General features: G+C 66.6%; 117 protein-coding genes, 1 tRNA gene and 1 pseudogene (2 of these 119 cut by a window edge). 60 read left to right on the top strand and 59 right to left on the bottom strand.

Annotation, left to right across the window (positions count from 1 at the left end; genetic code table 11):
* Nucleotides 1-386, bottom strand: the 5' end (the start) of a protein-coding gene (locus ACJ70B_RS13085) for an aspartate aminotransferase family protein (protein WP_408957435.1). It extends 997 nt beyond the left edge of the window; 386 of the gene's 1,383 nt are visible here — the first part of the coding sequence; the start codon lies at nt 384-386; its stop codon lies beyond the left edge, outside the window.
* A gap of 610 nt (nt 387-996) precedes the next feature.
* On the opposite strand from ACJ70B_RS13085, the gene ACJ70B_RS13080 reads away from it, so the two are divergent.
* The 3 genes from ACJ70B_RS13080 to ACJ70B_RS13070 all read left to right on the top strand — a co-directional run bounded on the left by ACJ70B_RS13080 (nt 997) and on the right by ACJ70B_RS13070 (nt 3,833).
* Nucleotides 997-1,833 (top strand): proline dehydrogenase family protein, encoded by an 837-nt coding sequence (locus ACJ70B_RS13080; protein WP_408957434.1) that lies wholly within the window; start codon nt 997-999, stop codon nt 1,831-1,833.
* Nucleotides 1,834-1,880: 47 nt separating this feature from the next.
* Nucleotides 1,881-2,603 carry an SOS response-associated peptidase gene (locus ACJ70B_RS13075; protein ID WP_408957433.1) on the top strand — a complete coding sequence of 241 codons (723 nt, stop codon included), beginning with the start codon at nt 1,881-1,883 and terminating at the stop codon, nt 2,601-2,603.
* Between the two features lie 204 nt (nt 2,604-2,807).
* Nucleotides 2,808-3,833 (top strand): M48 family metallopeptidase, encoded by a 1,026-nt coding sequence (locus ACJ70B_RS13070; RefSeq protein ID WP_408957432.1) that lies wholly within the window; start codon nt 2,808-2,810, stop codon nt 3,831-3,833.
* A 61-nt stretch (nt 3,834-3,894) separates the two neighbouring features.
* On the opposite strand, the gene ACJ70B_RS13065 is transcribed toward ACJ70B_RS13070, so the two are convergent.
* The 3 genes from ACJ70B_RS13065 to prf1 all read right to left on the bottom strand — a co-directional run bounded on the left by ACJ70B_RS13065 (nt 3,895) and on the right by prf1 (nt 7,490).
* Nucleotides 3,895-4,929 carry a pentapeptide repeat-containing protein gene (locus ACJ70B_RS13065; RefSeq protein WP_408957431.1) on the bottom strand — a complete coding sequence of 345 codons (1,035 nt, stop codon included), beginning with the start codon at nt 4,927-4,929 and terminating at the stop codon, nt 3,895-3,897.
* A gap of 191 nt (nt 4,930-5,120) precedes the next feature.
* Entirely contained in the window at nt 5,121-6,050 is a 930-nt protein-coding gene (locus ACJ70B_RS13060; RefSeq protein WP_408957430.1) for an NAD-dependent epimerase/dehydratase family protein, read from the bottom strand.
* Between the two features lie 180 nt (nt 6,051-6,230).
* Nucleotides 6,231-7,490: a peptide chain release factor aRF-1 gene (prf1, locus tag ACJ70B_RS13055; protein WP_408957429.1), complete on the bottom strand. Its 1,260-nt coding sequence runs from the start codon at nt 7,488-7,490 to the stop codon at nt 6,231-6,233.
* A 198-nt stretch (nt 7,491-7,688) separates the two neighbouring features.
* Here prf1 and minD point away from each other — a divergent pair, with 198 nt between their 5' ends.
* Both minD and ACJ70B_RS13045 read left to right on the top strand, forming a co-directional pair.
* Nucleotides 7,689-8,576, top strand: a complete 888-nt coding sequence (minD, locus tag ACJ70B_RS13050; RefSeq protein WP_408957428.1) for a cell division ATPase MinD — start codon at nt 7,689-7,691, stop codon at nt 8,574-8,576.
* Between the two features lie 316 nt (nt 8,577-8,892).
* Nucleotides 8,893-9,486, top strand: coding sequence for a hypothetical protein (locus tag ACJ70B_RS13045; RefSeq protein ID WP_408957427.1), 594 nt, complete (start codon nt 8,893-8,895; stop codon nt 9,484-9,486).
* 111 nt (nt 9,487-9,597) lie between these two features.
* Here ACJ70B_RS13045 and argS read toward each other — a convergent pair whose 3' ends face one another.
* The 14 genes from argS to citZ form a co-directional block, all read right to left on the bottom strand.
* Nucleotides 9,598-11,427 carry an arginine--tRNA ligase gene (argS, locus tag ACJ70B_RS13040; protein ID WP_408957426.1) on the bottom strand — a complete coding sequence of 610 codons (1,830 nt, stop codon included), beginning with the start codon at nt 11,425-11,427 and terminating at the stop codon, nt 9,598-9,600.
* A gap of 353 nt (nt 11,428-11,780) precedes the next feature.
* Nucleotides 11,781-12,329 carry an NUDIX domain-containing protein gene (locus ACJ70B_RS13035; protein WP_408957425.1) on the bottom strand — a complete coding sequence of 183 codons (549 nt, stop codon included), beginning with the start codon at nt 12,327-12,329 and terminating at the stop codon, nt 11,781-11,783.
* 24 nt (nt 12,330-12,353) lie between these two features.
* Nucleotides 12,354-13,514, bottom strand: a complete 1,161-nt coding sequence (locus tag ACJ70B_RS13030) for a pyridoxal-phosphate dependent enzyme (RefSeq protein WP_408957424.1) — start codon at nt 13,512-13,514, stop codon at nt 12,354-12,356.
* 1 nt (nt 13,515) lies between these two features.
* Nucleotides 13,516-14,475 (bottom strand): succinylglutamate desuccinylase/aspartoacylase family protein, encoded by a 960-nt coding sequence (locus ACJ70B_RS13025; RefSeq protein WP_408957423.1) that lies wholly within the window; start codon nt 14,473-14,475, stop codon nt 13,516-13,518.
* A gap of 560 nt (nt 14,476-15,035) precedes the next feature.
* A tRNA-Ser gene (locus tag ACJ70B_RS13020) sits at nt 15,036-15,117 on the bottom strand.
* A 47-nt stretch (nt 15,118-15,164) separates the two neighbouring features.
* Nucleotides 15,165-15,410 (bottom strand): hypothetical protein, encoded by a 246-nt coding sequence (locus ACJ70B_RS13015; RefSeq protein ID WP_408957422.1) that lies wholly within the window; start codon nt 15,408-15,410, stop codon nt 15,165-15,167.
* 25 nt (nt 15,411-15,435) lie between these two features.
* Entirely contained in the window at nt 15,436-15,816 is a 381-nt protein-coding gene (locus tag ACJ70B_RS13010; protein WP_408957421.1) for a Rid family detoxifying hydrolase, read from the bottom strand.
* 84 nt (nt 15,817-15,900) lie between these two features.
* Nucleotides 15,901-16,905, bottom strand: a complete 1,005-nt coding sequence (locus ACJ70B_RS13005; RefSeq protein WP_408957420.1) for a cytochrome d ubiquinol oxidase subunit II — start codon at nt 16,903-16,905, stop codon at nt 15,901-15,903.
* Nucleotides 16,898-18,388 (bottom strand): cytochrome ubiquinol oxidase subunit I, encoded by a 1,491-nt coding sequence (locus tag ACJ70B_RS13000; RefSeq protein WP_408957419.1) that lies wholly within the window; start codon nt 18,386-18,388, stop codon nt 16,898-16,900. Before ACJ70B_RS13000 ends, ACJ70B_RS13005 begins: the two co-directional genes overlap by 8 nt.
* A 230-nt stretch (nt 18,389-18,618) precedes the next feature.
* Nucleotides 18,619-19,830, bottom strand: coding sequence for a threonine ammonia-lyase (gene ilvA, locus ACJ70B_RS12995; protein WP_408957418.1), 1,212 nt, complete (start codon nt 19,828-19,830; stop codon nt 18,619-18,621).
* 255 nt (nt 19,831-20,085) lie between these two features.
* Nucleotides 20,086-20,511 carry a gamma-glutamylcyclotransferase gene (locus ACJ70B_RS12990; protein WP_408960110.1) on the bottom strand — a complete coding sequence of 142 codons (426 nt, stop codon included), beginning with the start codon at nt 20,509-20,511 and terminating at the stop codon, nt 20,086-20,088.
* 20 nt (nt 20,512-20,531) lie between these two features.
* Nucleotides 20,532-21,209, bottom strand: a complete 678-nt coding sequence (locus ACJ70B_RS12985) for a helix-turn-helix domain-containing protein (RefSeq protein ID WP_408957417.1) — start codon at nt 21,207-21,209, stop codon at nt 20,532-20,534.
* Nucleotides 21,206-21,349, bottom strand: coding sequence for a hypothetical protein (locus tag ACJ70B_RS12980; protein WP_408957416.1), 144 nt, complete (start codon nt 21,347-21,349; stop codon nt 21,206-21,208). Before ACJ70B_RS12980 ends, ACJ70B_RS12985 begins: the two co-directional genes overlap by 4 nt.
* 136 nt (nt 21,350-21,485) lie before the next feature.
* Nucleotides 21,486-22,634 carry a citrate synthase gene (gene citZ / locus ACJ70B_RS12975; protein ID WP_408957415.1) on the bottom strand — a complete coding sequence of 383 codons (1,149 nt, stop codon included), beginning with the start codon at nt 22,632-22,634 and terminating at the stop codon, nt 21,486-21,488.
* A 317-nt stretch (nt 22,635-22,951) separates the two neighbouring features.
* On the opposite strand from citZ, the gene ACJ70B_RS12970 reads away from it, so the two are divergent.
* Nucleotides 22,952-24,151: an MFS transporter gene (locus ACJ70B_RS12970; RefSeq protein WP_408957414.1), complete on the top strand. Its 1,200-nt coding sequence runs from the start codon at nt 22,952-22,954 to the stop codon at nt 24,149-24,151.
* A 42-nt stretch (nt 24,152-24,193) separates the two neighbouring features.
* Here ACJ70B_RS12970 and ACJ70B_RS12965 read toward each other — a convergent pair whose 3' ends face one another.
* From ACJ70B_RS12965 to sepF, 3 genes are all read right to left on the bottom strand, one after another.
* A complete protein-coding gene (locus ACJ70B_RS12965) occupies nt 24,194-24,568 on the bottom strand; it encodes a VOC family protein (RefSeq protein WP_408957413.1) in 375 nt (124 codons plus the stop codon).
* Nucleotides 24,569-24,624: 56 nt separating this feature from the next.
* Nucleotides 24,625-25,092 (bottom strand): helix-turn-helix domain-containing protein, encoded by a 468-nt coding sequence (locus ACJ70B_RS12960; RefSeq protein ID WP_408957412.1) that lies wholly within the window; start codon nt 25,090-25,092, stop codon nt 24,625-24,627.
* Nucleotides 25,093-25,235: 143 nt separating this feature from the next.
* Nucleotides 25,236-25,598, bottom strand: a complete 363-nt coding sequence (gene sepF / locus ACJ70B_RS12955; RefSeq protein WP_408957411.1) for a cell division protein SepF — start codon at nt 25,596-25,598, stop codon at nt 25,236-25,238.
* A gap of 244 nt (nt 25,599-25,842) precedes the next feature.
* Between sepF and ACJ70B_RS12950 the strand changes: the two genes are divergently transcribed.
* Together ACJ70B_RS12950 and ACJ70B_RS12945 are read left to right on the top strand one after the other, a co-directional pair.
* Nucleotides 25,843-26,865, top strand: coding sequence for a hypothetical protein (locus tag ACJ70B_RS12950; RefSeq protein WP_408957410.1), 1,023 nt, complete (start codon nt 25,843-25,845; stop codon nt 26,863-26,865).
* 53 nt (nt 26,866-26,918) lie between these two features.
* Nucleotides 26,919-27,686, top strand: a complete 768-nt coding sequence (locus ACJ70B_RS12945; protein WP_408957409.1) for a DUF1028 domain-containing protein — start codon at nt 26,919-26,921, stop codon at nt 27,684-27,686.
* A 51-nt stretch (nt 27,687-27,737) separates the two neighbouring features.
* Here the strand turns inward: ACJ70B_RS12945 and ACJ70B_RS12940 are convergent, their stop codons facing one another.
* Together ACJ70B_RS12940 and ACJ70B_RS12935 are read right to left on the bottom strand one after the other, a co-directional pair.
* The gene (locus ACJ70B_RS12940) at nt 27,738-28,187 is read right to left on the bottom strand and encodes a cyclic nucleotide-binding/CBS domain-containing protein (RefSeq protein ID WP_408957408.1); all 450 of its coding nucleotides are present in this window, start codon (nt 28,185-28,187) and stop codon (nt 27,738-27,740) included.
* A gap of 173 nt (nt 28,188-28,360) precedes the next feature.
* Entirely contained in the window at nt 28,361-28,840 is a 480-nt protein-coding gene (locus ACJ70B_RS12935) for an RNA-binding protein (protein ID WP_408957407.1), read from the bottom strand.
* A 150-nt stretch (nt 28,841-28,990) separates the two neighbouring features.
* On the opposite strand from ACJ70B_RS12935, the gene ACJ70B_RS12930 reads away from it, so the two are divergent.
* Nucleotides 28,991-30,361 (top strand): metallophosphoesterase, encoded by a 1,371-nt coding sequence (locus ACJ70B_RS12930; protein WP_408957406.1) that lies wholly within the window; start codon nt 28,991-28,993, stop codon nt 30,359-30,361.
* 78 nt (nt 30,362-30,439) lie between these two features.
* On the top strand, nt 30,440-30,733 hold the full coding sequence (locus tag ACJ70B_RS12925) for a hypothetical protein (protein ID WP_408957405.1): 294 nt from the start codon (nt 30,440-30,442) through the stop codon (nt 30,731-30,733).
* A gap of 59 nt (nt 30,734-30,792) precedes the next feature.
* Here ACJ70B_RS12925 and ACJ70B_RS12920 read toward each other — a convergent pair whose 3' ends face one another.
* Nucleotides 30,793-31,437, bottom strand: coding sequence for a helix-turn-helix domain-containing protein (locus ACJ70B_RS12920; RefSeq protein ID WP_408957404.1), 645 nt, complete (start codon nt 31,435-31,437; stop codon nt 30,793-30,795).
* Nucleotides 31,438-31,522: 85 nt separating this feature from the next.
* Between ACJ70B_RS12920 and ACJ70B_RS12915 the strand changes: the two genes are divergently transcribed.
* On the top strand, nt 31,523-32,485 hold the full coding sequence (locus ACJ70B_RS12915; RefSeq protein WP_408957403.1) for an alpha/beta fold hydrolase: 963 nt from the start codon (nt 31,523-31,525) through the stop codon (nt 32,483-32,485).
* Between the two features lie 83 nt (nt 32,486-32,568).
* A complete protein-coding gene (locus tag ACJ70B_RS12910) occupies nt 32,569-33,867 on the top strand; it encodes an RNB domain-containing ribonuclease (protein WP_408957402.1) in 1,299 nt (432 codons plus the stop codon).
* A gap of 36 nt (nt 33,868-33,903) precedes the next feature.
* Here the strand turns inward: ACJ70B_RS12910 and ACJ70B_RS12905 are convergent, their stop codons facing one another.
* The 4 genes from ACJ70B_RS12905 to kdgK1 all read right to left on the bottom strand — a co-directional run bounded on the left by ACJ70B_RS12905 (nt 33,904) and on the right by kdgK1 (nt 37,691).
* Nucleotides 33,904-34,458 (bottom strand): N-acetyltransferase family protein, encoded by a 555-nt coding sequence (locus ACJ70B_RS12905; RefSeq protein WP_408957401.1) that lies wholly within the window; start codon nt 34,456-34,458, stop codon nt 33,904-33,906.
* Nucleotides 34,459-34,707: 249 nt separating this feature from the next.
* Nucleotides 34,708-35,046 carry a DMT family transporter gene (locus ACJ70B_RS12900; protein WP_408957400.1) on the bottom strand — a complete coding sequence of 113 codons (339 nt, stop codon included), beginning with the start codon at nt 35,044-35,046 and terminating at the stop codon, nt 34,708-34,710.
* 273 nt (nt 35,047-35,319) lie between these two features.
* Nucleotides 35,320-36,612, bottom strand: a complete 1,293-nt coding sequence (locus tag ACJ70B_RS12895) for a PGF-CTERM sorting domain-containing protein (RefSeq protein WP_408957399.1) — start codon at nt 36,610-36,612, stop codon at nt 35,320-35,322.
* Between the two features lie 125 nt (nt 36,613-36,737).
* Complete coding sequence (gene kdgK1 / locus ACJ70B_RS12890) at nt 36,738-37,691, bottom strand: bifunctional 2-dehydro-3-deoxygluconokinase/2-dehydro-3-deoxygalactonokinase (RefSeq protein WP_408957398.1); 954 nt, start codon at nt 37,689-37,691, stop codon at nt 36,738-36,740.
* Between the two features lie 720 nt (nt 37,692-38,411).
* On the opposite strand from kdgK1, the gene ACJ70B_RS12885 reads away from it, so the two are divergent.
* Entirely contained in the window at nt 38,412-38,660 is a 249-nt protein-coding gene (locus tag ACJ70B_RS12885) for a hypothetical protein (RefSeq protein ID WP_408957397.1), read from the top strand.
* 16 nt (nt 38,661-38,676) lie between these two features.
* On the opposite strand, the gene rtcA is transcribed toward ACJ70B_RS12885, so the two are convergent.
* The 4 genes from rtcA to ACJ70B_RS12865 form a co-directional block, all read right to left on the bottom strand.
* Nucleotides 38,677-39,756: an RNA 3'-terminal phosphate cyclase gene (gene rtcA, locus ACJ70B_RS12880; protein ID WP_408957396.1), complete on the bottom strand. Its 1,080-nt coding sequence runs from the start codon at nt 39,754-39,756 to the stop codon at nt 38,677-38,679.
* Between the two features lie 157 nt (nt 39,757-39,913).
* Nucleotides 39,914-40,222 (bottom strand): hypothetical protein, encoded by a 309-nt coding sequence (locus ACJ70B_RS12875; protein WP_408957395.1) that lies wholly within the window; start codon nt 40,220-40,222, stop codon nt 39,914-39,916.
* A 493-nt stretch (nt 40,223-40,715) separates the two neighbouring features.
* On the bottom strand, nt 40,716-42,914 hold the full coding sequence (gene mutL, locus ACJ70B_RS12870) for a DNA mismatch repair endonuclease MutL (RefSeq protein WP_408957394.1): 2,199 nt from the start codon (nt 42,912-42,914) through the stop codon (nt 40,716-40,718).
* A 122-nt stretch (nt 42,915-43,036) separates the two neighbouring features.
* Nucleotides 43,037-43,837, bottom strand: coding sequence for an SDR family NAD(P)-dependent oxidoreductase (locus tag ACJ70B_RS12865; protein WP_408957393.1), 801 nt, complete (start codon nt 43,835-43,837; stop codon nt 43,037-43,039).
* A 174-nt stretch (nt 43,838-44,011) separates the two neighbouring features.
* On the opposite strand from ACJ70B_RS12865, the gene ACJ70B_RS12860 reads away from it, so the two are divergent.
* From ACJ70B_RS12860 to ACJ70B_RS12850, 3 genes are all read left to right on the top strand, one after another.
* Complete coding sequence (locus ACJ70B_RS12860) at nt 44,012-45,307, top strand: MFS transporter (RefSeq protein WP_408957392.1); 1,296 nt, start codon at nt 44,012-44,014, stop codon at nt 45,305-45,307.
* A 96-nt stretch (nt 45,308-45,403) separates the two neighbouring features.
* Nucleotides 45,404-46,234, top strand: a complete 831-nt coding sequence (locus ACJ70B_RS12855; RefSeq protein WP_408957391.1) for a YihY/virulence factor BrkB family protein — start codon at nt 45,404-45,406, stop codon at nt 46,232-46,234.
* Nucleotides 46,235-46,364: 130 nt separating this feature from the next.
* Nucleotides 46,365-46,559 (top strand): hypothetical protein, encoded by a 195-nt coding sequence (locus ACJ70B_RS12850; protein ID WP_408957390.1) that lies wholly within the window; start codon nt 46,365-46,367, stop codon nt 46,557-46,559.
* A 69-nt stretch (nt 46,560-46,628) separates the two neighbouring features.
* On the opposite strand, the gene mutS is transcribed toward ACJ70B_RS12850, so the two are convergent.
* Complete coding sequence (gene mutS, locus ACJ70B_RS12845; protein ID WP_408957389.1) at nt 46,629-49,349, bottom strand: DNA mismatch repair protein MutS; 2,721 nt, start codon at nt 49,347-49,349, stop codon at nt 46,629-46,631.
* Between the two features lie 459 nt (nt 49,350-49,808).
* Nucleotides 49,809-50,123 (bottom strand): hypothetical protein, encoded by a 315-nt coding sequence (locus ACJ70B_RS12840; RefSeq protein WP_408957388.1) that lies wholly within the window; start codon nt 50,121-50,123, stop codon nt 49,809-49,811.
* Between the two features lie 121 nt (nt 50,124-50,244).
* Here ACJ70B_RS12840 and ACJ70B_RS12835 point away from each other — a divergent pair, with 121 nt between their 5' ends.
* Nucleotides 50,245-50,469, top strand: coding sequence for a hypothetical protein (locus ACJ70B_RS12835; protein ID WP_408957387.1), 225 nt, complete (start codon nt 50,245-50,247; stop codon nt 50,467-50,469).
* Nucleotides 50,470-50,486: 17 nt separating this feature from the next.
* Here ACJ70B_RS12835 and ACJ70B_RS12830 read toward each other — a convergent pair whose 3' ends face one another.
* Nucleotides 50,487-50,711, bottom strand: a complete 225-nt coding sequence (locus tag ACJ70B_RS12830; RefSeq protein ID WP_408957386.1) for a hypothetical protein — start codon at nt 50,709-50,711, stop codon at nt 50,487-50,489.
* 215 nt (nt 50,712-50,926) lie between these two features.
* Here ACJ70B_RS12830 and ACJ70B_RS12825 point away from each other — a divergent pair, with 215 nt between their 5' ends.
* The gene (locus tag ACJ70B_RS12825) at nt 50,927-51,535 is read left to right on the top strand and encodes a hypothetical protein (protein ID WP_408957385.1); all 609 of its coding nucleotides are present in this window, start codon (nt 50,927-50,929) and stop codon (nt 51,533-51,535) included.
* 49 nt (nt 51,536-51,584) lie between these two features.
* Here ACJ70B_RS12825 and ACJ70B_RS12820 read toward each other — a convergent pair whose 3' ends face one another.
* Both ACJ70B_RS12820 and ACJ70B_RS12815 read right to left on the bottom strand, forming a co-directional pair.
* The gene (locus ACJ70B_RS12820) at nt 51,585-53,435 is read right to left on the bottom strand and encodes a carbon starvation protein A (RefSeq protein ID WP_408957384.1); all 1,851 of its coding nucleotides are present in this window, start codon (nt 53,433-53,435) and stop codon (nt 51,585-51,587) included.
* Between the two features lie 204 nt (nt 53,436-53,639).
* The gene (locus ACJ70B_RS12815; RefSeq protein ID WP_408957383.1) at nt 53,640-54,710 is read right to left on the bottom strand and encodes a pyridoxal-phosphate-dependent aminotransferase family protein; all 1,071 of its coding nucleotides are present in this window, start codon (nt 54,708-54,710) and stop codon (nt 53,640-53,642) included.
* 135 nt (nt 54,711-54,845) lie between these two features.
* On the opposite strand from ACJ70B_RS12815, the gene ACJ70B_RS12810 reads away from it, so the two are divergent.
* From ACJ70B_RS12810 to ACJ70B_RS12790, 5 genes are all read left to right on the top strand, one after another.
* Nucleotides 54,846-55,502, top strand: a complete 657-nt coding sequence (locus tag ACJ70B_RS12810) for a class I SAM-dependent methyltransferase (RefSeq protein WP_408957382.1) — start codon at nt 54,846-54,848, stop codon at nt 55,500-55,502.
* Nucleotides 55,503-55,794: 292 nt separating this feature from the next.
* Entirely contained in the window at nt 55,795-56,709 is a 915-nt protein-coding gene (locus tag ACJ70B_RS12805; RefSeq protein ID WP_408957381.1) for a hypothetical protein, read from the top strand.
* Nucleotides 56,710-57,247: 538 nt separating this feature from the next.
* Nucleotides 57,248-57,955 (top strand): hypothetical protein, encoded by a 708-nt coding sequence (locus ACJ70B_RS12800; RefSeq protein WP_408957380.1) that lies wholly within the window; start codon nt 57,248-57,250, stop codon nt 57,953-57,955.
* A 219-nt stretch (nt 57,956-58,174) separates the two neighbouring features.
* Complete coding sequence (locus ACJ70B_RS12795) at nt 58,175-58,900, top strand: helix-turn-helix domain-containing protein (protein ID WP_408957379.1); 726 nt, start codon at nt 58,175-58,177, stop codon at nt 58,898-58,900.
* Nucleotides 58,901-59,025: 125 nt separating this feature from the next.
* A complete protein-coding gene (locus tag ACJ70B_RS12790; RefSeq protein ID WP_408957378.1) occupies nt 59,026-60,096 on the top strand; it encodes a WD40/YVTN/BNR-like repeat-containing protein in 1,071 nt (356 codons plus the stop codon).
* Between the two features lie 20 nt (nt 60,097-60,116).
* Here ACJ70B_RS12790 and ACJ70B_RS12785 read toward each other — a convergent pair whose 3' ends face one another.
* On the bottom strand, nt 60,117-60,992 hold the full coding sequence (locus ACJ70B_RS12785) for a hypothetical protein (protein ID WP_408957377.1): 876 nt from the start codon (nt 60,990-60,992) through the stop codon (nt 60,117-60,119).
* Complete coding sequence (locus tag ACJ70B_RS12780) at nt 60,989-62,197, bottom strand: PQQ-binding-like beta-propeller repeat protein (protein WP_408957376.1); 1,209 nt, start codon at nt 62,195-62,197, stop codon at nt 60,989-60,991. The genes ACJ70B_RS12785 and ACJ70B_RS12780 overlap by 4 nt, the downstream gene beginning before the upstream one ends.
* A gap of 254 nt (nt 62,198-62,451) precedes the next feature.
* Here ACJ70B_RS12780 and ACJ70B_RS12775 point away from each other — a divergent pair, with 254 nt between their 5' ends.
* From ACJ70B_RS12775 to ACJ70B_RS12755, 5 genes are all read left to right on the top strand, one after another.
* Nucleotides 62,452-62,766 (top strand): 30S ribosomal protein S24e, encoded by a 315-nt coding sequence (locus ACJ70B_RS12775; RefSeq protein ID WP_408957375.1) that lies wholly within the window; start codon nt 62,452-62,454, stop codon nt 62,764-62,766.
* Complete coding sequence (locus ACJ70B_RS12770; protein WP_408957374.1) at nt 62,767-62,901, top strand: 30S ribosomal protein S27ae; 135 nt, start codon at nt 62,767-62,769, stop codon at nt 62,899-62,901. It begins immediately after the preceding gene.
* A gap of 88 nt (nt 62,902-62,989) precedes the next feature.
* Nucleotides 62,990-64,693 carry a bifunctional N(6)-L-threonylcarbamoyladenine synthase/serine/threonine protein kinase gene (locus ACJ70B_RS12765; protein WP_408957373.1) on the top strand — a complete coding sequence of 568 codons (1,704 nt, stop codon included), beginning with the start codon at nt 62,990-62,992 and terminating at the stop codon, nt 64,691-64,693.
* Nucleotides 64,694-64,792: 99 nt separating this feature from the next.
* Nucleotides 64,793-65,077, top strand: a complete 285-nt coding sequence (locus ACJ70B_RS12760; RefSeq protein ID WP_408957372.1) for a DUF5808 domain-containing protein — start codon at nt 64,793-64,795, stop codon at nt 65,075-65,077.
* A 170-nt stretch (nt 65,078-65,247) separates the two neighbouring features.
* Nucleotides 65,248-65,901: a helix-turn-helix domain-containing protein gene (locus ACJ70B_RS12755; RefSeq protein ID WP_408957371.1), complete on the top strand. Its 654-nt coding sequence runs from the start codon at nt 65,248-65,250 to the stop codon at nt 65,899-65,901.
* Nucleotides 65,902-65,918: 17 nt separating this feature from the next.
* Here ACJ70B_RS12755 and ACJ70B_RS12750 read toward each other — a convergent pair whose 3' ends face one another.
* Nucleotides 65,919-66,245 (bottom strand): cupin domain-containing protein, encoded by a 327-nt coding sequence (locus ACJ70B_RS12750; RefSeq protein ID WP_408957370.1) that lies wholly within the window; start codon nt 66,243-66,245, stop codon nt 65,919-65,921.
* Between the two features lie 117 nt (nt 66,246-66,362).
* Here ACJ70B_RS12750 and ACJ70B_RS12745 point away from each other — a divergent pair, with 117 nt between their 5' ends.
* Nucleotides 66,363-66,914: an XTP/dITP diphosphatase gene (locus tag ACJ70B_RS12745; RefSeq protein ID WP_408957369.1), complete on the top strand. Its 552-nt coding sequence runs from the start codon at nt 66,363-66,365 to the stop codon at nt 66,912-66,914.
* 34 nt (nt 66,915-66,948) lie between these two features.
* Here the strand turns inward: ACJ70B_RS12745 and ACJ70B_RS12740 are convergent, their stop codons facing one another.
* Complete coding sequence (locus tag ACJ70B_RS12740) at nt 66,949-67,749, bottom strand: ABC transporter permease (protein ID WP_408957368.1); 801 nt, start codon at nt 67,747-67,749, stop codon at nt 66,949-66,951.
* A gap of 172 nt (nt 67,750-67,921) precedes the next feature.
* Here ACJ70B_RS12740 and ACJ70B_RS12735 point away from each other — a divergent pair, with 172 nt between their 5' ends.
* Nucleotides 67,922-69,127: a COG1361 S-layer family protein gene (locus ACJ70B_RS12735; RefSeq protein ID WP_408957367.1), complete on the top strand. Its 1,206-nt coding sequence runs from the start codon at nt 67,922-67,924 to the stop codon at nt 69,125-69,127.
* Between the two features lie 30 nt (nt 69,128-69,157).
* Here ACJ70B_RS12735 and ACJ70B_RS12730 read toward each other — a convergent pair whose 3' ends face one another.
* Complete coding sequence (locus ACJ70B_RS12730; protein ID WP_408957366.1) at nt 69,158-70,096, bottom strand: ATP-binding cassette domain-containing protein; 939 nt, start codon at nt 70,094-70,096, stop codon at nt 69,158-69,160.
* Between the two features lie 165 nt (nt 70,097-70,261).
* Here ACJ70B_RS12730 and ACJ70B_RS12725 point away from each other — a divergent pair, with 165 nt between their 5' ends.
* Nucleotides 70,262-70,921 carry an SOUL family heme-binding protein gene (locus tag ACJ70B_RS12725; RefSeq protein ID WP_408957365.1) on the top strand — a complete coding sequence of 220 codons (660 nt, stop codon included), beginning with the start codon at nt 70,262-70,264 and terminating at the stop codon, nt 70,919-70,921.
* A 39-nt stretch (nt 70,922-70,960) separates the two neighbouring features.
* Here the strand turns inward: ACJ70B_RS12725 and ACJ70B_RS12720 are convergent, their stop codons facing one another.
* Entirely contained in the window at nt 70,961-71,410 is a 450-nt protein-coding gene (locus ACJ70B_RS12720; protein ID WP_408957364.1) for a universal stress protein, read from the bottom strand.
* 133 nt (nt 71,411-71,543) lie between these two features.
* On the opposite strand from ACJ70B_RS12720, the gene ACJ70B_RS12715 reads away from it, so the two are divergent.
* The 3 genes from ACJ70B_RS12715 to ACJ70B_RS12705 all read left to right on the top strand — a co-directional run bounded on the left by ACJ70B_RS12715 (nt 71,544) and on the right by ACJ70B_RS12705 (nt 73,416).
* Nucleotides 71,544-72,710 (top strand): low temperature requirement protein A, encoded by a 1,167-nt coding sequence (locus tag ACJ70B_RS12715; protein WP_408957363.1) that lies wholly within the window; start codon nt 71,544-71,546, stop codon nt 72,708-72,710.
* A 112-nt stretch (nt 72,711-72,822) separates the two neighbouring features.
* Nucleotides 72,823-73,026: a dodecin family protein gene (locus ACJ70B_RS12710; RefSeq protein WP_408957362.1), complete on the top strand. Its 204-nt coding sequence runs from the start codon at nt 72,823-72,825 to the stop codon at nt 73,024-73,026.
* 150 nt (nt 73,027-73,176) lie between these two features.
* On the top strand, nt 73,177-73,416 hold the full coding sequence (locus ACJ70B_RS12705) for a hypothetical protein (RefSeq protein ID WP_408957361.1): 240 nt from the start codon (nt 73,177-73,179) through the stop codon (nt 73,414-73,416).
* Nucleotides 73,417-73,437: 21 nt separating this feature from the next.
* On the opposite strand, the gene ACJ70B_RS12700 is transcribed toward ACJ70B_RS12705, so the two are convergent.
* From ACJ70B_RS12700 to ACJ70B_RS12685, 4 genes are all read right to left on the bottom strand, one after another.
* A complete protein-coding gene (locus tag ACJ70B_RS12700; RefSeq protein ID WP_408957360.1) occupies nt 73,438-74,562 on the bottom strand; it encodes a guanosine monophosphate reductase in 1,125 nt (374 codons plus the stop codon).
* A 102-nt stretch (nt 74,563-74,664) separates the two neighbouring features.
* Nucleotides 74,665-75,144, bottom strand: coding sequence for a hypothetical protein (locus ACJ70B_RS12695; RefSeq protein ID WP_408957359.1), 480 nt, complete (start codon nt 75,142-75,144; stop codon nt 74,665-74,667).
* A 155-nt stretch (nt 75,145-75,299) separates the two neighbouring features.
* Nucleotides 75,300-76,403: a putative sulfate/molybdate transporter gene (locus ACJ70B_RS12690; RefSeq protein WP_408957358.1), complete on the bottom strand. Its 1,104-nt coding sequence runs from the start codon at nt 76,401-76,403 to the stop codon at nt 75,300-75,302.
* A gap of 168 nt (nt 76,404-76,571) precedes the next feature.
* Entirely contained in the window at nt 76,572-77,096 is a 525-nt protein-coding gene (locus tag ACJ70B_RS12685) for a hypothetical protein (RefSeq protein WP_408957357.1), read from the bottom strand.
* Nucleotides 77,097-77,390: 294 nt separating this feature from the next.
* On the opposite strand from ACJ70B_RS12685, the gene ACJ70B_RS12680 reads away from it, so the two are divergent.
* The gene (locus tag ACJ70B_RS12680) at nt 77,391-78,416 is read left to right on the top strand and encodes an AIR synthase family protein (protein ID WP_408957356.1); all 1,026 of its coding nucleotides are present in this window, start codon (nt 77,391-77,393) and stop codon (nt 78,414-78,416) included.
* 9 nt (nt 78,417-78,425) lie between these two features.
* On the opposite strand, the gene ACJ70B_RS12675 is transcribed toward ACJ70B_RS12680, so the two are convergent.
* Entirely contained in the window at nt 78,426-79,193 is a 768-nt protein-coding gene (locus ACJ70B_RS12675) for a hypothetical protein (RefSeq protein WP_408957355.1), read from the bottom strand.
* A gap of 193 nt (nt 79,194-79,386) precedes the next feature.
* Between ACJ70B_RS12675 and thiD the strand changes: the two genes are divergently transcribed.
* The 4 genes from thiD (at nt 79,387) to ACJ70B_RS12655 (ending at nt 82,829) form a co-directional block, all read left to right on the top strand.
* Complete coding sequence (thiD, locus tag ACJ70B_RS12670; protein WP_408957354.1) at nt 79,387-80,748, top strand: bifunctional hydroxymethylpyrimidine kinase/phosphomethylpyrimidine kinase; 1,362 nt, start codon at nt 79,387-79,389, stop codon at nt 80,746-80,748.
* Nucleotides 80,745-81,719 carry an LLM class flavin-dependent oxidoreductase gene (locus ACJ70B_RS12665; protein WP_408957353.1) on the top strand — a complete coding sequence of 325 codons (975 nt, stop codon included), beginning with the start codon at nt 80,745-80,747 and terminating at the stop codon, nt 81,717-81,719. Before thiD ends, ACJ70B_RS12665 begins: the two co-directional genes overlap by 4 nt.
* Nucleotides 81,720-81,942: 223 nt before the next feature.
* A complete protein-coding gene (locus tag ACJ70B_RS12660) occupies nt 81,943-82,455 on the top strand; it encodes a hypothetical protein (protein WP_408957352.1) in 513 nt (170 codons plus the stop codon).
* An 89-nt stretch (nt 82,456-82,544) separates the two neighbouring features.
* Nucleotides 82,545-82,829: a translation initiation factor eIF-1A gene (locus ACJ70B_RS12655; RefSeq protein WP_408957351.1), complete on the top strand. Its 285-nt coding sequence runs from the start codon at nt 82,545-82,547 to the stop codon at nt 82,827-82,829.
* A gap of 114 nt (nt 82,830-82,943) precedes the next feature.
* Here the strand turns inward: ACJ70B_RS12655 and ACJ70B_RS12650 are convergent, their stop codons facing one another.
* Together ACJ70B_RS12650 and ACJ70B_RS12645 are read right to left on the bottom strand one after the other, a co-directional pair.
* Nucleotides 82,944-83,117: a hypothetical protein gene (locus ACJ70B_RS12650; protein ID WP_408957350.1), complete on the bottom strand. Its 174-nt coding sequence runs from the start codon at nt 83,115-83,117 to the stop codon at nt 82,944-82,946.
* Between the two features lie 96 nt (nt 83,118-83,213).
* Entirely contained in the window at nt 83,214-83,402 is a 189-nt protein-coding gene (locus ACJ70B_RS12645; RefSeq protein WP_408957349.1) for a hypothetical protein, read from the bottom strand.
* 184 nt (nt 83,403-83,586) lie between these two features.
* On the opposite strand from ACJ70B_RS12645, the pseudogene ACJ70B_RS12640 reads away from it, so the two are divergent.
* The 4 genes and pseudogenes from ACJ70B_RS12640 (at nt 83,587) to cruF (ending at nt 88,207) form a co-directional block, all read left to right on the top strand.
* Nucleotides 83,587-84,665: pseudogene (locus ACJ70B_RS12640) on the top strand (TSUP family transporter).
* Nucleotides 84,666-84,737: 72 nt separating this feature from the next.
* The gene (locus ACJ70B_RS12635) at nt 84,738-86,384 is read left to right on the top strand and encodes a phytoene desaturase family protein (protein ID WP_408957348.1); all 1,647 of its coding nucleotides are present in this window, start codon (nt 84,738-84,740) and stop codon (nt 86,382-86,384) included.
* A gap of 37 nt (nt 86,385-86,421) precedes the next feature.
* On the top strand, nt 86,422-87,300 hold the full coding sequence (locus ACJ70B_RS12630; RefSeq protein WP_408957347.1) for a prenyltransferase: 879 nt from the start codon (nt 86,422-86,424) through the stop codon (nt 87,298-87,300).
* On the top strand, nt 87,293-88,207 hold the full coding sequence (gene cruF, locus ACJ70B_RS12625; RefSeq protein WP_408957346.1) for a bisanhydrobacterioruberin hydratase: 915 nt from the start codon (nt 87,293-87,295) through the stop codon (nt 88,205-88,207). Before ACJ70B_RS12630 ends, cruF begins: the two co-directional genes overlap by 8 nt.
* A 40-nt stretch (nt 88,208-88,247) precedes the next feature.
* Here cruF and ACJ70B_RS12620 read toward each other — a convergent pair whose 3' ends face one another.
* The 3 genes from ACJ70B_RS12620 to ACJ70B_RS12610 form a co-directional block, all read right to left on the bottom strand.
* Nucleotides 88,248-88,400 (bottom strand): hypothetical protein, encoded by a 153-nt coding sequence (locus ACJ70B_RS12620; RefSeq protein WP_408957345.1) that lies wholly within the window; start codon nt 88,398-88,400, stop codon nt 88,248-88,250.
* A gap of 72 nt (nt 88,401-88,472) precedes the next feature.
* Nucleotides 88,473-89,423 (bottom strand): phytoene/squalene synthase family protein, encoded by a 951-nt coding sequence (locus tag ACJ70B_RS12615; protein ID WP_408957344.1) that lies wholly within the window; start codon nt 89,421-89,423, stop codon nt 88,473-88,475.
* Nucleotides 89,424-89,544: 121 nt separating this feature from the next.
* The gene (locus tag ACJ70B_RS12610; RefSeq protein ID WP_408960109.1) at nt 89,545-89,622 is read right to left on the bottom strand and encodes a helix-turn-helix domain-containing protein; all 78 of its coding nucleotides are present in this window, start codon (nt 89,620-89,622) and stop codon (nt 89,545-89,547) included.
* On the opposite strand from ACJ70B_RS12610, the gene ACJ70B_RS12605 reads away from it, so the two are divergent.
* From ACJ70B_RS12605 to ACJ70B_RS12585, 5 genes are all read left to right on the top strand, one after another.
* Nucleotides 89,615-89,809, top strand: a complete 195-nt coding sequence (locus ACJ70B_RS12605) for a hypothetical protein (protein WP_408960141.1) — start codon at nt 89,615-89,617, stop codon at nt 89,807-89,809. The two genes, ACJ70B_RS12610 and ACJ70B_RS12605, sit on opposite strands and share 8 nt — an antisense overlap.
* A gap of 760 nt (nt 89,810-90,569) precedes the next feature.
* Nucleotides 90,570-90,731, top strand: a complete 162-nt coding sequence (locus ACJ70B_RS12600; RefSeq protein ID WP_408957343.1) for a hypothetical protein — start codon at nt 90,570-90,572, stop codon at nt 90,729-90,731.
* Between the two features lie 100 nt (nt 90,732-90,831).
* Nucleotides 90,832-91,230, top strand: a complete 399-nt coding sequence (gene msrB / locus ACJ70B_RS12595) for a peptide-methionine (R)-S-oxide reductase MsrB (RefSeq protein WP_408957342.1) — start codon at nt 90,832-90,834, stop codon at nt 91,228-91,230.
* A gap of 116 nt (nt 91,231-91,346) precedes the next feature.
* Entirely contained in the window at nt 91,347-91,553 is a 207-nt protein-coding gene (locus ACJ70B_RS12590; protein ID WP_408957341.1) for a DUF2196 domain-containing protein, read from the top strand.
* Nucleotides 91,554-91,706: 153 nt separating this feature from the next.
* Nucleotides 91,707-91,880 (top strand): hypothetical protein, encoded by a 174-nt coding sequence (locus tag ACJ70B_RS12585; protein WP_408957340.1) that lies wholly within the window; start codon nt 91,707-91,709, stop codon nt 91,878-91,880.
* Nucleotides 91,881-91,926: 46 nt separating this feature from the next.
* On the opposite strand, the gene ACJ70B_RS12580 is transcribed toward ACJ70B_RS12585, so the two are convergent.
* Nucleotides 91,927-92,583 (bottom strand): ERCC4 domain-containing protein, encoded by a 657-nt coding sequence (locus tag ACJ70B_RS12580; protein WP_408957339.1) that lies wholly within the window; start codon nt 92,581-92,583, stop codon nt 91,927-91,929.
* A gap of 122 nt (nt 92,584-92,705) precedes the next feature.
* Here ACJ70B_RS12580 and ACJ70B_RS12575 point away from each other — a divergent pair, with 122 nt between their 5' ends.
* From ACJ70B_RS12575 to gdhB, 3 genes are all read left to right on the top strand, one after another.
* Nucleotides 92,706-95,669, top strand: a complete 2,964-nt coding sequence (locus ACJ70B_RS12575) for a bacterio-opsin activator domain-containing protein (protein ID WP_408957338.1) — start codon at nt 92,706-92,708, stop codon at nt 95,667-95,669.
* A 109-nt stretch (nt 95,670-95,778) separates the two neighbouring features.
* Nucleotides 95,779-95,919, top strand: coding sequence for a rubrerythrin-like domain-containing protein (locus ACJ70B_RS12570; RefSeq protein ID WP_408957337.1), 141 nt, complete (start codon nt 95,779-95,781; stop codon nt 95,917-95,919).
* Nucleotides 95,920-95,921: 2 nt separating this feature from the next.
* Nucleotides 95,922-97,250, top strand: coding sequence for a glutamate dehydrogenase GdhB (gdhB, locus tag ACJ70B_RS12565; protein ID WP_408957336.1), 1,329 nt, complete (start codon nt 95,922-95,924; stop codon nt 97,248-97,250).
* A gap of 61 nt (nt 97,251-97,311) precedes the next feature.
* Here gdhB and ACJ70B_RS12560 read toward each other — a convergent pair whose 3' ends face one another.
* Entirely contained in the window at nt 97,312-97,941 is a 630-nt protein-coding gene (locus tag ACJ70B_RS12560; protein ID WP_408957335.1) for a phosphoribosyltransferase, read from the bottom strand.
* Nucleotides 97,942-98,061: 120 nt separating this feature from the next.
* On the opposite strand from ACJ70B_RS12560, the gene ACJ70B_RS12555 reads away from it, so the two are divergent.
* A complete protein-coding gene (locus ACJ70B_RS12555) occupies nt 98,062-98,838 on the top strand; it encodes an NAD(P)H-hydrate dehydratase (RefSeq protein ID WP_408957334.1) in 777 nt (258 codons plus the stop codon).
* Nucleotides 98,839-98,867: 29 nt separating this feature from the next.
* Here the strand turns inward: ACJ70B_RS12555 and ACJ70B_RS12550 are convergent, their stop codons facing one another.
* On the bottom strand, nt 98,868-99,308 hold the full coding sequence (locus tag ACJ70B_RS12550) for a universal stress protein (protein WP_408957333.1): 441 nt from the start codon (nt 99,306-99,308) through the stop codon (nt 98,868-98,870).
* A 374-nt stretch (nt 99,309-99,682) separates the two neighbouring features.
* On the opposite strand from ACJ70B_RS12550, the gene ACJ70B_RS12545 reads away from it, so the two are divergent.
* The 4 genes from ACJ70B_RS12545 (at nt 99,683) to ACJ70B_RS12530 (ending at nt 103,702) form a co-directional block, all read left to right on the top strand.
* Nucleotides 99,683-100,108: a DUF5791 family protein gene (locus ACJ70B_RS12545; protein ID WP_408957332.1), complete on the top strand. Its 426-nt coding sequence runs from the start codon at nt 99,683-99,685 to the stop codon at nt 100,106-100,108.
* A gap of 85 nt (nt 100,109-100,193) precedes the next feature.
* Complete coding sequence (locus tag ACJ70B_RS12540; RefSeq protein WP_408957331.1) at nt 100,194-101,441, top strand: sulfite oxidase; 1,248 nt, start codon at nt 100,194-100,196, stop codon at nt 101,439-101,441.
* Nucleotides 101,442-101,558: 117 nt separating this feature from the next.
* Nucleotides 101,559-102,458: an SDR family oxidoreductase gene (locus ACJ70B_RS12535; protein WP_408957330.1), complete on the top strand. Its 900-nt coding sequence runs from the start codon at nt 101,559-101,561 to the stop codon at nt 102,456-102,458.
* A 53-nt stretch (nt 102,459-102,511) separates the two neighbouring features.
* Nucleotides 102,512-103,702, top strand: coding sequence for a DHH family phosphoesterase (locus ACJ70B_RS12530; RefSeq protein WP_408957329.1), 1,191 nt, complete (start codon nt 102,512-102,514; stop codon nt 103,700-103,702).
* Here ACJ70B_RS12530 and ACJ70B_RS12525 read toward each other — a convergent pair.
* Complete coding sequence (locus ACJ70B_RS12525; protein ID WP_408957328.1) at nt 103,699-104,757, bottom strand: PfkB family carbohydrate kinase; 1,059 nt, start codon at nt 104,755-104,757, stop codon at nt 103,699-103,701. The two genes, ACJ70B_RS12530 and ACJ70B_RS12525, sit on opposite strands and share 4 nt — an antisense overlap.
* Nucleotides 104,758-104,932: 175 nt before the next feature.
* Nucleotides 104,933-105,103: an HVO_0758 family zinc finger protein gene (locus ACJ70B_RS12520; protein WP_408957327.1), complete on the bottom strand. Its 171-nt coding sequence runs from the start codon at nt 105,101-105,103 to the stop codon at nt 104,933-104,935.
* A 180-nt stretch (nt 105,104-105,283) separates the two neighbouring features.
* Here ACJ70B_RS12520 and ACJ70B_RS12515 point away from each other — a divergent pair, with 180 nt between their 5' ends.
* From ACJ70B_RS12515 to ACJ70B_RS12505, 3 genes are read left to right on the top strand one after another with little or no spacing between them, the layout of a single operon-like run.
* Nucleotides 105,284-106,429 (top strand): glycosyl transferase family 2, encoded by a 1,146-nt coding sequence (locus ACJ70B_RS12515; protein WP_408957326.1) that lies wholly within the window; start codon nt 105,284-105,286, stop codon nt 106,427-106,429.
* Nucleotides 106,430-106,455: 26 nt separating this feature from the next.
* Nucleotides 106,456-106,971: a hypothetical protein gene (locus tag ACJ70B_RS12510; protein WP_408957325.1), complete on the top strand. Its 516-nt coding sequence runs from the start codon at nt 106,456-106,458 to the stop codon at nt 106,969-106,971.
* Entirely contained in the window at nt 106,968-107,558 is a 591-nt protein-coding gene (locus ACJ70B_RS12505; protein WP_408957324.1) for an NUDIX hydrolase, read from the top strand. Before ACJ70B_RS12510 ends, ACJ70B_RS12505 begins: the two co-directional genes overlap by 4 nt.
* 58 nt (nt 107,559-107,616) lie before the next feature.
* On the opposite strand, the gene ACJ70B_RS12500 is transcribed toward ACJ70B_RS12505, so the two are convergent.
* Nucleotides 107,617-108,087: an MGMT family protein gene (locus ACJ70B_RS12500; RefSeq protein ID WP_408957323.1), complete on the bottom strand. Its 471-nt coding sequence runs from the start codon at nt 108,085-108,087 to the stop codon at nt 107,617-107,619.
* Between the two features lie 132 nt (nt 108,088-108,219).
* Here ACJ70B_RS12500 and trpC point away from each other — a divergent pair, with 132 nt between their 5' ends.
* Nucleotides 108,220-108,394, top strand: partial view of an indole-3-glycerol phosphate synthase gene (trpC, locus tag ACJ70B_RS12495; protein ID WP_408957322.1) — the start only. It continues 626 nt past the right edge of the window; the window shows 175 of its 801 coding nt (coding positions 1-175); the start codon lies at nt 108,220-108,222; its stop codon lies beyond the right edge, outside the window.

Genomic DNA, 108,394 nt, shown 5'->3' with positions numbered 1-108,394 from the left:
ACCTTGTTCTGGCCCTGCAGGCCGTCGGGGGCGATCTCGTCGAGTTTCTCGATTAGCTCGAGTCGGGCCTCCGTCGGGAAGTCGACCGTGTGCACGAGTTTGTCGGCCTGCTCGTGAACGGCCCCGAGCACGTAGGGGTTCGCGTGGCCGACGTTCAACACGCCGATCCCCGCGAAGAGATCGATGTAGGTGTTCCCGTCGGCGTCGCGGACCGTCGCGCCCTGTCCCTCCTCGAAGGCGATCGGGATATCGTCGGGATAGGCGACCGCGTTACTGTCGATTTCGCGTTGCTTCTCGAGCAGCGCCCGGGTGTTCGGACCGGGAACGTCGTCGACGGACGGTGCGTCCTCGAAGTGGAGATCGTCGATCGGCGGACCTGCCGTCATACGTAGGGGCAGGAGAAACGATCGTAAATAGATTGTCTACAGTATTCATGAACACTGTATACATCTATCGAATCCGGCGGTGGTGTCGGAACTCGATTTGGATACCGATGGACCGGGCATCCGTAGTCAACAGGTATGAGCGGCGAGTGAAGTGTTCGACTCGAGAAGCGAACGAATCGAACGGGCGGAAACTTGTGTGGAAAGCAATATGAGCGGCCCGCCTCAGAACGGGAGGAATTCAGCATTACACCCTTCTGAAACAGCCACTTCTGTGTCTGATAGAAAATAATTTCATTGGAAGGGCTCTACGTTTCGCGTATAGTGCCCTCCACCAACAGACAGAGCAGACCCCGCGTCGCGGTCGGCGTACTCGTGCTGTTCGTCAGTTTTGGACTGTATCCTCACGAATAATACGCTTCTATGGCTATTCGGTGCTATTTCCGTGGGTCTCTCGGTATATGTGTTCTCCTTATTTTATCGGCTCGTGGTCGCCGTCGAAGAGATCGCCGACAAGCTATAAGCGCCAGTGTTCGAGTCCGATCGACTTGCATCGAGACGCGCGCCGAGAATCGGAGGAACGCCCTTATCGCTGGCGTCCCTTCCGATTGCCATGATCCCGCCGATCGCGAGCCGGTTCGTCGCGGGGGAGTCTCCCGCGACGGCGCTCGAGCACGTCCGTCAGTTGAACGACCGCGACGTGAAAGCGATCCTCAACCTGCTTGGCGAACACTACGACGACCGCGACGCTGTGGCGGCCGACGCCGCCGAATATCGGCAGCTGGTCGACGATATCGCAAGATCGAGGCTCGAGGCCTGCATCTCCGTCAAACCCACCCAGTTGGGACTCGACATCGGCGAGGAGGTGTTCCGCGAGGAACTGGCCGCGATCGTCGACGTCGCGGCCGACCGCGGGGTCTTCGTCTGGATCGACATGGAAGATCACACGACGACCGACGCGACGCTTGACGCGTTCGAAACCGTCGCCCGTGAGCACGAAGGGGGCGTCGGCGTCTGCGTGCAGGCGAACCTCAGGCGGACGCGAGCGGACGTGCGCCGACTCGCCGACGTGCCCGGCAAGGTCCGGTTCGTCAAGGGGGCCTACGCCCCGCCTGCCGACGTGGCCTACACGGACGGGGCGCGGATCGATCAGGAGTATCGGGCGCTGCTCGAGTACGCGTTCGCACACTTCGACGGCGGGATCGCGGTCGGGAGCCATGATCCGGCCGTAATCGAGCACGCGAAGGCGCTCCACGAGCGGTACGGTACCGACTTCGAATTGCAGTTGCTCATGGGCGTGCGCGAGGATGCACAGGCGACACTGGCCGCCGAGTACGAGGTCTGGCAGTACGTCCCCTACGGCCGGCGGTGGACGTCCTACTTCTATCGCCGGCTCACCGAGCGAACGGACACTCTCCGATTCGCACTGCGGGCCGTCCTGACCGGTTGAGTGGGGTGAACGACGGACATTTGGTGTCGCGGCCCGTCCGATAGCTCATGTGCGGTCGCTACACGCTCACCGTCGAGCAAGACGACCTCGAGGCGCGGTTCGACGCCCGGTTTCGAGACGGTGCGTCCGACTCCGATCCGACCGTCGACCCAGGGTTCACCCCTCGCTACAACATCGCTCCCGGCCAGGAGCTACCGGTGATCACGGACGCCGAGCCGGAGACGATCCAGCGTCTCGAGTGGGGACTGGTGCCGTCGTGGGCCGATGACGACACGGGCGGACTGATCAACGCGCGGGCCGAGTCCGTCGCCGAGAAGCCGAGCTTTCGGGAGGCCTACGAGCGGCGACGATGTTTGGTTCCGGCGGACGGGTTCTACGAGTGGGTCGAGACCGAGGACGGAAAACAGCCCTACCGAATCACGTTCGAGGACGACCGCGTGTTCGCGCTGGCCGGCCTCTGGGAGCGCTGGGAGCCGGCGACGACACAGACCGGGCTGGATGCCTTCGGCGGCGGGGCCGCGGACGAAACCGAGGACGGCCCGCTCGAGACGTTCACCATCGTGACGGCCGAGCCGAACGACCTCGTTGCAGACCTCCACCACCGAATGGCGGTGATCGTAGCACCCGACGACGAGCAGCGGTGGCTGACGGCCGACGATCCGCGCGAATTGCTCGAGCCGTACCCGGCCGACGAGATGACGGCGGCTCCGGTGTCGACGGCGGTCAACGATCCGTCCGTCGACGAACCGGGACTGACCGACCCGGTTTAACTACGGCCCTGAACGCCGGTGAACTCGAACCGTGCGCCGCGCTCGTCGGCGGAAGTGGCAAGCGAGAGAGCCCAGCCGTGCGCTTTTGCGATCGGCTCGTGGATCGACGCGCTGCCGGCTCGAGGATGGCTGACGAGCGAGGCCGTGTGACACGGAAGACTAATATCGTTGCTACCGAAAACCTTCTCAAAAGGTGGCAATCCGATGACAGCAGATCGTCGACTACGACTGTCGCTGCTCTGTCGAATGCTCGCCGCACTGGCCGTGCTGACGGTCGTCTCGGTGGCCGTCGCCGCGACGGCGGTCCTCGTGGGCGGCACGGTGGCCTGGCTCGCGCTTCTGGTGGTCGTTTACGTGCTCGAGACGCTGCTCCTGCCGGTTCTCGGCGACCCCTACGCTATCGTCGGCACGCTCTTTGCGAACCCCCTTCGCGTCGCGGTCGTCGCCGGCATCTCGCTGCTTCCGTTTCTGTACTACCGGCCGGTTCGGGGCGAAATACGGGCGTTCCGGAGGGGGTTGGGGACGGCCGGTGAGCCGGCGACCGAAACGCATCCCGAGCTGACGAAAACGGCCCGTCGGCTCGCTCGGCAGGCGGACGTGCCAGAGCCCGACGTCTACGTCGCCGACCGGCGGCGGCCGGAGTCGTACGCCGTGGGCGGACGGGCAGACGGGACGATCATCGTCACGAGCGGGCTCGTACGGGAGCTTTCCGACCGTGAGGTAACCGCCGTTCTCGCTCACGAAATCAGTCACCTCGTGAACGGCGATAGTCGCATCATGAGCCTCGTGCTCGTCCCAATGTTGACCGCCGAACGCGTCGGAGCGGACGATCCGCCGGGCAAACGGTTGCTCGTCACCTCGCCGCTCGCTTATCTGGCCCATCTCGCCCTCTGGGCCGGCGTGACGGTCATGACGGCGGGACAGCGACTGGGCGGGCAGTTCGGAGTCGCCGTCCTCTCGCGCGGCCGGGAGCTGGCGGCCGACAGGGGCGCTGCCGAGCTGACGGGATCGCCGAGCGACCTCGCGAGCGCGCTCGAGACGCTCGACGACGAACGGGCGCGTCCCACCGAAGACAAGCGAACCTGGGCGAAGTCGGCCAGCGCGCTGGACATCCTCCCGCGCGACGGGGCGACCGCGTCGGGGGGACCGTTTCGAACCTATCCGAGCACGGAGACGCGACTCGCGAATCTCGAGCGACTCGTCGCCAAGACGACGACCGACGGTCAGTGAAAATCGCCTCGGACGGCCCCTCGAGAGTCGGTTTCGATCGAGTCCAGCCGCGTTCGGCGCGTCAGTGCCGGACGCGCTGTGTAAGCACGAAGACCAGCAGCGCTACCAGCAGTGAGCCGAGCAGCGTCTCGACGGCGGCGATTGCGCGGGCGGCGCTTCCGACCGGTTGCAGATCGCCGTAGCCGAGCGTCGCGAACGTGACGACGCTGAAGTAGAGGCTCTTGAAATACGCCTCGGCGAGGAACCAGACGGGCGTCTGAGCGGGGGCCCTGATTCGGTAGGCGATCGCGGTCTCAGTTCCGACCTCCTGGATGCCACCGGTCAACGGGTACAGCGCCGCACAGACGAGTATCAGAACCAGCGACGTCGCCACGACGCGCCACGGGCTCGTCCCGTAACGCATGATCCAGCGCGAGCCGGCGAGCGTGATTGCTCGCCGGTAGTCTCCGGTCTGCCAGGCCCGCCGCCGACGGAAGTGCTTCTCGCGCAGATAGTACTCGTGGACCCGTTCCGGGAGCGCGTTCTCATCGTAGAGTCGCTGTAGCTCCCGGTACACCCACTGTGCGGCTTCGGCCCGTTCCGTGACGCCGTGACTCCCGTCGATCTCCGTCTCGTATACCGGGCGCTCTCCGAACGTCGTCTCGACGTTGAGCCGCACGTCGGTCAGCCCCGCGCGGTAGAGCCGCGCGTTCCGGAAGTCCGCACCGCGGAGATCGGCGAAGACGAAGACCGCGTCGTGAAGGTTGGCGTCCCGAAACGATGCGCCGTGGGCATCGATGTCTCGGAACGTACTCTGTCGGAGGTCCGCTCCGGAGAGGTCGGCACCGTCGAGGATCGCGCCGGTGAAATCCGCCTCGATCAGCGATCGTCCTGCGAGGAACGACGTCCTGCTCAGGCTCGCACCCTCGAAGTTCGCTCCGTCGAGGCGCTCGCCCGACGCCGGCGTGTTTCGCTCGTAGATCGGTGTCGGCACGACGGCGTCGGTGTGCCAGAGACAGCGGTCGTGTCCCTCCCACGGGAGCCGCCAACAACAGACGTCTCCGGCCCCGTCAACGACGCTGCTGTTCGTTACGTGTCCGCAACGCTTCTCGATCATGATCGGGTTGGGGAGAGCGCGCTTCTAACGCTACTGCCTGAAATACGCCGCCTCGGTTCAGTCCCCGCCGTCGCGGTCGCAGAACCCGTTACAACGCTCGCTCCGGGACGTCAGCGCACGGGCGATCGCCCCTCGAGTCGAACGAGTGACTCAAGTCGGGAGCGGACGACCGCGCTGCGTTCGCGCGTCGGTCAGCGAAGTTCGTCGATAATCTCGCGGGTAGCACGCCGAACCGCCTCGTCGCTCGAGAGACGGGGTTCCCAGCCCAGCGCGGAGAGCTTCTCGATCGAGAGGCGCATCTTCGGCACGTCACCGGTCCAGCCGCGCTCGCCGCCGGTGTACTCGCGGGCGGGGTCGACGCCGAGTTCCTCGGCGACGATCGTCGCGATCCGGTCGACTGACGTCGTCGTGCGCGTCCCGAGGTTGTACGTGTTCATCGCGTCGTCGGCGTGTTCGACGACGTGGAACATGGCGTCGAGACAGTCCTCGAGGTGGAGGTAGGACTTCTCCTGACGGCCGTCGCCCAGGATCGTCAGCGTCTCGGGATCGTCCCGGAGCTTCTCGATGAAGTCGGGGATCACCGCGCCGCGCAGCCGCGGGCCGACCACGTTCGCAAACCGGAAATTCCAGACGGTGAGATCGTGACTGTGTGCCCGCGCGGAGAGCAAGCCCTCGTCGGCCAGTTTGCTCGCCCCGTAGGCGCTGATCGGCTCGAGCGGCGCGTAGTCCTCCGGCGTCGGCCGCGGTGCCTCGCCGTAGATCGTCGAGGTGGAGGTGTACGCGATCTCGGAGACGTCCGCGTCGGCCATCGCCTCGAGAATGTTCCGGGACATCCGCGTGTTGTCGTCGAACTGGCCGTGAGGACGGTCCGTGTCGACGTGTTTCGACGCCGCGAGGTGAAAGACGAGGTCGACGTCGTCGAGGTGCCCGGCGAGCGCGTCGGAGTCGGTAAGGTCTGCCTCGAGAAAGTCGGCGTCGTCGGGAACGCGGTCGGGGTCGCCGTTCGACAGGTCGTCGACGGCGAGGACGTCCGCGCCGTCTGCGAGCAGGCGCTCGGTGAGATGCGATCCGATGAATCCGGCTCCGCCGGTGACGAGCACGCGTTGGCTCGAGAGAGACATGGTGGATGATTTATCGGGGAGGCGTTAATCCTCTGGGTTTCGCCGTCGCCGAGATCGAATCGTCTCGGTCGACGTGACGCGAGGCCGACTCGAGAACTGCGAGTTATTCGGGTCGAAGGAGAGCAACTGGTCGGTGCATGCGACCGGTCGTGGCCCCTCGGCCACCGAACCGCGCGGTGTTTACACTCCGGTCGAGTACCGCAGAATGCCGGCGAAGCCGCCGAAGGCACTGAGGAGCTGTTCGCCCTTCTCGAAGTCCGTCGAGATGAATTTCGTCTCGGTACCGCGCTGTTCGGCGATGTCGATGAGATGGTCGATGGCGTCCTCGCGGTCTTCCTCGGTTGCCTCGACTTCGGTGCCACACTCGGTGCAAGTGTGTGTCGGCGTCGACTTCCGACGATCGATGACTTCGCGTTCGGTGGTGCCACAGTCGGGGCAGTCGTAGGTGATGACGTCCTTGCGGAGGTCCTCGCTGATCAACAGGCGATCGACCGCGCCCATCACCAGGTTCCGGCGGGTCTGCTCGAAGCCGTAGGTCGCCAGATCGCCAGCGTTGAGTTCCTTGAAGAACTCCTCCATCTCCTTTTTGTCTTTCATCACCTCGGCGTCGGCCAGCGCGTCTTCGGCGTTGTCGACCAAGTCCTTCAGCCCGGACTCGTCGGTGTAGGCCACGTCGAATTTGCCCAAGACCTTGTCCTGCAGTTCGTGGTGGAGGTAGTCGCCGTCCAAGAACTCGTCTTTGGTCGGCGATGGACCGCCGACGAGGATGCCGTCGAGTTCGTGGCGCTTCGGGACGAACAGATCGTTGCCCATCCCCGCAACCTCCTGGTAGAAGTTATCGATGGCCTCGAGTCGCAGGCGGGCGAATCGCTGGGCGGACTGGCCACCTTTGCGCTGCTTGCCGGGGACGAGCGAGGAGGCGGACTTGACCGGTTCGATGCGTTTCCCTTTCAGCCAGCCGACGTTGGCTTCGCGTCGGTCCAAGACGATCAGCCCGTAGAGGCCCTTGTCGGCGAGCATCTCCTCTAGGGGTTCGGTCAGGAAATCGGAGTCGCAGTGATAGCGGAAGGATTCGACGGGCTGGGGCGGGCTCTCGAGGACCTTCGTGACCATGTCGGTGCGGCCGCCGCCGGAGTCGACGGCGCCGGAAAAGAGCACTATGCCGTTTTCGGGTGGATACGTGTCGTAGTATCGCAGCCGGTCTTTGATGCTCGTCAGCGCGTCCTGGACGGCCGTCCGGGTCTGCTTTGACTTGATGTTGGCCGCCTCGCTGTGTTCCTGGGTAACGTGCTGGACGACGTCGCTGATCTGTCTGTCCTCGGGAACATAGATCGTCACAAGCTGCGTTCCGGAGCCGTCGTAGTTCTTGAGATCCTCGATGACCTTCCGGAACTCGTACTTCTTCCGGTCGGATTGCTCCTGCTCGCCCTCCTGGCTCATTACCCGTATAAAACGGGGCTGTGGGTAAGAATCCTTTGACACACCTGCCGGTGTGGTCCGCACCGCGGGACGGCGCGACCCTGCGCCGTCCGCCCGAGCGAGACCTGTTGGCGCGACGTGTCGGCACGGCGCCACGAGTCGGGAAGCGAGGTCACGATTTAAGGTGTTGCCGTTCTAGGGTCCGGACAGTATCCGAGTATGTCTCACGAGACGGTCTATGCCATCGCGAGCGGGAAGGGCGGTGTCGGGAAGACGACGACCACGGTAAACCTCGGCACGGCTCTCGCGGAGGCCGGTGAACGCGTCGCCATCGTCGACGCCGACCTCGGCATGGCGAACCTTGCCGGATTCGTCAGTCTCTCTCCCGACTCGACCACCCTGTATGACGTATTGGCCGGCGACGCATCGATCGACGACGCCACCTACCGACTGGCGGACAACATGGTCGCCGTTCCGAGCGGGACCAGCCTCGATGACTACGCCGAAACCTCCCCCGAGGGGCTCCGCGAAGTCGTCGCGGACCTCCGCTCGCAGTTCGACTACGTCTTTCTCGATGTCGGCGCGGGAATCAGCCATGAAACCGTCCTTCCGCTTGGGCTGGCCGACGCCGTCGTTCTCGTCTCGACGCCCGAGCCCGCGGCCGTCCACGACACGCGGAAGACGATCGAACTGACCGACCGCGCCGGCGGCGACCTCGCCGGCATCGTCCTCACCCGGACCCGCCCCGACGGCGACGTTTCCCACGAGGATATCGCCGACAGACTCGAGTTGCCGCTGCTCGGAACGATCCCGGAAGACCCCACGGCGCGGGAGAGCGTCTACGCCGGGACGCCGCTGGTCGTCTTCGAACCCAGAGGACCGGCCGCCCTCGCGTACCGTCGGCTGGCGGCCGACCTGACCGGCGTCGACGTCGGATCGCCGACCGACGACGGCAATGGGACGAGCGACGAACTCGGAGCCGCCGATACCGCGACCAACGGGGAGACCGACGCCGACGTCGCCGACGACGCCGATACCGCTGACGGGCGAGAAGCGGCACACGACGACGTCTCGAGCGCGATTACGGAAGCCGAAACCGACGGCTGATCGATCGTCCGCCGCCGGCGGACCCGTTTGCACCCGTTACCCCATTGGTAAGTGGCGCATTCGCTCGCCAACTCATTGTTCGTCGTCCTCGAACTGTTCGAATGGAGCCATTACCGTTCGGCTAGACGTTCGTCCGGTCGTGAAAGTCACGTGCGACGTACGGATCGGGACGCGCCGGCGAGCGATCGGTCACGACATGTTTGTCGACCGTTTCCGGAACCGGGATACGGGCGCTTACGGTCTAAATTCGCGGTCCATTCCGATAGAAACGATAACGAACTGATTACTAATCACGGCGGTTCTCGATGGCTCGCCCATGGAGCGACGAAAGATCCTCCTCGGCAGTGGCGCAGCGATCGCAACCGTCCTCGCGGGTTGCTCGAGCGACCAGACGGGCGACGACTCCAGTTCGAGCGACGACGGCGGCTCCGGCGATTCGTCCGATGGTGCCGGCGACGGTACCGGCGATGGCAACGGCAACAGTACCGGCGACGGCACCGGCAACAGTACCGGCGACGGCAATGGAACCGGCAACGGCGATGGAAACAGCGAAGCGAAGATTCCTGGGCTCAAGCGCGACAAACTAAAACTCAACAGTGAGAAGCTGACGATCGAGAACGTCACCAAGAGCGGCAAGGAACTCAACGTCGTCGCCACGTCGACCACGACCGACCCAGAAACGCTGTTCGCGGAACTAGAATCGCTGGGCAACGACATGAAGGGGGCGATCACCGACCCCAAAGCGTTCGCGGCCGCGGTCGACAGTATCACGTGGGTCTTCGAGAAAGACGGCGCGAAGGTGATGTCGTTCTACGTCGACGTGACGTGGGCAGTCAAGTACATAAACGGCGAACTGAGCCAGAGCAAGTTCGTCGATCGCGTCCTCTCGACCGTCGGCGAATCGCAGTAACCGTCGGTGGTCGACGGAACAGGGAGCGACCGTTCTTTTGGCTGGGCACCGTGGGCGACCGGCGGCGATCCCAGACCGCAGAGAGCGAATCACCCACTCGCAGTGGCTATCTCACATCGAGCGCGGTGCAGCCACGCCCAGAATCGACAGCGCGTTCGCGACCGCGTGTTTCGAGGCCGCGACGAGCGCCAGCCGCGCCTCGCGGACGTCCGGGTCGACGTCGTCGGCCAGCACCGGACACTCGCGGTAGAAGGCGTTGAACCGGTCGGCGAACTCGCGAGTGTAGGTCGCGATCTGATGGGGCTCGAGGTCGTCCGCGGCCTCGTCGACGACCGCCGGGAACCGCGCGATCGTCTCGAGTAAGTCCCGTTCGGCCTCGGTCTCCAGTAAGTCGGCGTCGACGGCCGTCTCGACGTCGTCCATGCTGGTCTCGAGGTCGATGTCGGCCGCTCGCGGGCGCTGCCCGCTCGCGTCTTCCGCGGCGCTTCGCGCCGCGCTCTCCTCCAGAATGCCACAGCAGCGCGCGTGGACGTACTGGACGTAGGGGGCAGACTGGGCCTCGAAATCGAGCGCACGGTCCCACTCGAAGGTGATCGCCTTCGTCGGCTGCTTGGAGACGATATCGTAGCGGACCGCGCCGATGCCAACCTGATGGGCGATGCGCTCGATGTCGTCGTCGTCCAGTTCGTCGTCGCGGATGCGGTCGTCGAGCCGATCCTCGACCTCCTCGCGTGCGCGGTCGATCGCCTCGTCGAGTAGGTCGTCCAGATCGACGCCGGTGCCGCGTCGGGTGCTCATCTTCCCCTCGGGGAGGTTGACGTAGGAGTACAGCACCTGTCGAAGGCCCTCGGTGTCGTTGCCCAGCAACTCGAGGGTCGTCCGGAGCTGTCTGGCCTGGAGCTTGTGGTCCTCGCCGAGCACCGTCACGGCACGGTCGTACTCGTCGAACTTCCACTCATGGTGGGCCAGGTCGCGGGTGGCGTACAGCGAGGTGTCGTCCGAGCGCAGGAAGACGAGGTTCTTGTCGATCCCGTGATCATCGAGCTCGAGTTGCCACGCGTCCTCCTCGTAGACTGCTTCGTCGAGTTCCTTCAGCCGCGAGACGAGGTCGTCGGTGTCGCCGTTGCGCATGAACCGCGTCTCCTTGACGAACTCGTCGAACTCGGCCGGCAGACGCGCGAGACACTCCGTCATCCCGCCGAGCACCTGATCGACGACCTCACTGACCCGCTCGTAGGCCTCGTCGTCGCCCGCCTCGAGACCCTGCATGATCGACTCGATTTCGGCTTCGGCGTCCGCGACCTCGTCCACGGGAGCGTTCTCGAGGAAGGCATTGCCCTTGCGATAATAGCGCACGAGGTCGTACTCGACGCGATCGCGTTCGGGTTCTTCCTCGAGGGCCGCCTCGTCGAAGGTCTCGTAGGCCCAGGTGAAGACGGCCATCTGCCGGCCGGCGTCGTTGACGTAGTAGTGCCGATCGACGTCGTACCCCGCGAAATCGAGGACGTTCGCGACGGCGTCGCCGATGATCGGGTTTCGCGCACGGCCGACGTGGACCGGCCCCGTCGGGTTCGCGCTCGTGTGCTCGACGACGACGCTGGTGTCGCGGTCGGGCAGGCGGCCGTAGCGCTCGTCGGTCGCGTCCTCGAGCGTCGCGGCGAGGTAGGCGTCACTCGGCAGGAAGTTGAGATAGGGACCCTGCGTCCGGATCTCGGAGACGTAGGTCAGATCGTCGGCGTTGATCTCGTCGGCGACTTGCCCGGCGACCTGCGGCGGCGGCGCGCCGGCCTCGCTCGCGAGTCGAAAGGCGACGCTCGAGGCCAGCACGCTGTCGACGTCGTCCGGCGGTTCTTCGATCCCGAGGTCGTCCGTCGGGAACTCGAGTGCGGAGAGCGCCCCCTCGAGGGCGTCCTCGACCTCCGCGCGTAGGGAGAGGAACATACCCGCCCGTATTCAGGGCCGGAGTAAAGGAATGTCGGGTTCCGTCTCGAGGCCTACGGCGAACACTCCGGATGAAAGACGCCGAGGGCCCGCTCGCCCCGCTCGGTCACGGTATACAATCGCGTCCTCTCGATTTTGCGTCCGCATTCGTCACAGACCATCGGCCGGGGTAGACGCGCGCCTCGGTAAACGCTGTTGTGACCACGGGAGGGGCAACGGCGACGATACTCGCTCGAGAATCCTCGGACGAGACGGACGGAACCCTCGAGAGCGCCAGTCTCCGTCCACAAACCCGGCGACGAGGTGACGATCGAGCGGCGAAGTCGCGGTCGCGTCCGGCCTCCGGTCGCCGATTATCGCGATCGAGGCCCGAACGCGGCCGTGGCCTCCCGAAACCGCTGCTCGTGAACCGGCCGGAAGGTCTCTCCGGAGGCGTCGAACTCGGCGGGCGTCCAAAAGCGAGCGGCCGTCGCGTCACTCCCCGCGACCGGGTCGCCAGCAGCGTCGGCCCGATCGGCCACGTAGTGGACCGTCACGACGTGTTTGCCCCCTCGAGGCGGCACCGCCGACGCAGCCAGTATCTCGAGGTCTGCCGGATCGACGGCGACCCCGGTCTCCTCTTCGAGTTCGCGTGCGGCCGCTTCGGGCGGCTCCTCGCCGGTCTCGATGTGGCCGCCGGGGATCGTCCACTCGCCGACGCCCGGCGGGACGCCGCGTTCGACACAGAGAACGGCCGGCTCTCGGCCGGAGCGGTCGACTACCGCGACGCCGGCACAGGGGACCGGGTTGTGCCAGACGACTGCCTCGCAGTCGGGACAGCGCATGCGCTCGCGATCGTCGACCGTCGTCTCCTCGAGTCGGTTGCCGCAGTCGGGACAGAACGTCGGCGGTCGGCTAACCATCTATCGTGTGGTCGGACCGGCGGTTCAAAGGGTTTTCAGTCCGCTGCCGGTCAGCGGGACGACCACGTCGTCGTCCTCGTCGATGACGCCGGCCTCGCGATACTGCTCGAGGGCGGCCGGCGCGACCGCACAGGTCGGCTCGACGTAGAACCCGTTGCGGTGGAGCCGGTCGAGTGCGGTTTCGATCGGGTCGCCGCCGATCGCGATCGCGTCGCCGCCGGTCTCCGCGATTGCGTCGAGGATCTCCGTGTCGCGGGCGGGATCACTGATCTGGATGCCGTCGGCGATGGTCGTCCCCTCGCCGTCCTCGTCGGTCGATTCGCCCCCGAGCGCGGCGACGATCGGGGCGTGGCCGGCGGCCTGTGCGCCGAGCAGCCGGGGCATCTCCTCGACGATGCCGGCCTCGTTGAGCAGCGAGAAGCCCCGGTAGGCACCGAGAAAGAGCGTGCCGTGTCCGATCGGGAGGACGATGGCGTCGGGGACGGACCACCCCTGTTGGGCGGCCACTTCGAAGGCGAACGTCATCGTCCCGGCGTAGAAGGCGGGATTCCAGGCGTGGCTGGCGTACCAGCCCTCGCCCGTCTGGTACGGAGCGTCACGCTCGCCGGTCGTCGTCTCGTCGTCTCCGCTCGAGTTCCCCTCGACCGCCTCGAGACAGGCCGCGGTCACGTCGGCGCGGGCTCCATCGACGCGAACCGGGCGGGCGTCGGCCCGCTGGATCGTCATCAGCTTCGACTGTTTGACGTCCGCCGGGACGTAGATGTCCGCCTCGAGGCCCGCTCGCGCGGCGTAGGTCGCGATCGACGCACCCGCGTTTCCGGAGGAGTCCTCGATGACCTTCTCGACGCCGAGTTCGACGGCCCGCGAGAGGGTCGTCGTCGCGCCGCGGTCCTTGAACGAGCCCGTGGGGAAGACGTACTCGAGTTTGAACGCAGCGCCCCAGTCGGGGACGTCGACCATCGGCGTAAAGCCCTCATAAAAGGTAACGTGCTGTTCGATCGGGAGGAACTCGAAGAACGTCCATAGTCCCTCGCTGGTGTCGAGGCTGTGCAGCGGCAAGGGATCGCCCTGCGGGTGGGGCCGTTCGGTGAACTCCAGTGCGTGTCCGCAGCCACAGCGCCACGGTTCGTTGGGGCCGGCCTCGTAGACCGAACCGCACTCGGGGCAGGTGAGATCGACGGCCATCTCAGTACTCCCCGATATCGGTGCCGACCGAGCAGACGTACTCGCCGGTCGCGACCTGAGGCAGTCGCCGCGCCCGCCAGAGGATGCCGTCGCTGTCGGCCGTGACCTCGGCCTTGGGCTCGCCGAAGGGCGTGGTCACCTCGAACAGCGGCTCACCTGGCCGGACCCGATCGCCGAGGTCCTGTTGCAGCGTGACGAGCCCGCCCGCGGGCGCACCGTACTGCTCGAAGCCGCTGGCGTGGGTCTGGGCCTCGAGGTGCTGGTCGCCCTCGAGGAAGCCGTAGTACCGGAGGACGTTGAAGACGCCCTCGACGCCTTTCTGAATGCTCGTCTCGTCCCAGCCGACGGCCCCGCCGAGTTCGGGGTCGACGGTCGGAATTCCCTCGTCGGGGGCCGCGCGGGCCAACTGGCCGTCCGGCCCCTTCTGATCGAGGACGTAGCCGCAGTTGAAGGCCTTCGCGAGTTCGAGACACTGGTCGTGAAGCCGGTGGCGCGTCCCACAGCGCACGCGGACCTCGTTTAACATCCGGCTGGTCGACCCCTGATGAAGGTCGAGGATCAGATCGGCCCGGGTCGCGGCGTCGAACGTCGCGGCCGCGATCCGCTCGCTCGAGGTGCCGTTCTCATTGCCCGGATAGGCCCGGTTCATCTTCGTGTCGTCGATCGGGTTTCGGTGTTCGGCGACCTGAAACGCGTGGTAATTGACGATCCCGACGATCAGGATCGTCCCCGAGATGTCGGCCGGATCGAGCCGCGGCACGACGCGCTGGAGGACGCCCACGCCGTTGAGTTCGTCGCCGTCGCTCGCCGCCTGCATATAGAGCGTCTTCCCGCGAGATGCGCCGTTGATCACGGCGACGGGGAGCCCAAACGGGCTTCCGTCCCGCGTTTCGCCGACCTCGAGACGGCCCGTGTCCATCTCGCCGGGCCCCGCGCTCGCCGTTCCGAGCGTCGTCGTCATGTCCGTCACGATGAACCCGCCGGCCTTTATACTATCCTTTGACGGCGGGTATTCTGCCACCAGCGGCGGCGGTCAGTCGCTCCGGCGGCGCGTAGCCCGCGCCGTGACCGACCGACACCGACAGCCGGTTTACGACGGCACTACGTGGACGGTATGGACTGCCTGTACTGAGCCGAGCGGTCGGTACGGACCGCGTTACGATATCCGATCTCAGTGCCCATCTCGGTGGGATCAGTATGGACGATCAATACGAACTCGTGGTGTGTCAAAGCGGCAGGCTCAGGCTCAGAGATCCAGCTGATCCCGACTGCTGGATCGCGACCGATTCCCCCGCGGAGATCAAGCGCTGATCCAGCGTCCAGCCACTCTCTCGTTCATCTACCGGTCGATCGATGCCGGCGGCTCACTCGAGCGTCGAATTCGATACAACGCCAGAACAGTGATTCGAATAGCTGCGAGACGGTCCTGCTCGCCTTGCTTGGCTCGGCTGCGCGGGCTGTGACCTCCCTGATTCAACTCCCTACGGGGTCCTGTCGCTCACGAAGTTGTTTGCGACAGAACGCCAGGACAGGGATTTGAACCCTGAATCCCGAAAGGGAACACGCTTTCCAGGCGTGCGCCTTACCGTTCGGCCATCCTGGCTCACGTACTCGTAGCCGGGTCCGTCGTTTAACCCTTACGAGATACGTTCACTCCGTCGTGCGATCTGTCGCCCACGCCGCGAGCCGCGGCTCGAGCAGGTACGCACCGGTTCCGGCACCGACGCCGACCGACAGCGCGACCCCGACAACACCGGCGATCGACGCGATCGGCTCGACCGCCAGCGCGTAGCCGAAGGCGAGCACCAGAAACGAGAGCGCGCCGACGAGCCCCCACAGCAGGGCCGATTTGAAGCGGGGATCGAGGCCCATCTTTGCGGACGGATAGCCGCTCATGCGTCGGTCACCGCAGGTACCGCGATCACTCGAGGGTCGCGACGGCCTCGATCTCGACGCCGACGCCTTTCGGGAGGGCGGCGACCTCGACGGCGCTTCTGGCCGGCGGCTCGTCGTCGAAGTAGTCCGCATAGGCCTCGTTCATCGCCTCGAAATCTTCGATATCGTCGAGGAAGACGGTCGCCTTGAGGATGTCTGTGGACGTGGCGTCTGCCTCCTCGAGGACGGCGTCGAGGTTGGAGAGGGCCTGCTCGGTCTGTGCGTCGATCGGTTCATCGTCGAGCAACTCGCCGTCGGCCGTCAGCGGAATCTGGCCGGCGGTGAACAGCAGCGAGCCGTCGGCCGTCGCCTGACTGTACGCGCCGACCGCGGCGGGTGCGTCGTCGGTCTCGATGACCCGTTTCATATCTGGAGCGTCGATCCGGCCGCGCTTAAAGCCTCGCGGTCCGCAGGCGGCGGCGCGGCCGCGAGCGGGGAGCCAGACCGTCAGTTAGTAGCCTTCGGCCTCGACCGGTCCGGAGAACGTCGAATAGAGAACGGCGAAGTAGACACAGACCAGCGGGACGAGGAGACTCGCCGATAGCGTCAGCAGGCGTAGCGGGAGCGGCGAGATCGCGGCCTCGGCGGCGGTCAATCCGGTCGCCGGATCGAGCGTCGGATACAGCAACACCGCGACGAGCGCGACCAGCGCGTAGGTCAGGCCGCCGGCCGCGAGAAACGCGAGGAGGTCACGCTCGCGCCTGATCGCGAGGACGTAACCGATGCCGACCGCGATCGAGAGGGCAACGAGCGCCAGCGGACGGGGCTCGAGTAGGGCGTCTCGAATCGCGGGACGGGCAACCAGCGCGAGGAGGACCGCGACGACCAGCGAGAGGTAGGCCGCGAGGGCGCGTACACCCCACATCCGGGCGTCGGTCGCGAGAGAGCCGTCGGTCTTCAGGGCGACGAACGCGCCGCCGGTGACGACGGTGAGCGCGACGACGGCGAGGCCGACGAGGAGGGTCGCCGGTGCCTCAGTGACGGTCGTGCCGAGCAGCCAGTTGCCGACGACGGTGCCGAGCAGGAACGGCGAGGCGACGCTGCCGACGATGAATGCCCGTCCCCACCAGCGCTGCCAGCGATCGTCCTCGCGCTGTTCGTAGAACTCCGGCGCGAGACCGCGGCAGATGAGCGCCCCCAAAATGCCGAACAGCAGCAGGTAGTGGCGGCTGAATAGGGCGGCGTAAAGTGGTGGGAACGCCGCGAAGAGGCTGCCGCCGAAGACGACCAGCCAGACCTCGTTGCCGTCCCAGAAGGGGCCGATCGCCGCGAGGAGTCGCTCGCGCTCGGCCTCGTCGGTTCGCGTCGCGAACAGCGCTCCGACTCCGAAGTCGAACCCGTCGAGGAAGAGGAACGTCCCAAGGAAGGCAAAGATGATGATCACCCACAGCGTCGGCAGATCAACGGGGAGCGCGAGCGCGAGCACGTCGGGGGAGACGATGTCGGGCTCAGTCATCGCCGCTCACCTCCGCTGTCGGCGTGCGATCGGAGGGACTCGAGTCCTCGCCTCCCTCCTCGGTCGACGCCGATTCGGCGGCGTCGATCTCGGGCGGCCCCGATCGGATGATTCGCCGGACGACGTAGCCGTAGCCGACGAGCAGTCCGGTATAGACGAGCGCGAAGCCGACGAGCGTCAGCGTGGCCTCTGTCCCGGTGAGCCCGGGCGAAACGGCCGACTGAGTGCGGAGCAGGCCCTGAACGACCCACGGCTGGCGACCGACCTCGGTGACGATCCAGCCGATTTCGACGGCGGCGAACCCGAGCGGGGCCGACCCCATCAACGCGAGGTGCAGCCGCCGGTCGGTAAAGAGTTCGCCGTGTCGCCAGCGGTAGGCACCCCATACCGCCAGTCCGACGAACCAGAAGCCGAGCAACACCATCATGCGGAACGACCAGAAGACGATCGCGACGGGCGGCGAACCCTGGAACGTCTCGAGGCCCTGTACCGGGTAGGTGGGATTACCCCCGCTCGCCAGAATCGACGCGAGCGCGGGGATGTCGAGTGTCCAGAGGTTTTCTGCGCGCGGGTCGGTGAAGGCGCTCGGATCGGTCGGAATCGCAACCAGGTGGAGCGCGGCTGGCGCTTCGGTCTCGTACTGGGCCTCCATGGCGGCGAACTTCTGTGGCTGGGTGTCGGCCACGTGGCGCGCGTAGGAGTCGCCGTGGACGACCTGAAACGGCGCGGTCACGAGCATGACGAGCAGCGCGATTTTGAGCGTCGTGCGCCAGAAGCGGGTGTCGTCGGTACGTGAGTCCGACTCGTCGTCGTCGCGATCGTCATCGCCCTCGCCGCCGTCGGCGCTCGAGCGAGAGACGAAGTACGCCGCGACTCCGGCCATGAACAGCGCGACCGAGAGCACGGCCGCCGACTGCATGTGAACGAACATCCACGGGAACCGCGGGTTGAGGTAGGCGGCGACGGGATCGACCACCGTCACGACCGTCCGGCCGCCCCGCTGGACGAGTTCGTAGCCGCGCGGGGTCTGCATCCAGGAGTTGGCGATCAGGATCCAGACCGCCGAGAGCCACGTCCCTAGTGCGACGGCGACCGCCGACACCAGATAGAGGGCGTCGCCGACTTTCTCGCGGCCGAAGACGAAGACGCCGAGAAAGGTGGCCTCGAGGAAGAAGGCCATCATCCCCTCGACGGCCAGCGGGCCGCCGAACAGTTCGCCGGCGAACGTCGCGAAGGCCGCGAAGTTGGTTCCGAACTCGAACTCGAGGACGAGCCCCGTCACCGTGCCGACGACGAAGCTAATCGCGAAGATCTCGGTCCAGAACCGCCGCTGGCGTTCCCAGACCGGATCCGATGAGCGGATCGACTTCCACGTGAAGTAGACGAGGAACGGGGCGAGCCCCATGCTCATCACGGGGAAGATAATGTGGACGATAGTCGTGAGCGCGAACTGAAGTCGACTGGCGAAGACTGGATCGACCATGAAACACTCCGGGCGTGTGCCCGGTCGAACGTATTCGCCCGACGTTTGACGGGTTCTCGTCGATTCTCGAGCGCTGGGAACCGCTCGCTGCGTTAACTGACCGCGCGTCTTAGACGAGAGAAAGCAAATCGGCTCGCGGCGACGGCGACCGCAGCCGAGCCACTGGACGTCATTCCAGGTCCCCGGGACCCGCATCCGGGGGACGCCGGTACCCAGTGACAGCAGCCGTATCAGGCTAGCACGTCGACCGCGTACCCCGCGTCCCGGAGAGCCGAGAGGAAGGTATCGACGTGGTCGGGGCCGCGCATCTCGAGTTCGATCTCGACCTCGGTGTCGCTCATCTCGACCTCGCGGGAGGTCCGGTCGTGGTGGATCGCGTAGATGTTCGCCCGGTGTGCGGTGAAGATCTCGAGGAGGTCCTCGAGCGCTCCCGGTCGGTCTTTGAGCACGGTCCGGATCTTCAGATAGCGACCCGTCTCGACCAGCCCGCGGATGATGACGTTCGTGAGCGTGTTCAGATCGATGTTGCCGCCACAGAGCGCGGGGACGATGATCTCGTCCTCGACGTACTCGAACTTCTCGAAGAGAACTGCGGCGAGGGGGACCGCGCCCGCGCCTTCGACGAGCGTCTTCGAGCGCTCGAGTAAGTAGACCAGCGCGACGGCGATCTCGGGATCGGAGACGGTGACGACCTCGTCGACGTATTTCTGGATGTAAGGAAAGGTCTGCTCGCCGATGCTGCGGGTGGCGATGCCGTCCGCGATCGTGTCGACTTCGTCGATCGAGACCCGCTCGCCCTTCTGGAGGGAGTCAGCGGCGCTCGAGGCCCCCTCGGCCTGGACGCCGATGACGCGCACGTCGGGGTGTTGCTCTTTGATCGCGACCGCAATGCCGCTGATGAGGCCGCCTCCGCCGATGGGAACGACGACGGTCTCGACATCGGGGCAGTCCTCGACGATCTCGAGGCCGATCGTTCCCTGGCCGGCCATCACGTACTCGTCGTCGAAGGCGTGGACGTAGGTCCGGCCCTCCTCACGTTCGATCTCGTGGGCGCGCTCGGCGGCCGCGTCGTAGTCCCGGCCCGCGAGGACGACCTCCGCCCCGTAGCTTTTCGTGGCTTTGACCTTCGAGATCGGCGCGTGCTCGGGCATGACGATCTTCGAATCGACGCCCGAGCGCGTGGCCGCCAGTGCGACCCCCTGGGCGTGGTTGCCCGCACTCGCCGTGACGACGCCCCCCTCCGTTTGCGCCTCGGAGAGCGTCGCGATCCGGTTTGTCGCCCCGCGAATCTTGAACGCACCCGTCCGCTGGAAGGTCTCTAATTTGAGCCGAACGTCGGCCCCGGTCATCGACGAGTAGGTGTGCGAGCGTTCGAGCGGCGTCCGTCGAGCGGTCTCTCGTACCCGCTCGCGCGCCTCGAGAACGTCCGAGAGTTCGAGCATACGCTGGTCTACTCGGCGTGCAGTGTAAGACTGTCGGGGACCGGGAGAGCCGTCGGCGGGCTCCGCCGTCGGCCCCCGGCAGGAACGTGCTGTCACACCTGGACAGCACGACAGGGAATACAGGGAATGCACGGCGTGTGACGTGCAACCGAAGAAGGGGACCCATCGCATATAAATCTCATGCACCCGAGGCGAAAGTGAAATCGCCCGGCTGCGGCGGGAAACGAGTGTTGTCTGACGGTGGGCAGACGAGCGTCATTCGTGACACCGTACCACGACTTCGGCGCGAGCGACGACCTCTCGAACGCAGTCGCGAAACGACTCGCCGGCAGGCCAGTTCGCGTCGGCGCCGAGCCGATCCGGGTCGCCGACGTACGTCAGGCACCGCCGGTCAGCGACGTCGGGTGCGCCCGACACGACCGGGATCGTAACGCGGACGTACAACCCGTCGTCGACCCCCTCGTAGTCGTCGAGTCGATCGAGTTCGGCCGCATCGACCGCGAGCAGCCGTCCGTCGACGCTGCCGCCCGGCGCGAGCGTCGGGTACCGACCCTCGACGCGGTGGAGTCCCTCGAGCGTCGCGCGGGCGACGAACACGTCCGCCGCGTCGGCGGGGTCGCACCCGAGGACGGTCGCGACTCGCTCTGGTTCGGTCAGCGTCCCGTAGACGAAGACAAGCACGAGATTTCGTCGCTCGAAGGTCACCGATCGGCGTCTCGATACTCGCTTTCTGGGTCGGAGAACGCACTCCGTAAGATTGCTCTGTGTCCGCGTCGGAGAAGCGCGGAGAGAGCCTGACTCGAGATGTCGAACTCGTCGGCCAACTCTTCCGTCGATATCTCGCGCGGGACCTCGAAGTAGCCCGCGTCCAGCGCGCGGCGTAACACGTCCCGCTGGCGCGAGGTGAGCCCGTACTGTTCCGTCTCGTCCGCTTCGATCCGATAGAGGCGACGGAGGTCGAACGAGAGACCGCGTTCGGCGCACCGCTCGCGGTACTGCGAGAGCGCGTCGCGGTTTGGAACCTGTGCGCGGTACCTCGTCTCACTGCCGCTTGACTCGATATCGAGGAACGTGATACCGACGTCGATCGCGTCGACGTACGTCAGACCGCGTTCGCCATCGTCAGAGAGCGTGACGCGGCAGAGGCGTCGCTCGGAGAGCGTCGAAAGGATCTCGAACGCCGTCACGGATGGGTCGGTCGGGAGGGTCCGAAAGAAGCGCTCGAGGTCGTCTTCCGTCCCCGTCGCCCAGACGATCAGCTTCGACTCGCCGGTTCGATCCGGCTGTTCGTCTTCGACCGTGATCGTGACGCCGGGGACGTCTTGCCTGGTCGCACGCATGATCGGGCTCGAGAACGCAAACTCCGCGATAAAGCTCATCGCTCGTGCTCGAGGAAGACAAGCGCCGCTCGTCTCTCCGCTTCGGGCGCGCTAAGCGGTGTCGATCGCGCCGTTTGCGTGGTCACGCTCCGCCGCTCGAACGAGTTTCGCCACGGCGTACGCGAGTCGCTGCGAAGCATACGTTGACATGGGCTCGAGCGCTGTTAACTGTTGGCCGACTCCCGTCGGAAAAGGAGACGGTCGGACGCGATCGCCTCGAGGCGGGACGACCGAACGCACGCGACGACCGGCCTAACGGCCGGGCGGTTCACAGCGTTATCGCTCCGCGAGCGGAACGAACTCCTGGTTCTCGGGGCCGGTGTAGCGAGCGCGCGGGCGGATGAGGCGGTTGTCCTCCTGGTACTCGAGGACGTGGGCGATCCAGCCGCCGGCGCGGCTCATCGCGAAGATGGGCGTGTACATGTCGATCGGGATGCCGAGCTGATAGTAGACGGAGCCGGAGTAGAAGTCGACGTTCGGCGCGATGCCCTTCTCGGCGAGGCCCTTCTCCTCGGAGAGGTACTGCTCGATGGTGGTCGTGTAGTCGTACCACTTGCTCTCGCCCGTCTCGGCGAGTTGCTCGCTGCGTTCTTGCAGGATCTTCGCGCGAGGGTCTTTGACGTTGTAGACGCGGTGGCCGAAGCCGGGGATGCGCCGCCCCTCCTCGGTCGCCTGTTCGACCCATTCGCGGTGATCGAGGTCGCTCTCGTCGATCTCGATCAGGACCTCCATGACGTCCTGATTTGCGCCGCCGTGGAGCGGTCCCGACAGGGCGCTGATGCCGCCGGTGACGGCGCTGTAGATGTCGGCCATCGTCGAGCCGATGACCATCGAGGTAAAGGTCGAGGCGTTCAGGCCGTGATCGGCGTGCAAGATCAGCGCCTGATCGAACGTCTCGGCCGCGATATCGTCGGGCTCCTCGCCGGAGAGCATGTAGAGGAAATTCGCCGCCAGTCCGAGATCAGGGTGCGGGTCGATCGGCTCCTCGCCGAGGCGATAGCGCTCGAATGCCGCGAGCGCGGTCGGAATCTTGGCCGTGATCCGACGCCCCTGCCGAAGCGTTGCCTCGAGGTCCTCGGGGTCGGCATCGGCTTCGGGCTCGTTGGCGGAGAACATCGACACGGCGGTGCGCAGCGCCGCCATGGGCCGCTCGTCGGCGTCGGCGAGTTTCGCCATCGTCTCGAGGACGGCGTCGTCGACTTCACGCTCATCCATGAGCGCGTCGGTGAACGGCTCGAGTTCGTCCTCGGAAGGAAGATGACCGTTCCAGAGGAGATAGAGGACTTCCTCGTAGCTCGCGCCGCGGGCCAGATCCTCGATCGTGTAGCCGCGGTAGATTAGCCGGCCGGCGTCGCCGTCGATCGAACTAAGTTCCGATTCGGCAACCAACACACCCTCGAGCCCTTTCTTGAGGTCGTCAGACATACTCAGGGATTTCGGACCGCAATGGAAAAGTATTATCGTTTGCCCAGTGACGGTCGTCGGCACGTCGAATGTCCCAATTTGCCGCTTTTACGACTACAGACGAAGGCTCGTTTCGTGATCAAACGAACAGACAGTCAATCGTTCCTGAACGACATACTATAATTATTTTTTATGGTCGAGGTCGCCGAGCGTCGACTCGGGGTCGGTGACGGCGAGTCGTTTGCGATTGCTGGTGTTTCATCGGAACTATCGACGGGAGCGGCGACGATCGGGGGTCGTCACGCTTTTTAGACCCCTTTGCAAAGGGCCACCGTCCAATGGACCGGTCGTACTGGCGGACTGTCCTGCTCGTCACGACGTGGCAGATTTCGGCGAGTATCTGTTACTACACGATCTTCGCCGCGACGCCGTTCTTCCGGGATGCGTTCGGCCTCTCTCGGTTTCGGGTCGGCATCGTCGTCACGACGCTTACCCTGGGCTATGCCGTCTTCTTGCTGCCACTCGGCGCGCTGACCGACCGGTTCGGCGAGCGATCGGCGCTGACGTTGGGCCTTCTCGGACTGACGTGTGGCGTGTTGCTGGTCGCGGGCGCACCGACGTACCCGTTGTTGCTCGCGGCAGTGTTCGTCCTCGGCTCGACCTACGGGACCGCGATGCCGGGGACGAACAAGGCGATCTTCGACGCCATCGAGCCGGGCCGGCAGAACCTCGCGATGGGCATTAAGCAGGTCGGCGTCACCGGCGGCAGCGGCATCAGCGCGCTGTTGATCACCGGCCTCGCGGGCACGCTGTTCTGGCGAGCCGGCTTCCTCGTCGCCGCGGCCCTCGGCGCGGTCGTCACCGTCGGCTTCGCGTGGACCTACTCGAGCGCGAGTGACGGGGGCGGTCCCGGCTACCCTGACTTCGGCGCGCTGCGCGCGAATCGACCGTACGTGGTGTTGTTGACCGCGGGATTCTTCCTCGGCGCGGCCCTGTTCACGACGACCGGCTACACGGTCCTCTACGTCGATGAGGCAATCGGCGCGTCCGTCGCCTTCGGGGGTGTCGTCCTCGCGCTGGTCCAGCTATTTGGCAGCGTCGGGCGCGTACTGGCGGGCTGGCTGAGCGATGTCCTTCCCGGCGAGCCCCGCGTCAGGATCGGTGCGCTGCTCGTCGTTCAGTCGCTGGGTAGCGCCGTCATGTTCGTCGTCGTCACATCGACGACCACCGCACTCGGTGCCGCGGTCGCGTTCGCCGTCCTCGGCTTCTTCGTGCTCGGCTACACCGGCGTCTACTACTCCGCCATGGCGACGCTCGTCCGAGCCGAAGAGATGGGCGGTGCCACCGCCGGCGGCCAGCTCGCGCTCACCTGCGGCGCGCTGGTCGCCCCGCCCTCCTTTGGCTATCTGGCCGACACCGTCGGCTACCGGACTGCCTGGCTCTTCCTCGCCGGCGTCGCGGTGGTCGCTTCCGTCCTCGTCGTCCACGTCGTCCGGACGCAACCGACGGTCGCAGAGCCCGCCGTGACCGACGCGTAGCCACTCGAGCGTCGGTTCGTCGAACGCTCGAGACGCCTCAGGTTACGCGAGTTCTTCGACCAGTTCGACGACGTAGCCGTCGGGGTCCTCGACGAACGCGACGCGGACGCCGATCTCGTCCATGGTCGTCGGTTCCGTCTCGACCGGCGGCTCCGCGCGCTCGAGCAGTCGCTCGAACGTCTCGTCGGTACTGTCGACGCCGACCGCGACGTGGGCCATCGATCCCGAATCGATGTCGGGACCGCCGTCGGGATCGTACTTGAACTGGAACTCGGCGTTCTCGCCGCCGATATAGACGTTCTCGACGCCGTCGTCACCCGTGAACGACCAGTTCTCCGTCAGCCCGAGGCCGTCGACGTAGAAATCCCGCGTTTGCTCGATGTCCGATACCCACAGCGCCGTGTGAATGACGTCCATGTCATCGACGAAGCGGTCGTCCGTCAAATTGGTACTGATCGATCGGCCGTGTCGGCTTACTGCTCGAGGATCGCGTCCATGAGCTTCGTCTGGGCCGCCGCGAGGTGTTCGGTAAACGTCGACCGGGCGATACCGAGTTCGTCGGCCACGTCGGTCGCGTTCGCGCCCTTGGGATAGTCGAAGTAGCCCATCTCGTGGGCCGTGTTCACGACCTCCAGTTGGCGGGCCGTGAGCTCGTTCCGGTCGACGACGACCGGATCGGCAGAGGCGTCCTCGCAGCCTTGCGAGAGCGCCTCGACGATTTCGCAGGCACAGTCGGCGGCCTCGCCGCGTTCGAATCGGTAGATCGTGCCCCGACCAGCTGTCCAGACCGGCGTTACGTCGACGCCGGCACCGCCGTCGACCGCGGCGTCCGCTGTGACGCCGAGCACTTCGACGACCGGCTCGTCGGCGCGTGCCGAGACGTCGGCGACCGGACAGCCGTCCGGGTCGCGGATGACGACCGTTGCACGAAAACCCGTCATACGCGCTAGTGTGGACGTACACGGCATAACCGGAACCGGGAATTCCCGCCGGGTGGCAATTCGTACCGTGGATCGAACGCGCTCGAGCGGAGAATTAGATGGCGATAGCGAGCGCGGTTCGACGATGCAATCGCGGTCGTCGCCTAGAGCTTCTGGCCGAGCTTCTCGCGACTGATCCGGACGCCCGTCGGCGTGATGATCATCTGGTCGTCGCCCTTGCGGACGATGTCGCCGTCGACCTCCTGGGCGACCTGCCGGAGTTCGTCGACGATGTGTTCGACGGTACTATCCTCGGTTCGTAGACGTGTGACGTCCGCGATGACGATGTCGCCGTCGTAGACGGCGTCTTTGATGTCGATCGCGTCGGCCTTGCTGCCGACCTCCGCGATGTGGACCTGCATCGTCGCCGCTGCCGACTCCGTCGAGACGTCCTCGAGATTCAGTTCGGCGTAATCATCGACGGTTCGCGACTGGCCACCGCCGAGGATTTTGCTCATAAGTCCCATTAGCGATATCCACCGCCGCCGCGAGTATAGTTCTTACGTCAGACGTGACCGTTCAATCGAGACAACCGCAAGCAGGCAGGGCCGATCGTCGAGCGCGAGCACCAACCGATAGCGGTTCGGCCGGCTCGGCCGCAGCGCACGATCGCCGCCAACCGCCATACCGTTGGAAATAGCCAATCGTATTTATATTTTATATGTATCAAAGATAGGATGATTTTATAGCAGCAACTGTGAACATACATTCATGGGACTCATGGAGAAAGCGGCGATGGCGAAAGCCGCGATTGGCAATGACTTTCTGCGCCGCCAACTGCTCCTGTCGTCGATCATCGGCCCCGTTCAGAAGCGCATTCACGGCAACGACGGAGCGTACATCATGGATGCAGATTGGGACAACCTCCTCATTCTGGACGGCTGTCGGTACGACCTCTTCATGCAACTCTACGCCAAGCGATCGCTGGCGGGTGAGGTGAGCGAGTTCCGATCGCGGGGCAGTTCATCGCCGGAGTTCCTCACAGAGAACTTCGCCGGGCGGACGTACAACGACACCGTCTACGTCACTGCAAACCCCCACGAAAAGCGGATCCTCGACGAAACGTTCTATCACACCGACCGCGCCTGGATCGACGAGTGGAACGATGACGAAGGCGTCGTGCTCCCGGAGGATCTCGCCGACCGTGCGCTGGCCGCTCACGAGTCGCACCCGAACAAGCGATTAATCGTCCATTTCATGCAGCCACACGCCCCCTTCATCGGCGACACGCGACTCGACGCAGAGAGCGGTCTCATGGAGGGGCTCCGCGGGGCCGTCCTCGAGGACGACAGCGAGGACGACAGCGACATCGAGTTCGAGTCAGTCTGGCAGGCGCTGCGCGAGGACGAGGTCGAAGCCGGCGTCTTCTGGGAATCGTACCGGGATAATCTGCATCGGGTGCTCGACGAAGCGCTCCCGTTGGCTGACCGCCTCCCCGGGAAGACGGCGATCACGGCCGATCACGGGAACGCGGTCGGCGAGTGGGCAACGCCGTTCCCGGTCCCGGTCTACTTCCATCCGAGTAATATTCGGATTCCGGTCCTGAACACCGTCCCTTGGTACGTCCCGCCGTACTCCGAGCGGAAACCGATCGTGCGGACGGAGCCAGTCGACTCGGTTGCTGACGCGGTGGCCATCGAGAAGACCGGCGACGATGGGCCAACCGATACGGAAGGCGATGCCGACGAGGCTGTCGTCGAGGATCGGCTCTCGGCGCTTGGCTATCTCGAATAACGCCCCTCGAAAGACGGCCAGGTTTTTATTTCCAGTCGGAAACCGCGTAACCGATGACGTTCAGCATCTGCGTTCGCGAGGAGTACGAGACCGAAAGCGGCGACCAACACCGCCGATTCGGCGTTGCGGTCACGACGCGGTTGCCGGGCGTCGGAACGCTCTGCCCGTTCGTTAGCGACGGCGGTGCCGTCGCGACCCAGAGCCTGGTCAACGTCGACCTCGGCGAGCGCGGGCTCGCATACGTCGACGACGGCCTTGCCATCGACGACGCGCTCGAGGCGCTGCTCAACGCCGACGACAGCGCGTCCCAGCGGCAGGTCCACGGCGTCGACGCCGTCGACACCTTCGCGTTCTCCGGCGAGGGCTGTGTCGACTGGGACGGCCACCGCGAGCGCGACCACTACACCGTCGCGGGGAACATGCTGACCGGCGAGGAGGTGCTCGAGGCGGTCACCGATGCCTACGAGGCGACCGCGGTCCATGGAACTACAGATCCGTCGACGGGCCCGTCGGCCGTCACCGACGCCGTCGACACCGATCCCCTCGCAAAACGGCTGATCGACGCGCTGGCGGCCGGCGACCGCGAGGGAGGGGACAAACGCGAGGAGCTACCGGTCCAGAGCGCGGCGGTGGCCGTCGCGTCGACGGAGTCACACGCCGTCGAGCCACCGTACAACGATCTGCGGATCGACGCGACCGAGACGCCGATCGCGGATCTCCGGGAAACGTACGATCTCGCGGTGCGAGGCTATCGCGACACGCTCGCCCGGTACGAGGGCGCGTTCGAAGCGGATTCGCTGGATGAAGCCGAGAAAGAGTAGCCCCATCGAGACCCGAACGCGAGTCAAATCTGTTCCTCGAGTGCGCTCGGATCAGCGGCCCGCGGTGGCCTCTCGACCTGCGGTCGACCCGAGAGACAGCGGCTCGCCCGCCCACTCGATCTCGAGGCGGTGTCGCGAGAGATAGGGGGCCAGCGTCCGGACCGAAAGTAGCCCGTGGTAGACGCCGTCGTGGACGACGGGGAGGTGTTTCACGCCAGCGAACCGCATCGTTTCGGCGGCCTCGGTGAGCGTCGCCGCAGGCGAGATCGTCGTCACCGGCGTCGACATGAACTCCCGAACGGGGGGTCGCTCGTCCGTTTCTGCGACCAGCGCGACGATGTCTGACTCGGTGACGATACCGACGATCGACTCGTCACGACGGACCACGAGCGCCGGCACGTCGGTCCGGCGAAGGTGGTGGGCCGCTTCGGACAGGCGCGCGTCGGGCGTGATCGTCTGCGGTGCGGGGAACTCGACGGTTTCGACGGTCGTTTCGATCATAGATGGCGCGTGTTACCAGAACGGAGTATATAACCACCATGGACATACGTGACCAATGTCTTAGTATTGCTAGCACACGCTGGCCAAGAATTGGGTTTTGGGCAGCAATTGTACACAAACAGAACGTATATTTGAACGATAGTGCAACATTACAAGTCCCGTCGAACGGCAGATCACCCCGTGAATTCGTAGAGTTCATCGCCGACGTGGTGTAGCGAGTCAACGACCTTCCCCTCGTCCCCAGCCATGTCCGCGCCGTCGACGCGGGCACGGCCGACCGCGAGCACCTTCCCGTGGGACTCCTCGGCGATCACGACCAGATCGTCGGGAGCGATATCGTCGGTCGCCTCCGTGATACCGGGGCGCATCACGTCGGCCCCGTCGCTGACGAAGGAGATGGCCCCCGCGTCGACGGTGACAAGCCGCTTTTCGGGTTTGTAGGCGTTGGCCCCGCGAACCGTGAGAAACGGCTCCTCGTCGAAATATGCGACCTGGGGCTCGCCGTCGATGAGAACGACCTCCCAGTCGGTGGTCTCGAACTCGACGCGCTCGTAGGCGTCGCCCTCGGGCGAGACGCCGAGGTGGTCCTCGAGTGCCGCCTCGAGATCGGAGACGGCGTCGCTGCGAAGATGGTGTCGCGATTTGACCTGCATACTCGCGCTACCGCCCGGACGCATTTAATAGGTTAGATTCGATGCGGATCGGCGAAGTCGGGCGCTGCGATCCGACTCGGAGTGACGACCCGGTCGGTCACGGGGAAACCACTATTCCACCGGGGCTGGTAGGATGACGGACTCCGTCCGATGGCCAGCGAGTACGTCTTCATCAGTGATCTTCACATGGGCGGCGACGAGCAGTTGACGGCGCTCGACTTCGAGGACGAACTCTGTGATTTTCTCGCGGATCTCGAGACGTGCGGCGGCGACGTCGAGTTGATAATCAACGGGGACGCGTTCGGGCTATGGGAGTACGCCGAAGTGACGGGACCGGCGAAACTCGAGCAGGTGATCGACGACCACCCGCGCGTGTTCGAACAGCTCCGTGCGACCGGGGCGGCGATAGACGTCACGCTCATCCCAGGTAACCACGACTACGACCTCGCCTGCTACGACGCACACGTCGATCGCCTCGCGGAGTTCAACGTCGTGCTCGAGCAGGAGGTCGCGATCACCCGCGAGGTCGGCGACGCCCGAATCTGGATCGAACATGGACAGCAACGCGACGCGAACAATCGACTGCCAGACTGGGGCGATCCCGATGCGCTCCCGGTTGGCTACTTCGTCGTCCAGCGGATCGTCGCCGCGGCCGGCCGCTACTCCGGCCAAGCGAGAGGCGACTGGCTGCGCGACATCCAGTCGGTCGCTCCGATGGAGGAGATTCCCCGTTGGCTCCTCTCGAACTACTTCTACCGGGAGATGAGTCCGTTCCTCCGCGCGGTCGTCGTCCCGCTGCTGGTCTTTTTCAACCTCACGCTCGTCTACCTGTTCGGCACCGTCCTCGAGACGGTCGGGATCCTGCCGGCGCAGTTTTTCACCGACAACCCGGTGATCCACGCGCTCGGGGTCGCCGCCATCGTCCTCGAGCTCATCGTCGCGATCAACCTCGTAATCATCGCGATCCTGCTATTGCTCGCGATCCCGCTGTGGTTTTTCAGACGCGATCTGAAACGCACCCTCGAGCGCTTCGGCGTCATGCTCTCGGGCGTTCGCGTCGGTCAGGGCGACGAGCCGTTCCTGAACGCGGCCAGAGATGTCTTCAAGGCGAACCCCGACATCGCCGTCTTCGTCTACGGGCATACCCATCGCGCATCGGTCACCGAGTGGGGCGATCGGGTCGTCGTCAACACGGGGACCTGGCTGAAGAAGCTCCGGCACGTCGAAACGCGGTTCTCGCGGCTCCCGGGCGTGTACTACCCTTCCTTTCGACTGAGTTCCGTCCGGATCTTCGCCGAGGGAGACCAGATCGTCGTCGAATACGAGGAGATCGACACCGAACAGTCGGTCGACCTCACGCGTTTTCAACGGCTGGTCGCGAACCGCCCGCCACAGCCGGATCCCATCCCATCCCGGACGGTGATCGATCCCGGCGGCCCGCTCGAGTATCCCGACGGGGAATCGTATCGCGACGCCGATCTCGAGCGGCAGTCAGCACCCGGCGGCACGGATGAACGATAGAGATTCGAGCGCCCCGATCGTCGGGGCGGACGCAACGCGGGGCCAATTGCTAAGTGGTCCCACACCGTCGAACGGAGTATGTGGCCCTCTCGGAACCGCACGGAGACGGTAACTTGTCTCGCCTGTGGCACCGAGCGCCCGCGCGACGAGGCCCGCGAGTACGACAAACACGGCGACCGCTGGGACCGCGCGGACAAGACGTTCGAACACCTCTGTAAGTCCTGCCATCGCGAACTGTGTCACCACCCGCGCGACGAACTCGAGGCGCTGCTCGTCGACCTCGAGGCCGGCGACCGGAGCAGGAACGCGTTTCTCGCGGAGTATCTCGCGGCGGTCGAAGACCGATACGGCACGCTCGAGGAGGAGTATTGACGAGCGGCCCGGTTGAGTCGAACTGCATCGCCGCCAGCCGGGCACGGTTTCGACCGCCGCTATCCGGCGTTCGTCATCGACGTAACGACCGCCGATTCGGCTTTCCGCAGGAGTTCGCCGGCCGTGCTGGTGGCACAGCCGAGTTCGTCGGCGACCTCGGCGACGGTGCCCGACCGAGGAACCTCGTAGTAGCCGACGGCGACGGCGGTCTCGAGGGCCTCCCGTTGTCGATCGGTCACCGTCGCCGGCGGCGATCGCCGTTCGAAATCCCGGACGCGCTCGATGGTGCCGTCGGCCAGACGCGTCAGTTCGTCGTAGAACGCGGTCAGCGCCTCGGGCTGACCGACGGCCTCGAACCGCACCGTTCCGTCGTCGCGAAACGCGATCGGCGGCAGGAAGACGAGTCTCGAGTCCGAGACGAGGGTCAGCACCGATGCCTCGAACTCGTAGGCCGTCTGGTGGACGAACGCGTACGTCCCGTCGTCTCCCGCGACGAAATCGCTCGTCTCGACGCTGTCGACGGCGGTCAACACCTCGGCGGCGGTGTCCCGCGCACAGTCGAACCAGAGCAGCGTCGCCACGGTTCCCATCGGTCCCCACATCAACAGGTCGACGGTCGACACACCGTCCACCGTCGTAAGCCGCCGGTGCAGGGGATGTGCGATCGCGTCCGGATACGCGACGCGAAACGACGCTCGTTTCATCGTCCGACGATTTCCGCAGTTGTACTTAAATCGCCGTATCCATCCGGGGGAACGCCCTCTGCGATCCGGCGGCAAGCGGGGATCGATGGCACGCACGCGCTCCGATCGGTCTCAGGATCGGTCGTCGCTCGAGGAGGACCCGGCGCGTATCGATTCGGCGGAGATGGGTTCGACGGACGCGGAGTCGGCGGAGGCGGTGTCGACCGTGACGGTCGATGACCGAGGCGAAATCGCGTACGCGACGTACGGCGACCCCGATGGAACGCCGGTCGTCGTCCTCCACGGCACGCCCGGATCGCTCGCCTTCGGGCAGTTGTTCGACGACCGCGCGCGGGAACTCGGCGTTCGAATCTTCGCGCCGGAACGACCCGGCTACGGCCGGTCCCCGCCATGGCCCGAGCGAGACCTCACCGACACCGGGCCGATCGTCGCCGCGGTGCTCGCGGACGCCGCGGTCGAGCGCGCCGGGTTGGTCGGCTTCTCCGGAGGCGGGCCACACGCGCTCGCGGCCGCCGCGACGCACGGCGATCTCGTGGAGACGGTCGACGTTGTTTCCGGCGCACCGCCGTGGTCGCGGATCGACGAAAAACCCGCCGTCCATCGGCTCCTCGGCCTTCTAGCGACGAAAACGCCGTCGCTCCTGAAGGTGCTACTCAGGGGGCAAACGTGGGCCGCCGGCCGATTGCCGCCGGCGTTCGTCCTCGCACAGTATACGACGGCGGCGGAACGAGCCGAGATCCCGGCCGAGACGGCGACTTGCATTCGACGCGACTTCCGCGAGGCGCTCGCGGCCTCCCAAGAGGGGCTCGTGACCGAGACGCGCCTGTTCGCGACGCCGTGGGCGTTTGCGCTCGCTGCGGTCGACCGGCCGGTTCGGCTCTGGCACGGCGACAACGATGGAAACGCGCCCCTCGAGGGAGCCCGACTGCTCGCCGACGAACTTCCGGCCGGCGAGTTGACGGTCCTCGAGGGCGCGGGTCACCTGACCGCGCTGCTCCGAAGCAGGGAGCCGATACTTCGCGCACAGGGCCGATTAGACGCTGACTAGCCGACTCCGGCGGCCGTGAGCGGTCGGGCGCTCCTCGTCCCCGTCCCGACACGACTTTCACCCTTACGTCCGTAGGCGACGGTATGAGCGACGACGCACAGGCCGACGCCGGTACGGCCGAAGGGCAGGGCCCCGTCGAGATCTCGGCGGACCTCGCGCGCCACCTCGAGAACAAGCGCGAGGAACTGTTCGAGAAGTTCGAAATTCGCGACGAGTTTCCGCCCGAGGTCTTGGAGGAAGCCGAGGCCCGGACGGAGGGCGTTCAGTCCGAGATTTCCGACGAGATCGACGACCGAGCGGATCTGCGCGACCTGACGACCTGGACGACGGACCCCATCGACGCCCAGGACTTCGACGACGCGCTCTCGATCGAGGAGCGCGACGACGAGTACGTCCTCTGGGTCCACATCGCCGACGTGACCCACTACGTCAACCCCGAGACGGCGATGTGGGACGAGGCCGTCGAGCGTGGGAACACGGTCTACCTGCCCGGCTACACCCTCCACATGCTGCCGCCGGTGCTGGCCGAGACGGTCTGTTCGCTGGTTCCAAACGAGGAACGGCTGGCCCACACCGTCGAGATGCACTTGGACAAGGAGCATCTCTCCTACGAGAACATCGAGATCTACAAATCGGTCATCGAGTCCGACGAACGACTCACCTACTCGCAGGCCGAGAACCGCCTCGAGGACCCCGACGCGCCCCTCCACGAGGAGAACAAACTGGTCTACGACCTCGCCGACCGGATGCACGAACAGCGCAAGGAGGACGGTTCGCTCGTCCTGAACCCCTCGCGGGACCGCGCCCACACCATCATCGAGGAGTGCATGCTCAAGGCCAACAAGGCCGTCACGCACGAACTCATGTGGAACCGCGGCGTCGAAGCGATGTACCGGGTCCACCCCCAGCCCAGCCCCGACGAGTGGTCCGAAGCCCTTCAGGAGATTCAGGATCTCGACGGCGTCTCGATCCCCGGCAGCACGTGGGACGACCCCCGGAAAGCCGTCAACGCGACGCTCGAGGAGGCCCCCGGCCGCCAACTGGACAAGATCCAGTGGGCCGTCATGAAGGTGATGCCCCGGGCGCGGTACATGAACGACCCGTTCGGCGGCCACCACGCGCTGAACTTCGAGATCTACGGCCACTTCACCAGCCCCATCCGCCGACTCTCGGACCTGATCAACCACTGGATCGTCTACCAGAACGACGTCCCCGAGAATCTCGTCGAACTCTGCGATCGCGCCAGCGACAAGCAAAAAGACGCAGAACAGTGCGAGCGCGAGTACAAGACCTTCCTCCAGGAGGTTGGCCTCGATCCGATGGCGGTCAACAACCGCGGAATCGAAGTGGTCGACGAGGCGGAAGCCGAAAAAACGCTCTAGGCCGACCGAGATTCGCTTTCGCACGGCGCTCGGCGATCACCCGACAGCGTCCGAGAGCGGCTTCTCGTAGACGTGTTCTTCGAGGCCCGGTCCCAGATCGGACTTGCGAGTCGCGACGCGCTCGAAGCCGCACGATTCATAGAACGAGATGCCGATATCGTTGCTCGCGAGAACGGCGAGTCTGAGGCGGTCGAACTCCGCCGAGAGCCGAGTCTCGAGTCGCTCGAGCAGCGCGGTCCCGACCCCCTCGTTCCAGCGGTCGGGACGGACGTAGAGTCGCGCGAGGAACGCCACCGACGCGTCCTCCGGCCAGGGGACGGCGTGTGCGAACCCGTCGAGGGCGGACTCGCGTTCGGAGTCGGTCGCAGCGTCTTCGGACGCGGCTTCGGCGACGAGGAACGCGGCGTTCTCGCGGCCGTACGCCCCCGTGATCGACGACTCGAGGTCGCCGATTGCGTACCAGTCGGCGACGATATCGTCGACCCTGCGAGCGCCGAGGACGTCGTCGTAGGCGGCGTGCCAACTTTCGCGGGCGATCTCGTGAATCGCCCAGCAGTCGTCGACCGTCGCGTGCCGGACGGCTCGAGTCACGGCGAGGCGTACGATAGCGGCCGTCAAAAAGCGGTGCCCGACAGCTACCGCATCGGTACGGTCACGGTGCGATGAATCGGCGGTCTGACCGTCAAACGGCGCAGTGATTCGGGCTCGTATCGATGGGGTGTCGCTATACTCGCGGAAAGCGCCGAACGAGCCGACGACGGGCGAGCGAGCCGGTCTCGAGGGAACGGCCCGACCGCGGGCACTCCCCGCTGACCGACCGTTCCGTCACGATACTGCCCGTCAATGGGCCGGGGCGTACGTCTCGGAGAAGAGGTTAAGACAGATGACGCCACCCACGATGAGCGCGATACCGACGAATCCGGCGATATCGATCGACTCGTCGAACAGCACAACGCCGATGAGGGCGGCGGCGACGATCCCCAGCGCGGACCACGTCGCGTACACGAGTCCGATCGGGAACGACTGCAACGAGAGGCTGAGGAGGTAGAACGAGCCGATATACCCCACGATGACGACGACGGTGGGACCGACGTTCGTGAAGCCGTCCGAGAATTTGAGCGCCGTCGTTCCGGTCACTTCGGCCATGATTGCAAGTCCCAAGTAGACGTACTCTCTCATACGGCAGTATTGTTAGCTCACTAATGTGAGCGCTTCGATTCGATCTTCGGGCCGCCGATCCGGTCCGGTACCGAACCGATCGGCACCGGGGCGGTGGTACTCCCGGGGCGGTGGCACTCGAGCGTGAGACGCGACCGGTACTCGAGTGCCGGTCGTACCGCGAAACGGAGCGAACCGGGATCTCAGTTTCCGGGCGACGTCGTCGCCGGCATCCGCGGCGAAAACGGGAGAAACGGACGCGACTGCGAAGCCGCCATCGTCGGTTACGTCGAGTTAGCGTTCGAGCCGCGCGCGCAGTGCGGCCATCGAGATCGCGATGATGGCGACGCCGACACCGAAGCCGGGCGTGCTGTCGCCGCTGCCGCCGCTCGAGTCGCCACCGGAGCTGCCGTCGTCGCCGGCCCCGCTATCTGCGCCGCTGCCGCCGTCGATCGTCACGGTCCGCGTCGAGAAGTGGTTGACGGCGATGTAGACCGTCGCCTGGCCCTCCGCTTGGGCGTCTTGGACGACCATGTAGCGGGACTGGTCGCCGCCGATCGCGCTCTCGAGTTCGCTCTTCGAGGACGCCTTCACGGCGGCCTCGCCGTTGATACGCACCGAGAGGTTCTCGAGGCTGCCGACGGCCTCCTCGGAGACGGTCGTCATCACGACCGTCCCCTTATGGACGGCGCGGTCGATGGTCACGTTGACTTTGTTTTCGGCGGTCTGGCTCACGTTCGCGGACGTCTCCTGGCCGTAGGTGACGGCGTCGGTCACCAGTTTGCCGTTGCGCTGTTGGGCGGTCACCGAGACGGCCGCGTTGCCCTCGGCGATCAGCGACTCCTGGTACTTGGCACGCTCGTCGCGCTCGCCCTCGGCGTAGGAGCGGAACGCGAGCGTCGCGTTCGCGCCGAGGTCGGCCGTCACGTTACCGTCGGTGATGCCGACCTTCCCGTCGCCGACCACGAGGAAGACGCCAGTTCGGTTGTCAGTCTCGACGAGGACGCGGTCGCCCGCTTCGCTGGCCTGTGCCTCGGCCGCTAGGTCGGCCTTGACGTACTGGGATTCACCGCCGCTCTCGACGACCAGCGTGCCGTGTTGCGTGTCGTGGGCCGACAGCGTCGCGCCGCTTTCGGCCGTGACCTGCGCGCTGGCCTGCGTCTGGCTCGTCACCGACAGCCCCGCACCGTTCAGGTTCGCTGCGGCCTCGAGGCCGAGGCTACCGTCGAGTCCGCCACTGGAACTCGAGTCGGTCTCGCTTTGGGACTGGACGGCGACCGACGCGAACGTCCGTTCGCCGCCGACGCGGTAGTCGGTGATCGCGTCGCCCTGCACGTCGAACGCGACGGTTGCGCCGGCGTAGGCCGAACTCTGTGCACCGGCGTCGGAACCGGACTGCGTCGTAAGTGTGGTCTCGGTTTCGGCGTCAGCGGTGGTCTCGAGGGAGGTTCCGCTATCAACCTCGGCGTCGGCCTCGATGGTCGTATTCGATCCGTCGTCGATCGTCGCGGCTACACTGGCCGTGGCCATCGTCACGGTACTTACGGCCACGAGCAGTGCAACCAGTAGTGCGACTCCACGATTCATTGTACGCCGTGACTTTCGTCGCGCCTGTAAAACCCGTTCTGGCAAATCCGTCCAAACGTCTCGAGTCCGCGTCGTTTCCCGCACCGACCGGCCGGCGTTCGGTGGCCCGTCAGCACGCGGCCGCGCTACCGCGAGATGTCCTCGCCTTGCTCTTTGACGACGGTCTCGACCTCATCGGCGGTGACGAGCGCGACGTCGCCGGGGATCGTCCGCTTGAGCGACGCCGTCGCCGCGGCGTACTCGAGGGCGGTCGGGACGTCGTCGCCGTCGAGCCGGCGGGCGATGAACGCGCCGGTGAAGGCGTCGCCGGTGCCGATCGGATCGACGGTGTCGGTCTCGTAGGCGTCGTGGTCGTGGACGACGCTGTCGTGCCAGCCGACCGCGCCCTGCGAACCGCGGGTGACGACGACCGTCGTGAAGTCGTACTGTGAGCCGAGTTTGTGCGCGAGCTGGCGTGGATCGCCCTCGAAACCGAGCACGGTCCGCGCGTCGCGGGCGGCGATCACGAGCACGTCGATTCCCGGGAACAGCCGAGTCAGTGTCTCTCTGGCATCGTCGGGAGACCAGAGCTTGCGCCGGTAGTTGAAGTCGAACGCGGTCGTCGTCCCGCCCTTTCGGGCTGCCTTCAGCAGGTTCGCAGTCGTCTCCCGGAGCGTCGAGGAAAGCGCGGGCGTGATACCGGTCGTAAAGAAGACCTGCGCGTCCCGAATCCGATCGAGGTCGAACTCGCGGGCTTCGGCCGTCGAAACGGCGGTATTCTCCCGGTCGTAGACCACGTTCGTCCCGCGAGGTTTGCCCGCGTGCTCGAGGTAGTAGGTCCCCTGCCGGCCGCGGTGGCTCCAGACGACGTCCGCCTCGATGCCGTGACCCCGAAGTTCGCCGACGACGCGTCGACCAAGCGCCGTCTCGGGGACCTTCGACAGCCAGGTCGCCGACGCGCCCAGTCGGTTCGCCGCGATGGCGACGTTGCTCTCTGCGCCTGCGGCCCGGACCTCGAACTCGTCGGCGTTCTCGAGGCGCTCGTTGCCCGGCGGTGACAACCGAAGCATCGTTTCGCCGAAGGTGACGATGTCGCTCACCGTTCGACCCTCCGGGTTGTGCGGCCGCAAACTGCGGTGTGTCCCTCGATCATACCCCAGTCAACGAACGGCGGTGCTATAAGTTATGGCGGTCTGTCAGCGCGGAATTACGCGCGGTCGACCGCGTTATCGAACGTCGGCCCTGCAAAGCACTGCAGGGCCAACAGTGCGTTCGTACTCGACCGACGCTCGAGAAAATCCATCGCGAGATACTGTCTCGCCCTGTGCTGTGGACCCGCTCCGTACGGTGGCGTGCCATGACGTACGGTGCCGTGACGTACGGTGGCGCGCGCTGTAGCGCGGTGAGCGAAGAGCGAACCGCGCCACGACGTCGTGCGAGGGATGAGCGAACACCGTGAGCGAATCGGTTGGGGAGGACGTGGAACGTCCGTGTTGCCACGGTGGGAGGACACGCCGTTGTCCCTCCCCGTGTCCAACTCATCGGCCGTCTTCACAGTCGAGCCAGTCGTGTTGGCTCACGTCAGGCGGGACCGGTTGGTGTGCCAGTTTCGAGACAAAGGGGGCGATTCGTAGCGGATAGCAGAGAAAACGAAACGCCGCCGATCGACTACGCGCGGGCAGCCGAACGCTCGAGGCCCGCCGTTTCTGAGCCGCGCGGCAGTTCGAACGCGTCCTCGAGCCGACGGCTTGTTACGAGAGTCGAGCATCGACGACGGCCGTCCAGAGATCTATAGTGTCGAACTGTCAACCACTTTCCGAATGGTATCGTCGGACGGGCTCGAGACGTGGTTCGACTACCAACTCTATGTTCTGGGGCTCGCTATCGCGTTCATCGTCGTCACCGCCACGTGGAACCGATTCGTGGCGTCTCTGGGGACGCTTCCGCTCACAGGCCCGGACATCGAGCCTACGGACCCGACGGTCGCGCTCGCGGTCACGGTGACCGGCGTCCTCGTGATTGTGCTGCTGGTCGCGTTGACGGGGCTGCTGAACCGAGAGCGGCCGTGAGCTCCGACGCGGCAATCTACTGAACCCCATCCAGCGGCGACTCGACCGAGACGACGGCCGTTTCGGCCGTTCGCTCGAGCCCTCCGTCGATCCCGAACTCCCCGAGCAGGTCACACCCCGCCACGAGGTGGTCGGTCACGGCCGGCACCTGGACCCGGCCGCCGGCCACGGCGAGGAAGACGAGCAGTTGGTCGGCCATGTGCCGATCGACGGGAGCGACGCCCTCGAGAAACCGGTTCGCCGCGTCGGCGGCCTCCTCGCCGACGCGCTCGGCCGGCTTGCCGCGTTCACCCAGCGCAGAGAAGCCGGCGCTCCCGGTCCCGTGGTCGACGCGGAGCACCAGCGCGGAGCCCGGCGACGGGCTCTCGGCGGTCGTCTCGCGGCGCTCGAGCACCCCCGAGTCGGCTCCCAGATCTAGTCGCTCGAGCGCGCCTTCGGCCTGCCGGTGGGCCACGTCGCGGTCGGCCAGCGACGCCGACTCGGTCGAGTAGAGCCGGACGCCCTCGAGCGTCCCGCGCTCGCAGAGATCGATGGGCTCGAGGCGCGAGGGGGCGAGCCGGAGCGTCGCCCGGCCGCCGCCGTCGGGGTAGAATCCCCTGCGGTCGACCTCGCAGGTCGCTTCGACGCCGAATCGGCGGATCAGCGGGAGTTTGACCTGCCGGAAATAGTCAAGCGGTGGCGACCACGCCACGTCCGTCCCGCCGGTGGCCGTCACCGACAGCGGCGACTCGAGGATCGTCGCCAGCGGTAACAGGGCGTCGAACAGCAGCGTGACGCTGCCGGCGGTGCCGATATCGACGGCGTACGCGCCGCCCTCGAGCCTCGCGTCCGCCGCTCCTGGCTCGGCATCACCGTCCTCGAGTCCCGGCTCGAATTCGATCGTCTCAGCGCCGAGTTCGGCCCCCGACACGTCGGCGTCGCAGATCTCCGCTATCGTCTCGAGGACCGCCAGATGCTGGTGGGCCAGCCCGGGCGTCGGCCGGTCGCCGCGGACACCCTCGAGGCGGACGGGCTCGTTTCGAAGGGCCGACAGCGCGAGCGCGGTGCGGAGGTACTGGCCGCCGGCGCTCGAGCCGTCGAGCGTTCGCTGCGTCATCGGCGGAGGTTGGGGCTCGAGGCACCTACCGCTGGCGGCGTCGTTCGGCTCGGTACGCGTTCAGCGTTCGCCGGTTGGGTATTTCTTCTCGGCGCGTTAGAAACGTCACGTACTCGGGCGGGTGGCTTCGGTTCGATCGCCGGAGCCGACGCCGGCGTCAACCGACGAGCCAGAGCAGGGCCCCGATTCCGATCAGCACGAGACCCGCGGTCGAGGTGATCGGCTCGGGGAAGAGAAAGAGGACGGCCCCCGCGGCGACGAGCAGGGTCCCGAGTCCGTACTCCGCTTTCGCTCGGTCGAACCAGCTCCCCGCGTCGTTCGTCGTCGGCTCCGACGATTTTCCTCGCGTCCGGTCCAGCAAGCCGCCCGAATCGTCCGTCGTCTGTCCCGCCGAACCGCCTCTCATTCGGTCTACCCATCCATCGGATTCGTCCTCGGTTTCCTCGGTCGTTTGTCTGCGTCGCATGGATGATCATCCGTTCCAGAAAGGGAACAGCGGATGGCTTTCCGTCGCCGGCCGGTGAAATTCACAACGAGTGGTGAATTATCGACGTGGCTCGAGATGGCGCGCACGGTCCGTTACTCTGCTCGTTCCCGTTCGTTCGGTTCGCTCAGAGAGACGGTTTCGTTCTCCCGAACGTTTCTGGCAGCGACCGTGGCATTCGGTGCTCGATACATCTGACGGCATCTCACGGCGGCAGACCGCAGCGATGGTGCCGACCGACTCTCCGTTTTCGCAAAGGGATCGGGTTCCGGTTCGTGAATCTTTTCGGCGGTTCGGGGTGGTGATGGGAGCCGATGCGACGCTGGCGCGATCGCCTTCGGCTGTGCGATCTGGCTCTCCCGCCACGAACGCGCGACGCGCTCGGAGGCGGACATTCGAGACGTGAGCGCCGAAGGATTAGGCGGCGAGTGATGAGCGAGACCTCGGGCGTCGACTCGTCAGTTTCTCGAGCCGCCTACCCGCCGTGGCCGGGATAATCGCGCTCGAACCGGTCTTCGATCTCCGCTTCGTCGAACTGCACGATCACCGGCCGGCCGTGCGGGCAGGCGTAGGGATTCTCGCAGCCGTCTACCGCCTCGAGCAGGTCGATCACCGATCCCTCGGTCAGCGACGTGTTCCCGGTGATCGAGGGGTAGCAAGCCAGGTCGCCGAGGAACTCGTCGGCCAGCGCGTCGACCGTCTCCGCGCCCGCCTCGCGGTCACCCTCAAGAAACGACGCCAGCACGTCCCGGAGCCGATCCGGCTCCATGGTCTCTGCGAACACCGCGGGGACGGTCGTCACCGCGACCGTCCGGTCGTCGGTCCGGTCGGCGTAGAAGCCCAGCCGCGAGAGCGCCTCGCGGTAGTGTTCGAAGGCCTCGGCCTCTGCCGCGGTCAGCTCGAGCTCGACCGGCTCGGCTAGCGCCTGCGCGCTCGGATCGTCGGCGAACGCGGCCTGCAGGCGCTCGTAATTGACCCGTTCGTCGGCCGCGTGCTGGTCGATCAGGACCAGTCCGTCGGGCGTCTCGCAGACGAGATAGGTGTCGTGTAGCTGGCCCAGCACTCGCAGCGACGGCAGCGAGTCGAACGCGGTCTCGTCGCCCGTCGCGGCCTCGCCAGTTAGCGTCCGCTGTTCGGTCGCGGCGTCGAATTTGCGCTCGGGATCGGCAGCGGGGCTCGAGCCCGGTTCCGACGCAGAACCGTGATCGCGGGACGACTCAGGACCGCTCGAGCCGGTACGCGACTCCGGCTCCGCCGCCGCGCCACCGCCGTCCGCATCGGCGACCGACCCCGTGTCTGCTTCCGTTGGATCCGTCGGCGGGTCGTTTCGCGGTGTCGCCGTCGGTCCCCGATTCGGCGACGACCGGGTTCCATCGGCCGGCCGACTCGAGCCGGCCCCCGAATCGGCGCTCGCGCTCGCGGAATCGCCGGCCGACGGCGCGTCGTCCGGCTCGGTCGCCGATCTCGAGGTCGTGGATTCGCTCTCGACGTCGGCCGACGATCCGGCGGGTTCGGTGCTTCCGTCGAGCGTCGTCGGCTCGTGGTCGGGCGCGCCGGATTCCCCTCGCTCACCACCGGGTTCGACCCGAGCCTCGCCCGGTGCCGACCGGCCTCGCGGCGCGCGCGAGCGAAGGAGGCCGTGCTCGAGCAGCGCCGACTCGACGGCCGAATCGACCTGCCGGCGGACCGCATCGTCGTCGTCGAACCGCACCTCGCGCTTGCGCGGGTGGACGTTCACGTCGACCGCGTCGGGGGGAACCTCGAGGAAGAGCGTGACGAACGGGTAGCGGTCGCCGCCCAGTTGCGTGCCGTAGGCCCCCATGATCCCCTCGCGGACGGCGTCGGCCGTAACGGCGCGACCGTTGACGTAGGTCGCGAGGTAGTCCCGACTCGAGCGGTTGGTCTCGGGGTGGGAAACGAGCCCCGAGACGGACTCGAGCGGCCCCGGTGGGAGGTCGTCGCCGTCGCCGTCGACGGGGATCATCGCGGCGGCAACCTCGCGGCCGTAGACGGCCAGCAGGGCGGCCTGCAGGTCGCCCTGTCCGGTCGTCGAAAACACCTCGCGGCCGTCGTGGGAAAGCGAGACGGCCACGTCCGGATTCGCCAGCGCGTAGCGCGTAACAACGCGATTGACGTGGGCGAACTCCGTCGCCGTCGTCTTGAGGAACTTCCGGCGGGCGGGCGTGTTGTAGAAGAGGTCCTCGACCTCGACGATCGTCCCCGCCGGACAGCCGGTCGGTTCGACGCTCGTCACGTCGCCGCCCTCGTAGGCGAGTTCCGTCCCTGCACCGTCGGCGTCACGGGGTCGCGAGCGGATGGTTAGCCGCGACACCGAGCCGATCGTGTGCAGCGCCTCGCCCCGGAACCCCAGCGTGGCGACGCCGGATTCTAAGTCCTCAAGGCCGTCGATCTTGCTCGTCGTGTGCTCGCGGACGGCTACGCGGAGATCGGCCTCGGACATGCCGTGGCCGTCGTCGGCGACTCGGATCAGATCGGTGCCGCCCGCCTCGACGGTGACGTCGACGCTGTCCGCATCGGCGTCGAGGCTGTTCTCGACCAGTTCCTTCACCGCACTGGCGGGCCGCTCGACGACCTCGCCGGCGGCGATGCGGGCAACGGTGTCGTCGTCGAGCCGGTGGATGTCGGTCTCGGATGGGGTACTTTCGTCGCTCATTGTGAGTCGGCGTCGTCGGCGATCGGGTCCGACGCGCCCGTGTACTGTATACCCCTACAGACGGCGGCTGGTTAGGTCTTACGTCGCCGAAACGCGTCCGCTCGAGTACGCCGTTCGGGCGCTCAATCCTCGAGTCCCAGGTCCTGTGACATCGAGTTCCCGGCCCGCGGGACGCCTTTTACGGTCACGGTCTCGCCGTTCATGAAGGAGGCGGCGGAACTCGAGAGGAACTGGGCCACGTCGGCGATCTCCTCGGTGTGGCCGATGCGGCGGTCGGCCTGCTCGCGGGGCGGCATGTCCTCGCTGTCGATGCCGAGCGTCTCGGCGACGCCGGGCGTCTGGATGAGGCCGGGCGCGATGCAGTTGACGCGGATGCCGTGTTCGGCCCACTCGACGGCCAGAGTCTCGGTCAGGCGGATGATCGCGGCCTTGGACGCGCCGTAGTGGCTCTCGCCGGGCGCGGCGTGCTGGCCGTTGACCGACGAGAGGTTGATGATGACGCCGCCGTCGCCCTCGCGCATGACCTCGCCGGCCAGTTGCGTGCAGTGAACGGTGCTGTTGAGATTGAGGTCGACGATGGTCTGCCAGCCGTTCTCCGAGATCTCCTCGAAGGGTGCGACGAACTCGCCGCCGGCGTTGTTGACGAGGATGTCGACGTCGCCAAACTCGTCGACCGTCTCGTCGACTAAGTTCTGGACTTGCTCACGCTCGCGGACGTTACACTCGACGGCCAGCGCCTCGCCTGCGCCGTCTGCCTCGTTGATCCCCTCGGCGACCGGGCCGACGCGGTCCATCGACCGCGAGCAGATCGCGACGTTCGCGCCGCCGGCCGCGAGCGTCTCCGCGATCGCCTGCCCGATTCCCTGGCTCGCTCCGGTGACGATCGCGGTTTTCTCCGCGACATCGAAGTTAGCTTCATGCATCGTGCTACCGAGTGTCCTATCTGATCAAAGTTCTACCGATGGGCGACGGTTCCGCCGTCTTTCGATCGCGAGCCGCGACCGGCCGATCCAGTACGCAGAGCGATACCGGTCCTGATTTCCCCGTTCGAGGGGCTTTTGAACCGCGTTCGTTTGATAGCGTCTACTGCCAGACGCGTGACACGGTTTACCTCTGTCGCGCTCCTACGAGACCGGGAGTTCGCGGCACTGGCCGGGACCGCCTTCGCGCGAAGTCAGGCGTATTCGACGATTCTAATCGCGCTGGCGCTGTACGCCGATCTTTTCAAGACATCAGGGATCGTCGAGGGGCTGTTCGGCGCGGCGTTCGCGTTCGTCCAGTTGCTCATCGTCTTGCCGCTCGGCCGGAAAGTGGATACGGGGAACGCGAAACGCTACCTCCTCGCCGGCTTTCTGATCAACGTCGGCGTCTTCGTCGCGTTCGTCTTCGCGAGCAGCCCGGCTCACATCGTCCTGATTCGGATGGTTCAGGGGCTGGGCGCGAGCGTCCTCTGGATCACCGGCGCGACGATCGTCGGCGAGATCAGTCCCGACGACCAGCAGGGCCGGTGGCTCGGCTCCTACAACCAGTTCGCCTCCGTTTCGTCGCTCGCCGGCGATCTGGTCGGCGGCTACCTCCTCTACGCCTACGGTTTTACGGCGACGTACGCCGTCCTCTCGGTGATCACGCTCGGCGCGTTCGTCCTCGTCTTTACGTTCCTGCGGGACAACCCCGGCGGCCGGACAGACCCCGAAGAAACGGGCGGCGCGGAGACGTTCCGATCGCTGCTCGGCCTCCCGATGCTCCGGGCGCTGGTCGGCTTCCGGTTTTTCTTCAGCTTCGGCAAGATGGCGGTGATCCTCTTTCTCCCGATCTACGCGCGGACGAGTTTCGGTATCTCCGCGTTCGCCATCGGCTGGATCATGGCCGGCGGCAAACTCACGAAGTCGCTGACCCAGGGGTTCGTCGGCAACCTCACCGACAGCTACGGCCGGCGACACTACTTCGTCGCTACCGGCGCGATCCTGTACGGCCTCGGGACCGCAGCGATCCCGCTGGCCGCCTACGCCGAGGGGCGAATCGATCCCGTCGCGGTGACGCTCCACGGCGACACGCAACTCCTCGGCGGGGCCTTCTTCGCGCTCTTCGGGGCCTATTCGCTGCTCGGGATCGCCGACTCCATCCGCCTGCCCGCCAGCATGTCGCTGTTCGTCGACGAGGGCGAACAGTACGACTCCGTCGCCAGCGCCATGTCGCTGCGCTCGCTGGCCTGGAAGGTCGGCCAGGTAGCCGGCCCCGTCCTCGTCGGCACGACGATGGACTTCGTCTCCACGGAGGCCGGCTTCTACCTCGCCGCCGGCTTCATCGTCGTGGCCACGTCCGGCTTCGTCGTCACCGCCCGGCGCGCCCACGCCGAGCGCGTCGTAGCGGAGGGGGTCTCGACGGGTGACTGAGTCTCCGGCGGCCGACCTCGAGCACCCACAGGCTCCCGACGACGGACGGCGACTGCCAGCGCCGGCCTTTTCGGCCCCACGGTCGTCCACCGGAATATGGACCTGCGACGGGCCGATTCCGTCGCTCGAGATGTCGTCGCCGTGGTTCGCGACCGCGACGTGACGTTCATGGCGGGCAGCATCGCTCACGCCGCGTTCCTCTCGTTGCTCCCGCTGTTGCTCTTGCTGTTGCTCGTCGCCGGGGCGGTCGGCGACGAATACCTGACCAACCAGCTCGTCTCGTTGTCACAGCGGTACGTCAGTCCCGCCGGCCAGGGGCTCGTCTACGAGGCGCTGACCGCCGCGTCGAATCGCGCTGGCGCGTCGCTGATCGGTCTGGTGTCGCTGGTGTGGGGAATGTTCCGCGTCTTTCGCGGCCTGAAGACCGCGTTCGACGAGCTATACGGCCGGGAAGACAGCGGTATCCGGGCAAACGTCGTCGACAGTCTCGTCGCCTTCGTCGTCATCCTGCTCGCGACCGTCGGCGTCGGCTTCGCGACCGCGGTGCTAGCGACAATCAACCACCCCATCGCCCTGATACTGACGCCGCTCGTGCTCTTTTTCGGCCTGGTCGTCGCCTTCTTCCCCATCTACTACGTCTTCCCGGCACCGGAGGTCTCCGCGCGCGAAGCGCTGCCGGGGACCGTCATCGCCGCCGCCGGCTGGGTCGTCCTCGAGGCCGTCTTCGGTGCCTACGCGGAGCTGGTCAACACCGTCGGGACGTTCGACACCTTCGGCGCAGTCATCCTGCTCCTGATCTGGCTCTACGGCACCGCGTTCGTCCTTCTGGTCGGCGCAGCGGTCAACGTCGTTGTCGGCGGTCGGCAGCCCGACGACGTTCGCGCTATCAGCGGCGAACGGGACTCGACCGGTTCCGTCCGGACGTAAGCTCTCGCCGGGCGCCTTCGGGCAGCCACGTTCCATTGGAATCGGTTCGAGCGGACGGATCGGTGAAAAGGCTAAGTGCTACCTGCTCCTGAAACCCACCGGCGGACACACAGACGGGTGTTCGAGCACGATGACTGACTACACTGTCGAGGTACCCGACGGGCGAGAGCGCGGCATCCGAATCGCTTGCGACGAACACGGCGAATCAGCGGAGTTCCAGCCCGGTTATCGGAGCGTCGCCTTCCATTGCGAGGGCTGTGGCGTGGAACTCGAGGTCGATCTCCACGACCTCCGCGAGTGGCGCGATCTCGGCGAGATATGCTAACGTGGCTTCGGCCGGGCTGTTGACTCGCTCCGATGGCCGAAACGGAACCCGCTCGATTGAAGCAGGCGGTTAGTCCTCGAGTCGCTCCTGTAATTCCTGTACTTTGGAAACGAGTTCGATCGGCGGCGTCGTGTTGACGTCGATCGACTCGAGGTCCGCGAGGACGGCCTCGGTCTCGGGATCCAGTTCGGGAGCGTCGGACTCGGCCGCAGCCGGCCCTCCATCGGTCGACGCGGCCTGCGCTTCCCCGTCCGTCCGCATCGTCCCGCTCCCGAGATCGAAAACGGCCTGAACGGGGTCGCTCGCGGTGCCGCCTTTGGCCTCGATGGCTTTCTCCTCGCGCAGGCGCTCTAAGACGTCTCTCGAGCGCTCGACGACGGGGTCTGGAACGCCAGCGAGATCGGCGACGTGGATGCCGTAGCTGCGGTCCGTCGGGCCGTCCCGCACCGTTCGGAGGAAGGTCACGTCGCCGTCGCGTTCGTCCGCGGCGACGTGGACGTTGGCGACGCGGGGGAGGTTCTCCGCGAGGCCGGTGAGTTCGTGATAGTGGGTCGCAAAGAGCGTCTTCGCTTGCACCTCGTTGTGCAGGTACTCTGTTGCGGCCCACGCGATCGAGATGCCGTCGTAGGTCGCGGTGCCCCGGCCCACCTCGTCTAAGATAACCAGCGACTCCTCGGTCGCGGTGTGGAGGATGTTCGAGAGTTCGCTCATCTCGACCATGAACGTCGAGCGGCCCTGCGCGAGCTCGTCTAACGCGCCGACGCGAGTGAAGATGCCGTCGACCAGCCCGATCGCGGCCTCCTTTGCCGGAACGAAACTGCCGATCTGGGCAAGCAAGACGATACAGGCGACCTGTCGCATGTAGGTTGACTTCCCGGACATGTTGGGCCCGGTCACGACGAGGAAGCCCCGGTCCTCGTCCGCACGCCCGCTGGCGCGTTCCTGGCCGGCGGCTGGAGCCGCCGGCCCCAGTCGCACGTCGTTCGGGACGAACTCCGTCGTCTGCTCGACGACCGGGTGGCGACCCTGCTCGATCTCGAGGCGGTCGCCCCGATGTAACTCCGGCTGGACCCAGCGGTTTTCGGCCGCGTGAGTCGCCAGACTCGCGAGCGCGTCGACCGTCGCCAGCGCCCGGCCGACATCCTGCAACAGTTCGGCTTGCGCGGCCACCTCCTCGCGAAGCTCCTCGAAGAGATCGTACTCGAGGTCGCCACGCCGGTCCTCGAGACGCAGCATTTCGCGTTCTTTCTCCTCGAGTTCGTCGGTGGTGAACCGTTTGGAGTTCTTCAGCGTCTTGATCTGCTCGTAGTGATCGGGGACGCCGTCGGCGGCCGACTTGCCGACCTGGATGTAGTAGCCGTCGGTCTTATTTCGGTCGACGGTGACATGGGAAAGATCGTACTGGCGCTTCTCGCGGTCGGCGAGCGTCTCGAGCCACTCCCCGACCCCCTCGTGGCGCTCGATCACCTCGTCGAGTTCGTCGTCGTACCCTCGCCGGAGGAGTTCGCCCTGCGTCACCGTCGACGGCGGATCGTCGGCGACGGCGTTCTCGAGGGTCTCGCGCAGGTCGCGGGCGGCCTCGCGGTCCGGCCGGTCGACGATCCCCGAGATGGGCGAGTCGGCCAGTTCCGGCGTCGCGTCGATCGCCTCGGCCAGCGCCGGAAGCACCGCGAGCGTCTCGCGAACGGCGACCAAATCGCGCGCGTCAGCGCTGCCGTGGGTCGCTTTCGACGCGAGTCGCGCCAGATCGTAGGCCTCGTCGAGCGTCTCCTGGATCTCGTCGCGGGCCAGCGCGGCCGACGAGAGCGCGGCGACGCTCTCTTGACGCCGCTCGAGGGCCTCGAGCGACCGTCTGGGCCGCTGGAGCCACTCCTTCAAGAGCCGGCCGCCCGCGCTGGTCTCGGTGTGGTCGATCGTCGCGAACAGCGAGCCGTCACGCTCGCCTTGCATGGTCTCGGTCAACTCGAGGTTGCGCTGGGTGGTCGCATCCAGCGTGACGTGGTCGTCGCCGTGGTGGGCCTGAATGCGGGTCATCGAGGCCAGCACGCCCGCGCCGGTCTCCTCGACGTAGGCGAGGACCGCCCCCGCGGCCGCGATGGCCGGTTCGGCGACCGACAGTCGCTCGACGGTCTCGGTCCCGAACTGGTCGCGCACCCGATGGGCTGCTCGCGTGGGTGCGAACGCCTCCGTCTCGTGGAGCGTCAGCGTCGCGTCGCTGCGCTCGCGGATCGCGTTCAGGAGGTCGTCGTCGGTTCGGACGTCCGGTCCCGGCAGGATCTCGACTGGATCGAACCGGTAGAGCTCCGTCAGCGCGTCGTCGGCGTCGTCGGCACCTGCGACGAGAAAGCGGCCGGTCGTCACGTCCGCAAACGCGAGGCCGTAGCCCGCGTCAGCCGACGCGCCGCCGGCGCTTGCACCGTCGATGACCGCCGCGAGATACTGGGCGTCGGCGTCGCTCGTCTCGAGTAGGGTGCCGGGCGTGACGACCCGGCCGATCTCGCGGGCGTGGCCGGAGTCGGTCTCGTACTGGTCGGCGACGGCGACGCGGTAGCCCCGTTCGACGAGGGCCTTGAGATACGGCGTCAGATCGTCGATCGGCACGCCGGCCATGGGGTACGACGAGCCGTGGGAAGATTTTTGAGAAATCTTGAGATCGAGTTCGTCGCTGACGATTTCGGCATCTTCGCCGAAGAACTCGTAGAAGTCGCCACACTGCATCGCCAGTAGCTCGGCGTCGGTCCCCTCTTTGAGGGAGAAAAACTCGCCGACGATCCCCGTCGCCTCGGTCATACTCGGTGAGTATCGTTCCACCTCAAAAACCCTGCGGGATCCGCGGTGAAAGTAGTCGATGGCCAACGACTCGAGTGCCAACACCGCTGCGTGTCGACCCGTGAGCGCAGAAAAACGGTATCAGAAGCCGATGTCGAACGAACCCCCGTGGTGTGTCGAGGTGGTGTGTCGTGAAGAGGGTAGGGGGGAGGACCGGAGCGACCAGTCGGAAGCTGGCGGTGAACCCGGTGAAACGGCCTCCGATCATGGCGAGGGGTTCGGTGGCCTTTCGGAGCGTCGAACGGTCCGCTGGCACGACCATGTCGCCCTCGCCAAACGGTACTTCGCGATCATTGAGTAAACTTATTCGCTGATTAAAACCGTCCGAACGGTCGAAACTCGTCCGATCTCGAGGCGCGCGTGCGCCGCGTCCACGCCGCTCGACGCGAGTCCGACAGCCCGTAACGCGGGCCCGGCGGCTCAGCCGACGAGCAGGGGCACCGCCAGCGCGACGATGAGCGCCGTCAGGATCGGAATGAGGGCGAACAGTCGCTGTGCGCGAAGCGACGATGGGACGAGCGCGTGCGGGTGTGCGTTCCACACCTGCCGATGGAACGCGATGACGGCCGCGACGACGAACAGCGCAGCGGAGGCCGCGATCGCCGCCTCGAGCGAGAGGCCGAGCGCCTGGCCGTACAACGGGCCGAACGACAGGAGGAGCATGAACGAGAGCCCGACGACCACGACGAACGGGACCGGATCGACGGGGACGCCGCGACGGTTTCGAAGGGGCATACGGAACGTGCTCCCTCGAGGGACAAAGAGCTATACCGCCCGCGACGGACGTGGCGCGGATCGACCGTCTCCGGATCGGTCGCCAGCGAACAGTTAAGTGGCGGTATCGCCGTCTCCATGTATGAGCAACGGTGACTCGGAGCAAGAGGGGTTCGAGGCGGGCGTGGCGTCTTCGCGGGGCGATCCGCGCGTGTTGCTCGCGATGAACGCCGTGTTATCGACGCTATTCGCCTGGACGATCGTCTGGGGGCTGTCGTTCCTGGATATCGTGGCGTTCGAACTCGTCAACGTCGCCACGGCGGCGATCGTCCTGTTTGCGATGACGTATCTCGTGACGATGTCGTAACGGCGCTCGCCGCCGAGTTACCGGCCGTGGATGAGGCGGTGACCGAGATCGTCGATTCGATCGGTCACGCGGCCGGCCCAGGCGGCCGGCGAGACGCGTCGGATCGTCTCGTCATCGATTTCGATCGCGCCCTCGGCGAACGGATCCCGACGCTCCGCGCTGTCGTCTTCGTCGGACGAGACGACGTCGACGACCGTCGACATCGAGCACCGACCGCAGGCCTCGGTCCGTTTTTCGTCCATGGTAGTCTCTTACACGTTACTACGTTGCTGACGGCTAAAAGCTATCGCCGACTCGAGACGCGCCGGATCGGTCGAGGGCAGCGACGTCGGTTCCACCGACGAATATTTGATAGCTCGACGGTAACTCGTGGTATGGGTGACCGAACCATAAAACGGACCGAGCGCGATCTGACGACGGATCGCGGACGACCGACAGCGGCTATTCCCGATACACGATGAGTGACGGAGCGCGACCGGCGGAGCTACCGGCCGAGATCCGCGAGGCGGTCCCCGACTGGGACGACGAGTACTTCGATCGGGTCTCCGACCGGCTGCTGTACAACTACGACCTCGAGAAGGACCACCGCGTCAAGGGCGAGCGCTGGGATCTCTACGGCGAGATGCGCGTGCGAAGCCAGAAACAGTTCTTCCACCCGGCGCTCTCCTACGCCGATCACGAGGCCGAGGAATACCTCTTTGCCCGGCGCGATGCGCGCCCGACCGTGACGGACCTCGAGCACCTCGTCGAGCTCGGACACGAGTTGGCGGACGAGCGCGTCGTCCCCGACGAGGAACACTTCGGGACGGACGTTACGTTCGCACTCGTCGCCGACGAACTGTCGGACGAGGTCCGCGAGTTCGTCGCCGGCTTTCGCGACCGGACGCTGTTGACGTTCGGCTATCACGGCCACTACGAGGTCAACTTGGTCGTCGTCGTTCCCGACGCCGAGGAACACGTCGCGAGCGAGGCCGCCGACGCCGCGGAAGCGTTTACCCTCTGGGAGAACGTGACCACGCCCGACGAAGGGGTCCTCTCGCGGTTCGCAAAGCGGTTCTGGCGATAACCGACCGCGCCCGTTGCAGTTCGGCCGAGAAAACGCAGCGCTGCGGTGGTCAGTCGTCGCCCGGTTCGGCCGCGGGTGCGCCGGGCTCGCGGCGGACGCGGCTGATGTTCCGATAGCCGAGCCTGACGAGCGCGAGCGCCAAGCCGATGAGGACGAGCCCGAGGGCCATCTGGACGCCGGCCGAGAGCATTCCCTCGAGGGACTCCGCCCCGCCCTGAAGCAGGTTCAGATAGAGGTTCTCGTAGAACACCAGGATCAACAGTCCGAGGACGGTGATCGTGACCATGATCGCCATCGGGACGCCGGTCGAGACGAGCTGTTTGTTGTCGTCCCAGTTGGCGAGCCAGACGGTCGCGGTCAGCAAGGCGAGCGCGGCGAGCAGCTGGTTTGCGCCGCCGAACAGCTGCCAGAGGACGACCCACTGACCGGAGACGACGAGCAGGTATGCGGGGACGATCTGGACGATCGGGTTCGTGTACCGTCCGCGCGCGATCGACGCGGGGTCGGCGTTCAGCCCCGTGTCGGTCCGCCCCGCGGGCGTGCCGACGATCTCCTCCATCATGTACCGACCGAGACGGACGGCGGTGTCGGTGGACGTAAGCAGGAAGCTCACGAGCACGAGCGCCATGAACACGGCCCCCGCCGTTTCGGGAATACCGAGGCTCGTGAGGATGACGCCGCCGCCCGAGGCGAAGTTCGGCAGCGCAGCGCCGATACCGCCCTCGACATCGGGAGCACCCCACACCGCAAGCGTCGAGAGGGCGACCGCGGCGAGCAGTCCCTCTCCGAGCATCCCGCCGTAGCCGATCAGGCGGGCGTCGGTCTCCTTGTTAAGCTGTTTGGCGGTCGTCCCCGAGGAGACCAGCGAGTGGAAGCCGCTGATCGTCCCGCAGGCGATCGTGATGAACAGCAGCGGGAACAACGGCGCGTATCCCGCCGCCTCGACGCCCCAGAAGCCTTCGAACGCGCCGATGGAGCTGTCGATGGTGAGCGGTTCGGACGACGTACCGAGGAACGTCCCGACGAGGATCGCGACGATCGCCCCGCCGACGCCCGCGTACAGCAGGAACGACGACAGGTAGTCACGCGGCTGGAGCAACACCCAGACCGGCAGCGCGCTCGCGATTGCGGCGTAGACCATGACGATCGGAATCCAGCCCGCGGTGTTACCGCCGCCGACGCCCGCGAGCGCGGCCGCACCCGGCACCCAACTCCCGTCGCCGCCGAGTAGCACGATCGTCCCGGCGGGGTAGTCGCCAGCGAACAGGGCCAGCGGGAACTGGATGCCGACCCAGACGGCGGCGAACACGCCCGCGACGAAGAGAATCGTCCCGGGAATGAACGGGCCGTTGAACTGGTACAGATAGACGCCGAACGCCAGCGCCAACGCGATGTAGATGAACGACGCCGTCACCACCTGTGGGTACGCGTTGAAGACGATCCCAACGACGAGCGCGAACACCGCTACGACGAGGACGATCGTCAGGAACGCGAACCACAGCAACATGTTCTTGCCGCTCTCACCGACGTACTCGCCGATGATGTAGCCGACCGACTTCCCCTCGTGGCGGAGACTGCCCGACAGCGAGACGAAGTCGTGGACGGCCCCCATCAGCGGGTTCCCGATGGCGATCCACAGCAATGCGGGCACCCACCCCCAGATCGCGCCGGCCGTGATCGGGCCGACGATGGGCGCACCGCCCGCGATACTCGAGTAGTGGTGGCCCAACAACACCGGTTTCTTCGATGGCACGTACTCCTGGCCGTCCTCGTATTTGTGTGCCGGCGTTTGTGCCTCCTCGTCGAGTTCGACGAACTGCGTCAGGTATCTCGAGTACCCCACGTAGCCGGCGGTAAACGTCACCAGTACTGCCGCGATGATCCAAATGACCTGTGTCATGGTAACCCCACGCAAATCAAGGGCGCGCACAAACCTTAATAGTTGTTTATAATCTTTGAGCGAACTGACGGTATTTTTTAATTGCCCGCGGTCGCGGAACAGCACGACCAACGGCGGGGACTCCACGAAGCAACTGCCGTCACGATGGTCGTCGATCGTCGGCCGTGGCCGCTCGGCGGACGGCCGTTCGGTCGGAACCGCGACTCACTCGAGCACGGCCTCCAGCGCGTCCATCGTCCGCTCGACGCGGTCGACGCGCGCGTTGTGGCCCATGTGGCCAATTCGGAGCACGTCGTCCTCGAGATCGCCGAGGCCGGTCGCGAGAACGATATCGTGCTCGTCGGCCAGGTCGCGCTGGAGATCCGCGGCGCGTCCCTCGACCTCGAGCGCGGTCACCGTCGGCGAGGCGTTCGCGCCGTCGGGATACGGCGACAGTCCGAGGTCGTCGGCCTGCTCGCGACACCGCGTCGCGGCTTCCTCGTGGCGCTCGAAGACGCTTTCGAGGCCCTCCTCGAGCAGTAGGTCAATCGCCGCGTCGAGCCCGTAGAGGTTCGCAGAGAGGTGCGTGTAGGGGAACCACTCCTCGTCGGCGGCGTCGCGCCACGGCTCGAGGTCGGTGTACAGCGACGCCGTCTCGAACGATTCGATCGTCTCCCACGCCCTGTCGCTGACCGAGGCGACGGTCAGCCCCGGCGGCGCGCTGAAACACTTCTGGGAGGCCCCGAGACAGATATCGATCCGGTCGGTCGGCACCGACGTCCCGCCGAGCGAGGAGACCGCGTCGACGACGCTCACCACGTCGTGGTCGTCGCACAGCTCCAATACCGGCTCGAGGTCGTTCAACACGCCGGTTGGCGTCTCGCAGTGGACCATCGTCGCGGCGTCGAACTCACCGTCCGCGAGGTGGGACTCGATTCGCTCGAGGTCGAGCGGTTCGCGCCACTCTGCGTCACAGACCACCGCCTCGCCGTCGGCCATCTCGACGAAATCGACGAAGCCCTCGCCGTAGCGCCCGTTCGCGATACACAGCACTCGATCGCCGGGTTCGACCAGCGACGCGATGGCGGCCTCGAGTCCGAGGATGCCCTCGCCGCCGAGGATCACGACATCGTCGTCGTCGCCGTAGATCGCCTCGAGTTTGCCCGTCAGTTCGCGATAGAACTCGAAGAAGTCGGGCTCGACGTCGGGGTTCGGCGTCGGCTCGCTCATGCGCTCGCGGACGGCTGCCGGGACCTCGGTCGGGCCGGGGGTCATGCGCAGTCGGTCGTCGGTCATACGCGTTCTACGGGGATGTCTGGCCATAAAACCACTCGAGACGGGCCGTCTCCGTCACTGCATCGCGTCAGATGTCGCGTCGGTATCCGTCACTGACGGGAAACGGTATGTCTTCTCCCGTCGTGTCAATCAGACATGGCGAATCGCGATCCACGCCACAGCGCGGACGCCGGTGCACCCGACCACCCGGTATTCGCCGCGCTCTACGACCGGCTCCCCGACCGACTCCTGCCCGGACCCCACCGCGAGTACCTCGCGGCCGACCTCTCGGGGCGGGTCCTCGATCTGGGGGCGGGCAACGGCCCGCTGTTTCGATATGCGGCCGCGGCGGGGGCCGACCTCGAGTACCACGCGGTCGAACCCGACCCAAACAGGCGACGCCGGGCTGCCCGGGAGGCGACCGACGTCGGGCTGGAAGTGCGCCTTCGCGACGCCCGCGCGGAGTCGCTGCCCTACGCCGACGATGACTTCGACATCGTCATCGCGGGACTGGTCTTCTGTACGATCGCCGATCCCGATGCCGCCCTTGACGAGGTCGCCCGCGTCCTGCGGCCGGACGGGGAACTACGCTTCCTCGAGCACGTCCGTAACGACGGCTGGCGGGCGCAGGCACAGGACGCGCTCACCCCGCTGTGGAAGCGTGCGGCCGGCGGGTGCCGACTGAACCGCGAGACGATCGAGCGGTTCGTCGCCCACGACGCCTTCGAGGATATCGAGGTCGAACGGCTGCAGTTCGGCTTCTTTCCGGCGACGCCGATCTTCCGCGGGCGGCTCCGCCGACGGGGCGACTGACTCTCGAGCGGACGGCCACCGATACCTTCACTTCTCGTAACAAAGAGAGAGTATCTCATCGGGCGGAGACAGTCACTCCTGAATGGACGCCACAGATGAGGGCTGCTCGCAGCGGTGGACGATACGCGACTTCGACCCGCTTTCGCCCGTGGTGATGGCAAGCAGCTCCCAACATCTCTCCGAGCACTCCACCACTTGTGGAAAGATATATCGATAATTTCTAATAGAAACGGATATACAAGTCATAAAATAGTATCGTGAATATGAAGGAAACACTCCCCGGGCAGGGCTAATGGAAGGAGAACAAACTGAACTGCCGATTGAACCGGGTACCGTCAGAGAGCGATATCGAGACTTCGCCGCCGAAATCGAACGCCGAGAAACGTCGTTACAGAGCGACGTCCCGATCGAAGAACCGTATGGCGTTTCCGAACCGCTCTACCGTCTCTCTGAGCGCTGGGACCAGAGCGAAAAGTCGCTCCGCACGACCTCCGTTTTGAACGTCTATCATCACAGTAGCGACCCAGCCGATCTACAGGCGTTAGAGCCCGTGTTGCTTGGTTTAGACGCGACGATTAACGTTCTCGATGATATCATCGATACTCGACAGTTAGAGCCCGATGAGAAGCTCGATCTCACGATCACCACGGCGTTTTCCAACGCGTATGCGTTGGGAAATATACCGCCGCGACATCTCTCGGACGTCCTTCAACGGTACTACGAGTATCTCGTCAAACTCTTCCAGATACCGCGCGTCGAGGAGCGACTTCTCGAGCAGTTCACTCACGCGGAGACGAGACGAGAGCGCCTGAAGACCGCCGAAGAGATCTACGCGTATCGAAGCATGGATATGACGATCTTTGCGCAAATTCCGGCCCAGATCTTGGATCTCGAGGCGGAGAACGCGGACCGGCTGATCTCGGACTTAAAGAGCTATCGAGCACGCCGTCTCTTGTTCAAGGATCTGGCGGACACGAAACGCGATTTGCGCGACCACGACGAAACGCCGGTGCTCGCGTTGCTCCAAAACTCGGCGGATCCACACCGAATCAGGGAGTTCCTGCTCGAACTCGTCGGTTCGTTTCCCTACTCTGCGACCGGTCGAGATCACTACGCGGACAGCCTTCGCACGCTCGAACGACGACCAGCGGACCTCACGGCGACGATCGAACGACGAATACGGGAAGTAAAGACGGACGCCATCTAACTGCTACGCAAGGACCACGATGTGACGGTCCGACTCGGCCAGACCAGCGTAGTACGGCCGCTCGAGTTCCGACGATATCCGGAGCGGACCGCGCGGGCGCGAACTGACTGATCGGCCACACCGCTCCGTCTCGAGGGACTCGAATTGAGAGCGGGTCGCCGCCGTTTCGAGGGGTATTGTGACGGTCTCGCTTCGTCGTCGGACGCCGTCGTCGAATCGGCGTTGCTTGTAGTGTGTTATCGATGGTCGTCAGATTTGGAATCCACCGGTTGAGAACCGACGCAGTCGGGCCCGCCCGAACGCAACTGGCTATTATCAAAGATTATATGTGGATTCGAAATTTTATTCACGCTCCTGAGGGAGGATCTCGAGGGGTCGTGTCGTGTTATTCGCTTAATTGTTGTATGTGTACATCAACTGGCCGATACCTTTTCTACGGTGGGCGAGAAAGAGTGAACACGGATAGTTAACAGATAGTAGCGTGAGGCGGTTGCGACGGTGATCAGCTGCGCTCACGGCGTGTCTCTCACGATTTCCTATGAGTCATTCAGGACACCCGACCTCCGGCCGATCGACGAACCAGTCGCCGGTCGATCAGTCGATCTCAACCGATCGCGACGGCCTCCGTGACGAAGTGGTTCGCGGCTTCGAGACGTGGATCGATACGTACGATACGGGGTCTCGGGAGTACGTGCGGTATAGCCTTCGGCGCTTCATTCGCCAGTACCTGCGCGGTACGTCGTATCAGCCGTTCGCGGAGACGATCTCCATTCCCAAACGAACGGGAAACTGCGATCTCGTCATCGACGACTGTATCGCCGTCAAGATCATCCACAACCTCAACGGCGGCTCGAAGGAGTGGATACACAAGCAACTGCGATCGATCTTTCAGAACTACGACCATCTGATCATTTACGGCCACCAGATCGCACCGGAGCACCTCGACATCTGGTATCAGATCAAGCGCTCGCTCGGCCGCCGATCGAGCCGTCAGGAGTCGATTTCCGTCCTTCAGACGGTCCAGCGGATCGAGTACCGGATTCCCCTGACCGACAAGGGCGTGCGGAAAGCCGTCGTTCACAAGGCCCTCGTCTACGTGCTTTTTGCCGTATTCGTCCTCGCCGGGGGACAGTTCCTGTCGCTGACCGACGGAGCAAACATCATGGCACAGACGTACGTCGGGGCGCTGATCGTCTACAACGTCATCGTCATCCTCATGGGTGCGTTCCTCGTTCGGGCGCTATAGCAAAGCGCCGTGCTCGCCGGACGTCGACCGACAACTCTGTGGCCACGGACCGAACGAGGATGCTCGGGGTGGCCGACTTCGGCCCACCGCCTCGTCACGTGAACCGATGTGACTATACAGCCGACCCCGACTCCGACCACATTTGGAATCAAATACCCAAGATTCAATTAACAGATGAACAGTCAAAACTGTTTTCTATTAGCAGCGTATACGTGAATCATGCGATATGTGACGTACGTTATCACACCAGCACGGGGATACTTCGATCGGGGTGCGGAGCGCCTCCGTGCAGCGGGAGTCACGTTCGAGTCGATCCAAAACATCGACCAACTCAGCGACGGGACGATTATCACCCACAAGGTAGTCCGCGGAGCGCAATCCGCCGTTCGGGATGCGCTCGAGCGGAGCGAGTCAGCCGTCGTCGACTACCAGCTCACCGACGCCGGCGAGACAGCGATCCTCCAGTTACAGTATCGGCCCAGCGACCTCACCCGAGAGTTACTCGGAGTTCACCGGGGACACGCGGCGGTTCTGGAGTACCCACTCGAGTACACGGGGCCGGAAAACCGGCGCCTCCGTGTCACCGAAATCGGTCGCGAGGAAGCGCTGCGCCAGATCGTCGAGGAGACCGAGGCGCTCGTCGACGTGGAAATCGAGGCGCTCGGACCCTACGATCCGTCCGATGATCGCCCGTTTGCCGACCTGACGGATCGACAGCGGGAGGTACTACGCGTCGCCGTCGAGGAAGGCTACTACGAGGAACCGCGGCAGGTGACCTACGAGGACATCGCCGCCCGCCTCGAGTGCTCCGCCGGGACCGTCGGACAACACCTTCGCCGGATCGAAGCCCGTCTCATGTCGACGCTGATCACCGGTGCCGGCACGGAGCGGACCTCCGAGGGCGAGCAGACTCGAGGATCGACGCCGACGCACTCGTCGCGATAACGACGACTTCTCACCGACGGTAGCTGCGAACCGAGGGAGCCGGGGATCGACCGGTTCAGGTCGGACACTCGAGCGCACCCAGGTCGCGACGTGACTGATATGTGACTCGACCGCGTAGTCTCGCCATGGCAACAGTACTCGTTGCACTCGACGATCGCTTGCTCGTCTGTACGGGCGACAGCGCCGACCCCGCTCGCTGGACGGTGACGCCTCGCCTCGAGGGCATCAATCTCGAGTGCGTCGCAGCCAGCCCCGATGCGCCGGAACGGCTCTTCGTCGGTACCGTCGACCACGGGCTTTTTCGAAGCGCCGACGGTGGCGAGACGTTCGCGCGCCTCGAAACCGAAGGCTCGGCAGCGGTGGCCGCGACCGGTCGAACGAGCACGAACGAGGCGCACGGAAGCGACGTGGCTCCCCAAACCGACCGCGTGATGTCGCTGACCGTCAGTCCACACGACCCGCGAGTCGTCTACGCCGGCACTGAACCGAGTCGGATCTACCGCTCGCCCGACGGCGGCGACTCGTGGACTCGCCTCGAGGGGCTGACCGACCTCCCGTCGGCCGACGAGTGGTCGTTTCCGCCGCGGCCGGACACCCACCACGTCCGCTGGCTCGCGGTCGATCCGTTCGCTCCCGACCGGCTCTACGTCGGAATCGAGGCCGGCGCGTTCGTCTACACGCCCGACGGCGGCGAGACCTGGCGCGAGCGACCCGACGGCTCCCGGCGGGACAATCACAGTCTTGCGACGCATCCCGACCGCGAGGGTCGGGTCTACGCCGCGGCCGGCGACGGCTACGCCGAGAGCGACGACGGCGGCCGGTCGTGGCGGCGACCACAGGACGGCCTCGCACACCGATACTGCTGGTCGGTCGTCCCCGACCCCGGGGACCCGGAACGGGTCCTCGTCTCGAGCGCGCACGGCGCGTGGTCGGCCCACGACGCGAACAGGGCGGACTCGTACGTCTATCGCCGCGATGGCGGCGAAGCGTGGGACCGGCTCGACGGCCGCGGACTGCCGACCGGCGAGGGCGTCGTTCGAGCGACGTTCGCGACGACCGGCGAGTCGGGCGTTGTCTTCGCGGTGACGAACCGCGGACTGTTCGTCACGCGGGACTTCGGCGATTCGTGGGACCGGATCGGGATCGAGCAGCGACTCGAGGGACGGACGCCCCGGGGACTGGCCGCGCTGTCCTGATATCGCGCGGTGGCCCCGGATCACTCCCCAGCGGCGCGCGCCCGGACGACAGCACTCGTGACAGCGTGAATCGGTGCGACGAGCGTACTACTCAGGAGCGTGCCCGCGTACGGGATCGCCGACAGCAGCCATGCGGCGAGCCCGAACGTGAGCACGAGCCCGATGAGTGACAAACTCGAGTTGCGTGTGGCGCGAACGCTGCGACGAAGCGCCGAGAGCGGCCCGACACCGGCGGCCGCGTATGCGGGGGCGGCGAAAAATCGGGCCAGCACGAACAGGATGCCGATGAACAGCGGAATCCCGAAAATCACTCCGACGGTTCCGACCGTACCGAGTAGTCGACCCGCGCTGTGCAACAGGACGACGAGTCCGACATAGGCGAGCAACTGCCGGCCGAACGAGACGTCCGTCTGCGCCGCTTCGGTGTCGCCGTCGGCAACGCGAGCGATCGTGACGACCCCAGCGACCACGACGGTGAGCAGTGCGACGGCTTCGAGCCCGATTCCCCACGCGAGGTAGGGGAGTTTGAGGTCGACGAGGGCCTCGAGCGGGCGAATCGTTTCGTGGGTGCCGGTCGGATAGCCGGCGAACTCGATCGAGATGCCGTCGCCACCGGCGGCGGCCGTCGGCAAGGGGTCGTATCGACGCAGCCAATCGACCAGCGTGAGAACGAGGCCAGCGATCGCGAACGGAAGCGCGAGCGTCGGCTCTCGTCGGATCCGATCCGCGGCCGTCCGGAGCGGCGACGGCGGTCCGTCCTCGCCGGCAGTCGCGGCCTCCGGTTCGTCGCCGGTCTCGCCGTTCGACTCCTTGCTCCGTCCCGGATCTTCGGTACCGGTCGACCGCGATCGCGAGGCCGTCCTAGATGGAACCAAATCGGTCGTCTCGTCGGTCATGCGCGATCCTCCAGGGCGAGGACCCGGTCGCCGTCGACGATGTAGAGGACGCCGTCACCGATCGCGGGCGGCGAGAGGTACCACTCCGCCTCGTAGGTGAAGCGTTGCTCCCCCGTTTCGGCGTCGAACGCGATGAGTTCGACCCCGTTCGTGACGTAGACAATGCCGTCGGCGACGATCGGCGTCGCCTCGTGGTTGAACGGGACCGACCAGTCGTCGTCGCCCGTCTCGAGGTCGAGGGCGTGCAGTGACGTCTTCCCGTTTATAACGAATACGCGCCCGTCAGCGACGGCGGCGGCTCCATCCGTCATGTTTCCGTCGAGCGTTCGCGTCCAGCGGACGTCGCCGTCGGTCCCGTACAGCGTGACGCCACTCCGGGTTGGGACGACCACGCCGAGTTCCGTCGCGGTCGGCGGAAGGATCGTCGCATCGTCGTGGTCGTCGCGCCACAGCACGTCGCCCGTCTCGGCGTCTATCGCTCGGACTTGGGACGGCCAGCCGGTAGCGAAGACGGTCCCGTCTCGCACTGCCGGTCGGGTCAGTGTGACACCAGACCTACTGTCGTGTTCGATGTCCGTTCGCCACCGTTCGTCGCCGTTATCCCCCTCGAGTGCGACGATGCCGCTGGTGTTCGGAACGACGCTGTACACCGTGCCATCGACCGCCACCGGTGGCGGTGTCTTCGACGGGCCGAAGACCGACAACTCAGCTGTCTCACTCGGTCGCTGCCACCGCTCGTCGCCGAACCGGTGTCCGAACAAACACAGTCCGCCGCCGGCGTTTAGCCCCACGACTCCGTCCGGTGAAGTGATCACCAGCGTCTCGGTGCGATAGATCGACGCCGATGCGCGTGCGGGACTCGAGCGGTAGACGCCGCCATGATTCCCGTAGGAGAACCGAACGTCGCCGGTCGCGGCGTCGAAGGCGACGAGGGTTTCGTTGCCAGCGTAGACCGTCTCGTCGACGACCACGGGCGGGTCGAGTTCGAAGCCACCGGTCTGCTCGAGTTCGCCTTCCCACTCGATCTGCGGGTCGTCCGTCGGACCCGACGCATCGGGGTTGTAGCTGGTGCCGGCGGCGTCGTAGCGGGCCATCGGCCAGTCGAGGGTTGCAGTTCCCGACCGGTCGGCCGTGGCCGCGTGGCCGCCGATCAGTCCGATACCGGCGAACCCGGTTCCCGCGAGGAGCTGTCGTCTGGAGGGCATCGTATTCGACGCATCTGTTGTAGTAGTGAAGAGTATTGATATCTAACACCGCCACACACCAATTGCAGTCCGACGGAGCATCCGGAGCAGACGGCGGCCGCTGGCTTTGGATCCGCCGAGTTCTGTGTGGGATCTCTGGGTCCTCGAGCGGGGACATCGCGACCGAGCAGTGCCACACGGCAGCGGCGAACGGGTGGGCGCTTCGAAATCCTTTTAGGCGCTACACGGGGATAGTAGGGTAACTGAGTGATATCATGGACGTCGACATCATCTCCGAAGAGGAGAACCCCATGTTGCATCGGACCGACGTGACTTTCGAACTGTCTCACGAGGACGCCACCCCCGAGCGGCTGCAGGTCCGGGACAGCCTCGCCGCGAAGCTGAACAAGGACGCCGACGAGGTCGTCATCCGCAAGCTCGACACCAAGTTCGGGATGCGCAAGACCGTCGGGCAGGCGAAAGTCTACGACACCGCCGACTACGCCCGTGAGGTCGAGCAAGATCACATGCTCGAGCGCAACAAGATCGGTGCCGAGGACGAGGCCGAGCCCGAGGCGGAGGAAGCATAAATGGCACACTACGATCTCTACACCGACGACGGCGACACCGAGGGCGAACTCTGCCCCCGCTGTGGCGACGCCTTCCTCGCCGACCACGGCGACCGCAAGCACTGCGGGAAGTGCAGCTACACCGAGTGGGAGTAGCGAGGGTCGAGCGTAGCGAGATCCCTCGCGCCCTCAAATCGATCAGTTTTGATGCGGACCGTGATCGGACGGCAGTGACAGTACACACGTGAGTTCCGACACCCGAATCCTCGGCATCGAAGGCACCGCCTGGGCGGCCAGCGCGGCGGTTTTCGACGCCGACACCGACGACGTATTCATCGAGAGCGACGCGTATCAGCCCGAGAGCGGCGGCATCCACCCCCGCGAGGCGGCCGAACACATGCACGACGCGATTCCCCGCGTCGTCGAGCGAGCCCTCGAGCACGCCCGCGAGACCCACGACGGGCCGGCGACCGAGCCGCCGGTCGACGCTATCGCCTTCTCCCGCGGCCCCGGCCTCGGCCCTTGCCTGCGCGTCGTCGGGACCGCCGCTCGAGCGCTGAGCCAGACGCTTTCGGTGCCGTTGATCGGCGTCAACCACATGGTCGCCCACCTCGAGATCGGACGGCACACCTCGGGATTCGACTCCCCGGTCTGTCTCAACGCGAGCGGAGCGAACGCCCATCTGCTGGCCTACCGCGACGGGCGCTACCGCGTCCTCGGGGAGACGATGGACACCGGGGTCGGCAACGCGATCGACAAGTTCACCCGCCACGTCGGTTGGTCCCATCCCGGCGGGCCGAAGGTCGAGGCGGCGGCCGAGGACGGCGAGTACGTCGACCTCCCCTACGTCGTCAAGGGAATGGACTTCTCCTTTTCGGGCATCATGAGCGCTGCTAAACAGCGCCACGACGACGGAGTCCCGGTCGAGGACGTCTGTTTCTCCCTGCAGGAAACGATCTTCGGGATGCTGACCGAAGTCTCCGAGCGCGCCCTCTCGCTGACCGGCAGCGACGAACTCGTCCTCGGCGGCGGCGTCGGCCAGAACGCTCGCCTGCGCGAGATGCTCGAGGACATGTGCGACCAGCGCGGGGCCGACTTTCACGCGCCCGAACCCCGATTCCTGCGGGACAACGCCGGAATGATCGCGGTGTTGGGCGCGAAGATGTACGACGCCGGCGATACGCTCGAACTCGAGGAGTCACGCGTCGATCCTGACTTCCGGCCTGATCAGGTCCCCGTTACGTGGCGTACGCGGTCCGAACGAAGCGTACGCCTCGGAACCGCGAGCGGTGACGAACGGAACCGCGAGCACGCCGACGAACCCGAACCCGCGGCCGGCCGCGGTGGAGAGACGGCGGCCGAAACGCGCGTGCTAGGTGCCGAAGCCCGCGTCGACCTCGAGCCTGATACGGGCCGCGTCACGAAACGGCGCGAAGCCAAGCGCTACCGCCACCCCGATCTCGACGACCGGCTCCGCCGCGAGCGGACGACCCTTGAGGCCCGCCTCACAAGCCTGGCCCGCCGCGAGGGCGTCCCGACGCCGGTCCTCGCGGACGTCGATCTGAACGAGGCGCGACTCGAACTCGAGTACGTCGGCGAGCGCGACCTGCGAGACGGGCTGACCGCCGAACGGGTTCGCGACGTGGGTCGACACCTCGCGCGCCTTCACCGCGCGGGATTCGTCCACGGAGACCCGACGACGCGAAACGTCAGGGTGGATGGCGACCGAACGTATCTCATCGACTTCGGCCTCGGCTATCACACCGACCACGTCGAGGACTACGCGATGGACCTGCACGTTTTCGACCAGAGCCTCGTCGGCACCGCCGACGAGCCCGCACCGCTCCGCGAGGCGGTCCGCGCGGGCTACCGCGAAATCGGCGCGGAGCGGGTCTTAGAGCGCCTGCTCGAGGTCGAGGGGCGCGGGCGGTACCAGTCGGAGGCGTGACGACCCTCGACCCCGGCGCGCGATGGCTGCCCGGCCGGACTCTCGCAGTCATCGTCGCAGCACACAATTACTTTATCAGGGGAGGACGTATCGCCTGCTATGGCAGACAAGCCGACCTCCGGTGAGATTCTCGGGGTACCGTATAACTTCGAACGACCGAGCATCGGTCGCATGCTCTCGTCGTACTGGCAGCCCGGCGAGGGGATGCTCGTTGAGAAACCGTTCGGCGTCGGCTACACCCTGAACCTCGCTAACTGGCGGTCGTGGATCGTCGTCCTCGTCGCCGGCGGCCTCCTCTGGCAGCAAGAACAGGGGTCGACCGACGGTGACGAAGACCGCGCTGACGAGCCAGTCGAGGTCATCGTCGACGACACGGACGGCTAAACGGCGCTCACTTCGATTTCTCGCAGCTCGAGGCATTCGTCAGCGATCGACGTTTCGGACTCGAGCGTCGACCGTGACGATATCTCGGACTCGAGCGTCGAACGGGTCGGCCGAGTCGGTGCCGTGACAGCCGCCAGACTATTTATATACGTAGACCGGAACGACCGCTCGTGAAGACCGTTCGGCTCACCCTCCGGCACGATGCGGAGACGATCCATCCGATGCATCGGTTCGTCGCCGACAGCGACGCGTTCGACGCCTATCGGCTGGTCCACGGGAACTTCACCGGCGACGGCGACGACAACGCCTTCATCTTTCACGTCGTCGGCGATCCAGACGTCTACGAGGCCGCCCTCGAGGGGACCGGCCGGGTGAGCGACTACGAACTTACGCAGACCGGTGACCGGTCGTTCACCGTCTACGTGCGCGACGTGCCCGAAGATGTCGACGACCGTCTGCTCGAGACCTTCACGCGCGGAAGCCTCGTCGCCCTGCCGCCCCTAGAGTATCGCTCTGACTGGACGGTTCGGTTTTCGGTCGTCGGCGAATCTGACGACCTCCGGCGGGCGCTCGAGGCCGTGCCCGAGGGGGTCGAGACGAGCGTCGACCGCGTCGGCGAGTACGACGGCAGCGACGCCGCGGTGGGGGCGCTGACCGCGCGCCAGCGCGAGGCGCTGCGGGTCGCTCGCAAGTTGGGCTACTTCGACGTCCCGCGGTCGGCGAGCGTCGACGACGTCGCCGCGGAACTCGACTGCGCTCCCGGGACGGCCGCCGAACACCTGCGGAAGGCCGAGTCGGCGGTGATGGAGAGCCTCGACCTGTAGCGCAGGCGGTGGGGTCGTCAGTCGGTATACGACTCGAGCGGCGGCGCGAACGCGTCGATGACGCGACACGGTTCGAGGGCTCGCACGCCGTGGACCGTCCCTGCGGGGACGACGTAGGAATCGCCCGCCTCGACGGTCCGCGAGTACTCGCCGTGGAGTTCGAGCACACCCTCGATGACGAACGTCGCCTGCGTCGCCTCCTCGTGAGCGTGTGGCTCACCTTCCGCACCCGCCTCGAGAGCGTAGTGAACGAGCATCATCTCGTCGGTCGCCGCCAGCACGCGCCGCTGCCCGCCCTCGAGGTCGTCGATTCGACCGGGATCGTCCCATTCGGTAACGTCCATGAGTAGTGTTAAAATTTATATACTATATGGGCTTTCGGTCGCCCGTGACTGGCCGTCCCCTCGAGACCGAACCCGGGCAACCGACGCCTATTTTTCGTCCGCGGACTCCCATCGGACATGGCCATCCGATTCGTCACCGGCAACGCGGGGAAGGTCCGCGAAGCGCGGGAGTACCTCTCCGGAATCGAGCCCGTCGAGCAGGTGGAGTACGACTACACCGAGGTCCAGAGCGACTCGCTTTCCGAGATCGCGGCCCACGGTGCCCGCGAGGCCTTCGAGGAACTGGGACACAACGAGCCGGTCCTGGTCGACGACGCGGGGCTGTTCGTCGACGCGCTCGAGGGGTTTCCGGGCCCGTACTCGGCGTACGTCGAGGACACCGTCGGCGTCGAGCGCCTCTGGCGGCTCGCGGAGACGGACGAAAACCGACGTGCACACTTCCGAACCGCGCTCGCGTACGCGGACGAGGACGGGACGGAGACGTTCGAGGGGTCGGTCGCCGGGACGCTCGTCGCGCCCCGCGGCGAGGGCGGGTTCGGCTACGATCCCATCTTCGAGTACAACGGGCAGACGATGGCCGAGATGAGTACCGAAGAGAAGAACGCGATCTCCCACCGGGGACGGGCGCTCGAGCGGTTCGCGGAGTGGTACGCCGAGCGCGGCGAGTAGGTGGCGGCGGCGAACCGCGAGCGGTCTGTGCAGATCATCCCGAGAGGTCCCGTCGCTCGAAGTATTCGCTGCTGACGACGACGAGGACGACGACGGCAACGAGGAGGACGGCGAGGTCGGCCCACGCGATCTCGCCGTCGACGAGGATCGCGCCAGGGTCGAAGTATCGGGAGACGGCGACATCGCCGAGCCACTCGTAGTCGGTGTCGAACGTGAACGTGTCCAACAGGAACAGCCCGAAGACAGCACCGGCTCCGGCGGTCTGTGCGCGCCGAACGGAGTCGAATGCGACCGAGGCCAGCAGTCCGACGCCGGCGCAGGCAAGCAGGTAGGCGATCGAGTACGCGTGGACCGCGAAGAGATCGGTCGTGTCGATCGACTCGTCGACGAACGTGACGCCGAGGGAGACGCCGAGGAAGGTGATCGCGTTGACGAGGACGACTCCCGGAACGAGCGACAGGAACTTGCCGACGACGAGCCGCGTCCGCGTCACCGGCAGTGACAGCGTCAGCCCGACCGTTCCGCGTTCGACTTCCCCGGCGACCGTCGAGGCAGCCGCGTAGGCGTAGTAGATCGCGAGCAGCAACACCCAGCCGAACTGGTAGAGCTGCGAGACTAGGTAGCCCTCGATCGTCGTCAGCGTGGTCACGTTACCGACGAACGCCCGCGTCGCCTCCGGCGGCAGCGACTCGAGGTAGGCGTCGAGATCCGCGCCCGTCTCCTGAATCGACGGAAAGAGCCCGACGGTGAGCGCGATCAGCGCGAGTAGCGCGCCCGAAAGCAGCAGTGAGCCCCGCAGCCGCCGGCCGGCCTCGAACGACGTAATCTCGAGCATGGAGTCCCGTCGCTGTCGTCCGACGGGGGCTCGCGACTTATAGGTCGATCTCGGTCCAGAGAGACCGTTCGGGGTAACTACCAGTTGTCCCGGCAACGGCCCGATAAGCCGGCGATTTGGGGGCGGAACGAGTCCAGTACTTTATGCCGTTCTCGCCCGTCTCGGCGGTGACATGACGGGGCAGGCGGGCGGCTCGAGTCCGAAGCGGCCGCGTCGCGCCGTCATCGCCGGCTGCTGTGTGCTCGTCGCGCTGTCGATGGTCGGCAGCGCCACGGCGGTTTCCACCATCGTCGACCCTCCGGGCGCGGCGCTGCAGAATGATCCGTTCGGAAACGAGAGCGGCGTCCGGAATTCAACCGCTGGCGAGAGCGCCGGCCAGCGCGCCCCGTCTAACGAGTCGCCGCTCGAAGCCGACGCCGGGCCTCGAGCGCCGACCGGCGGTGAGCCGCCCGCGACTCCGGGTGCGGGCGACATCGCCGCTATACAGCCGATCAGACAGGCGGCCGAGGCCAACGTCACCGTCGCCGTGGCGGACAATCAGTCCGTTCGGGCGAGCGACGCCGCGACGGTCGTCCTCGAAGTGACGAACGACGGCGATCGGCAGGCGACGGATATCGTCGTGACGCTGCGCACACCGGCCGGTGCGCTGTCGTTCGGATCGGCCTCGCCACGGGCGACCCAGTCGATCTATCTCAAGGATATCTGGCCCGGCGACACTGAGTCCGTCGACGTCGACGTCGCCGCGGCAGCGGTCGAGCCGGGACGGTATCCGCTGTACGCGAGCGTCCAGTACGCGGTCGACGAGGACGATGAGACCGACGATGACGTGAACGTGACCGACGGCGACGGCGTGACCGGCGGTGAAGACGACGAGTTCGACGACGATGACGACGATGACGACGAAACCGTCGTGACCGGCGGTCCGACCGCGCTCGGGATTCCGGTCACGGACTCCCGTTCCCTCGATGTCGAACCCGTCACCGGCGAGATTCCCGTCGACGGAACGGGAGTCTACGCGGTGCAGGTCACGAACGACGACGCCGAGCCGGTCACGGGCGTCGTCGCCGCGTTGAACGTCAGCCCGCCGCTATCGACCGAGTCGCCGACGGCGTACGTCGGGACGCTCGAGGCCGGCGAGTCGGAAACGGTCCACTTTCCCCTCGAGTCGTCGACGGACGCAATCGAGACGACCGCCAGCGCCGTGATCGCGCTTTCCTACGACACCGGCACCGGCCGACGGACGACCGCAGATCCGATTCCGGTCCCGGTCTCGATCGTCGAGTCCGACGAGGAGGCCGACGTCGACGCCGTCGCACCCTTCGCGGCCGTCGCGGTGGTTCTCATCCTCGCGGCGGTCTGGTGGCTCCGCCGGCGCTGACCCGGGTCGGTGGGCGCTTGCGAATCTCGGTCAGGTCTCGTCTCCGCCGGCCGACGCGGACGCGCCGTCTTCGGCGTCGCTATCGCCGTAGAAGTGCATGAACACGTCCTCGATGGACGCCTCGCGGACCTCCAGATCGAGCACCGTATACTCCCGAAGGTGGTCGATCAGCGCGTCGAACTCCCGTGCGAGGACGAGTCGGTAGCGCCCGTCTCGGCGCTCGACGTGCGCGGTCCCTGGGAACTCGAGCGCCGACGGCGGCGGCTCCTCGGCCAGCCGCACGGTGACGATCGTCCCGCCCTCGGCGAGGATGTTCTCGACCGTGTCGAGTTCGATCAGTCGGCCGTTCCTGATGATTCCGACGCGGTCGCAGACGCGGCGCACCTCGCTTAGGACGTGCGAGGAGAAGAAGTTCGTCCGCCCCCGCGCCCGCCGCTCCTCGAGCAGTTCGTAGAACTCGTTTTGGACGAGCGGGTCCAGCCCCGAAGTCGGCTCGTCCATGATCGCCAGGTCGGGATCGTGCATGAACGTCGCGACGATGGCCAGCTTCTGTCTGTTCCCGCTCGAGTAGGTCTTTACGTTCCGCTCGAGGGGCGCGGGAAACCGCTCGACGAGTTCCGCGCGGCGCTCGTCGCCCCGCAGTCGGCCGACGTAGTCGAGGATCGCCGCGCCGGTGACGCGATCGTAGAAGGTGACGTCGCTCGGCAGGTAGCCGAGGTGGCGTTTCAGTTCGCGCAGTTCCTCCCGATCGGTGACGTCGCGGCCCAGCAGGCTGGCCTCGCCGTCGGTCGGTTTCAACAGTCCGAGCAGGACGCGGATCGCCGTCGACTTGCCCGCGCCGTTCGGGCCGAGGAACCCGAAGATTTCCCCGCGCTCGACGGCGAACGTGAGGTCCTCGACGCCCCGGACGTCCCCGTAGTACTTCGTCAGGCCGTCGACCGCGACGGGGTGTGCTTCAGCGCCGTTCACGGCCGGAACGACGACGGCTCGAGCCGTATACCTGTCAGGGGCTGCTCTCGGCGCGGCGGATGTCGGCCCGTCTTCGCTCCGTCGAGAGCCGACCGAGCGCCGGAAGCGGTTCGTTTCGGTGAACGTACCCCTCGTGACTTTGCTGCTCGGCGTCGTCCGAGATGTATGCGATGGAGACGGCGACTGCTGCTCGGCGTCGGCGGCCTGTTAGCGGCGTGGATCGGCTGGGGCGTCTACGTCAATCGGACGACAGAACGCGTCCCCTCGGAGCCGCTCGAGCGGTTCGACGGAGTCGAGATCCGGCGGTATCCGCAACTCGTCCTCGTCGAGACGACGGCCGACGACGGACGGACGGCGTTTCAGCGGCTCTTTCGGTACCTCTCCGGTTCGAACGCGCGCAGCGAGGCCATCGCGATGACCGCACCGGTGGCGACACGCGGCGAGTCGATCTCGATGACGGCACCCGTCCGGACGGGGGCCGACGAGGGCGGCGTGACGATGGCGTTTCACCTCCCGTCGACGTACTCGCCCGCGACCGCGCCGACGCCGACCGATCCCGCGGTGCAACTCGTCGTCGAACCGCCGAAAACGGTCGCGGTGCGGCGGTTCTCGTGGTACGCGACGGACGACCGCGTCGCCCGGCAGCGCGACCGCCTGCTCGAGACCCTCTCGAGGGAAGCGATCGAGCCGAGCGGCAGCCCGGTGCTGTTGCAGTACAACGATCCGTGGACGCCGCCGTTCCTGCGAACCAACGAGGTGGAAGTCGCCATCGAGACGCCCGAAGACCGCCTCTGGGGCGGCCGGCGGCGGACCGCTGTGGAGTAGCTACCCGGCCGATCGGTCGGCAGCCGGGATCGGCGACGCCTACTCGTCGCTTGGCTTTTCCTCCCGGATGATCGTCACCGACGCGGGCGACCGCTTGGCGACGCGCTCGGCGACGCTGCCGAGCAAGAACCGCGAGAGGCCACGGCGGCCGTGACTGCCGAGGACGATGTGGTCGATGTCGTGCTCCTCGGCGTGGTTGACGATCGTTTCGGTCACCGTTCCGACCTCAGTCGCCGTCTCGATCGTCACGTCGTACTCCCGGGCGATCTCTTCGGCCTCCTCGAGTAGCGCGTTAGCGGACTCCTGTGACCGCTCGAACGCATCCTCGGAGTAGAGGAATCCGTCGATGCCGTCCGCGGCGGACCACTCCCGTGGATCGTTGACGTGGAGGACGTGGAACGCCGCATCGTCGTACGTCGAGAGCGCGTGGCGGAGTGCGGCGGTCGCCTGTGGCGATTCGTCGAACGCGATGAGGATCCGCTGTGGCATACGCGGTTAATCGGCGACCATGGACAAATGACTAGAGGTCGCTCGAGCCGTCGTCGGTCCTCGAGCCACAGCGAGCGGAGGCGGCCTCGAGTCCCCCTGTGGCTTGAAACCTCGCCGCGGTTTAGGGACCTCGATGAACTCGACCGATTCGGGGTCCGCGACGGGGGACGGGGGCGAAAGCGAGCCGCAGGCGTCCGATCCGCTGGAACTGTTCTTCGACCTTGTGTTCGTGTTCGCGTTCACCCGGGTCACCGCCTTCGTCTCCCACCACCTCACGTGGGCCGGCGTGATCCGCGGGGTCGCGCTGATCGCGGCGCTGTGGTGGGCCTGGGTGACGTACACCTGGTTGATGGATACGATTCCCGCCGAGACCGTGCTGTCCGAGCGGGTCGTGATCCTGGCCGCGACCGCGGTGATCTTCGTCGTCGCACTCGCCGTTCCGAACGCGTTCGGCACGACTGCGACTCTCTTCGGTGGGTCGTACTTCGTCGTTCGCGTACTTCACGTCGCCCTCTCCGTGTACACCACCCGCGGCGAAACGCGAGCGCGCTTCCTACGACTCATGCCCGGCTTTCTCGGTGGCCCAGCACTGCTTCTCGCCGCCGGATTCGCAGACGGCAGTCTCCAGTCGGCGCTGTGGATTGTCGGTCTCGCGATCGATTACGGCGTGTTGTACGTCCGCGGCGTCGCCAAGTTCGAGGTCCGCGTCGAACACTTCGTCGAGCGCTATCGGGATATCATCATCATCGCCTTCGGGGAGTCGGTGCTGGCGATGGGCTTTGGGATCGCCGGCGACGAGCCGACGCTTCCACCTGCCGTTCTCGCCGCCGCAGTGCTGGGTATCGTCCTGGTGATGGCGCTGTCGTGGCTCTACTTCGACTACGTCTCCGTCGCCGCGGAGGAACGATTCGCCGCCGCCGGGGCCTACGAGCGTGGCGTCCTCGCTCGCAACTCCTACGCCTACCTGCACCTGCCGATCATCACTGGCATCCTCTTCGTCGCGTTCGGCCTCGAGGTGACGGTCGTCCACGTCTCGGCCCCGCTCGAGACGATCCCCGCCGTCGGCCTCTACGGCGGGAGTGCGCTCTACCTGGTCGGGCACACCGTCTTCCGGTTGCACGACACCGGGAGTCTCGCCATCGCCCGCCTCGGCACCGCGGCGCTCGCCGTCGCCCTCATCCCCGTAGCGACGGGGATCACCGCTCTCGCCTCGCTGGCCGTTCTTACTGGGCTGCTCGTTGGTCTCGTAATTCTCGAGACGGTGTCGTCCGGACTCCGCCGCGACGTGCTCGAGGACTAACGCTCCCTTCGGACCGATGGCTCGGCGGCGCGACGCACGCGTTCAGGCGGCACTGAATGTCCGGTCGTTCGTGAAAGGACTTGAAGGAGTCGTCAGTGGTACGAGGGGTGCCATGACGGCAGTCAAAGTCATCAAGGTGGTCGGCACCTCGGAAGAATCGTGGGAAGCGGCGGCGAAAGAGGCGGTCGAGCGCGCTAGCCAGTCCGTCGAAGGCGTCCACGGCGTCGAGATCGACCACTGGACGGCGGAGATCGAGGACGACGAGATCGTCGAGTACCGCGCGACGACGGAGATCGCCTTCCCAGTACAGGACTAAGCGGGAGCAGGCGCGCCGGCGCGGCCGTCCTGTCGGCTCCGGTGAGCGCGGCGCTCGCGAAGGCGAGAGCGCGAGCGGCCGGAGACGGACGACCGGCATCCGTCGGGATCGCCGGGCAAAGTAAACCGGGAGCGGCGCGTACGCTCATCTATGCCGTCTGACTCCGCGTCCGACGATCGATTCCCCGCCGAAGCGATCGTCAGATCGATACGGGCCGCCCCGATGCCGGTCGTGAACACGCGCTATCTAGCAGCCGGGTACGGCGTTCCGACCGACGAGCTGGCCGACCGACTCGCCAAACTGGCCGCCGACGGCGTCCTCGAGACGCACGAAATCGAGGGCCGTGGTCGCCTCTGGTGGCTCTCGCTCGAGGCCGACCTCGAACAGTGATCCGCTCACCCCATGACGTTGCTAATCGTCGCTTTCGGCGGCGTCGCTCGCACGGTCCTCGGCGAGGTCCGATTCGGTGACGGTGACGGCCTCGCTGTCGACGCTGACGCCCTCCCAGTCCTGATCGGCGTGGTACCCCTCGCGTTCCTTCGCGCTGGGGGCGACGCGGATGAACTCGGCTCGCTTTCGGGCGGCCGGGATCGTGTGGCCGCCGCAGTAGGAGAGCCCCGACTGGACGCCGGCGCTGAACTCCGCGACGACGTCTGCGACCGGCCCTTTGTACGGCGTCAGCGCCTCGACACCCTCGTCTGCCCGCACGTCGGCCTCCTTGTCGTCGCGCTTCTCGGCGGCGGTCGTGGTCGCCATCCCGCGTGAGCGCTTGTACCGCGTCCCGTCAACCTCGACCACCGCACCCGGCGCTTCCTCGGTGCCGGCAAAGAGGCTGCCGAGCATCACGGTGTCAGCCCCCGCCATCAGCGCCTTCACCGCGTCGCCGGAGGTGCGGATACCGCCGTCGGCACAGATCGTCACGTCGAGGGCCTCGGCCGCCGTCGCGCAGTCGTCGACCGCGGTCAGTTGGGGAACGCCAGCGCCGGCGACCTTCCGGGTCGTACAGTGCGAGCCCGGGCCGATGCCGACCTTCACGCAGTCGGCCCCGGCGGCCGCGAGGTCCTCGACGCCCGAAGGCGTCGCGACGTTGCCGGCGACGAGGTCCGTCTCCGGAAACTCCGCACTGAGCCGCTCGACGGCCTCGAGCGCGCTCTCGAGGTGGCCGTGGGCGACGTCGACTACAAGCGCGTCGATGCCGGCGGCGACCAGCGCGTCACTGCGGGCGACGTAGTCCTCGTTGATTCCGACGGCGGCGGCAACTCGCTCGTCGGCGTCGTTCACCCGTTCGGTCTGTGCGGCCTGCTCCTCGGGCGTGAGAAACCGATGGAGGACGCCGATCCCGCCCGCGCGAGAGAGTTCGATCGCCAACTCGGCCTCGGTGACGGTGTCCATCGCGGCCGAGACCAGCGGCGTCTCGAGGTCGATACTCGGCGTGAACGTCGTCGAGAGGTCCACGTCGCTGCGGCTGTCGACCGGGGATCGGTTCGGGACGAGAAGGACGTCACCGTAGCTCAGTCCGGTGCGGAGTTCGTTCATGACCCCTCACCACTCGGGGCTCCCGTCTGATAAGGTTCTCGGCACCCTCTCACGGTGTGCGAATCCCGCGTGCGGACGCGGCCGCGGTGTCTCGAGACCGACCTACGCTCGCGGGTCCCGATCTGGCCCCGGATACGCGCCGCCCTTGACGGCCTCGTAGAGGCTCTCGGGATCGAATAGCCGAGCGAACGCGTCCGGCGGCCGAATACTGACGGACACGCGGGGCTGGAGCGTGAGCCCCGCTTTCGCCGATCGGAGCCGATCGTTGTAGGACAAGAGGTGCGCCGCCTCACCCTGGTAGGCCGACGCCAGCGCCGGATGGTCACCCTCGGGCTGGTCGACCGCCACGCGCTCGGACTCAAGGCGTTCGCGGTGGTCGGCAGCGAGCTCGGCGTCTGCCAGTTCAGTCACGACCCGTTCGGTCTGTGCGAGCAGCGGGTCGCTGGCGACCAGTTCGACCCAGGAGTGTCGCCGGACGTGGTCCAGCGCCTCGCGGGCGTCGTCGCCGACGAGCAGGTCCGCCGCGAGCACGTCGGCGTCGGCAACGACACGGGCCGGATTCGGTTCCTCGCGCTCAGCCATCGTTTTCCTCCCGGATCGACTCGAGTGCGGCCCGAATCGACTCGCGGTCACCGTCGGACGCCGCCGCGCGGTCGAATAGTTCGTCCCAGGTCGCGGTCATCGGTAGCGGTTGGGCCGCCTGGCTGAAAGGTCGTCCGACTCGAGTCGCCGGCCGCTTAGATCCGCCGTGAGGCGAGCCACGATGCGCCGGCCCCGAGGACGAACGCAACGCCGACGTTGACCGCCAGGCCGACGATGCCGACGGCGACGACGAGCGCGACCGACCGAGCGTCGGAGACGGGCTCGAACGCGGCTGTCGCGAGCGCGAGTGCGACGACGACGAGCAAGACGCCGAGGACGGCCGTCGGGAACGCGGCGAGCAGCGCACCGGTCGCGACGAACGCGAGTGCAAGGTAGCCGAGTCCGAGCAGGACGTTCGCGCCGCCGGTCCGCGCGCCGAAGGCGTACTTGCCGGCGAGACCGCCGCTCCCGTGACACATCGGCACGCCGCCGATCGGGATCGCCGCGAGGCAGGTGACGCCCATGCTCTGTGAGAGCGTGTCCGCGGACACCTCCCGGTCGTAGAGGTCGCCACAGAGCAGGGCGGTCGCGATGGCCGCGTTCCCGACCGTCATGCCCAGTTGGGCGACGACTCCCTCGAGCGCGGCCGCGGAAAACGCCGGCGAACCGGCGGGAAAGAGCGTCGGTTCGGGGATCGCCGGCGTCGGCACCCCGGCCGTCGCGACGGCGGCGACTCCGCCGAGCCCGAGGACGACGAGGACGCTGCCCTGCCGGTAGCCGACGGCGGCCAGCAGGCCGACGACCGCGAGGCCGGCCGCCGCCACGGGCGGGTTCCCGACCGAGAGGCCGACGGCCGCCTCGAGCAAGAGCAAGGCGACTGCGAGTTGGACGCCGCGGACGACCGGCTCGCCGACCACCTGCTGGAGCCGGCCGACGAGGCCGACGTGGCCGACGACCAGCAACGCGCCGCCGGCGAGCAGCCCGGCCGCGGCGAGTTCGGCGTAGGAGAGCGTGCCGACGATCGCTAGGCCGATCAGCGCCTTCATCGGCTCGACGGAGAGCGGCAGGCCGTAATAAAGCCCCCAGACGATCTGAAAGACGCCGAATCCGACGAGAACGTGGGGCAGCGAGACCGTCGTCGTCGCGGCCAGCGCGACCAGCAGCGGCAAGACCGTAACCGAATCGCCTAGCGCACCCGTTAGTTCGCTCGCGGAGAACTCGAGCGCCGCATCGGGCCGCGATCGGAACGAGTACGCCATCTACCCCCGTTAATTCGAGGATCGACTTCACTCTTGTCGGTAACTGCTGACGATTGTCTGTTGGATCTGTTGAAACCAGATTGAGTTACGCTCGAGCGGCTGCGGGCGGTTCGATCGCCTGCCATCGAGCGTTGGCTCGCGGCCGCAACGGGTCGTCGAACCGCGACGTTACAGGGACGCAGCGTCGCCGTCGTCGGTCGTCTCCGGGGTCGGATCGCCGGTCGATACCGCGCGGTCGACACCGTCGCCCAGTCGCGTCTCGGCGACGCCGTCGAGTGACGCGTCCGTCCGCTCGCTCGCCGCGGACCGTTCTCGGATCGAGGCGAGAGCCCCCTCGAGTCGATCGAACTCGTCAGTTCGGTCAGTCACGAAGGAGACATCGCGGTCGCCGTCGGCGAGCCGCACCGCGCGGTCGCTCACCTCGGCGAGCCCGTCGCGAAGGTTGTCGCGCTGTCGGATCGCGGTGCGGGTCTCGGACAACGCCGCGATCACCGCGGCGGTGCTTCCGGTGGCGACGACGCCGATGACGCCGACGCTGAGAGCCGCCGGTGCGCGCTCGCCGAGCGCGAGCGCGGCGGCGCTGACGACGAGCACGCCCAGACAGACGTTCGCCACGGCGAACCCGAACGGATGGTGCGTCTGGATCGTGTCCGGCAACACCGATCCACCGTCGGTCGTCGTGGACTCAGTCACGGTTCCCACCGCCCCCAACGTCGGCCGCCGACCGACGTTCGCCTCCGCGTCGGCCCCGGCGTTCGATTCCCTCCCGGATCCCCCCAAGGATCGTCGCTTCGCACGTTTCGAAACGCATTGATAAGCACGTGCCACTATACGTCCGTCTCCATTAGTAACTATCCCTAGCCGTTGCGTGTCGAGGCGGCCCGTCGAGCCGACGGTGCACTCGCCAAGTGCGAGAGCGGACCCGCGTCGGCGACGGTCGCACGTCGGACCAGTACGGCTAAGGCGAACGGCCGAAATCGATCGAGCGTGACCGATCTCGGAAAAATCGACCCCGCGGCCTTCGACCGTCACGTCGCGCCGAACCTCGGTGCCGACCGAGACGACGTCGCGATCGGCCCGACTCACGGCGTCGATTTCGGCGTTTTGGACGTCGGCGGCCGGGCGCTCGTGACGGCGACCGATCCGCTCTCGATCCTGCCCGGTCTAGGACTCGAGCGAGCGGCCCAGTTTGCCCTCGATCTCGTGCTCGCCGACGTGGCCGTCAGCGGCGTCGCACCCTCCCACTGCTCGCTGTGTTTTACGCTCCCCGAAGGAATGACCGACGACGCGTTCGCGACGATCCAGTCGACGATCCACGACGAGTGTACCGACCTCGGCGTCGCGGTCGTAACCGGCCACACGGCGCGCTACGGGGATTCATCGTATCCGTGGGTCGGCGCGGCGACCGCGATGGGCGTCGGCGACCACGACGACATCGTCCGCCCCGATGGGGCCCGCCCCGGTGACCGCCTGCTCCTGACGAACGGACCCGCCGTCGAGTCGGTCGGGCTGTTGAGCACCCTCTTCGGCGAGCGGATCGACTGCTCCGACGATGTGATCGACGACGCACAGGATCGTCTCGAGGAGGTCTTCGCCGTTCGGGACGCCCTCACCGCGGCCGCCGCGGGGCCGGTGACGGCGATGCACGACGTGACCGAGGGCGGCCTCGCCGGCGCACTGTCCGAGATGGCCGCCGGCGCGGGCGTTCGGTTCGCGATCGACCGGGGGGCCGTACCGCTGCGTCCCGGCGTCCGCGAGGTGTGTGATGCCCTCGAGATCGACCCCTGGGCGGCGACCAGTTGCGGCTCGCTCGTCATTGCCGTCGATCCCGACGGCGTCGACGACGTGCGCGGGGCGCTCGAGGACCGCGACACGCCGGTCGCAGAGATCGGCCGCGTCGAAGCCGACGGCGACGGGGGATCGGTACTCGTCGACGGCGAGGAACGCGAGCATCCGCGCATCGATCCGTCGTGGGCGGCCTACGCCACGCTGGCGGACGGGACGGGGCCGTGACGACGGCCGCTACTGGCCGGCCGCCTCGACCCACGACGGCCGTTCGACCGTCACTGTCCCGAGTTCGGTGACGGTGACCGACTGCTCGCGCGTGACCGCCGTCCCGTCGGCGCTGCCCTCGAGCGAGAGCGTGGCCTCGAAGACGATCCCGTCCTCGGTGGCGAGCACCGTCCCGCTCGAGGCCGAGAGTTCGCCGTTTGACTCCGGAACCGTGACCGACTCGAGGTCGAACTGTCGAAGCGCTCGGCCGTTTCGCGTGGTCGTCCCGGCCGAGACGTAGGTTCCGATCTCGAGGACGCCGCCGAGACTCACCTGTCTGGAGAGGTGGTCGGGCGTGTGGGTCCGCTCGAACGAGCCGTCCAGCCCTCGCTTCACTGTCGTCTCCCCGTTCCCCCGGTCGGAGTACTGCGAATCGCCGTCGATGTACACTCGCTTCGTCTCGGCGGGCGAATCGAGGACGGACAACTGCCGCTCGTCCGCGAGACTACTCCGTGTCCGCCGCGAGATGTCGACTGCCTCGGTACCCGTCGATGACAGCTCTTCGACGAGTGCGTAACCTCGCTTTGCCAACCCACTTCGAGTCGCCGAGACGAGGGCCGACACGTCTTCGATGCCATCGGCGCTGAGCCCGGTCGCTGTTGTGGCCGATCCGTTCGTTTCCCCACCGGTTCCCGCGTCGTCCGCGTCGGACTGCCCCTGACACCCGGCCAGCGCTGTCGCACTCACTGCTCCGAGCGCCGCCACATAGCGTCGCCTCGTTCGCGATCGGTCGTTCATGCGCCCCCGTTCGTTTCAGAGAAGATAATAGTGTCCATTACAGACATAACGGCCTCGAACGGATCGCTGTACCCTCCCCCGCCAGCGAACCAGCGACTTGCGGGCGGCCGTCCCGGTCGTAATGGGCTGCATGCGCCGATTCACCGCTTCGCTGACCATCATCGCTTAGTATAACCGGAGAATACGCTCTGCCATGCGAACGCCAGCACCCGATAGCCGACCGGTCGCACTGACGATCGCAGGGAGCGACTCCGGCGGCGGTGCCGGGATCCAGGCCGACCTCGCGACGATGGCCGCCCACGGTGTCTTCGGCACGTCGGCGATCACCGCCGTCACCGCCCAGAACACCCGCGGCGTCGAGTCCTCGCACGTCCTCCCGATCGAGGAACTCGAGGCCCAACTCGCGGCCGTCACCGACGACTTCGATATCGGTGCAGCCAAGACCGGAATGCTCGCGACGACCGCGGTCATCGAGACCGTCGCGGACCGCGCTCGCGAGTTCGACTTCCCGCTGGTGGTCGACCCAGTGATGGTCGCGACCACCGGCGATCGGCTGCTCGAGCCAGAGGGCGAGCGCGCCTACGAGGACCTCCTTGGCGAAGCGACCGTCGCGACGCCCAACGCCGACGAGGCCGAGGTGTTGACCAATATCGCCGTCACCGACGAGGAGACGGCCCGCGAGGCCGGCGAGGCCATCCTCGAGATGGGCGTCGACGCCGTGCTCGTCAAGGGCGGCCACGTCCCCGGCGAGCGCGTCCGAGACGTGCTCGTCACCGACGAAACCGTGCGGACGTTCGAGCATCCGCGCGTCGGCACGGACGCCACCCACGGCTCGGGCTGTGCGCTCGCCGCGGCGATCGCGGCCCGGCTCGCGAAGGGCGAGGCGTTAGAGCCCGCGGTCGGCGGCGCGACCGACTTCCTCGCGCGCGCGGTCCGGTACTACTACGACGTGGGCGAGGGCCACGGCGCGGTCAACCACATGACGCCGCTGCGAAACGAGGCCGCGCGCGAGGTGACCGCCGAGGAGGTACAGGCGGTCGTCGACCGGTTCGTCGACGCCGACATCTCGGCGCTCGTTCCGGAAGTCGGGATGAACGTCGTCGGCGCGACGCCCTACGCCGAGTCCGTCGCCGAGACCGCCGCCGTCGAGGGCCGGATCACCCGCACCCTCTCGGGGGTCCACCCGAACCGCGGCGTTCGATTCGGGGCCTCGAGCCACGTCGCCCGCTTTCTCCTCTCGGCGCGGGAGTTCGTCCCCGACCTGCGATTCGCCGTGAACTGCCGGTTCGACGCGGACGTGGAGGCGGCGCTCGAGGCCCTCGAGTGGCCGGTCGCGGAGTACAACCGCGGCGAGCAGCCGACCGAGGTCGGGGAGACCGAGGGCCGCACGATGGGATGGGGTGCTCGCCAGGCCTTCGCGGATCGGGACGAGCCCCCCGTCGCAGTCGTCGACCGCGGCGAGGTCGGCAAGGAGGCGCTCGTCAAACTGGTCGCCTCGGACGCGGAGACCCTCGCCGATCGGACGCTGGCGCTCGAGTCGGAGGTGGCCGAATGAGCGAGCCCGACCTCGACGTCGGCTACATCCTCCCACAGTACGGCACGGATAGCGGAACGGTTCGCGACACCGCACTCGAGGCCGAGTCGCTGGGCTACGACGCGGTCTGGCTCGAGGACCACTTCCAGTCGTGGATCGGTGACCCGCGCCGGGCGACTCAGGAGTGCTGGACGACCCTGAGCGCGGTCGCCGAGGCGACCGACGAGATCCGGCTGGGGACGCTCGTCACCAGTCAGTCCTACCGCCATCCCGCGCTGCTCGCGAAGATGGCAGCCACCGTCGATCGCGTCAGCGACGGTCGGCTCGAACTGGGGCTGGGCGGGGGCTGGTACGCAGACGAGTACGACCGCTTCGGCTACGAGTTCCGGGAGCCCCCCGCGGAGCGGCTCCGCCGGCTCGCCGAGACCGTCGAAATTCTGCAGGGGCTGTGGACCGAGGAAACCTACAGCCACGAGGGCGAGCATCTCGATATCGATCTCGAGGACGCCTTCTGCGAGCCCCAACCGGTACAGGACCCACACCCGCCGATCTGGATCGGCGGCGGTGGCGAGGAGTTTACCCTGCGCTACACCGCCGACCTGGCCGACGGCTGGAACTACGGGACGCTCGAGCCGGAGGGCTTCGCCGGAAAACTCGACGTGCTTCGAGACCACTGCGAGAGTGCGGCGCGGTACGACGAGATTCGGAAGTCGGCCGAACTGTTCGTCTTCGTCGGCGAGACGACCGCAGCGGCCGAGGAGAAACGCGAGCAGTTCACGAGCGAGTTCCTGCCCGGCGAGCCGAGCGAGCCCCGCGAGTTCTTCCTCTCGGGGTACGTCGAGACCGCACCCATCGGAACGCCGGCCGAGGTCCGCGACCGACTCGCCGACTACGCCGACGCCGGCATCGAGGAGATCATGCTCGCGGTCCCGGACGCGGCCGACGACGGCGACGAGAGCCTGTCGCTCCTGGCCGACGAACTGCTCGCCTGATCGGACGAACGCCGCGGACGGCTCGAGGGCCGCCCGAGAGGTGATCCGGGACTCGATACCGATCGCGGACCGACAGTTAGTTTTCGGCGGCTGCAATATCGCGACGTATGGTCGAGAGTCCGTTCGACGCTGCCGATCTCGTCGGTCGGTGGCCGCTGACCGACGGACCGAACCGATTCGCCGGGTAGAAAGGCACTTCACGACGACCCCCCATCCACGAGACGTGAGTGCTGACGCCCCGCGACGCGTCGAGGTCTATCCCGACCGCGAGGTCGTCGTCGAGTTCGACCCCGACCTCACCTTCGAATGCGTCGACGACTGTACGTGGTGTTGCCATCACGGCGTATTGCTCTACGGCGACGACCTCCTCGAGTTAGCCCAGCGAGCGAACCTCGCCGAGACCACGACGGCGTTCCGCGGCGAGAAGTTCGTCACGCGCGAGCAGAAAGACCGCGACGACCACGTCGCCGAGGACGGCTGTGCCTGTGCCTTCCTGCGGGACGACGGTCTCTGTTCACTCCACCTCGAGGAGGACTGGAAACCAACCCGGTGTTCGGTCTTCCCGCTTGGAGTCCGCCTCGAGGACGGTGACCTTCACGTCGATATCCGCGATTCGGCCCACGATCACTGCGAGGGGTTGGACGTCAGCGAGCGCCGCGTGATCGACAACCTCGAGGCGTTTCTGCCGGAACTTCTGTGGGACCTCGAGGACCCCGATTCGGACCGCGAACTCTGAGCGGGTTCGACTGCGATCGGTCGCAAAATCAAGTGATACGCTACCGTGCGTCTCCAATAGTTTAACCGTCTGCCGCTCATAGTTTGATTGTGACAGAAGATTCCGGGCGACGGAACCTCCGTATGCCCAACAACGATGAAGTATTCGCCGTCGTAACCGAACACCTCGGTGGCAACCACGTCCGCCTCCGCTGTGAGGACGGCGAGGAGCGCCTCGGCCGCATCCCAGGTCGCATGAAATACCGCACCTGGATCGAGCAAGACGACATCGTCGTCGCCGAGCCCTGGGACTGGCAGGACGAGAAGGCCACCATCGAGTGGCGCTACACCGGCCAGGACGCCGACCAGCTCCGCCGCGAAGGCCACATCGATTGATTTCTTCGGCTACGGCCTGAGGCGCAGGTTTCTCTCACGAACTCACGCCGACCAGCGCGAGCGCTATGTATCGTCCGCTTGAGTAGCGCCGGAGCGTGAGGTCGAAAAAACGCGTTAACAGAAGTACACCCAGTAGGTGTGGCCGTCCGAGCACGTGACCGTCGTGTAGTCGCCAAACGCCGCGACCGATCGCCGCACTTTCACGTCCGCTCCCTCAGCGGGGAGCGAGACGGTCGCGTTCTCCCCGCAGTGGGGACAGGTTACCGCAGTCGTCGCTACGTCTTGCATCCTCGACCACCGTGAGACGGTACAACATGAGTAATGATAACAGTTAGTAGCAATTCGACCAGCACGTTCTCTCGTGACAAAAACGGCGAGCGGTCGTTACTCTTGGTGAGCGGTACGCGCGTCGACGCGCATCTCGACGTAGCGACGCGCCCACGTCCGGACGTGCGTTCGAAGCGCCTCGAGTACGGCCGCAATGAGTCCGTCCGTCGGGGAGTGATCGACTGCATCGCTGTCGTCTGTGGCGGACTGTTCACCCGGCTTCCGGGGCCCCTCTGGAAAACTCATGTTAGTATGTAGCATAGGGGAGATCATAAACGTTGATACTGAGCCGATTTCGCGAGACGACGATGCGGCCGGTTCGACAGTTGTCGGCCGTTGCCCACCTCAGACCCGATATGAACGGTTACCAAGGCAACGGAAGACGGAAATACTCTTATTCTCTGATTCACAACGCTGGCTCCACGGCTCAATGACACCTTCGTCATCGTCCACCAGTGTCCAGAAGACCTTTCTCAAGTACCAGCACGTCCTCGTGTTCCTCGCACCGCTGGCGTTCGTCGTCGGCGTTTACTTGTTCGCACCGACGGAGTCCGCCACTCCGGGCACCGGTTACTGGCTCGAGTACTGGTGGCTGTTCATTCCCTTCGTTATCGGTGCAACGATCGTCAACACCGTCGGGATCAGCGGGTCCGCGCTGTTCGTTCCGTTCCTCATCTTCATTTTCCCGCTCGTCGCGTACCCCTTAGAGCCCGAGACGCTGGTGAAAATCGGGCTCCTTAGCGAGTCCTTCGGCCTCTCGAGTTCGTCGCTCGCGTTCATCCAACACGGCCTCGTCGACCGTCGGCTGGCGCTGAGCCTCGTCCTCGGGGGGATTCCGTTTGTCGTCACCGGCGCGTTCCTCTCGTTTATGATCCCGGAACCGGTGTTCCACGCGCTGCTTGCAGTTGCGCTCCTGACGGCGGCGTATCTGTTGTTCGAGGCCGATCTCGCACACGAGGAGCCGGACGCGACGGGCGACTCGACGATGGCCGCGGACGGCGGGTTGCCAAACGACGCGGCCAAACCCGGCGTCGCCGGCGTTCGAACCGCCGAGAACGGGACCGTGACCCGCGCCGACCGCAACGGAACGGCTACGAGTACTCGCGAGGCGGTTACCTCGAGCGGTTCGCCAACTACAGCATCGGCGGTGTCTTCCAGGGGCTGGCCGGCTTCGGGATCGGTGAGTTAGGAATCATCTCGATGCTGCGAACGAACGTTCCCGTCCGAATCGCCATCGGCACGAACCACATCGTCGTCGCCTCGACGGCGATTCTCGCGTCGGTCGTCCACGTGTTCGGCGGCGGACTGATTCCCGGCGGCCACGCGATGGACCTGGCCTCGACGCCGTGGAACATGGTTATCTGGACCTGCCCGGCCGCCGCGACCGGCGGCCAGATCGCCCCCTACGTTTCGGCGGCGCTGGACACCGAGACGATCAAGAAGGGGGTCGGCGGCCTGTTCGGTATCATCGCCGTCGCGCTGTTCCTGATGGCTTTCGGCGGGTTCTAAGCGCCGAGAGAGCCCGCGTTCGCCATCGGTTCGAACCCGCGTTTGAGCGCCGGAGCGAGACTCGCTCGAGCGATGGGGTCGGCTCTCCGACGTGGGTGTCGCTCACGTTTAACATCGGCCGGATGCGTACGTTCGGGTATGGACACGCTGGCCGACGAGTCGGTCGTCGTGATCGGCGGCGGCATCGGAGGGCTCTCGACGGCCTGTTACCTCGCTAATACGGGTGCAGACGTTCGTGTCATCGAGAAAAACGAGCAAGTGGGCGGGCGAGCGAGCCGCCTCGAGAAGGACGGCTTCCGGTTCGACATGGGGCCCTCGTGGTACCTGATGCCCGACGTCTTCGAGCGGTTCTTCGGCGATTTCGGCCGGACGCCGGACGATTACTACGAGCTGACCCACCTCGACCCCCACTACCGTATTTACTTCAAAGACAACGCGGAACGACGTTCTGCGAACGATACGAGGGGGTACCGAAGCGGTGACCCCGCCTCGACCGAGACGACGAAGCTGTCTCGTGGCTTGGGAACACACGGCGATCGAGTGGACGTCACGCCCGACCTCGAGCGAACGAAAGCCGTCTTCGAGGAGTACGAACCGGGCGCGGGCGAGGCACTGGAACGCTACCTCGAGAAATCGAGGGAGAACTACGAGGTGGGAATGAAACACTTCGTCTACGAGGACCGCGAGCGCTTGCGCGACTATCTCGATCTCGACGTCGCGCGACAGGCGCGGGGTCTCTCGCTGTTAGGCTCGATGCAGGGCCACGTGGAGGACTACTTCGACCATCCGAAACTCCAGCAGATCATGCAGTACACGCTGGTGTTTCTGGGCGGCTCGCCGACGAACACGCCGGCGCTGTACAACCTCATGAGCCACGTCGATTTCAATCTCGGCGTCTGGTACCCCGAGGGCGGGATCGGCGCGGTCATCGACAGTATCGCCGCTCTCGGCCGGGAACTGGGCGTCGAGTATGACACCGAGCGGCCGGCGACGGAGATCAAGGGCCGCGCGGGCGGGTTCGAAGTCGAGACCGCCGGCGGCCTGGTACAGGCGGATCTGGTCGTGAGCAACGCCGACTACGCCCACACCGAACGGGACCTCCTCACACCCGAGCGCCGGGGCTACGACGCGGATTACTGGGACGAGCGGACCTACGCGCCCTCCGCGTTCCTGCTCTATCTCGGCGTCGAGGGCGACGTGGACGACCTCGCCCACCACACGCTCGTCTTGCCGACCGACTGGAACGACCACTTCGCGAAGATCTTCGACGAGCCGCAGTGGCCGGACGACCCCGCCTACTACGTCTGCACCCCCTCCGAGACCGACGACGCCGTTGCGCCCGACGGCCACAGCGCCCTGTTCGTTCTCGTCCCGATCGCGCCCGGCCTCAAGGACACGCCCGGGATCCGCGACCGGTACCGCGATCTCGTTCTCGCAGACCTCGCCGCAAACGCGGGGACCGACGTCCGCGACCGGATCGTCCTCGAGGAGCGCTTCTGCGTCGAGGACTTCGCGAACCGGTACAACAGCTCCGAGGGGACGGCACTGGGGCTCGCCCACACCCTCCGCCAGACCTCGCTGTTCCGCCCTCCGCACCGCTCGAAGACGGTCGACGGGCTCTACTTCGTAGGCGGCGATACCACGCCGGGGATCGGCATGCCGATGTGTCTCATCAGCGGCCGGCTGACGGCCGAAAAAGTCCTCGAGGATCACGGATGAGCGAGCCGAACGACCGCACGCCAGGCTCGAGGTGGCGATGACAGGGCGCTCGAGTTCGACGGCCGGGGCCGAGTCCGCGGTCGGCGAGGAGCTGTCGTACCTGCTGGCGCTCTCGCGGCCGCGGTTCTGGCCGTATCTGGCGGGTCCTGTCCTCGTCGGCGTCGCCTACGCCGCGGCGTCGGTCGACGAACTCGTGACACCGGCGACAGTCGCGCTGTTCGCGTACTTCCTCGTGCCGGCAAACGTCTTTCTCTACGGGATCAACGACGTCTACGACCGTGAGATCGACGCGGAGAACCCGAAAAAGGACGACCGGGAGGCGCGCTATCGCGGCCAGCGGTACGTTCCCGCGGCCGTCGGCCTCTGCGCTGCCCTCCCGTTGCTGTTCGTCCCGCTGCTTTCGACCGCGGCGTGGCCCTGGCTCGTCGCCTTCCTCGTTCTCGGGGCGGCCTACAGCGCCCCACCGGTCAGGTTCAAGACGACGCCCGTCCTCGATTCGGTCTCGAACGGGCTCTACGTGACCCCGGGGATCGCCGCCTACGCCGCCGTCGCCGGCGTCCAGCCCCCGCTTCTTGCGATCGCCGGCGGCTGGCTGTGGGCGATGGGGATGCACACCTTCTCGGCGGTCCCCGATATCGAACCCGACCGCGAGGCGGGGGTCCGGACCACTGCGACGGTACTCGGCGAGGGCCGTACCTACGCCTACTGCGGCGCGTGCTGGCTCGCGAGTGCGGCCGCCTTCGGCGCGCTCGACTACCGACTGGGCGCACTGTTACTCGTCTACCCCGCGCTCGTCGCCGCGATCGCAGTCGCCGACGTCGCCGTCGACCGCGCCTACTGGTGGTTTCCCGCGATCAACACCGCCGTCGGCGCGCTCCTGACGATAGGCGGGCTCTGGAGGCTCGTCCATGGGTAACGACGAGCCGCCGAGTCCGTCCGTGAGCCACCGCTCGAGCAGCGGTGCCGACGCCGTCGCCGAGCGTACGCGAGCCGCGGTCCAGCGCCGGCTCGAGGCCCTCGTCCGCAAGAACCGCGTTACGATCGCGGTGGTCTTCCCGGTCGTCGGCGCGATATCGTTACTTGCGAGCGCGGAGGGACTGCTCCCGCCGCCGCTCGCGTACGACCCGCTATTGCTCCTGTTCGGAACGGTGGTGATGCGCTCGCCGCTGGTCGTCGCGCTCCTGCCGGCAATCGACCGGCGAGCGCTCGCCACGCTGGCCGTTCTGACGGCGTACACCTACGCGATCGAGTTCGTCGGCGTGCGGACGGGGTGGCCCTACGGCCCGTTCGAGTACGGCATCGAACTGGGGCCGATGCTGGGCGGCGAGGTGCCGCTAGCGCTGCCGCTGTTTTTCGTGCCGCTGGTGTTGAACGCCTACCTGCTCTCGCTGTTGGTGCTCGGCGACCGCGCTGAGCGCGCCTTGCCCCGGCTCCTCGGGGCGATCACCGCCGTCCTCGCGGTCGATCTGATCCTCGATCCGGGGGCCGTCGTGATCGGCTTCTGGTCGTACGCCCCGCCGGGCGGCTACTACGGCGTCCCGCTCTCGAACTATCGGGGATGGCTCCTCTCGGGGACTATCGCCGTCGTTCTCGTCGAGTTCGCGTTCGATCGCGCGGCCGTCCGCGAGCGCGTCCGGACCTGCGAGTTCGCATTGGACGACCTAGTGAGCTTCGTCCTGCTCTGGGGGACGATCAACGTCCTCTACGGGCAGTGGCTGGCGGCCGGGGTGGCCGGGCTGTTCTGTCTCGCCCTCCTCCGGACCGACCGGTACGATCTCGCGATGATCGAAACGGCGCTGTCGAGGAACCGCCGCGAGCGGTAGCCGATCCGGTCGCAGACGGTCGGGTCGGACGGTCAGACAGTTAGACGAGCAGGCTCGAGATGACGTCACCAAACAGGAGCAACAGCACGACGGCGGCCATCGTCACGGCGAGCCAGACGCCGAGCCCGATCGCGGTCGTTCGCGCCATGTCACGTTCCTCGTCGATAACGTCGGAACTCGTTTCTGCGGACATACGCGACGGTACGACCGCCGGGACGACGAACGGAGGGCCACCATATCGAGGGGCTTGATATGCGCCGGACGGCTATCGGATCGGAACGCCGTCGCCGTGCTCGGGGCCGCGCCGGCCTAGTTCGGCCGTCGGCACCGCCGACACTCGCTGGAACACGGACTCGGGGTCGCGGTTCCAGTGCCAGTGCCAGCGCGTCTTCACGAGACACCGCAGCTTCCGAGTCGTCGACAGCGCCGGCTCGCTCGAGAGCACGTCGTACCTCTGGGCCCGGATGACGGAGTGGTGTTCCGCGTAGAGGACCGCCGCCAGCAACACCGGGAGCTGGCAGTCCGCGGGGAGATACCGAATGCCGGCGACGCCCTCACGGTAGAGGTCCTCGGTCCGCTGGAGTTCGCTCGCGATCACTGCCCCGAACGACTCGGTGTACTCGAGGCGCTCGATCTGCTCGGGATCGACGCCGTGGTCTTGCAGCGTCTCCTGTGGAATGTAGATTCGGTCGCGCTCGACGACATCTTCCCGCACGTCGCGCAGGAAGTTCGTCATCTGGAACGCCTCGCCGAGTTTGACGGCGTGGGGGATCGCGGCTGCCTCGGCGTCGGGTTCCATGATCGCCGTCATCATCACACCGACCGACGCGGCCGAACCGCGCATGTACGACTTGAGGTCGGCGTCGGTCTCGTACCGGTCGGTCTCGATATCGGACGCCATCGCGTCGACGAACGCGTCGACTTCCTCGTCGGCGATCCCGTAGCGCTCCCGGAGCTCCCGAAAGGCCTCGAGAACGGGACCGTTGGCCGGCCGCTCGCCGAGAGCCTGCGCCCGAAGGGCCTCGAGTCGAGCTCGCTGCTCCTCGGGAGAGGTGCCGTCGGCGTCGTCGACGACCTCGTCCGCGATCCGGAAGAACGCGTAGAGGACGTGCGTGGCATGGCGCACCCGTTCGGGGAGAAATCGCGTCGCGAGGTAGAACGTCTTCCCGGTCCGCTTCTGTATCGCCTTGCTTGCGTCGATGTGATCCCGTTTCATTGCTGGTTCGTTGACCCCGCCTACGTCCGACTGGCTACCGGTTATCGGATGTCTCTCCTACGACAGGTGCCTATAAAGTATCACCCCCATACTATGTTCACGCGGCCCGATTCGAACGGGCTCAATCGAACAGTTCGTCGAGCAGTTTCCGCTGGGCGGTCCGCAAGTGTTGGTGGAACGTCGACCGGGAGATGTCCATCGACGCGGGCGAGCACGTGCTCGAGCGCCCGTCGCTCCTTGCGGACCCGCTCTGCGTTTTCCGCCGCGGCGAGTTCAGCCAGTTTCCGCTCGGTGATCTCGAGGTAGACAACGAAGACGAACCGTTTGCCGGCGTCAGAAACCGGTTGGCCCGCATCGTGGACCACTGTTTCTGCGCGGGCGTGTAACAGGGATACGCCATGGCGAACGATTCCCGGTCGCCGGCGAGGACGGCCGCGATCCTATCAGTCGCCCGTTGGGCGTGCTCGTCGTCGTCGGTCGCGGTGACTGCGAGGTAATTGACCCTGACGTGATCGGCGACGTCATTGGGGCCGAACTCGCGCTAGGACCGGTTCGTCAGCGGGATTTCCCCGTCGGCGTCGATGACAGCCACGGTGATCGGAAGCATCTCGAGGGCCGTTGTGGCGAGGTCGTGGCTGGCGTTCATCGGCGGTACTTTGGGGTCTCGACCCCATAACGAGCGCGGCTGGTTGGCGGTCTCGCGATCGTCGAAAGCGGTCGGAACGGCAGTCGTGACGGGGTTCTGGTACTCTATTTGATAAGTTCGATAACGCTTATATTCTCGTTTATGGACGACTTTCACGGAGATCAGGCGTGCCGGGTTACTAATCCGTTCGACGATGAGTCGAGTGCCGAATTCGAGCGGGCCAGCGGACCCTCGTCCTGCTCCGAGACGGATACTCGACGACGGTGACCGAACCGATGAGGCGATCTCCGATCGGACTCAGCGCGAACGGACGAGCGGTCCGGCGACGGCTCCGCCGTGTCGGATCGAGTCGACCGGTTCGCGTCGTCCACGCTCAACCCCTGTCAATCGCGGTCGCGGCCGATCGCCGCACGACGGTCGGCCGCGTGACCCGTTGGTCGACGTGACACTTCCGCCCGATCGAACAAACGACTATGGTGTCACATAGCATACCTCGAGACATGGCGAGTAACACAACCATGCACGGACGGTCGCAGTGTCGCAATTGTGGCTTCGAAGCGCCCGGCGGGGACGACGAATGGCGACGGATCGTCGTGCCGAAGCTCGGTCGGATGACGCAGTGTCCGAACTGTGAGAGTACGGACGTAATCACGAGCCGCTGACTGGAAGCCGGGTACGAGACCGCCGAACGGACGCCACCGGCGCGGGGCGAGGTCCGGACACGCAGACAGACTCTTGAGTGTCTCGCCCCTACTCGCGTCCATGAGCAACGAGGCAGATCGCGCGTCGGCCGACGACGAGTGGCGCGACAAACTGAGCGACGAAGAGTACCAAATCCTGCGTGAGGCCGGCACCGAGCCGCCGTTCAGCGGCGAATACGTCGATCACAAGGACGACGGGACCTACGCCTGTGCCGGTTGCGGAGCCACACTGTTCGACTCCGAGACGAAGTTCGAATCCGGCTGTGGCTGGCCGAGTTTCTACGACACCGACGACGACCGAATCGAAACCCGAACCGACACCAGCCACGGCATGCGCCGCACCGAGGTGCTGTGTGCCAACTGCGGCGGCCACCTCGGCCACGTCTTCGACGACGGCCCCGAGCCGACCGGCAAGCGCTACTGCATCAACTCCGTCGCCCTCGAGTTCGACGAGGAGTGAGTCGCGGTGAGCGCCCGTGGTCTCCGGCCGCGGACGGAGCGCGAGTTCGACGGTCGGGGAATCGAGTAGCGAGTGCAGGCGTCAGTCTTTTCGAAACATCGCCCCCACCTCAGTCCATGTCCAACGAGCGACCGACCGCCGAGGAACTCCGACAGGGGATGACCGTCGAAATCGTCCAAGACGACGCAGACCCGCAATCCGAGGATACGGAACCGATCGTCGGCGAAGTCGGCACGATCTACGGCGACGAGGTCGAGGGGCCACACGTCGAACTGAAAAGCGGTGTCGTTGGCCACGTCAGATCGGTCGTGACCGACGACTAACCCTCGAGAGCGAGAGGGGGCCAGTTCCGCTCTTCAACTGCAGCCAGATATTATAACCAATCTTGTGTGAAATAGGCCGATTTCGTTCCATTCCCAAGTAGCTATTGGGACAGTTCCGATACATTCATGGCCGGCGACTGAAAACCATTGCGTATGGTTCCAGAAGCGACGTCGGCCGGGTGGCAAGCGGAAGCGCCGAGCGAAGTGATGGCGGCGACCGACGAGATCGACGGCCAGCCGCACCTCGTCATCGCCGACATCGCTCGAGACGACGCCTGGCTCGCCGTCGCCGAGTCGGCGGCCGTGACGCTGGACGAGCGCCGGTAAGTCGCGCCGAACGAACCTCTTTTCGACGAACGCCGACCGCGCAGCGTCAGGTCCCACCGCCTCGGACCGCTGCGTAGATCGTCTCGGCCCGCGCCGGGCCGATTCCCTCGATCGCCGTCAGTTCCTCGATATCCGCCTTGAGCAGCGCTTCGACGGTCGGATACCGTTCGTACAGCGTCGCGGCGAGTTCGGGGCCGATCCCCTCGATACAGCCGTACATCCGCTTGGTCGTGGGCTCGCGTTGGCTCGGTACCGAGCCGACCGGGAGCCGGCGGCTCGTCGGATCCTCCGCGTGTTTCCGACCCAGCCGGATTGCGAAATCGACCAGCTGCCGGCGGTCCGTACAGGGGATGACCGGCACCCCGTGACGGGCGGTGATCGAGGCCATCGAGCCTCGGATCGACGCCGGCGGGACGCCCGTCCGTAGCGACTCGAGGCCGGCGAAGTCGTCCTCGAGCAGGACGTACGAGTGGTCGTAGGCGTCCGCCATGCGCTCGACCTGATCGGCGAGGTCGGAGCCCGACCGGCCGACGGCGCTCGAGACGTAGTCTCTGAGGGTCTTGCGTTCGAACCCGATCGAATCGATCGCGACATCTCCGGTCGCCAGCCGCTCGACGGCGACCGCGGTCACGTCGGGGTGGTCTCGAACGGCCTCGACGAAGCCGGCCGGCTCCCGGTCGTCCACGGTAACGGCGACGCGCATGGTCGGACAGAGGGGCTCGAGCGATGAACGGGTGTCGGTCGAGGCGGGTCGGCACCGAGCGGCGGCCGTCGCGGACGACCCGAACGATGCTTTCTATCGGCAGTGGCCCGTAGGGGAACCGAATGCCTTCTACACGAACGCTCGACGACGCTCGGCTCCTCGTCGTCGCGCCCTCCGACCGCGACGCCGGGGCGCTGGCGAGCGCGCTCGAGGACGGTGCGCGCGACGCGACCGCGGTGTCGACCGCGGACGCGGCGCTCGAAGCCCTGGCGTCTCGCTCGTTCGACTGTCTGCTGACCGCGCAGTCGCTCCCGGACGCGGAGACGACCGGACTCGACCTCCTCGAGTCGGTCCGCGAGCGCGACCCAGCCCTCCCGGTCGTCCTCGCACCGGCTGACGGCGACGAATCGCTGGCCAGCGCGGCGATCGCCGCCGGCGTCTCGGAGTACGTTCCCCGCGACGGGACCGCCGACGGCTCGATCGAGGACTGTCGGGCGGCGATCGAACGCGCGCTCCCGACGGGGCGGACGCGACGGGACCGCCGGGCGCGCGCCCGCCAGTTCGATGCGATCTTCGAGGACCCCGAGACGTACTCGTGGGTCCTCGAGCCCGACGGGGCCGTTCGACGGGCCAACGAGCCCGCGCTCGCGGCGATCGACGCGACCGCGGGCGACGTTCGGGGCCGGCCCTTCCACGACCTCCCCTGGTGGCGGCACACGGCCGACGGTTCCACGGCGATCCGCGAGGCGATCGACCGCGCGGCGGCCGGCGAGGTCGCACACCGGGAACTGACGCAGGTGCGTGCCGACGGCGGGAGCGCGACTGACCGGAGCGGAGACGGGACCGACGACCCCGATAGCGATCGCACCCTCGAGTTGACCGTCCGGCCGGTCCGCGACGAAGACGGCGCGGTCACCTCGTTGCTCGCGCGGGCGACGGACGTCACCGAACGCGCCCGCCTCGAGCGGGAGTTACGCGAGTCCGAGGAGCTCCACCGGGTGACGCTCAACAACATGACCGACACCGTCCTCATCGCCGACGACGACGGCGAGTTCACCTACGTCTGTCCGAACGTTCACTTCATCTTCGGCTATACGGACGACGAGATCCGCGAGATGGGGACGATCGACGAACTGCTCGGCCCCGACCTCTTCGACCGCGACGAACTCGAGGCGGCCGGCGTGTTGACGAACATCGAGTGCACCGCAACCGACCGAGCGGGCCGCGAACACACGCTGCTGGTCAACGTCCGCGAGGTCTCGATTCAGGGCGGGACGACCCTCTACAGCTGTCGCGACATCACGAAGCGAACGCGCCGCGAGGAGGCGCTGACGGCGCTTCACCGAACCGCCCGCGAACTCCTGTACGCCGAGACCGACCGCGAGATCGCAACCGCCGTCGTCGAAGATGCGACGGACGTACTGGATCTGGCGGCCAGCGCGGCCTACCTGTTCGACACGGACGAGAACGTGTTACGGCCGGCGGCGTCCTTGCCGGCGATGGAGCGGTTACACGGCCCCGTCCGCGACCACCGCGCGACGGACGACAGCATTCCCGGCCGGGTCTTCGTCGACGGCGAGAGTCGGTTCTTCGCCGACGTCCACGACTCGCCGTCGCTGTCGAATCCCGGGACCGACCTGCGGAGCGCGGCGTACGTTCCCCTCGGAGACTACGGTGTCTTCGTCGCCGGCTCCAGGGAGCCTGACGCGTTCGACGAGGTCTCGCGCGAACTGACCGACCTGCTGGCCGCGACCGCCGAAGCGGCGCTGGATCGCGTCGAACGAGAGCGGACGCTGCGCGACCGCGACCGCGAACTCGAGCGCCGGAACCGACAGCTCACCCGCCTCAACGGGATCAACGAGATCATCCGAGAGCTCGATCAGGCGCTGGTCGGAGCCGAGACCCGCGAGGAGATCGAGCGCGCCGTCTGCGAGCGGCTCACGACCGCCGACCGCTTCTCGTTTGCGTGGATCGGCCAGCCCGACGCGAGCGGCGAGCGCCTCGAGTCGCGCGCTCACGGCGGGGCGAGCGAGGGCCGGGAGTATCTCGACAGCGTGTCGCTCTCGCTCGCGGAAGCGCGCGAACCCGCCGTCAGGACCGCGGCCGACGGCGAGGAGACCGTCGTACCGAACGTCGCCGACGGACTGCGCGACGAGCCGTGGCGATCGGCGGCGCTCGCCCGCGAGTACCAGTCCGCCGTGAGCGTCCCGCTGTCCTACGACGAGTTCGCCTACGGCGTGCTGACGGTCTACGCGGACCGGCCGGACGCGTTCGACGATATGATCTGTGCCGTCCTCGCGGAACTCGGCGAGACGATCGCCTCCGCGATCGCCGCGGTCGAGCGCAAGCGCGCGCTGCTGTCGGACGCGAGCACGCGCCTCGAGTTCGAGGTGACCGACGACGCGTTCGTCTTCGCGCGACTCGCCCGACGGGCCGACTGCCGGCTCTCGTTCGACGGCGGTATCCGCCAACGCGAGGACGGTGCGTCGGTGATCGCGACCGTCGAGGGGGCACCCCCCGACGCCGTCGTGGCTGCCGCCGAGGAACTCGTCGCCGTCGCGGGCGCACAGGTCGTCGGCACCGACGAGCGCGGCGGCGACGGTGACGGCGAGGACGACGCCCTCGGCGGGACGGTCCTCGTTCACCTCTCGCGACCCGTCTTCGCCCTGCAACTCGCGGACCACGGCGTCGTGGTCCGCAGCGTCGACGCGACCCCCTCGAGCGCGCGACTCGTCGTCGACGTGCCCAAATCCGTCGACGCGCGAGAAAGCGCCGACGCCGTCTCGACGGTGTTCTCGGACGTCGAACTCCGATCGAAACGGACCGTCGAACGGACGACGCCCCGAGACCTCCGCTCGGAACTGCGCGAGCGGCTCACTGACCGCCAACTCGAGGTCGTTCGGATCGCCTACTACGGCGGCTACTTCGAATCGCCGCGCGAACAATCGGGCGAAACGGTCGCCGAGACGCTCGAGATTTCGCCGGCGGCGTTCTACCGCCACGTCCGGACCGTTCAGCGAAAGCTCTTCACCGTCGTCTTCGACGAGATCGGATTGCCGGCAAACCCGACAGAGAGGGTTGAATAGTGAACCACCGCCGATCGCCGGCGCTAGCTATCTGACGAATACCTTCATCCTAATATCCCTATTATTCCTAAGTGCGACGAACGACGCGACGCCGGTCGTCGTATCTACCATGAAAGACATTCAACTCGATCCCGAGGCCGAATCGACCTACGAGTGCTTCGACTGCGGAACCGTCGTCCGCGCGTCAGCACCGGACACCTGCCCCGAATGCGGCGCAGAGATGCGCAATCGACATACACCGATCGAGTGAGAATGGCGTCTCACCAGCGTTCTTCGTCCGCCACTGTCGAAGCGACGGCTGAGGCGACCGACCGCGAAACCGCGCTCGAGACCGCGCGCCGACAACTCGAGCGTGCCGCCGCACAGTTAGAGATCGACGACGCCGTCCTCAAGCGCCTGGAACACCCCGCTGCCGTCCACGAGGTGACGGTGCCCCTCGAGCGCGACGACGGCTCCGTCGAGGTCTTCACCGGCTACCGCGCCCAGCACGACAGCGTCCGCGGGCCGTACAAGGGCGGGCTCCGCTATCACCCCGACGTGACCCGCGACGAGTGCGTCGGGCTGTCGATGTGGATGACCTGGAAGTGCGCCGTGATGGATCTCCCCTTCGGCGGCGCGAAGGGAGGGATCGTCGTCGATCCGAAGGACCTGAGCGGCGACGAGAAGGAACGGCTCACGCGCCGGTTCGCACAGGAGATCCGCGACGTGATCGGTCCGAACGCGGACATCCCGGCCCCCGATATGGGCACCGATTCCCAGACGATGGCCTGGTTCATGGACGCCTACAGCATGCAGGAAGGCGAGACGATCCCCGGCGTCGTCACCGGAAAACCGCCCGGTATCGGCGGCTCCTACGGTCGCGAGGAAGCGCCGGGGCGGAGCGTCGCCATCGTCACCCGAGAGACCTGCGAGTACTACGGCGAGCCGCTCGCCGAAACGACCGTCGCCGTCCAGGGCTTTGGCAGCGTCGGCGCAAACGCGGCCCGCCTGCTCGAGGAGTGGGGAGCGACCGTCGTCGCCGTCAGCGACGTCAACGGCGCGGTCTACGACCCCGACGGAATCGACGTCGGCGCGATCCCGTCCCACGACGAGGAGCCGGAAGCCGTTACCCGGTTCGCCGCCGACGCCGCCGACGATGGCAGCGACGGCGTGCGCCGCATCTCGAACGAGGAGCTCCTCACACTCGACGTCGACGTGTTGATCCCGGCGGCCGTCGGCAACGTCATCACCGCGGACAACGCCGACGCCGTTCAGGCCGATATCGTCGTCGAGGGGGCGAACGGCCCGACAACGTTCGCCGCCGACGCCATCCTCACGGACCGCGGGATTCACGTGATCCCGGATATCCTCGCGAACGCGGGCGGCGTCACCGTCTCCTACTTCGAGTGGCTGCAAGACATCAACCGCCGCGCGTGGAGCCTCGAGCGTGTCAACGAGGAACTCGAGGCCGAGATGGTGACGGCCTGGACCGCCCTGAAAGACGAGGTCGAGCGACGGGACATCTCCTGGCGCGACGCGGCCTACGTGGTCGCGCTCGAGCGCATCGCCGACGCACAGGAAATGCGCGGGCTCTGGCCCTGATCGAGTACGGATCTCTCGCGGTCGTGCTCACGCCCTTCCCTTCTGTCCTCTTCTCCGGCGCTCACGAGCCTCGATCGAGGTACTCGATCGCCTCCGTGTCGGTCACCTGACCGAAGGTCCGGTAGTACTGGCCCACGGCGCGAAAGTCCGCGGGCGTCTGGAGGGCGATCACCGCGTCGGCCTCCCGCTCGAGGGCGTCGACGGCCCGCGGAGAGCCGACGGGGACGGCCAGCGCGATCCAGTCCGCGCCGGTTTCACGGACCTGCCGGAGACAGGCGGTCGCGGTCGCGCCGGTCGCGACGCCGTCGTCGACGACGAGCGCTCGTTTCCCCCGAAGATCCGGTACTCCGTCCGTCTCCCGGTAGCGATCGGCCTTCTCGCGGGCGTTGTCGGCCTCCTCGGCCCGGACCTCCTTTATATACTTCTCCGAGGCCCCCACTCGATCGATCAGGTCGTCGTTGTACCAGACGCTGCCGTCGCTGGCGACCGCGCCCAGCGCGACTTCCGGGTTCCCTGGAGCCCCCATCTTGCGCGCGACCACGACGTCGAGATCGGCGTCGAGCGCGTCCGCGACTGGCCGGGCGACCGGCAGCGCACCCCGCGGAATGCCGAGGACGACATCGGCCTGGACGCCGCGGCGCTCGAGGTCTGCTGCGAGTCGTTTGCCGGCGTCGGTTCGATCGTCGAACATGGTTCCGCGAGGGGCTACGACGGCAGCGTACTATGCGTTTGCGTCGCATACGCCGGGCGCGGGGATCGAACCGGAACACGCCGGCCGAACGCCTACGCGAAACCGATCGAGAGCAATCGTATGGGACGGCTTCAGCAGACGCTCTCCAATGTCAGCGACGAGACCGGACACGACAACGGCCGCGTCGGGATCGTCGGCGGGAGCGTCGCATACCCCAACCAGCCCGCGATCGTCGGGCGAGCGGCGTTACGGACCGGCTCCGATCACGTGCGGGCGTTCGTTCCCGAACCGATCTACGAGATCGTCGCAAGTCACTCGCCGAACCTGCTCGTCGATCGCTACGACGGGCGGACGTTCTCGGACGGCGCGGTCGACCGCGCACTTGAGGTAGGTGAGTGGGCCGACGCCGTCGCGATCGGTCCCGGGCTCGTCGACGCCGACCCCGACGCGGTGTGCGAGACGGTCGATCGCATCGACGCGCCGATCGTCGTCGACGCGCTGGCGATCGAGCCCGCACTCGAGAGCGACCTCTCGAACGCGATTCTGACGCCAAGCGGAGCCGAAGACGAGCCGGTCCGCGAGGCGTACGGGTCGCTCAAGGCTCTCTCCGAGGAGACGGGAGCGGTCGTCGCCCGGACCGGCGACGTCGACGAGATCGTCACCGGCGGCGAGCGGATCGAAAACGAGACGGGAACGTCCGCGCTGACCGTCGCCGGAACCGGGGACACGTTGGCCGGCATCGTCGCCTCGCTGCTCGGTCAGGGGATGGACCGGCGCGACGCCGCCGAACTCGGCACGTGGATCCTCGGCAAGAGCGGCGAACTCGCGACGGCCGCGTACGGGCCGGGCGTCGTCGCGACGGACGTCATCGAGCGGATCCCGGATACGATCCGCTGACCGGCACCCGCCGACGGATCGGCTCCGTGCTACCGGTCCGGCCGTTCGTGGACGACGATCACCGTCATCGGCGCGCGACGGACCACCGATTCCGAGACGCTTCCGTACAGAACTCGATCGACGCCGTGTCGACCGTGGCTCCCGATGGCGATCTGGTCGACGTCGCTTCCGACGGCGTACTCGATGATCTCTCGTGCCGGCTTCCCCGACTCGAGGACCGTCTCGATCTCGCGGCCCTCGTCGGCGGCCGTCGCCACGGCCTCGTCGAGTAGTTCCATGCCGCGTTCCCGCGCGTTCTCGTACCCCGGTAACTCCGTCTCCGAATCCGCGAACGACGCCCAGTACCCCTCCGGCAACTGAATGACGTGCAGTGCCGTGATCGCCGACGCCGGGAACTCCTCGAGTGCGTACGCGAGCGCTGCCTCGGACTGTGGCGAGCCGTCGACGGCGACGAGCGTCTTCCGTGCCATGTTTATTACTACCACGATCCCGGGCTTAACGCCTATCTCACGATCTCGTGTCAGTCCGTCTCGAGTGGTCGTCGCAGACCCCCTCGGCCGGTGAGCGGTCTCGGCCGTCGCGACGACTACACGGCACGTCTCGGTTCTCGATCGGCCGTCCGGCCGTTCATCGCGCAGGGAGATACCGGACACGGTCTGATGGGGCGGGTGCGCCCGATTGCGGTCCGAAAACAGGCCTTCAGTCGGTAGTCACGTCCCGCGTCATCGGCTCGTCGAGGGCGGCCACCGCTCGCACGTCGGTCGTCGGGCCGAGAGAGGGCGGAGGTCACAGGAAAATCAGCGGAGGTCACAATACATTTCTACCCCATTCCCGTCTCTCCGATATGTTCTACGAACAGCGGATGACCGTCCCCGACTCGCCCGCCGATTTGCGGGCCGAGTACGAGGACGACCTCGCAGCGATCGTCGACGACCGCGGTCCCGACGCCGTCGCGGCCGACACCGACCTCGAGCGGGCACCGCTCGAGGCGCTCACCGCGGGCGACTCGCCCGACCTCACGCTCGAGGAGGCCGCCGAGATCCAGGCGCTCGCGGAGAGGACGCCCGATCCGGAGACGATCGTCACGATGGCGCTCGAACACCTGCTGCTGGGGATGTCGACGGCGGTGATGGACGTCGATGCGGTCGAGGGACGACTCGCGATCGAGCTGGACGCCAAGGAGGTCCAACAGAAACTCGAGGGGCGAGCGCCGATGTCGTTCGCGGAGTTCGTCCACGTCCAGTACGTGATTGCAGACGGCGCGCCGTAGCCGCGATCGATCCCGGCGAGCTCTCGACGTGCTGATTGGTACCTCGACACAGGGATTTATCGCCCTCGAGGGTGTCCGACCCGCTATGTCGAATTCGGCGCGCGGCGAGAACCGGCGGCGAGAGACCGACGAAATTCTGGGGCGGAAACCCGGCACTGAGGCCGTCACCGATCTGGCGGATCGGTACCGGGTCGTCGGTGCCGTCGACCGGGAAACGTACGCGAACTGGCTCACGCCGATCGAGGAGCACTACGTCTGTCACCGCAACGAAACCCTCGATCCCGCGGCCGAGGAGTGGACCGTCTCGCTCGGCGGCGCGGTCGACCGCGAGGCCGACCTGGGGATGGACGAGCTTCGTGAGGCGTACCCGACGGTCGCGGTCGCACACACGATGGAGTGTGCCGGTAACGGACGGGGCTACTTCGACCCCGAGACGGGCAGCGTCCAGTGGGAGTACGGAGCCGCAAGCACCGCGATCTGGACCGGCGCGCCGCTGACCTCGATCCTGGCCGACCACGGCGCGACGACCGACGAGGGGACGTGGCTCACCGCGGTCGGCGGCGACCACCCCGAAGTCGAGGGCGAAACCGACCTGTTCGCTCGCTCGATCCCGATGGAAAAGGTCCTCGAGGACTGCATCCTCGCCTACGAGATAAACGGGGAACCGCTCCCGCCCGAACACGGCCACCCCGTCAGACTCCTCGTCCCCGGCTGGTACGGCGTCAACAGCGTCAAGTGGCTCGCGGAACTCCACGTCGCGGAGACGATGGTCCACGGCTCGGAGTGGGAAAACCGCGATGGCAAGGACTACACGCAGTGGCAGCAGTCCTCCTATCGGATCCACCCCGAGGGCGTCGAGCCCGAATCGCACGCGACGGTATCGACGTTCGACACCTGGGAGCAACTCGAGTCCGAAGAGATCGACCACCCCTACACCTTCGACGAGAACGTTAAATCGACGATCGGCCGACCCGCAGACGGCGCGACCGTCTCCCTGCAGGCAGACGACACGCTCGAGGTCGTCGGCGTCGCCTGGGCGGGCGACGACGCGGTGACGGATATCGAGCTCTCGACCGACGGCGGCGAGAGCTGGGACGACGGGGCATTCTTCGGGCCGAATTACGACTGCGCCTGGCGGCTGTTCCGCTACGAGTGGGAGCCCTCGCCCGGCAGCTACACCCTCGTCTCGCGGGCGACCGACGAGCGCGGCCGTCGCCAGCCCATGCGGATTTCCGACCCAAGCGGGGACGCTGACGACGAGTATCCGTGGAACGAGGGCGGCTACGCCGAGAACGCCGTTTTGCCCCACGCGGTCGACGTCACCGTCGAGTAACGGCGGGCCGCTCGTCCACGCGGGTATCCGAGACGATCCGACGCGGGAATCGACGGAAGACGAGCGCGATTCGCACTCGAGCGGTGAAATTATGCCCGGCCGGCCACGAGACGAGGTATGAAGGTCGCGATTCTGGGCTGTGGGTACGTTGGCCTCGAGCTGGGCCGACAGCTCGCGGCACGAGGCCACGAGCCGATCGGCGTTCGCCGCTCCGCGGCGGGCCTCGAGCGGATCGAGGAGGCCGGCTTCGAGGCGGTACAGGCCGATATCACCGACCGTGCGGCGCTCGCGGCGGTCCCCGATGTCGACGCAATCGTCTTCGCCGCGAGCAGCGGCGGCCGGGGAGCCGAGGCCGCCCGCGAGGTGTACGTCGACGGGTTGCGGACGGCGATCGAGGCCTTTGGCAAGCGCGAGGAGTCGCCAGAGCGGCTGGTCTACACCTCCTCGACGGGCGTCCACGGGAACCACGACGGCGACTGGGTCGACGAGGAGACGCCGCTCGAGCCCACCACCGAGAAGACCGACGTGCTCGCCGAGGCCGAGCGGATCGCACTGGAGCACCCGCCGGAGTACGGCTACGAAGGGACGGTCGCACGGTACGCCGGCCTCTACGGCCCTGACCGGTACCGGCTCGAGCGCTACCTCGAGGGGCCGGTCACCGAAGGGTATCTGAACATGGTCCACCGGGACGACGCCGCGGGCGCGGTCCGCTATCTGCTCGCGGAAGATCACGCACGCGGCGAGGTCGTGCAGGTGGTTGACGACGAGCCAGCCTCGAAGTGGGCGTTTGCAGACTGGCTGGCCGACGAGTGCGGCGTCGAGCGACCACCGAAGCGGACGAAAGCGGACCGGCTCGCCGACGACGACATTTCGGCGGCCGCCCGCCGGCGGATTCTGACGAGCAAGCGCTGTTCGAACGAAAAGCTGCGGGGGGTCGGATACGAGTTCGCCGCTCCCACGTTCCGAACGGGATACCGCGCCGCGATCGAGCGCTACCGCGACGAGTCGACCGACTGACGAAATCGACTAGTATGGGGAAAGTTCTTGATGGTTCGATTTAATTTCCTGATATGACCTCTCCGAGCGCCTCGCGGGAGGCCACAGTCGCCGGGGCGATCCCGCTCGCGGCCGAGTCGGTCGGCGACTCGGTCCGCTCCCTCGAGCCGCTTGTTCTCTCCTTGCTCGTGCTCGTCGTCGTCGGCCTCGTCCTCGGCGGCTGGTGGGCGGTCCGCTGGTTCCGCCGGCCGCCCGGCATCCGGCTCCAGCGCGTACTGGCCACTCACGACGACGTGACCGTGTTGATGCATCCGAATCCCGATCCCGACGCCATGTCGTGTGCGATGGGGGTCGCAGCGATCGCGGACTCGGTCGGCACCGAGGCGACCCTGCAGTACTCTGGCGAGATCCGCCACCAGGAGAACCGCGCGTTCCGGACCGTCCTCGATCTCGACCTCGAGTCCGTCGAGGCGAGCTCACAGCTTGCGTCCGATGCAGTGGTGCTGGTCGATCACAACACGCCGAGGGGCTTTACCGGCGCACAGACCGTCGAACCGATAGCGGTCGTCGACCACCATCCCGGCAACGGAGCGGGCACGGAGTTTACCGACGTGCGGACGGACTACGGCGCGGCATCGACGATCATCGTCGAATATCTCGACGATATCGGCGCGGCGATGGCCGACGAGGACGACTCGAGCGAATTCGAGGTCTCCTCGGAGCTGGCGACCGGACTGCTCTACGGCGTCCAGTCCGATACGAACCACCTGACTAACGGGTGCTCACGGGCCGAGTTCGACGCCTGCGCCGTGCTCTTTCCGGGGATCGACGAGGACCTACTCGACCGGATCGCCAACCCGCAGGTCAGCGACGACGTCCTGCAGGTCAAGGCGACGGCGATCACCCAAAAGCGCGTCGAGGGCCCTTTCGCCGTCTGCGACGTCGGCGAGGTCAGCAACGTCGACGCGATCCCGCAGGCCGCGGACGAACTCATGCACCTGGAGGGCGTGACGGCGGTCGTGGTCTACGGCGAATACGACGGGACGCTTCACCTCTCCGGCCGCTCGCGCGACGATCGCGTCCACATGGGCGAGACGCTTCGCCACGCGATCAGCGACATCCCGATGGCCAGCGCGGGCGGCCACGCGCGGATGGGCGGCGGTCAGCTCTCGGTCGACCACATGAACGGGATCGGCCCCTCCGACGGGATCAGCCGCGAGGAGTTCGAGGAACGGCTCTTTTCTGCGATGGCCGGCGAACGCTAACCGTCGGCGAGCAGCGACCGTAGCGCCGCCGGAGCGCCGGTCTCGCCGGTCGCGACGAACTGCGTGGCACAGGCGTTGCCGAGCGCGAGCGCCGTCTCGAGGGGCCACTCGCGGGCCAGCGCGCAGGCCAGCCCCGCCGAGAACCGGTCGCCGGCACCAGTCGTTCGTTCGATCGCGTCGACCTCGAGCAGTTCGACGGTGACGGTGTCGTCGCGCGTCGCCCCGACGGCCGCGTCCGCGCCGTGAGAGACGACGCCGGCGATCCCGAGCGCCGAGCGCAGGGCCGCGGTCCGCTCTCGAGTTCGGTCCCGATCAGCGCTCGAGTCGCCACCGTTTGCTGCCGGTTCGCCGTTCGTTGCCGCCACAGCGGCCGCAAGTTCCCGCGGGTTCACGCTCAGGACGATCTCGAGCGGCGCGTCGACCTCCGCAGCGCGCGAAAGCGCGTCGAACAACCCGCCGAGCGCCGCCGGAGCGACGGCGTCGATCGGCCCCGGATCGACCGCGACGACAAGCCGATCGTCCGGCGGGGCCGCCGCCAGTCGGTCGAAGACGGCCGTGAGGCCGCGCACGGAGACCCAGTTCGCACAGCAGAGCGCGTCCGCGCCGACGATTCGCTCCCAGTCGACGACCGCCAGCAGTTCCTCGAGCCGCCAGTCGTCGGTCGGTCCCGGTTCGGAGAGGAGGAGGTCGTCCTCGGCGAGCGAGACGACGCGGATCGCGGCCGGACTCCCCATCGACCGCGTTTCGAACGAGAACTCGGCCAACACCGGATGGTCGAGGTGGCCGACGAGCAGCGTCTCGTCGCCGAGCGCGTCGGCCTGTACGGCCGCGTTGACCGCCTGTCCGCCGGGTTCGATGCCGATCGGCTCGAGTGCGAACGCGCGGGCACCCGCCTCGAGTTGGCGCGCGAAATCGTGGGCCGTCCGGACGCGGCGGCCGCCGGCTCCCGTGAGGGCGTACCGGTGGTCGACGCTGCCGTCGGGAAGCGACACGATCCGCCGGGAACCGTCCGTCTCGAGGTCGCCGAGGCGGTCGCGGAGATCACCGTAGCTCACACGCACGTCTGCGACGGTGATCGACAAAAGAGGGCGGGCGATCGGCAGTCATCGCTGTCGCGAGCGATCCGCCGGGCGTCTCGGAACACGCCGACGGAGCCGCGAGACGCGCAGCCGATCGGAGCGGGGCGTCGAGCCCCCCATCACGGTATCAGTCCGAACGAGGGAGCCGCGCCTACCGGATCTCCTTCCACCGCGCGTCGCAGTCCGGACAGATTCGGACTGTCTTGATCTCGTCGGGATCGTTTTCGGTCTTCAGCGGCTTCTCGCAGTCGCCACAGACGAGCCGATCGTAGGTGTCCTTGTCGAGTTCACCCTCCCGAAGTGCCTTTCGGACTGATTTCATGTACATCCTGTAGGAAGGAGGGGGTGAAAAAGACCGGTGCTTTCTCGAGTCGACGCCCGCGATCGACGTGCGATCGGGACCGGTTTCGACGCCCTGTTACCGAATCGAAGCCCGGTCAGCCGACCGCCCCATCTGGCCGGAGTCGTGGCCGTTTTACCGATACGCTCGAACACCCCATCGATGGAGTACGTCCAGGAGCGGATCGCGACGCTCCACGCGTTCGGCGACGGCGGCCCGGCCGGCAGCGACCTCGCCCGCGACGCCGCCGCCGCGGTCGCCGAGACGGCTGTCATCGTCCCGATGACCGCCCGAGAGTACGAGAGCCCCGCCGCCGAGCGCGTTCTCCGCGAACTCGAGGCCCTCGAGCCCGCGCCGGCCGCCGTCTTCGTTCCTGTCCGCGCCGCGCCCGACGAAATTAGGCCGTTCCGCGAGTGGCTCGAATCGTTTGCGCTGCCGATCCGCGTCCTCTGGTGTACCGCGCCGAACGTCGACGCGTTGCTCGCCGACGCGGGCTTAGACGGCGGCTTCGGAAAGGGGCGGGACGTCTGGCTCGCGCTCGGCCCGGCGGCCGACGCTGCCGACACCGTCGTCGTCCACGACGCCGACGCGCGGAGCTACGAGGCCGGTCACGTTCGCCGGCTGCTCGCGCCCCTGACGATGGACTACGAGTTTTCGAAGGGCTACTACGCCCGTGTCGAGCGCGGGACCCTCTACGGGCGGCTCTTCCGGCTGTTCTACGAACCGCTGCTCAGGGCGCTGGCTGACGCCCACGACGCGCCGATCGTCGACTACCTCGGCGCGTTCCGCTACGCGCTGGCCGGCGAGTTCGCCGCGAGCGCCGGCCTCGCGCGCCGGCTGCGGACCCCCCGCGCGTGGGGGCTCGAGGTCGGCACCCTCGGCGACGCCTACGCGGTCGCCGGCTTCGGCGGGACCGCGCAGGTCGATCTGGGTCGCCACGAGCACGACCACCGCGCGGTCGCCGGCGACGCCGGCCTTGAGGGGATGAGTCGCGAGGTCGCGGCCGCGCTCTTGCGTGTCATAGAGGAAGGCGGGGTCGCCCCCGACTACGAGACGCTGCCCGAGCGCTATCGGGCCGCCGGCGAGACTCTGATCGACGGCTACCGGGCCGACGCGGCGTTCAACGGTCTCGAGTACGATTCCGCGAGCGAACGGGATCAGCTCGCGCGCTACGCCGAGTCGATCGCGCCACCGGAAGCCGACACGCGGCTCCCCCGGTGGACCGAGGCCCCGTTCGCGCCGGCCGACGTGCTGGACGCGGCCCGACCATGGCGGGAGCGCCGGCTCGGATCGCGCTCGCAAGACTAATCCCATCACCGGCCGTTGGACGGCGTATGGACGCGACCGCCGACGAACTCGCCGGCGTGGTCGACCTCTTTGGCGGGTTGACCCGCGCGGAACTCGAGCGGGCGCTCACCGAGGCGGCCTACCGCGCCGACGGCCAGGCCGTCGACGAGGCCGCGCTCGAGGGGGCGATCGAGGCGGCCCTCGGGTCGTTCGCTCTCGTCCGGTACGTTCCAAAACGCGGGAACGACGCGGCCGCCGACGGCGCGCGAACGGCCGGCGACGCGGAACCGCTGTTGGTCGCCGGCCCGACGGCCTTCCCCGCAGTGCCGGACCACGCCGAAGACGTGCCCCACATCCTCGATATCGAGCGGCGACGGCTCGACCGCGAGGCGCTGGGCGAAGCGACTCGCGAGCGCTTCGTCGCGGCCGCCGACGAGGCCGTCTCGGCCGGCGACGCAGGACGGATCCGGACACTCCTCGACGTCAGCTACGACCTCGAGGCGTGGGCGTCGATCGATTGCACCGACGAACGGACGCGACTGGAGGACGCACTGGAGGAATGACAAGGAGACTGTCCCTCGACCCGGTCGCGAACTACAGACCGACCGAGATCGGCGATCAGGAGTACGACGCGGCCGTCCTCGCGCCGATCGTCGACCGCGACGATGAGGACCACCTGCTCTTTACCCGCCGGGCCGACCACCTCGGCGAACACCCCGGCCAGATGAGCTTCCCCGGCGGCGGGGCCGAGCCGGTCGACGAGACGATCCTCGACACCGCGCTCCGGGAGGCAAACGAGGAGATCGGCCTCGAGCCCAGCGAGGCCGAGGTCGTCGGCCAACTCGACGACATTCGGACGGTCACGGAGTACGCCGTCTCGCCGTTCGTCGGCCACGTCCCCGACCGGGAGTACGTCCGCGATGAGAGCGAAGTCGCCGAGATCGTCGTCCTCCCGCTGTCGGGCCTGCTCGATCCCGATAACTACGAGTACGAGCGCCGGAGTCATCCCTACTACGGCGAGATCGTCATCCACTACTTCCACGTCGACGGTTACACCGTCTGGGGCGCGACCGGCCGGATTCTGGTCCAGTTGCTCGAGCTCGCGACCGACTTCGAAGCGCCCGAGACGGTGGACCGATCGGAATTCTGAAAGTGGGGGCCGTCGTCCGCTGCGACCGAATCAACCCACGGGGAGGTATCGATGACCGCTATAGATCCTCTACCGAGCGCAGTTTCTGTTCGACGTCGGGCGGCGCGGCGCTGGGGCCGTCGCGCACACGGTGGTCCGGCACCAGTAGCGGAGCCGGGTTCTCGTCGAGCGCGGTCCGGACGAGGACGATATCGTCGTCGTCCTCGTGGTCGAGGTCGGGGGTCATCCGCGCGAGCGTCTCGACGGTGACCTGGTCGCCGTAGGGAACCTCGCGGACTCGCTCCAAGACGGCCCGCTGGTCGGTCGGCATGGTCATCGCGACTTGCACGTCGTCGAAGTCGACGGGCTCGAGGCCGTCCAAGTACTCAAATATTCGATCGAGGACGGGGTGGTCGTCCTCGGCGTCGTCGTCGGGGATTTCGGGGAAGGAAACGCTCAGGACTCGCCCGCTGGCTGCTCCGAGCTGGACGTACCGGTCGAGGTACGGTGACTCCCGCGCGTAGATCCCAGCGTCCGTAACGTCCTCCATGCGAGGCCGTAAGCGGTCCGGGCTTGAATAGCCGCCGGTCTGAAGACCGATGCTCGGACGCTCTTCCTCGTCGCTCCTGTGTGCCGCCATGGCGCAAGCCTTATGTACATATGCGTACGTCGATGTACAATAATGAACTCCGATACGGAACTCGCTCCCGCGGTCCGGTCGATCCTCGAGGCCGCGAGGGAGCGGCCGGGCGGGGACGGCGTCGTCGATGTCGACGCGCGGTCACTGCCCGACGCACTGGCGGCGGCGGAAACCGACGGGCGGGTGCCGGTGATCGCCGAGGTAAAGCCGACGAGTC

The sequence above is a fragment of the Natrinema sp. 74 genome, assembly GCF_046097095.1.
Taxonomy (GTDB): Archaea; Halobacteriota; Halobacteria; order Halobacteriales; family Natrialbaceae; genus Natrinema.
This window is presented reverse-complemented; position numbering and strand designations above follow the sequence as displayed.

What these genes read in the sequence shown, in the direction of transcription:
- ACJ70B_RS13080 (WP_408957434.1), top strand. Translation starts at nt 997, where the DNA reads ATGATCCCGCCGATCGCGAGCCGGTTCGTCGCGGGGGAGTCTCCCGCG.
- ACJ70B_RS13075 (WP_408957433.1), top strand. Translation starts at nt 1,881, where the DNA reads ATGTGCGGTCGCTACACGCTCACCGTCGAGCAAGACGACCTCGAGGCG.
- ACJ70B_RS13070 (WP_408957432.1), top strand. Translation starts at nt 2,808, where the DNA reads ATGACAGCAGATCGTCGACTACGACTGTCGCTGCTCTGTCGAATGCTC.
- ACJ70B_RS13065 (WP_408957431.1), bottom strand. Translation starts at nt 4,929, where the DNA reads ATGATCGAGAAGCGTTGCGGACACGTAACGAACAGCAGCGTCGTTGAC.
- ACJ70B_RS13060 (WP_408957430.1), bottom strand. Translation starts at nt 6,050, where the DNA reads ATGTCTCTCTCGAGCCAACGCGTGCTCGTCACCGGCGGAGCCGGATTC.
- prf1 (WP_408957429.1), bottom strand. Translation starts at nt 7,490, where the DNA reads ATGAGCCAGGAGGGCGAGCAGGAGCAATCCGACCGGAAGAAGTACGAG.
- minD (WP_408957428.1), top strand. Translation starts at nt 7,689, where the DNA reads ATGTCTCACGAGACGGTCTATGCCATCGCGAGCGGGAAGGGCGGTGTC.
- ACJ70B_RS13045 (WP_408957427.1), top strand. Translation starts at nt 8,893, where the DNA reads ATGGAGCGACGAAAGATCCTCCTCGGCAGTGGCGCAGCGATCGCAACC.
- argS (WP_408957426.1), bottom strand. Translation starts at nt 11,427, where the DNA reads ATGTTCCTCTCCCTACGCGCGGAGGTCGAGGACGCCCTCGAGGGGGCG.
- ACJ70B_RS13035 (WP_408957425.1), bottom strand. Translation starts at nt 12,329, where the DNA reads ATGGTTAGCCGACCGCCGACGTTCTGTCCCGACTGCGGCAACCGACTC.
- ACJ70B_RS13030 (WP_408957424.1), bottom strand. Translation starts at nt 13,514, where the DNA reads ATGGCCGTCGATCTCACCTGCCCCGAGTGCGGTTCGGTCTACGAGGCC.
- ACJ70B_RS13025 (WP_408957423.1), bottom strand. Translation starts at nt 14,475, where the DNA reads ATGACGACGACGCTCGGAACGGCGAGCGCGGGGCCCGGCGAGATGGAC.
- ACJ70B_RS13015 (WP_408957422.1), bottom strand. Translation starts at nt 15,410, where the DNA reads ATGAGCGGCTATCCGTCCGCAAAGATGGGCCTCGATCCCCGCTTCAAA.
- ACJ70B_RS13010 (WP_408957421.1), bottom strand. Translation starts at nt 15,816, where the DNA reads ATGAAACGGGTCATCGAGACCGACGACGCACCCGCCGCGGTCGGCGCG.
- ACJ70B_RS13005 (WP_408957420.1), bottom strand. Translation starts at nt 16,905, where the DNA reads ATGACTGAGCCCGACATCGTCTCCCCCGACGTGCTCGCGCTCGCGCTC.
- ACJ70B_RS13000 (WP_408957419.1), bottom strand. Translation starts at nt 18,388, where the DNA reads ATGGTCGATCCAGTCTTCGCCAGTCGACTTCAGTTCGCGCTCACGACT.
- ilvA (WP_408957418.1), bottom strand. Translation starts at nt 19,830, where the DNA reads ATGCTCGAACTCTCGGACGTTCTCGAGGCGCGCGAGCGGGTACGAGAG.
- ACJ70B_RS12985 (WP_408957417.1), bottom strand. Translation starts at nt 21,209, where the DNA reads ATGAGCTTTATCGCGGAGTTTGCGTTCTCGAGCCCGATCATGCGTGCG.
- ACJ70B_RS12980 (WP_408957416.1), bottom strand. Translation starts at nt 21,349, where the DNA reads ATGCTTCGCAGCGACTCGCGTACGCCGTGGCGAAACTCGTTCGAGCGG.
- citZ (WP_408957415.1), bottom strand. Translation starts at nt 22,634, where the DNA reads ATGTCTGACGACCTCAAGAAAGGGCTCGAGGGTGTGTTGGTTGCCGAA.
- ACJ70B_RS12970 (WP_408957414.1), top strand. Translation starts at nt 22,952, where the DNA reads ATGGACCGGTCGTACTGGCGGACTGTCCTGCTCGTCACGACGTGGCAG.
- ACJ70B_RS12965 (WP_408957413.1), bottom strand. Translation starts at nt 24,568, where the DNA reads ATGGACGTCATTCACACGGCGCTGTGGGTATCGGACATCGAGCAAACG.
- ACJ70B_RS12960 (WP_408957412.1), bottom strand. Translation starts at nt 25,092, where the DNA reads ATGACGGGTTTTCGTGCAACGGTCGTCATCCGCGACCCGGACGGCTGT.
- sepF (WP_408957411.1), bottom strand. Translation starts at nt 25,598, where the DNA reads ATGGGACTTATGAGCAAAATCCTCGGCGGTGGCCAGTCGCGAACCGTC.
- ACJ70B_RS12950 (WP_408957410.1), top strand. Translation starts at nt 25,843, where the DNA reads ATGGGACTCATGGAGAAAGCGGCGATGGCGAAAGCCGCGATTGGCAAT.
- ACJ70B_RS12945 (WP_408957409.1), top strand. Translation starts at nt 26,919, where the DNA reads ATGACGTTCAGCATCTGCGTTCGCGAGGAGTACGAGACCGAAAGCGGC.
- ACJ70B_RS12940 (WP_408957408.1), bottom strand. Translation starts at nt 28,187, where the DNA reads ATGATCGAAACGACCGTCGAAACCGTCGAGTTCCCCGCACCGCAGACG.
- ACJ70B_RS12935 (WP_408957407.1), bottom strand. Translation starts at nt 28,840, where the DNA reads ATGCAGGTCAAATCGCGACACCATCTTCGCAGCGACGCCGTCTCCGAT.
- ACJ70B_RS12930 (WP_408957406.1), top strand. Translation starts at nt 28,991, where the DNA reads ATGGCCAGCGAGTACGTCTTCATCAGTGATCTTCACATGGGCGGCGAC.
- ACJ70B_RS12925 (WP_408957405.1), top strand. Translation starts at nt 30,440, where the DNA reads ATGTGGCCCTCTCGGAACCGCACGGAGACGGTAACTTGTCTCGCCTGT.
- ACJ70B_RS12920 (WP_408957404.1), bottom strand. Translation starts at nt 31,437, where the DNA reads ATGAAACGAGCGTCGTTTCGCGTCGCGTATCCGGACGCGATCGCACAT.
- ACJ70B_RS12915 (WP_408957403.1), top strand. Translation starts at nt 31,523, where the DNA reads ATGGCACGCACGCGCTCCGATCGGTCTCAGGATCGGTCGTCGCTCGAG.
- ACJ70B_RS12910 (WP_408957402.1), top strand. Translation starts at nt 32,569, where the DNA reads ATGAGCGACGACGCACAGGCCGACGCCGGTACGGCCGAAGGGCAGGGC.
- ACJ70B_RS12900 (WP_408957400.1), bottom strand. Translation starts at nt 35,046, where the DNA reads ATGAGAGAGTACGTCTACTTGGGACTTGCAATCATGGCCGAAGTGACC.
- ACJ70B_RS12895 (WP_408957399.1), bottom strand. Translation starts at nt 36,612, where the DNA reads ATGAATCGTGGAGTCGCACTACTGGTTGCACTGCTCGTGGCCGTAAGT.
- ACJ70B_RS12885 (WP_408957397.1), top strand. Translation starts at nt 38,412, where the DNA reads ATGGTATCGTCGGACGGGCTCGAGACGTGGTTCGACTACCAACTCTAT.
- rtcA (WP_408957396.1), bottom strand. Translation starts at nt 39,756, where the DNA reads ATGACGCAGCGAACGCTCGACGGCTCGAGCGCCGGCGGCCAGTACCTC.
- ACJ70B_RS12875 (WP_408957395.1), bottom strand. Translation starts at nt 40,222, where the DNA reads ATGCGACGCAGACAAACGACCGAGGAAACCGAGGACGAATCCGATGGA.
- mutL (WP_408957394.1), bottom strand. Translation starts at nt 42,914, where the DNA reads ATGAGCGACGAAAGTACCCCATCCGAGACCGACATCCACCGGCTCGAC.
- ACJ70B_RS12865 (WP_408957393.1), bottom strand. Translation starts at nt 43,837, where the DNA reads ATGCATGAAGCTAACTTCGATGTCGCGGAGAAAACCGCGATCGTCACC.
- ACJ70B_RS12855 (WP_408957391.1), top strand. Translation starts at nt 45,404, where the DNA reads ATGGACCTGCGACGGGCCGATTCCGTCGCTCGAGATGTCGTCGCCGTG.
- ACJ70B_RS12850 (WP_408957390.1), top strand. Translation starts at nt 46,365, where the DNA reads ATGACTGACTACACTGTCGAGGTACCCGACGGGCGAGAGCGCGGCATC.
- mutS (WP_408957389.1), bottom strand. Translation starts at nt 49,349, where the DNA reads ATGACCGAGGCGACGGGGATCGTCGGCGAGTTTTTCTCCCTCAAAGAG.
- ACJ70B_RS12840 (WP_408957388.1), bottom strand. Translation starts at nt 50,123, where the DNA reads ATGCCCCTTCGAAACCGTCGCGGCGTCCCCGTCGATCCGGTCCCGTTC.
- ACJ70B_RS12835 (WP_408957387.1), top strand. Translation starts at nt 50,245, where the DNA reads ATGAGCAACGGTGACTCGGAGCAAGAGGGGTTCGAGGCGGGCGTGGCG.
- ACJ70B_RS12830 (WP_408957386.1), bottom strand. Translation starts at nt 50,711, where the DNA reads ATGGACGAAAAACGGACCGAGGCCTGCGGTCGGTGCTCGATGTCGACG.
- ACJ70B_RS12825 (WP_408957385.1), top strand. Translation starts at nt 50,927, where the DNA reads ATGAGTGACGGAGCGCGACCGGCGGAGCTACCGGCCGAGATCCGCGAG.
- ACJ70B_RS12820 (WP_408957384.1), bottom strand. Translation starts at nt 53,435, where the DNA reads ATGACACAGGTCATTTGGATCATCGCGGCAGTACTGGTGACGTTTACC.
- ACJ70B_RS12815 (WP_408957383.1), bottom strand. Translation starts at nt 54,710, where the DNA reads ATGACCGACGACCGACTGCGCATGACCCCCGGCCCGACCGAGGTCCCG.
- ACJ70B_RS12810 (WP_408957382.1), top strand. Translation starts at nt 54,846, where the DNA reads ATGGCGAATCGCGATCCACGCCACAGCGCGGACGCCGGTGCACCCGAC.
- ACJ70B_RS12805 (WP_408957381.1), top strand. Translation starts at nt 55,795, where the DNA reads ATGGAAGGAGAACAAACTGAACTGCCGATTGAACCGGGTACCGTCAGA.
- ACJ70B_RS12800 (WP_408957380.1), top strand. Translation starts at nt 57,248, where the DNA reads ATGAGTCATTCAGGACACCCGACCTCCGGCCGATCGACGAACCAGTCG.
- ACJ70B_RS12795 (WP_408957379.1), top strand. Translation starts at nt 58,175, where the DNA reads ATGCGATATGTGACGTACGTTATCACACCAGCACGGGGATACTTCGAT.
- ACJ70B_RS12790 (WP_408957378.1), top strand. Translation starts at nt 59,026, where the DNA reads ATGGCAACAGTACTCGTTGCACTCGACGATCGCTTGCTCGTCTGTACG.
- ACJ70B_RS12785 (WP_408957377.1), bottom strand. Translation starts at nt 60,992, where the DNA reads ATGACCGACGAGACGACCGATTTGGTTCCATCTAGGACGGCCTCGCGA.
- ACJ70B_RS12780 (WP_408957376.1), bottom strand. Translation starts at nt 62,197, where the DNA reads ATGCCCTCCAGACGACAGCTCCTCGCGGGAACCGGGTTCGCCGGTATC.
- ACJ70B_RS12775 (WP_408957375.1), top strand. Translation starts at nt 62,452, where the DNA reads ATGGACGTCGACATCATCTCCGAAGAGGAGAACCCCATGTTGCATCGG.
- ACJ70B_RS12770 (WP_408957374.1), top strand. Translation starts at nt 62,767, where the DNA reads ATGGCACACTACGATCTCTACACCGACGACGGCGACACCGAGGGCGAA.
- ACJ70B_RS12760 (WP_408957372.1), top strand. Translation starts at nt 64,793, where the DNA reads ATGGCAGACAAGCCGACCTCCGGTGAGATTCTCGGGGTACCGTATAAC.
- ACJ70B_RS12750 (WP_408957370.1), bottom strand. Translation starts at nt 66,245, where the DNA reads ATGGACGTTACCGAATGGGACGATCCCGGTCGAATCGACGACCTCGAG.
- ACJ70B_RS12745 (WP_408957369.1), top strand. Translation starts at nt 66,363, where the DNA reads ATGGCCATCCGATTCGTCACCGGCAACGCGGGGAAGGTCCGCGAAGCG.
- ACJ70B_RS12740 (WP_408957368.1), bottom strand. Translation starts at nt 67,749, where the DNA reads ATGCTCGAGATTACGTCGTTCGAGGCCGGCCGGCGGCTGCGGGGCTCA.
- ACJ70B_RS12735 (WP_408957367.1), top strand. Translation starts at nt 67,922, where the DNA reads ATGACGGGGCAGGCGGGCGGCTCGAGTCCGAAGCGGCCGCGTCGCGCC.
- ACJ70B_RS12725 (WP_408957365.1), top strand. Translation starts at nt 70,262, where the DNA reads ATGCGATGGAGACGGCGACTGCTGCTCGGCGTCGGCGGCCTGTTAGCG.
- ACJ70B_RS12720 (WP_408957364.1), bottom strand. Translation starts at nt 71,410, where the DNA reads ATGCCACAGCGGATCCTCATCGCGTTCGACGAATCGCCACAGGCGACC.
- ACJ70B_RS12715 (WP_408957363.1), top strand. Translation starts at nt 71,544, where the DNA reads ATGAACTCGACCGATTCGGGGTCCGCGACGGGGGACGGGGGCGAAAGC.
- ACJ70B_RS12710 (WP_408957362.1), top strand. Translation starts at nt 72,823, where the DNA reads ATGACGGCAGTCAAAGTCATCAAGGTGGTCGGCACCTCGGAAGAATCG.
- ACJ70B_RS12705 (WP_408957361.1), top strand. Translation starts at nt 73,177, where the DNA reads ATGCCGTCTGACTCCGCGTCCGACGATCGATTCCCCGCCGAAGCGATC.
- ACJ70B_RS12700 (WP_408957360.1), bottom strand. Translation starts at nt 74,562, where the DNA reads ATGAACGAACTCCGCACCGGACTGAGCTACGGTGACGTCCTTCTCGTC.
- ACJ70B_RS12695 (WP_408957359.1), bottom strand. Translation starts at nt 75,144, where the DNA reads ATGGCTGAGCGCGAGGAACCGAATCCGGCCCGTGTCGTTGCCGACGCC.
- ACJ70B_RS12690 (WP_408957358.1), bottom strand. Translation starts at nt 76,403, where the DNA reads ATGGCGTACTCGTTCCGATCGCGGCCCGATGCGGCGCTCGAGTTCTCC.
- ACJ70B_RS12675 (WP_408957355.1), bottom strand. Translation starts at nt 79,193, where the DNA reads ATGAACGACCGATCGCGAACGAGGCGACGCTATGTGGCGGCGCTCGGA.
- thiD (WP_408957354.1), top strand. Translation starts at nt 79,387, where the DNA reads ATGCGAACGCCAGCACCCGATAGCCGACCGGTCGCACTGACGATCGCA.
- ACJ70B_RS12665 (WP_408957353.1), top strand. Translation starts at nt 80,745, where the DNA reads ATGAGCGAGCCCGACCTCGACGTCGGCTACATCCTCCCACAGTACGGC.
- ACJ70B_RS12650 (WP_408957350.1), bottom strand. Translation starts at nt 83,117, where the DNA reads ATGCAAGACGTAGCGACGACTGCGGTAACCTGTCCCCACTGCGGGGAG.
- ACJ70B_RS12645 (WP_408957349.1), bottom strand. Translation starts at nt 83,402, where the DNA reads ATGAGTTTTCCAGAGGGGCCCCGGAAGCCGGGTGAACAGTCCGCCACA.
- ACJ70B_RS12635 (WP_408957348.1), top strand. Translation starts at nt 84,738, where the DNA reads ATGGGGTCGGCTCTCCGACGTGGGTGTCGCTCACGTTTAACATCGGCC.
- ACJ70B_RS12630 (WP_408957347.1), top strand. Translation starts at nt 86,422, where the DNA reads ATGACAGGGCGCTCGAGTTCGACGGCCGGGGCCGAGTCCGCGGTCGGC.
- cruF (WP_408957346.1), top strand. Translation starts at nt 87,293, where the DNA reads ATGGGTAACGACGAGCCGCCGAGTCCGTCCGTGAGCCACCGCTCGAGC.
- ACJ70B_RS12620 (WP_408957345.1), bottom strand. Translation starts at nt 88,400, where the DNA reads ATGTCCGCAGAAACGAGTTCCGACGTTATCGACGAGGAACGTGACATG.
- ACJ70B_RS12615 (WP_408957344.1), bottom strand. Translation starts at nt 89,423, where the DNA reads ATGAAACGGGATCACATCGACGCAAGCAAGGCGATACAGAAGCGGACC.
- ACJ70B_RS12605 (WP_408960141.1), top strand. Translation starts at nt 89,615, where the DNA reads ATGTCCATCGACGCGGGCGAGCACGTGCTCGAGCGCCCGTCGCTCCTT.
- ACJ70B_RS12610 (WP_408960109.1), bottom strand. Translation starts at nt 89,622, where the DNA reads ATGGACATCTCCCGGTCGACGTTCCACCAACACTTGCGGACCGCCCAG.
- ACJ70B_RS12600 (WP_408957343.1), top strand. Translation starts at nt 90,570, where the DNA reads ATGGCGAGTAACACAACCATGCACGGACGGTCGCAGTGTCGCAATTGT.
- msrB (WP_408957342.1), top strand. Translation starts at nt 90,832, where the DNA reads ATGAGCAACGAGGCAGATCGCGCGTCGGCCGACGACGAGTGGCGCGAC.
- ACJ70B_RS12590 (WP_408957341.1), top strand. Translation starts at nt 91,347, where the DNA reads ATGTCCAACGAGCGACCGACCGCCGAGGAACTCCGACAGGGGATGACC.
- ACJ70B_RS12585 (WP_408957340.1), top strand. Translation starts at nt 91,707, where the DNA reads ATGGTTCCAGAAGCGACGTCGGCCGGGTGGCAAGCGGAAGCGCCGAGC.
- ACJ70B_RS12580 (WP_408957339.1), bottom strand. Translation starts at nt 92,583, where the DNA reads ATGCGCGTCGCCGTTACCGTGGACGACCGGGAGCCGGCCGGCTTCGTC.
- ACJ70B_RS12575 (WP_408957338.1), top strand. Translation starts at nt 92,706, where the DNA reads ATGCCTTCTACACGAACGCTCGACGACGCTCGGCTCCTCGTCGTCGCG.
- ACJ70B_RS12570 (WP_408957337.1), top strand. Translation starts at nt 95,779, where the DNA reads ATGAAAGACATTCAACTCGATCCCGAGGCCGAATCGACCTACGAGTGC.
- gdhB (WP_408957336.1), top strand. Translation starts at nt 95,922, where the DNA reads ATGGCGTCTCACCAGCGTTCTTCGTCCGCCACTGTCGAAGCGACGGCT.
- ACJ70B_RS12560 (WP_408957335.1), bottom strand. Translation starts at nt 97,941, where the DNA reads ATGTTCGACGATCGAACCGACGCCGGCAAACGACTCGCAGCAGACCTC.
- ACJ70B_RS12555 (WP_408957334.1), top strand. Translation starts at nt 98,062, where the DNA reads ATGGGACGGCTTCAGCAGACGCTCTCCAATGTCAGCGACGAGACCGGA.
- ACJ70B_RS12550 (WP_408957333.1), bottom strand. Translation starts at nt 99,308, where the DNA reads ATGGCACGGAAGACGCTCGTCGCCGTCGACGGCTCGCCACAGTCCGAG.
- ACJ70B_RS12545 (WP_408957332.1), top strand. Translation starts at nt 99,683, where the DNA reads ATGTTCTACGAACAGCGGATGACCGTCCCCGACTCGCCCGCCGATTTG.
- ACJ70B_RS12540 (WP_408957331.1), top strand. Translation starts at nt 100,194, where the DNA reads ATGTCGAATTCGGCGCGCGGCGAGAACCGGCGGCGAGAGACCGACGAA.
- ACJ70B_RS12535 (WP_408957330.1), top strand. Translation starts at nt 101,559, where the DNA reads ATGAAGGTCGCGATTCTGGGCTGTGGGTACGTTGGCCTCGAGCTGGGC.
- ACJ70B_RS12530 (WP_408957329.1), top strand. Translation starts at nt 102,512, where the DNA reads ATGACCTCTCCGAGCGCCTCGCGGGAGGCCACAGTCGCCGGGGCGATC.
- ACJ70B_RS12520 (WP_408957327.1), bottom strand. Translation starts at nt 105,103, where the DNA reads ATGAAATCAGTCCGAAAGGCACTTCGGGAGGGTGAACTCGACAAGGAC.
- ACJ70B_RS12515 (WP_408957326.1), top strand. Translation starts at nt 105,284, where the DNA reads ATGGAGTACGTCCAGGAGCGGATCGCGACGCTCCACGCGTTCGGCGAC.
- ACJ70B_RS12510 (WP_408957325.1), top strand. Translation starts at nt 106,456, where the DNA reads ATGGACGCGACCGCCGACGAACTCGCCGGCGTGGTCGACCTCTTTGGC.
- ACJ70B_RS12505 (WP_408957324.1), top strand. Translation starts at nt 106,968, where the DNA reads ATGACAAGGAGACTGTCCCTCGACCCGGTCGCGAACTACAGACCGACC.
- ACJ70B_RS12500 (WP_408957323.1), bottom strand. Translation starts at nt 108,087, where the DNA reads ATGGAGGACGTTACGGACGCTGGGATCTACGCGCGGGAGTCACCGTAC.